The 81863-nt window shown below is 39.8% G+C and carries 77 protein-coding genes, 3 pseudogenes, 1 riboswitch and 1 other annotated feature; of the genes and pseudogenes, 19 read left to right on the plus strand and 61 right to left on the minus strand.

The features are described from left to right. The first annotated feature begins 236 nt into the window (after positions 1–236). Together trhO and C3945_RS05235 are read left to right on the plus strand one after the other, a co-directional pair. The gene (gene trhO, locus C3945_RS05230) at positions 237–1205 is read left to right on the plus strand and encodes an oxygen-dependent tRNA uridine(34) hydroxylase TrhO (RefSeq protein ID WP_161878711.1); all 969 of its coding nucleotides are present in this window, start codon (positions 237–239) and stop codon (positions 1203–1205) included. A 199-nt stretch (positions 1206–1404) separates the two neighbouring features. Next, a complete protein-coding gene (locus tag C3945_RS05235) occupies positions 1405–4101 on the plus strand; it encodes a transglycosylase domain-containing protein (RefSeq protein WP_161878642.1) in 2697 nt (898 codons plus the stop codon). 72 nt (positions 4102–4173) lie between these two features. Here the strand turns inward: C3945_RS05235 and ccpA are convergent, their stop codons facing one another. After that, complete coding sequence (gene ccpA / locus C3945_RS05240; protein WP_161878643.1) at positions 4174–5190, minus strand: catabolite control protein A; 1017 nt, start codon at positions 5188–5190, stop codon at positions 4174–4176. Between the two features lie 240 nt (positions 5191–5430). Here ccpA and C3945_RS05245 point away from each other — a divergent pair, with 240 nt between their 5' ends. Next, positions 5431–6531, plus strand: a complete 1101-nt coding sequence (locus C3945_RS05245; RefSeq protein ID WP_161878644.1) for a M24 family metallopeptidase — start codon at positions 5431–5433, stop codon at positions 6529–6531. Between the two features lie 84 nt (positions 6532–6615). Here the strand turns inward: C3945_RS05245 and C3945_RS05250 are convergent, their stop codons facing one another. From C3945_RS05250 to C3945_RS05260, 3 genes are all read right to left on the minus strand, one after another. Further along, positions 6616–7146, minus strand: a complete 531-nt coding sequence (locus tag C3945_RS05250) for an FMN-binding protein (RefSeq protein ID WP_161878645.1) — start codon at positions 7144–7146, stop codon at positions 6616–6618. 78 nt (positions 7147–7224) lie between these two features. After that, positions 7225–7842: a YtxH domain-containing protein gene (locus tag C3945_RS05255; protein WP_161878646.1), complete on the minus strand. Its 618-nt coding sequence runs from the start codon at positions 7840–7842 to the stop codon at positions 7225–7227. A gap of 45 nt (positions 7843–7887) precedes the next feature. Then, positions 7888–8286, minus strand: a complete 399-nt coding sequence (locus C3945_RS05260; RefSeq protein WP_161878647.1) for a DUF948 domain-containing protein — start codon at positions 8284–8286, stop codon at positions 7888–7890. A gap of 199 nt (positions 8287–8485) precedes the next feature. On the opposite strand from C3945_RS05260, the gene C3945_RS05265 reads away from it, so the two are divergent. After that, positions 8486–9367 carry a mechanosensitive ion channel family protein gene (locus C3945_RS05265; RefSeq protein ID WP_161878648.1) on the plus strand — a complete coding sequence of 294 codons (882 nt, stop codon included), beginning with the start codon at positions 8486–8488 and terminating at the stop codon, positions 9365–9367. A gap of 67 nt (positions 9368–9434) precedes the next feature. Here C3945_RS05265 and cbpB read toward each other — a convergent pair whose 3' ends face one another. The 4 genes and pseudogenes from cbpB to racE all read right to left on the minus strand — a co-directional run bounded on the left by cbpB (position 9435) and on the right by racE (position 12111). Further along, positions 9435–9914: a cyclic-di-AMP-binding protein CbpB gene (gene cbpB, locus C3945_RS05270; RefSeq protein WP_161878649.1), complete on the minus strand. Its 480-nt coding sequence runs from the start codon at positions 9912–9914 to the stop codon at positions 9435–9437. Between the two features lie 161 nt (positions 9915–10075). Beyond that, complete coding sequence (locus C3945_RS05275; RefSeq protein ID WP_161878650.1) at positions 10076–10597, minus strand: metallophosphoesterase family protein; 522 nt, start codon at positions 10595–10597, stop codon at positions 10076–10078. Between the two features lie 79 nt (positions 10598–10676). After that, positions 10677–11288 (minus strand): annotated as a pseudogene (locus C3945_RS05280) (XTP/dITP diphosphatase); the annotation flags it as partial. Next, positions 11254–12111 carry a glutamate racemase gene (gene racE / locus C3945_RS05285; protein WP_442862162.1) on the minus strand — a complete coding sequence of 286 codons (858 nt, stop codon included), beginning with the start codon at positions 12109–12111 and terminating at the stop codon, positions 11254–11256. The gene racE and the pseudogene C3945_RS05280, both read right to left, overlap by 35 nt. A 232-nt stretch (positions 12112–12343) precedes the next feature. On the opposite strand from racE, the gene C3945_RS05290 reads away from it, so the two are divergent. Continuing rightward, complete coding sequence (locus tag C3945_RS05290) at positions 12344–12763, plus strand: DUF2507 domain-containing protein (RefSeq protein WP_161878652.1); 420 nt, start codon at positions 12344–12346, stop codon at positions 12761–12763. A gap of 61 nt (positions 12764–12824) precedes the next feature. Here C3945_RS05290 and C3945_RS05295 read toward each other — a convergent pair whose 3' ends face one another. The 11 genes from C3945_RS05295 to mgtE (C3945_RS05345) all read right to left on the minus strand — a co-directional run bounded on the left by C3945_RS05295 (position 12825) and on the right by mgtE (C3945_RS05345) (position 26214). After that, positions 12825–14294: an FAD/NAD(P)-binding protein gene (locus tag C3945_RS05295; protein ID WP_161878653.1), complete on the minus strand. Its 1470-nt coding sequence runs from the start codon at positions 14292–14294 to the stop codon at positions 12825–12827. A gap of 153 nt (positions 14295–14447) precedes the next feature. Then, the gene (locus C3945_RS05300) at positions 14448–14729 is read right to left on the minus strand and encodes a hypothetical protein (protein WP_161878654.1); all 282 of its coding nucleotides are present in this window, start codon (positions 14727–14729) and stop codon (positions 14448–14450) included. Positions 14730–15035: 306 nt separating this feature from the next. Continuing rightward, positions 15036–15347, minus strand: a complete 312-nt coding sequence (trxA, locus tag C3945_RS05305; protein WP_161878655.1) for a thioredoxin — start codon at positions 15345–15347, stop codon at positions 15036–15038. Positions 15348–15451: 104 nt separating this feature from the next. After that, positions 15452–17824: an endonuclease MutS2 gene (locus C3945_RS05310; RefSeq protein WP_161878656.1), complete on the minus strand. Its 2373-nt coding sequence runs from the start codon at positions 17822–17824 to the stop codon at positions 15452–15454. Between the two features lie 162 nt (positions 17825–17986). After that, positions 17987–18547 (minus strand): CvpA family protein, encoded by a 561-nt coding sequence (locus tag C3945_RS05315; protein ID WP_161878657.1) that lies wholly within the window; start codon positions 18545–18547, stop codon positions 17987–17989. A 37-nt stretch (positions 18548–18584) separates the two neighbouring features. Then, a complete protein-coding gene (locus C3945_RS05320) occupies positions 18585–18848 on the minus strand; it encodes a cell division protein ZapA (RefSeq protein ID WP_161878658.1) in 264 nt (87 codons plus the stop codon). Positions 18849–19042: 194 nt separating this feature from the next. Then, positions 19043–21460: a phenylalanine--tRNA ligase subunit beta gene (gene pheT, locus C3945_RS05325; protein WP_161878659.1), complete on the minus strand. Its 2418-nt coding sequence runs from the start codon at positions 21458–21460 to the stop codon at positions 19043–19045. Positions 21461–21466: 6 nt separating this feature from the next. Further along, the gene (gene pheS / locus C3945_RS05330; RefSeq protein WP_161878660.1) at positions 21467–22513 is read right to left on the minus strand and encodes a phenylalanine--tRNA ligase subunit alpha; all 1047 of its coding nucleotides are present in this window, start codon (positions 22511–22513) and stop codon (positions 21467–21469) included. A 410-nt stretch (positions 22514–22923) separates the two neighbouring features. Continuing rightward, positions 22924–23265, minus strand: a complete 342-nt coding sequence (locus C3945_RS05335) for a winged helix-turn-helix transcriptional regulator (RefSeq protein ID WP_161878713.1) — start codon at positions 23263–23265, stop codon at positions 22924–22926. Between the two features lie 118 nt (positions 23266–23383). After that, positions 23384–24748: a magnesium transporter gene (gene mgtE / locus C3945_RS05340; protein WP_161878661.1), complete on the minus strand. Its 1365-nt coding sequence runs from the start codon at positions 24746–24748 to the stop codon at positions 23384–23386. A 104-nt stretch (positions 24749–24852) separates the two neighbouring features. After that, on the minus strand, positions 24853–26214 hold the full coding sequence (mgtE, locus tag C3945_RS05345) for a magnesium transporter (protein WP_161878662.1): 1362 nt from the start codon (positions 26212–26214) through the stop codon (positions 24853–24855). Between the two features lie 146 nt (positions 26215–26360). Next, a riboswitch (M-box (ykoK) riboswitch) is annotated at positions 26361–26525 on the minus strand. A 155-nt stretch (positions 26526–26680) separates the two neighbouring features. On the opposite strand from mgtE (C3945_RS05345), the gene C3945_RS05350 reads away from it, so the two are divergent. Beyond that, positions 26681–27100 (plus strand): hypothetical protein, encoded by a 420-nt coding sequence (locus C3945_RS05350; protein ID WP_161878663.1) that lies wholly within the window; start codon positions 26681–26683, stop codon positions 27098–27100. Positions 27101–27162: 62 nt separating this feature from the next. On the opposite strand, the gene C3945_RS05355 is transcribed toward C3945_RS05350, so the two are convergent. The 3 genes from C3945_RS05355 to C3945_RS05365 form a co-directional block, all read right to left on the minus strand. Further along, on the minus strand, positions 27163–27687 hold the full coding sequence (locus C3945_RS05355) for an HD domain-containing protein (protein ID WP_161878664.1): 525 nt from the start codon (positions 27685–27687) through the stop codon (positions 27163–27165). 156 nt (positions 27688–27843) lie between these two features. Beyond that, positions 27844–28599 (minus strand): TrmH family RNA methyltransferase, encoded by a 756-nt coding sequence (locus tag C3945_RS05360; protein WP_161878714.1) that lies wholly within the window; start codon positions 28597–28599, stop codon positions 27844–27846. 166 nt (positions 28600–28765) lie between these two features. Beyond that, positions 28766–30124: a murein hydrolase activator EnvC family protein gene (locus tag C3945_RS05365; protein ID WP_161878665.1), complete on the minus strand. Its 1359-nt coding sequence runs from the start codon at positions 30122–30124 to the stop codon at positions 28766–28768. Between the two features lie 583 nt (positions 30125–30707). On the opposite strand from C3945_RS05365, the gene C3945_RS05370 reads away from it, so the two are divergent. Beyond that, a complete protein-coding gene (locus C3945_RS05370; protein ID WP_161878666.1) occupies positions 30708–31496 on the plus strand; it encodes a GNAT family N-acetyltransferase in 789 nt (262 codons plus the stop codon). Then, positions 31472–32515 carry a GNAT family N-acetyltransferase gene (locus tag C3945_RS05375; protein ID WP_161878667.1) on the plus strand — a complete coding sequence of 348 codons (1044 nt, stop codon included), beginning with the start codon at positions 31472–31474 and terminating at the stop codon, positions 32513–32515. Before C3945_RS05370 ends, C3945_RS05375 begins: the two co-directional genes overlap by 25 nt. 79 nt (positions 32516–32594) lie before the next feature. Here C3945_RS05375 and C3945_RS05380 read toward each other — a convergent pair whose 3' ends face one another. The 8 genes from C3945_RS05380 to C3945_RS05415 all read right to left on the minus strand — a co-directional run bounded on the left by C3945_RS05380 (position 32595) and on the right by C3945_RS05415 (position 40694). Beyond that, positions 32595–34292: a M3 family oligoendopeptidase gene (locus C3945_RS05380; protein ID WP_161878668.1), complete on the minus strand. Its 1698-nt coding sequence runs from the start codon at positions 34290–34292 to the stop codon at positions 32595–32597. Positions 34293–34535: 243 nt separating this feature from the next. Next, on the minus strand, positions 34536–35090 hold the full coding sequence (locus C3945_RS05385; protein ID WP_161878669.1) for a polymer-forming cytoskeletal protein: 555 nt from the start codon (positions 35088–35090) through the stop codon (positions 34536–34538). A 197-nt stretch (positions 35091–35287) separates the two neighbouring features. Then, positions 35288–35845 (minus strand): hypothetical protein, encoded by a 558-nt coding sequence (locus C3945_RS05390; RefSeq protein ID WP_161878670.1) that lies wholly within the window; start codon positions 35843–35845, stop codon positions 35288–35290. 210 nt (positions 35846–36055) lie between these two features. After that, entirely contained in the window at positions 36056–36535 is a 480-nt protein-coding gene (locus C3945_RS05395) for a glutathione peroxidase (protein WP_161878671.1), read from the minus strand. A 122-nt stretch (positions 36536–36657) separates the two neighbouring features. Further along, positions 36658–37539, minus strand: coding sequence for a VOC family protein (locus tag C3945_RS05400; RefSeq protein ID WP_161878672.1), 882 nt, complete (start codon positions 37537–37539; stop codon positions 36658–36660). 66 nt (positions 37540–37605) lie between these two features. Further along, positions 37606–38085 carry a glycosyl-4,4'-diaponeurosporenoate acyltransferase gene (locus C3945_RS05405; RefSeq protein ID WP_237585489.1) on the minus strand — a complete coding sequence of 160 codons (480 nt, stop codon included), beginning with the start codon at positions 38083–38085 and terminating at the stop codon, positions 37606–37608. 167 nt (positions 38086–38252) lie between these two features. Further along, entirely contained in the window at positions 38253–39764 is a 1512-nt protein-coding gene (locus tag C3945_RS05410; protein WP_161878673.1) for a phytoene desaturase family protein, read from the minus strand. A gap of 54 nt (positions 39765–39818) precedes the next feature. Continuing rightward, the gene (locus C3945_RS05415) at positions 39819–40694 is read right to left on the minus strand and encodes a phytoene/squalene synthase family protein (protein WP_161878674.1); all 876 of its coding nucleotides are present in this window, start codon (positions 40692–40694) and stop codon (positions 39819–39821) included. Positions 40695–41038: 344 nt separating this feature from the next. Here C3945_RS05415 and C3945_RS05420 point away from each other — a divergent pair, with 344 nt between their 5' ends. After that, positions 41039–41860 (plus strand): aldo/keto reductase, encoded by an 822-nt coding sequence (locus tag C3945_RS05420; RefSeq protein ID WP_161878675.1) that lies wholly within the window; start codon positions 41039–41041, stop codon positions 41858–41860. A 47-nt stretch (positions 41861–41907) separates the two neighbouring features. Here the strand turns inward: C3945_RS05420 and C3945_RS05425 are convergent, their stop codons facing one another. Then, the gene (locus C3945_RS05425) at positions 41908–42081 is read right to left on the minus strand and encodes a PspC domain-containing protein (RefSeq protein ID WP_161878676.1); all 174 of its coding nucleotides are present in this window, start codon (positions 42079–42081) and stop codon (positions 41908–41910) included. A 184-nt stretch (positions 42082–42265) separates the two neighbouring features. On the opposite strand from C3945_RS05425, the gene C3945_RS05430 reads away from it, so the two are divergent. Beyond that, a complete protein-coding gene (locus C3945_RS05430; protein WP_161878677.1) occupies positions 42266–42988 on the plus strand; it encodes a hypothetical protein in 723 nt (240 codons plus the stop codon). A gap of 122 nt (positions 42989–43110) precedes the next feature. On the opposite strand, the gene C3945_RS05435 is transcribed toward C3945_RS05430, so the two are convergent. From C3945_RS05435 to C3945_RS05460, 6 genes and pseudogenes are all read right to left on the minus strand, one after another. Further along, on the minus strand, positions 43111–44322 hold the full coding sequence (locus tag C3945_RS05435; RefSeq protein ID WP_161878678.1) for an acetyl-CoA C-acetyltransferase: 1212 nt from the start codon (positions 44320–44322) through the stop codon (positions 43111–43113). 165 nt (positions 44323–44487) lie between these two features. After that, entirely contained in the window at positions 44488–45339 is an 852-nt protein-coding gene (locus C3945_RS05440; RefSeq protein WP_161878679.1) for a MetQ/NlpA family ABC transporter substrate-binding protein, read from the minus strand. Between the two features lie 30 nt (positions 45340–45369). Beyond that, positions 45370–46083: pseudogene (locus tag C3945_RS05445) on the minus strand (methionine ABC transporter permease). Then, positions 46070–47110 (minus strand): methionine ABC transporter ATP-binding protein, encoded by a 1041-nt coding sequence (locus tag C3945_RS05450; RefSeq protein WP_161878680.1) that lies wholly within the window; start codon positions 47108–47110, stop codon positions 46070–46072. The pseudogene C3945_RS05445 and the gene C3945_RS05450 overlap by 14 nt, the downstream one beginning before the upstream one ends. 73 nt (positions 47111–47183) lie before the next feature. Then, positions 47184–47467, minus strand: a binding site (T-box leader). A 112-nt stretch (positions 47468–47579) separates the two neighbouring features. Further along, on the minus strand, positions 47580–48221 hold the full coding sequence (locus C3945_RS05455) for a copper homeostasis protein CutC (RefSeq protein ID WP_161878681.1): 642 nt from the start codon (positions 48219–48221) through the stop codon (positions 47580–47582). A 5-nt stretch (positions 48222–48226) separates the two neighbouring features. Further along, a complete protein-coding gene (locus tag C3945_RS05460; RefSeq protein WP_161878682.1) occupies positions 48227–49585 on the minus strand; it encodes an APC family permease in 1359 nt (452 codons plus the stop codon). A 181-nt stretch (positions 49586–49766) separates the two neighbouring features. Here C3945_RS05460 and C3945_RS05465 point away from each other — a divergent pair, with 181 nt between their 5' ends. Next, positions 49767–50420, plus strand: a complete 654-nt coding sequence (locus C3945_RS05465; RefSeq protein WP_161878683.1) for a GNAT family N-acetyltransferase — start codon at positions 49767–49769, stop codon at positions 50418–50420. 55 nt (positions 50421–50475) lie between these two features. On the opposite strand, the gene C3945_RS05470 is transcribed toward C3945_RS05465, so the two are convergent. The 18 genes from C3945_RS05470 to C3945_RS05550 form a co-directional block, all read right to left on the minus strand. Continuing rightward, on the minus strand, positions 50476–51936 hold the full coding sequence (locus C3945_RS05470) for a sodium/glutamate symporter (RefSeq protein WP_161878684.1): 1461 nt from the start codon (positions 51934–51936) through the stop codon (positions 50476–50478). 164 nt (positions 51937–52100) lie between these two features. Further along, positions 52101–52865 carry a hypothetical protein gene (locus tag C3945_RS11825; RefSeq protein ID WP_202623300.1) on the minus strand — a complete coding sequence of 255 codons (765 nt, stop codon included), beginning with the start codon at positions 52863–52865 and terminating at the stop codon, positions 52101–52103. A 120-nt stretch (positions 52866–52985) separates the two neighbouring features. Then, positions 52986–53975, minus strand: a complete 990-nt coding sequence (locus C3945_RS05475; RefSeq protein ID WP_161878685.1) for a metallophosphoesterase — start codon at positions 53973–53975, stop codon at positions 52986–52988. Between the two features lie 144 nt (positions 53976–54119). Then, positions 54120–54713 (minus strand): nitroreductase family protein, encoded by a 594-nt coding sequence (locus C3945_RS05480; protein ID WP_161878686.1) that lies wholly within the window; start codon positions 54711–54713, stop codon positions 54120–54122. A 383-nt stretch (positions 54714–55096) separates the two neighbouring features. After that, a complete protein-coding gene (pgeF, locus tag C3945_RS05485) occupies positions 55097–55855 on the minus strand; it encodes a peptidoglycan editing factor PgeF (RefSeq protein WP_161878687.1) in 759 nt (252 codons plus the stop codon). 14 nt (positions 55856–55869) lie between these two features. After that, complete coding sequence (locus C3945_RS05490; protein ID WP_161878688.1) at positions 55870–56601, minus strand: ion transporter; 732 nt, start codon at positions 56599–56601, stop codon at positions 55870–55872. A gap of 79 nt (positions 56602–56680) precedes the next feature. Beyond that, entirely contained in the window at positions 56681–57553 is an 873-nt protein-coding gene (locus tag C3945_RS05495; RefSeq protein ID WP_161878689.1) for an alpha/beta hydrolase, read from the minus strand. Positions 57554–57610: 57 nt separating this feature from the next. After that, positions 57611–58327: a CBS domain-containing protein gene (locus tag C3945_RS05500; protein WP_161878690.1), complete on the minus strand. Its 717-nt coding sequence runs from the start codon at positions 58325–58327 to the stop codon at positions 57611–57613. A 299-nt stretch (positions 58328–58626) separates the two neighbouring features. Further along, positions 58627–59730, minus strand: a complete 1104-nt coding sequence (locus C3945_RS05505; RefSeq protein WP_161878691.1) for a Leu/Phe/Val dehydrogenase — start codon at positions 59728–59730, stop codon at positions 58627–58629. Positions 59731–59776: 46 nt separating this feature from the next. Continuing rightward, the gene (locus C3945_RS05510) at positions 59777–61150 is read right to left on the minus strand and encodes a dihydrolipoamide acetyltransferase family protein (RefSeq protein WP_161878692.1); all 1374 of its coding nucleotides are present in this window, start codon (positions 61148–61150) and stop codon (positions 59777–59779) included. Positions 61151–61165: 15 nt separating this feature from the next. Continuing rightward, positions 61166–62152 carry an alpha-ketoacid dehydrogenase subunit beta gene (locus C3945_RS05515; protein ID WP_161878693.1) on the minus strand — a complete coding sequence of 329 codons (987 nt, stop codon included), beginning with the start codon at positions 62150–62152 and terminating at the stop codon, positions 61166–61168. Positions 62153–62178: 26 nt separating this feature from the next. After that, on the minus strand, positions 62179–63165 hold the full coding sequence (locus C3945_RS05520) for a thiamine pyrophosphate-dependent dehydrogenase E1 component subunit alpha (RefSeq protein ID WP_161878694.1): 987 nt from the start codon (positions 63163–63165) through the stop codon (positions 62179–62181). A gap of 23 nt (positions 63166–63188) precedes the next feature. Then, positions 63189–64604 (minus strand): dihydrolipoyl dehydrogenase, encoded by a 1416-nt coding sequence (lpdA, locus tag C3945_RS05525; protein ID WP_161878695.1) that lies wholly within the window; start codon positions 64602–64604, stop codon positions 63189–63191. Between the two features lie 26 nt (positions 64605–64630). Further along, complete coding sequence (gene buk / locus C3945_RS05530) at positions 64631–65707, minus strand: butyrate kinase (RefSeq protein WP_161878696.1); 1077 nt, start codon at positions 65705–65707, stop codon at positions 64631–64633. A 34-nt stretch (positions 65708–65741) separates the two neighbouring features. Continuing rightward, a complete protein-coding gene (locus C3945_RS05535) occupies positions 65742–66572 on the minus strand; it encodes a phosphate acyltransferase (RefSeq protein ID WP_161878697.1) in 831 nt (276 codons plus the stop codon). A gap of 219 nt (positions 66573–66791) precedes the next feature. Next, positions 66792–67265: a hypothetical protein gene (locus tag C3945_RS05540; protein WP_161878698.1), complete on the minus strand. Its 474-nt coding sequence runs from the start codon at positions 67263–67265 to the stop codon at positions 66792–66794. Between the two features lie 114 nt (positions 67266–67379). After that, positions 67380–67583: a hypothetical protein gene (locus tag C3945_RS05545; protein WP_161878699.1), complete on the minus strand. Its 204-nt coding sequence runs from the start codon at positions 67581–67583 to the stop codon at positions 67380–67382. A 311-nt stretch (positions 67584–67894) separates the two neighbouring features. Next, on the minus strand, positions 67895–68464 hold the full coding sequence (locus C3945_RS05550) for an NADPH-dependent FMN reductase (RefSeq protein ID WP_161878700.1): 570 nt from the start codon (positions 68462–68464) through the stop codon (positions 67895–67897). A gap of 175 nt (positions 68465–68639) precedes the next feature. Between C3945_RS05550 and C3945_RS05555 the strand changes: the two genes are divergently transcribed. Then, positions 68640–69200 carry a TetR/AcrR family transcriptional regulator gene (locus tag C3945_RS05555; protein ID WP_161878701.1) on the plus strand — a complete coding sequence of 187 codons (561 nt, stop codon included), beginning with the start codon at positions 68640–68642 and terminating at the stop codon, positions 69198–69200. A gap of 123 nt (positions 69201–69323) precedes the next feature. On the opposite strand, the gene C3945_RS05560 is transcribed toward C3945_RS05555, so the two are convergent. Further along, a complete protein-coding gene (locus C3945_RS05560) occupies positions 69324–70310 on the minus strand; it encodes a VOC family protein (protein WP_202623305.1) in 987 nt (328 codons plus the stop codon). Positions 70311–70604: 294 nt separating this feature from the next. Between C3945_RS05560 and C3945_RS11830 the strand changes: the two genes are divergently transcribed. Beyond that, complete coding sequence (locus C3945_RS11830) at positions 70605–70961, plus strand: hypothetical protein (protein WP_202623302.1); 357 nt, start codon at positions 70605–70607, stop codon at positions 70959–70961. Positions 70962–71047: 86 nt separating this feature from the next. Here the strand turns inward: C3945_RS11830 and C3945_RS05565 are convergent. Beyond that, a pseudogene (locus tag C3945_RS05565) lies at positions 71048–71924 on the minus strand (hypothetical protein). A gap of 142 nt (positions 71925–72066) precedes the next feature. Between C3945_RS05565 and ybaK the strand changes: the two are divergent. The 5 genes from ybaK to C3945_RS12125 all read left to right on the plus strand — a co-directional run bounded on the left by ybaK (position 72067) and on the right by C3945_RS12125 (position 76428). Continuing rightward, a complete protein-coding gene (gene ybaK, locus C3945_RS05570) occupies positions 72067–72549 on the plus strand; it encodes a Cys-tRNA(Pro) deacylase (RefSeq protein WP_161878703.1) in 483 nt (160 codons plus the stop codon). A 212-nt stretch (positions 72550–72761) separates the two neighbouring features. Continuing rightward, positions 72762–74423, plus strand: coding sequence for an IS1182 family transposase (locus C3945_RS05575; protein ID WP_237585490.1), 1662 nt, complete (start codon positions 72762–72764; stop codon positions 74421–74423). Between the two features lie 654 nt (positions 74424–75077). Beyond that, positions 75078–75290, plus strand: coding sequence for a hypothetical protein (locus C3945_RS05580; RefSeq protein WP_161878704.1), 213 nt, complete (start codon positions 75078–75080; stop codon positions 75288–75290). 21 nt (positions 75291–75311) lie between these two features. Further along, positions 75312–76157: an ISL3 family transposase gene (locus C3945_RS05585; RefSeq protein WP_161878705.1), complete on the plus strand. Its 846-nt coding sequence runs from the start codon at positions 75312–75314 to the stop codon at positions 76155–76157. A gap of 19 nt (positions 76158–76176) precedes the next feature. Then, positions 76177–76428: a transposase gene (locus C3945_RS12125; protein ID WP_161878706.1), complete on the plus strand. Its 252-nt coding sequence runs from the start codon at positions 76177–76179 to the stop codon at positions 76426–76428. Between the two features lie 377 nt (positions 76429–76805). On the opposite strand, the gene C3945_RS05595 is transcribed toward C3945_RS12125, so the two are convergent. The 4 genes from C3945_RS05595 to pdxS all read right to left on the minus strand — a co-directional run bounded on the left by C3945_RS05595 (position 76806) and on the right by pdxS (position 81391). Then, complete coding sequence (locus C3945_RS05595) at positions 76806–78386, minus strand: amidohydrolase (protein WP_161878707.1); 1581 nt, start codon at positions 78384–78386, stop codon at positions 76806–76808. Further along, positions 78383–79468, minus strand: a complete 1086-nt coding sequence (locus C3945_RS05600; RefSeq protein WP_161878708.1) for an ABC transporter substrate-binding protein — start codon at positions 79466–79468, stop codon at positions 78383–78385. Before C3945_RS05600 ends, C3945_RS05595 begins: the two co-directional genes overlap by 4 nt. A 185-nt stretch (positions 79469–79653) precedes the next feature. Continuing rightward, positions 79654–80454, minus strand: coding sequence for an MBL fold metallo-hydrolase (locus tag C3945_RS05605; RefSeq protein WP_161878709.1), 801 nt, complete (start codon positions 80452–80454; stop codon positions 79654–79656). Between the two features lie 70 nt (positions 80455–80524). Further along, the gene (pdxS, locus tag C3945_RS05610) at positions 80525–81391 is read right to left on the minus strand and encodes a pyridoxal 5'-phosphate synthase lyase subunit PdxS (RefSeq protein ID WP_202623303.1); all 867 of its coding nucleotides are present in this window, start codon (positions 81389–81391) and stop codon (positions 80525–80527) included. Between the two features lie 216 nt (positions 81392–81607). On the opposite strand from pdxS, the gene C3945_RS05615 reads away from it, so the two are divergent. Further along, positions 81608–81778: a hypothetical protein gene (locus C3945_RS05615; protein WP_161878710.1), complete on the plus strand. Its 171-nt coding sequence runs from the start codon at positions 81608–81610 to the stop codon at positions 81776–81778. Positions 81779–81863: the final 85 nt, after the last annotated feature.

Here is an 81863-nt window from a genome sequence, read left to right on the forward strand (position 1 = left end):
CAACTATGCTTCTGCTTCCAGTTTCACAGGTGTACTTGCAAAAATGTTCAGTTGATTTGCCTTGAATAAAAATATTTTCCGTAAGACAGACTTTTAGATTAAAGGTTACCGAGAATAACTTGACACATACAAAAGCCCCCCTATACTTGCATTTTTACACGTTTCGCACTATACTCTTTAGTGATTCTAGATGATAGAATAGAGCATAGACTCACCTAATACAGGAGGAATAATTAATAATGAACAATTATCGCGTGCTGCTATATTACAAATACGTCAAGATTGAATACCCCGAAACATTTAGAGACAATCATTTAGCCCTTTGCAAAGAGATTGGTCTAAAAGGCCGTATACTCGTTTCTGAAGAAGGCTTAAACGGAACAGTGTCTGGAACGATTGAGCAAACGGATCAGTATATGGAAGCTCTCCGTTCTGATGAACGCTTTGAAGATATTATGTTTAAAATAGATGACGCCGACGGACATGCTTTCAAAAAAATGCATGTTCGTTACCGTCCAGAAATTGTGTCTCTTGAATTAGGAGAAGACGATTTAAATCCAAACGACATCACGGGTGATTATTTAGACCCCGTTGAGTTTCGTCAAGCTTTAGAAGATGAAAACACTATTGTTTTGGATGCTCGTAATGATTATGAGTACGATCTTGGTCACTTTAGGGGTGCTATTCGCCCTGAAATCCGTAATTTCAGAGAATTGCCTCAGTGGATTAAAGACAACAAAGAAGCCTTTATGGATAAGCGTGTCGTGACTTATTGTACTGGTGGCGTTCGTTGTGAAAAGTTAAGTGGTTGGCTATTAAAAGAAGGTTTCCAAGATGTTGGGCAACTTCACGGAGGCATCCACAACTATGGCACTCACCCAGAAGTTCAAGGCGAACTATGGGATGGTAAAATGTACGTTTTTGATGAGCGCATTAGCGTAGACATTAATAGAAAAGAAAAAACCGTTGTCGCAAAAGACTGGTTTGACGGATCGCCTTGCGAACGTTACGTTAACTGTGGTAATCCGTACTGTAACCGTCAAATTATTACATCTGAAGAAAATGAACACAAATATGTCCGTGGCTGCAGTCACGAGTGCCGTGTTCACCCAGCTAACCGTTATATTACGGCTCATAACTTAAGCCGAGATGAATGGGCAAAAAGAATGGAAGCTATTGGCGAAGCTTTACCGGAAACAGTGTAATACTATAAGCGAAGAAGCTCTGTCCCCTTTCATGGTGGTGCAGAGCTTTTTTTATGTTGCTCTTTACTTTTTGCTTAACATTTCTGTCACAGTCCTTACCTTTTTAAAGTAAATACCCATTGCTTATTTTACTTTCACTATCGTTTTGCTATAATATAGCCAGTTCTACTTTAAAATACACTTACACAAGGAGTCCAGCATGAAACGAACTGAAAGAAACAATCAATCGAATGCAGAGCCGAATCAATCGTCACGATTTCAGTCATTCCTATACTACTTTGATATTTTTTACCGAGTTGTTAAAGCGTTAGTTATTATCATTGTCATTGTCTTAGTCATTGGAGGAGCCTTGGGAGCTGGTACAGCTATCGGCTATTTTGCCTCGCTTGTACACGGGACAGAAGTTCCTGAATACGAGCAAATGGTATCTCAAGTCACTGACTACAATTCTAAATCAACGATGTATTATGGTAGTGGCGAAATTATTAGTGATTTACGTGCCGACTTATTAAGAACCCCTATTGACTATGAAGAGGTCTCTCCTTTATTAGTTAATGCTATTGTCGCAACGGAAGATGAGCATTTCTTTGAACATGAAGGGGTTGTACCGAAAGCAGTTGCCCGTGCCTTAGCTCAAGATATCGTTGACTCTGGTGCGTCAACAGGTGGATCGACTTTAACTCAGCAGCTTGTTAAACAGCAAATGGTTGGGGCTGAAGTATCCCATGCTAGAAAGGCTAACGAAATTCTGTTGGCTATGCGTTTGGAAAACCACATGGATAAGGATGAGATTTTACAAGCTTACCTTAACGTGTCACCTTTTGGCCGAAACAACAAAGGTCAAAACATTGCTGGTGTTGAAGAAGCTGCACAAGGGATCTTTGGTGTTCCCGCTTCTGAGGTGTCATTACCTCAAGCCGCTTTTATAGCAGGGTTGCCACAGCGTCCGATCGCCTTTAGTCCCTACACTCAAACTGGACAAATTAAAGAAGATCAAAGCTTAGGTTTGCGCCGTCAGCGCGAGGTTCTTTTCCGTATGTACCGTGAAGGTTATATTAGCCGTGAAGAGTATGATGAAGCTTTAGAGTACGACTTAACTCAAGACTTTATTAACCGTGAAGAAATTGAAGAAGATGGCTTGTCATATATTTATGACTTGGCTGAAACCGAAGCCGTTCAATTATTGATTCAACACTACTATGAAGAGGATGGCATCACTCAAGAGATGCTCGACAATGACCCTTCTCTTTCAACAGAATACTACGAACGAGCATACTTTAACATTAGAAACAAAGGCTACCAAATTCACACAACTATTGACCGAGACATTCACTATGCTTTAGAAAATACCGTTGCACAGTACCGTGACGAGCTGGGTATTGAACAAACGATCACGTATACCGATGACGAAGGGGTTACTCATACAGAGACTTTACCTGTCCAAATTGGTGGAGCTCTAATAGATAATGAAACCGGTCGTGTCATTGCCTTTATTGGGGGCCGTGATTATGAGGTATCTCAATTTAATAATGCGTTTCAAATGAGACGTAGCCCGGGATCCATTATCAAACCGCTTCTCGTATATGGACCAGCTTTGGCTGAGGGCCTGATCACTCCAGCGACCATCATTCCCGATACAGAATACGCTGTCCCTAACTGGAATGCTGAACTTGGAGAATTTGAAGACTTCTTCCCTTCCAACTATGGAGATACGACTAACGAATGGATGACTGCTAGAGAAGCTTTGTATCGTTCACAAAATATTCCCGCATACAGATTGTATATGGAAATGAAGGATGATTATAATCCTGGGGAATACATCCGTCGTATGGGAATGGGGCCTCAAGCTATCAAAGACAAAGAGTTTGAAAATGCCGCCTTATCTATCGGTGGTACAGATGCTGGACCGACTCCTGTTGAACTGGTTAGTGCCTTTGCTTCTATGGGGAATAACGGTGTTCATGTTGAGCCTTACGTTATTGACCGTATTGAAGACAGCCAAGGCGAGATTGTGTATCAAAATGAATCAGCTAAAACAGAAGTATGGAGTCCAGATGCCAATTACATGCTTTTAGATATGTTAAGAGATGTGCACACAGAAGGAACAGCTCGAGGTGTGATGGACCAAGTCAACTTCGATGCTGACTGGATTTCTAAAACAGGAACCACTCAAAGTTATTCTGATGTGTGGTACGTTGCGAGCACGCCTCGTGTCAGCTTTGGTACATGGATTGGTTACGGAACGAGCCGAGCTAACTTGCGACATGATTACGGTATTCACCCAAGTCTACGTGTTCGTACGATGTGGGCTAGATTAGTTAATGCTGTCTATGAACAAAACCCTGATATCTTTGGTGTCGGAGAAGTATTCCCAAGACCTGAAGGCATCACTGAAGAATCCGTTATTCAAGCCACTGGTATGAAAGCTGGTACCGTTGAAGCACCTGACGGATCAACCTTCTCTTACTCTGGACCAACTCACACAGAGATATTTGCTTCTGGCAATGTGCCTGGTCCAACCGTTTATGACTTTGCCATTCAAGCTTCTGAAGAAGATTACCAGAATTTCTGGAGTCGTTATTTAGACTCCCTTTCACCCGATACTGATGAGTCTGATGATAATTCTAATGACGAATCCGATGAAGAAGAGACTAACGAACCTTCCACTAGTCCTGACTCCTCGAATGATTCTAATGGATCGAATGAATCAAACGATAACGGAAACGACGAATCCGATGATCCTGAACCTTCTGATAATTCCAACGGCAACGGCTCCTCAAATGAGGGTGATGCTAATGGAAATAATGATGATCCTGACACCGATGCGGAAGATGATTCCGAAGTTGGAAATGGTAACGGTAATGGGAATGGAAACGGCGAAGATGAGGATGGATAAAGGTTAATTTTATTCCTAAAGAACCTATAAAAAAGGCAGCCTCCAGTTTAATGGGGGCTGCCTTTTTATTCTTTATAAAGCTTCTTTCGTTTTTGTCGTTCCTTTTGATAAAATGGTGTAAGGCAGTTTAATTGTCTTTTCATCAATGTCTTCTTTGTTCATTAACTTCGTCAACAAACGCATAGCTACTGCCCCAATGTCATACAAGGGTTGAACCACTGTACTTAATTGTGGACGAGTGATTTCTGTTAGCATAGAGTTATTGGCTGTAATGATTTCAAAGTCTTCTGGAATAGAAACACCACGATCAAGGGCTGCATTTAAGATACCTACAGCTAGTTCATCATCTGAAACAATCGCTGCTGTAGCGCCTGCTTTAGTCAATTGATCATAGACAGCTTCTCCTACTTTATAAGTGTAGGCTGACTGTAAAACTAGGTCCTCATTATAAGGTAAACCTGCTTCTTCCAACGCTTTTTTGTAACCATTCAAGCGGTAAATACCGTTAATCGGCTCAGCGTGACTTTCCGATATGAAAGCAATATCTTTGTGGCCATTTTGAATAAGAACTTCCGTGCTTTCTTTCGTTGCTGTTTCATAGTCAATATTGACACTTCCCACTTGCTCATCTGGGTCAACCGTTCCAGCTAATACGACTGGTGTGCGTGAACGTGAAAATTCTGCACGTAGTTCTTCAGTGATTTTGTTACCCATGAAAATAACGCCATCCACTTGTTTAGCCAAAAGTGTATTTAACACTTGAACTTCTTTCAGTTCGTTTTTGTCTGAGTTAGCTAAGATGATGTTGTATTTATACATTGTTGCAATATCATCAATTCCACGAGCCAAAGTTGAGAAATACAAGTTTGTGACGTCAGGAATAATCACACCTACTGTTGTCGTCTTTTTGCTCGCTAGCCCTCTAGCCACTGCGTTTGGACGATAATCTAATCGATCAATAACTTCTAATACTTTCTTTCGTGTTGTTGGTTTGACATTCGGATTTCCGTTGACCACTCGTGAAACAGTAGCCATGGAAACGCCTGCTTCTCTGGCTACGTCGTAAATAGTAATTGTTTGTTTATCCATGTTGATGCTCCTTTAATTAATATAATATTTATGTTAGCGTATTCTTTATACTCTTTAAATAGAATAACAGTAATGTAGCAACTTATCAATCATTATCCATAGATTTTCATGAAATTTTCTTATTTGTTTTCAGAAAGGGCTTTCTTCTGATAGAATATTAATTTTCAAGAGATTATTAAGACTATGTTGGCTATATTTGTTACACTGATGATAGTAAAAAATCCGAAAGAAGGCTTAATTATGTCAAATCTAACACCATTTCAAACACACATGAAGAACAAAAATCTGGATTTACTTTATATTGATGACCCTTCTACTGTTGCCTATTTAACAGGTTATCAAAGTAACCCACATGAGCGAGTATTAGCCGTACTTCTCTTTCAAGACACCTTATGGATGATTGTACCGGCTTTGGAATATGCAAGTGTAAAAGGTGCAGTTCCAGTCGACCGACTCATCTCTTATGAAGATGGACAATCGCCGTGGCTCTTTTTAAAAGAGGCTCTTTCAGAAGAAGAGATAAGCATCCAAACAGTTGGCATTCATGAACTCACATTGTCTGTTACGAGGTATCGTGCCTTGCTATCTACTTTAGAAAAGGTTACTTTTGTCGATATCACTGAGATGACTCAACACCTTCAAGCGATTAAGCAAGCACATGAAATTGATATCATGAAAGAAGCAGGAGCATTAGCTGATCTCGCATTAAAAATTGGTATGGATGCTCTTAAGACTAACATTACCGAAGAAGAGGTTGTCTCAATTATTGAATCCGCTATGAAAAAAAGAGGGGTTAAGGAAATGAGCTTCGATACCATGGTGCTCTTCGGGTCTAACGCAGCCAGTCCACACGGTTCGCCAGGAAATAACCCATTACAACCCGGTCAGTTGGTTCTGTTTGATTTAGGCGTTGTTCATAAAGGCTACACGAGTGATGTGACTCGAACCGTCGCTTACGGTCATGTGTCTCAGCAAAGTAAAGATGTTTACCAAGTCGTCTTAACTGCTCAAGAACAAGCTCAGGCATCAGTGAGACCCGGTATAACTGCTGGTGAATTGGATTCTATTGCTCGGTCGGTCATTGAAGAAGCTGGTTACGGCAAGTTTTTCACTCATCGTCTGGGTCACGGTTTAGGTATGTCTGTTCACGAGTACCCAAATATTGCTCCAAGTGATCAGACAGTTATTGAAAAAGGATTTTGTTTTTCATTGGAGCCAGGCATTTATATTGAAAACGAAGTCGGCGTTCGCATTGAAGATTGCATCGTTGTCACAGAGAATGGCTGTGAAGCGTTCACTCATACACCTAAAGACCTGATAACTATTGAAGTCAAAAGCTAAACCATTTGAGTAGGAGTTAAAAACACGACTATGTTAGCCCTCTCTTCTATTGAGAGTAGCTTACATAACCGTGTTTTTTTGAAGTTAATTATCTACTTCCAATCCTTCCGTTGCTCCATTTTCTGCAGCGTTCAATAGCATGGCCGCATATTCTTGGAATTTTTCTGATGACTGTGTTGCCCCTGAAACAGCATCGATTTGTGCAGTATCAGACGTTTCAACTAACTGATTATTTAATTCAGGAACATAATCCTGAGGACCAACTCCAGTCTCTTCAGCCATCATCTGCTGATACTCATCATCTTCGGTTTTGGCCGTTCCCTCTTCGTTATATTCATTGTAATCAGAGGAACTAACTTCTCCATTCTCCACTTCAATTGTAAATTGGACTCTCCAACCATTTTCGTCAGCATTCATTTCTTCTAATTCGTAAGTTCCGTCTTGTAACGTACCGTGAGTGCTATCTGGATCGGTTGTGCCCTCATCAACGCTCGTCTCCCCGTCTCCAACTTCTTCAGTCGGTTCAAAGTCGTCGGTTTGGTTTTGATTGTCCATGCATGCTGTTAATAAAAATGCGGACGCTCCAAAAAACAAAGCAGTTTTAACAGCCTTCAATGCTCTCTCCTCCTTTCATTTTGGTTAACAGAAAAAGGATGCGATAAAAACCGCACCCTTTTCAATTCCCTATGCTTCTTATATACCAACGTTTGTGTTGGAAGTGTTTTTATTGTCCTCGTCTGTATCATCAGCTGTTTGCTCTGAAGACACGTTAGTCGGTTTTTCTTCTTTGTTGTCTTCATCAGCCTTTTCTTGGTCATAATCAAAATCCATTGTACGAGAGGTAGCTCCTGGAACAGAGTTATCAAAATCATTGGAATCATTAGACGAGCCATTACTGCCTTCTTTAGCAGTGTCCTTCATGTCTTCTGCAGTTTCCGACATGATTTCTTTGTCTTTCTCCATACCCTCTTTGAGTGTTTCTTTCATATTTTCAGCGGTTTCTCTGGCTTCATTTTTAATGTCTTCCAGATTTTTTTCAGCTTCGTCGCTATCCATTCCGACATCACTTTTCAGCTGGTCATAAGTAGCAGACGCATTTTTCAGGTACTTAGAACTGGCTTCTCCAACGGTTTCTTTGAACTCTGAGCCTTTTTCTTTTGCTTTGTCCATGTAGTTTTTAGTTTGCTCTGACAATTTACCACGGGTTTCTTCACCGGATTTAGGAGCCAATAATAATGCCGTAATACCGGCTACTGCTGCTCCAACAAATGTACCAAGTGCAAAGCTTTCTGCGTTGTATTTTTTCTTCATTATGTCAATCTCTCCTTTAATTTTTCGTTTATTAGTCAGTCTCGATTAATTTTTTATACCAGAACTCACTTTTTTAGCTATTCCAACAGAGGCTCCTTTTTTTGATGCGCTCGCTAAAGATCCGGTTAGATTACGAGTGGACTGGTTCAAACTAGAGACAGATTCTCCAAGATCACCAACTGCTTTAAATAATGGGTCAGTTAATCCAAGTTTGCCATTGACGTCATCTAGTGTGGTATTTGTTTTATTTAACAACCCTTCCACTTCAATGAGTAAATGATCCGCATCTTTCGTGATAGTGCTTAAACTTTTGTTTGCTTCCTCTACTGTGGTATTTAACTCCCCTACAACACTCGCTACTTTAAATAATACGTAGCAAAGTCCTAAAACCAATACAGCAAAAGCGATTGCTGCTATTAAAGCTGCTATTTCTCCACCTGTCATAATTATCCCTCTTTCTTATATTCTTTTATGCTTAACCTTAGATTACCATTCTTTCCAAAATAAATGCAAATAAGACGTACTAGATGATTCACTAGATGTTAATTGAAACTTTATTAAAACCTGTTAAACTATAAAGAGGTTCCTTTTAAAGAGACTATTTAATCTAATAGACAAGGAAAACCTAAGAAAGGGGTAGTTTATGGAAGACCAAACTGATGTCCTCCAAACGATTCAAGAGGAAACAAATTTCATTACAGAATTATGGAACTCCATTCCTTGGCGATCAATTGGTGTAACTGTTATTGTAGAAGGACTTAAAATACTTGTTGCTGTAATTGTTTTCTTGATTGTAAAAAAAATTGTAGAAGTAGTTATTGAAGCTATTTTCAATAGGTATATGAAAAACAACAACCGTATTCCCAATCGATTGAATACATTGTTCAAGTTAAGTAAAAACATTTTAAATGCTGTCTTGTACTTCATTCTTATTTCTACTATTTTAACAATCATTGGCATTGAAATCGGCCCACTGATAGCCGGTGCTGGGGTAGTCGGTTTGTCATTGTCACTTGGAGCCCAGGGCTTTGTATCAGATGTCGTCAATGGATTTATGATACTCATGGAAAAGCAAGCTGATGTTGGTGATGTGGTTAAAATTGGAGATGTCACAGGTACGGTAGAAGACGTTAATTTAAAAACAACTAAACTAAGAGACTTTGATGGAACCATTCACTATATTCCTAATAGAGTCATTGAGATTATCAGCAATATGTCACGAGCTGATATGCGTGTGTTAATTCAAATTAGGCTATTTCCCACTACTGATTTTGAAGAAGTAAGGAAAGTGCTGGAGCAAGTCAATGACGAGCTGTTCCCTATGTTTGAAGAAGAAATAACGGTTAAACCAACGGGTATATCATTCGTCCCGGTGGGGTCAGGTCAGATGGCTGCTGAGATTATTATGTTTGCAAAAAATGGAACCCAATGGGCAGTAAGGAATACCTTTTATGAAGAGTATGTCGAAGCTTTAAGAGAAAAAGGTATTGAATTACCTAAAATCAATTTTGACTTAGCTGAATAATTTAATATACAAAAACACGCCGTCACCCATTACATTAAATGGAGCGGCGTGTTTTCCTTTGAGGTAGTTAATAAGTCACTGCTTCTTTTTCTTTTACATCATAGATTTTTTCTAGATCGTGAGCCACTCGATTGGTGCCCTTTAAAATTTCACTGCGTGTGATGATGCCTTTAAATTCATTCTCTTCGTTAACTACGGTAATGAACGCATCGTTCACTAACATATGCAAGACATCTTCCAATTCGAAATTCTCCTTCACTACCGGGTAATCTGTGTCCATTACCTCGCCTACTTCAATATCAGCAAGCTTTTCAAATTGGACATCCTCTATATTCATAATGGATTGCATGATTGTCGGTAGAGAAATGAGTCCTTTCATTTTTGAATCCCCATCAAGTACTGGCACGACAGAATATTTATCTGAGGTTAAAATTAGTAGCGCATGATTTAATCGATTATGAATCCCAACAACAGCGACTTCATCTGCGGGTTTCACTAACCTTTGCTCATCATCAATCAATAACCGTTTTACTTTATCACCTATCATTACATCACTCCGTGTAACCGTTCTATTCAATTCTATTCTACCTTTTTTTTGGCAAATACCCAACTAAGAAATCCCTCATTTGGCTATTATTAGAAAAGTTTTAGAACATTCTTATCAAAAACGACCTAAACCTCGTTACGTTTGAAAATATTAAGAAGTAGTTATTGGGTTAATGAGAAGGTGCTGTTTAATTCTGATACTTCATTATGGTCTCTGTCATAGTAAGTAAAGGTGACGGTTGATTTATCATCCGGAATAGTTATTGCCAGATAAGTACCTAATTCACGGTCACGGGGTTGAGTGATACTGCCAGGGTTCACAAAGAATATGCCTTCTTCTTTATCCACTTTTGGAATATGCGTATGGCCGTACAAGACCATTCGGCTATTCGCCTCTCTTGCTTCTGATACCAGTGGATCAAAGGATCTCTTCACGCTGTGTAGATGACCGTGTGCGATAAGAAACGGTTCTCCTTCTAATTCAACGACAAGAGTGTCCTTTAACTTCTTCTCAAAGTCCATATTGCCTTTTACTGATTTATACTTTTGGAATAAGGGGTGTTCTGCGGGTAATTCCGAATCCCCGCAGTGAAACCAAGCAGTCGTATCCTCGTTATGAATGGACAATATTTCTTCCATATAGTACGTATCTCCATGATTATCGCTTACTACTATTACTTTCATCCTTCTCGACCTTCCCTTCCAGTTTGTTTACGCCTTCTTACCCTAGCTAAAGTGATTTATCCCACAGCTTCTCCACCGTTTAATGAGGCAAAGACTCTAGCCAGTTATCCAATAGACTATCTAAACGACTTAGTGCATTTGCGCGATGACTGATTTTATTTTTTTCGCTCTCACTTAATTCAGCCAAGGTTTTATCTAACTCAGGAAGCAAAAAGAGCGAATCATATCCAAATCCGTTTTCACCCCGAGGGATACCTGTAATAGCCCCTTTTAATTCTCCTTGAACGACTAACGACTCTTTTTGAGGATGAGCCAGTGCTAATGCACAATGAAATGTCGCACGTCTCTCCTGGTCTTTCACATCTGCTAATTCTGTTAACAATTTGGCATTGTTTTTAGCGTCGTCTTTTTCTTCTCCGGCATATCGAGCAGAAAAAACACCTGGCTGCCCAAGTAAAGCCTCTACCGCTAAACCGGAATCATCCGCAATGACAGTTGTTTGAAGGTGTTCAGCGATGGTTTCAGCTTTGAGAAGGGCATTATCTTTGAAGGTATAACCCGTTTCTTCCACATCTTCAATATCAGGGTAATCAAGTAAGGTTTTTATTTGAAGCCCTCTTTCTTTAAATAGTGCCTCAAATTCTTTTGCTTTCCCTTTATTTCGAGTCGCAATGACTACTGTGTTCGTTTCTGCCATGTTTATCTGTCAACCTTTCTAATGCAATAGTCTCTATCGTAAACTGATCTGTTTCTAACCAGTCTTTTGCTATTTTTTTAAATGCGTCTTTGGAACCGGTCGTATACAATTGAACACTTGGGTTCCCGTCTGCTTCTGCTCGCGTTTGCTCTTCTTCTAATACTCTTTCAATCGCTTGTGACGTCAACGCTCCAGAGTCGATGAGTGTCACATCTTCTCCCATTACTTCTTGAATAAAAGGAGCTAATAAAGGAAAATGCGTACAGCCCAAAATTAAAGTATCCATAGTAGCTGTTTTAAAAGGCTCCAATGTTTCAGCCACTACTTTCTTAGCATTTTCGGATCGGTAATCGTTTTGCTCAACTAAGTCAACAAACTGAGGACAAGCTAAACTCTCTATGCTTATATCTGAATCGAATGATTTTATTGTCTCTTCATAGAACCCAGAATCTACTGTGCTTCTTGTTGCCAAAACGCCTACTTTTTTTGTTTGAGATAGCTTGGCTGCCGCCTCACTCCCAGGGACGATGACCCCTATAACAGGGACGGATACGCGTTGACTCACTTCCTTGAGTGCTTGAGCTGTCGCAGTATTGCAAGCAATCACAATCATTTTAACTCCCTGACTGACTAAAAAATCAGCAAGTTGAAGCGTGTAGGTTATAATATCTTTTTCTTCTTTATTCCCGTATGGGTTGCGTAATGTGTCCCCTATATACACAAATGACTCATGGGGTAGTCTTTCTTTCACAGCTTTTAAAACCGTTAAGCCGCCTACACCCGAATCTAACATCCCGATTGGTTTTCTTATCATCATGCATTCAACCTTTTCTTTTTTAAATATCACTTCATCATCACGTGACTGGTCACTCGATTAACTATAATGGACGATTCTATCTGAATCTTTTCTGGAAACCTCTTTGAAAAAACGGTAAAATATAAAAGAGTGGTTTTCCCTCACCCTTCATTATAAAGAAATCTCGAATGAATGGAAAGCTTAAAACCGTTGACATATTAATATTAGGATTTAGAAAGAGGTGACACACGATATGAATGATAACATGAATGACCCTTTAAAAGGTATATCACTGCTTAGAGATCACTTACTTCCTCTTCTGTTGAGAGATGATGAACAAGAGATTTTATATTGGGCAGGAAAGGATTTAGCACGAACCTACGATTTTACATCCTTTGATGATATAAAAGCCATTATGCAAGAGGTCTCCTTTGGTCGTCTTGAACTAACTACTCAGAAACGATCCACTTTTGAATGCCGTTTAGAAGGAGAGATCATTGCTGAGAGATTAAAAACGAATAATCAAGCGACTTTTTCAATGGAAACGGGTTTCTTGGCCGAAGCCATTCAAGAAGTAACCGGTCATTATACAGAAGGCACGTATCAGATTATGAAAAAATCCGATGCTGTGGCTATTGAATTGACGTTTGATAAGCATGAACACTATAGTTGACGTAAAAAAAGACTGTTATGGTTCTCCCTTTGTCAAAAATGGGAGAACCATAACAGTCTTTTTAACGTTTGGTTTTTCTTTTCACTAACACATCCATCATATCTCTTACACCAACTTCAGCGCTTTTTGATACCATGTCTACATTTGTGTTGCCATACTGCACACCAGAAGCGAGCTGACCATATACCTTAAACGTTGAGCGTATCCTTCCACGTCTGTCAATTGCACTCATCGAAGGGTAGTCAATCTTTACTCCACCATATGGATACGGGACAATGAACCCTTCTTCTATTAACTGCTTGATAAGTGGTTGATGCAAATCAAGAGAGTAATAAAGATTTGTACTTTGACCTGTTGCATTAATCAGGACATCAACTGTAAACTGGTCACCATTCTCACAGTTAACTTCAAATCTATCGTCTCGTCGTTTGATTGACTGAATATGACTATAGATGGCAATCTTTTTTTGATCGACCGACTGAATAAGGGATCGTACCGCTTCTTCTGTCACTGGAATTTTGAAATTTAAAAACTGCTCTTCGTACTTGTTTTTGAATAGCACTTTTTCTTTTTTGGGCAAGGTCCACCAAATATAAGGAAAGGTCTCTTTGAGCTGACTAATGAACTGCTGGAAACGGCCCAATTCGTCTAAGTGGTTTAACTCATGTCTCATGCTATCTAAACTTCCTTGTCCAAACTCAGTACACATGTGTTTAACGTTTATTCCTTTTTTAGTAGCCAGTTGACTAAATGCTTCTTTCACATCTTCAAAGGTTAAGGCATCTTTTTTATCGATGAGTGTCTGTTTAAACTGCTCTTTCTCTTCTTGAGAGAGATGCAGAGGAACGTGATGGCCTCTAACGGAAGAAAAGCGTTTATCCAAGGATAAAAAGGCTATGTTAGTCTCCGGGTAATGCCTTTGTAGAAATAACATAGCATCCATTGCTGTTAAACGGGTGCCTATAATCCCTACTGTGCCTGACTGATTTTCCAGTTTCAACTGACTCTCAAAAGGGTAGGGATGATAGATATAGCCAGGAAGACCTTTAAGCCGGTAGGGATCAGCATAAGGGCTGTGTCCAATAGCCAAATGAACCCCATCAACGATTTCTTGCCGGGTAGCACTTTTCAGCTTGATGCGGCCATCACTCAATGCGTGCATACTTTGCACGTCTTCGTAGATAACGTTCATCGTTAACTCTCTTGACCACTCTTTCAATCGGTCAGATAAGTACTCGCCAAACCATTTCCTAGGCAAATGGGGTTTCTCTTGGTGTTCTGGTCCTTTATACTTGGTTACCCATTTAAGAAAATCCTCTGAATCGCTTGGATCAATTGTCATCGTATCGGTATACTGGTTTATGAGTAAGGCCTCGTCATCCTTTTGATAAGGCATACCGGTGCCATATTGATCTCTGTTTGAAAAGACGACTATATCTACATCCATCCTCTTGCCTTGGTTAAGTACGTTCTTAATCTCTCTTAACACACTGATCCCAGCAACGCCCATCCCTACTATTGCAATTTTCATCCTCTACCTCCTTTTTTTGTCACTCATTTTAGTATAACAAAAAGGCTCATTTGTTTTTAGGTTAGTGTGATTATTTACAAAAACATTACAATAGAATCAACAAAAAAAGTTCCCTTATTTCCTTTAAAAAGAAGAATAAGAGAACGTTATTAATTACAAATTAACGTTTAATGAAAATGTTTTGATGACAGTAATGTGTTCTTCAGTCATTTGAACAAAAGAAATTTCTTTTGCATTCCAAGACATCAAATCATTTAAGGAGTGAGCATTCTTTCTCAGCACGACATCTAACGGGCAATCAAGTTCATCGTCCGCATTATAAATAACGTCCTGACTATCTACTTCCAGCTCTATTACCTTATCCTTACAAGTGATGATGTATTTGTATTGTATTGACTGTGTAGGTGTAACTAATCCCACTTTTTCATGTGACATACTAATCACTCTCCGAACCGTTCTATACGTTTACTCGTGACTATATGTCACTTACGTAGAGCACTATACTCACTTTTTATTAGCAGTAAACACTGTAATGCTCATTTTATAGCACGCTTTATGAAAAAGATAGAACAGGTTTTCCTTTGACAAAATTTGTTGATAGTTAGTTCATAATGTTGACACATTTAAGGTATTAACATACATACTTATTAAAAATGAAGAGAGATGTTTTGATTTTAAATACAATAAGGTTTTTTACAAAAAAAGGGAGACCTCATATGCGAAGTCTCCTCTTCATACCTTTTATTGATGGTTTGCTAGAGCTGATTCAATCTGCTCTTTACTGTGGTATCCAATCAATTTATCTACAACTTCCCCGTCTTTGGTAATTAATAGAGTAGGGATGCTCATGATACCAAATTTACTTGGTGTTTCTTGATTAGCGTCCACGTCCATTTTATAGTATTTCACGCTTCCGTCTGATTCTTCGCCTAATTCATCAATGACTGGTGACTGCATACGGCAAGGTCCACACCATGTGGCCCAAAAGTCAGTCAATGCTAGACCTGAGTTTGTTTCTTGTTCAAATGTCTGATCTGTTAGTTCTTTAATCATTATAAAACCTCCTGTATAATCCTCGCTTACTTATTAAAAGTAAGTTATCTTTTACATTGTTAGTATATCAAAATTAATCGATGATGTCTACCTTCGAGGCCCTCTTATTTAAAGGTGACGATGGTTGCACCACTTCCACCTTGGTTAGCCGGAGCATCACTGTAGGTTTTCACTTGAGAATGCTTTTTCAAAAATTCGTGAACCCCTTTGCGTACTGCCCCAGTTCCCATACCATGAATAATCGTCACTTTAGGGTAATTTTGAAGTAATGCTTGATCGATATAGCGGTCAACTTGCTGAACGGCTTCTTCTACCCGCTCGCCTCTCACATCAATCTCAGTCGACACTCCCATTCCAGAAGACCGATTAATAGAGACGCGTTGCTGTGGTACTTTTTCTTGTTCCACTTGAATTAAATCCGTTTCCGGTAGCTTCATCTTAAGCATACCCATTTGAACCACCCACTCACGATTCCCTGCTTTTTCAACCACGATTCCTTTTTGACCAAAGGATTGAACTTCTACAGAGTCACCGACTTTTAATGCTTTCTTCTGCTTTTGCTTTTGCAAGACTTTGTTTTTACTCAAGGAGTCTTCTTCTGTTTTAAGTCTGGACAAGCGGGTCTGAGCATCAATAAATTCATGTTCTTTCAACGGTTCATTGAATTGCCCTTCAAGTTGGCGTTGCCTTAATTCTTTAATAATGTCATCCGCTTCTTGTCTGGCTTTGTCCACAATGTCATTCGCTTCTTTTTCAGCTTTTTTCTTCAGATCGTCTCGTTCATCTTGATACTGTTTGAACGCTTCTTTCAACTCGCGGTGCAATCGTTCTGCTTCTTTTAATTCATTCGTTGCTTTACCAGCTTCTGTTTCTGCTTCTTTACGTCTACTTTCCAAATCTTCAATCATTTGGTCAACATTTTGACTTTCTCCACTTAATAATTGTTTAGCCGTATCGATAATCATATCATCAAGACCCAGTCTTCTGGCAATCTCAAAGGCGTTACTTCGTCCGGGAATCCCAATAAGCAAACGGTAGGTCGGACTTAATGTGTCCACGTTAAATTCCATACTCGCATTAATTGTTTCTGGTCGGTTGTATCCATAAGCTTTTAGCTCGGGATAGTGGGAGGTTATCATGACATAACTACCTGTTTGACCAATCGCGTCCAGTATTGAAATCGCTAAAGCGGCCCCTTCTTGAGGATCGGTTCCTGCTCCTAATTCATCAAATAAGATCAGACTGTCATCATCCATTCTCTCAAGAATCGACACGATTGTCGTTAAGTGAGAGGAGAAGGTAGATAGACTTTGTTCGATAGACTGCTCATCACCTATATCAGCAAAGACACTTGAAAAGATGCCCATCGTACTGCCATCCTCAACCGGTAAAAACAATCCTGCCTGCCCCATTAACTGCAATAGTCCCAATGTTTTCAAAACGACTGTTTTACCACCTGTGTTGGGTCCAGTTACAATCATCGTTTTATAGTCTTCGCCTATAATAATGTCGTTGGCGACGACTTCATCTTCTTTGAGTAAAGGGTGGCGCGCTTGGTAGAGAGCCACGTGCTTATTTGTATTAAGTTTAGGCATCACAGCTTTTATACTTCGAGCGTAACGGGCTTTTGCTTGGATAAAGTCCAGCTCGACCAAGAGTGATAGATGGTATTCCAAGTCCTCACGGTATGGTGCGATGTCTTGAGTTAATTCTGATAAAATGCGTTCTACTTCTGCTTTTTCTTCTACTTGATACACTCTCAAGCGGTTGTTCAAATCCAATACACTTTGTGGCTCTATAAATAAGGTTTGACCTGTGGAACTTTGATCATGAACGACTCCACCGAAAGTAGACCGGTTTTCTTGCTTGACCGGGATGACGTATCGATCATTTCTCATGGTAATAATGGCATCTGTCAAGAATCTGGACTGAGGTCCTCTGACAATACTTTCCAACTTTTGTCGGGCACGGCTTTCTGTTGATTTGATGCTGTCACGAATCCGTTTTAAAGCTGAACTGGCATCATCAAGAACATAGCCCCCTTCGTCTACTACTGAAAAGATTTTGCGTTCCAAAGGTGTAAAACTGACTAGCTGTTCCGCTTTTTCATACAAACGGTTTAAAGGAATATCTTCTTCCTTTGCATCCGAAAAAAAGCGTTTAATGTCTTTAAGCGTTCGAAGGATACGTCCAATTTGAGCTATTTCTTGTCCATTTAAGGTTCCTTGTATTCTCACTCGCTTTAAATGTGGTCTGATGTCATCGAATTCAGCAACAGGGATGCCACCTTTTAATCGTAATAATCGGCTAGCATCTTCAGTTTCTTCTAATTGTTCACGAATAAGAGACTCTTCTTGTGTAGGGACTAATTTAGAGGCTTTTTCTCTACCTAGCCTGGATACTGTATGCTCCCCCAGAGCTCGAATGACTTTTTCATATTCCAGTGTGTGATAGGATGCTGGTAAGGCTTCAGTCACTATACTCTCTCCTTTACTTTTCGTGTTGCTTCCAGTGTCTTGTGTCTTTTATTTATCAAAAAAAGGTTGATTGATAGGAAGCCTAGCTTATTCCCTTTCAACCAACACTCCTTTTAAATTATGTTTAGTGTAGTAATCATACGTTCTATTTTGAGTAGGTTGTCAATTATCTATACTGTCTTCAACCCACCAGTCATAAAATTGAGCAGATAATTCTGGTGTCGACGTTACGATTCCTCTTGCCAAAGTGCTTGAGGCGAACTGTTCTTGCAAGAAGGTGAGTGGGACTGTTGATAGGACAAACAGGACTAAAAAGAGCCCTATATAATGAACAACTAAACTAACGACCGCTCCACCTATGGCATTGAACACCCGGATACCTGGTATATCGGCTAGAAAACTAAGTAATCCTCCAATAAGACGTGTCAATAGCCATCCGACGAATAATATAAGCAAGAAAGACATGCCCCGGTAAAATGCACCATCTAATTCAAAGAGAAACTCAATACCATATAAGACAAATGGATTGGTTGAGATAGTCAAAGGCGTAGGGTACGGGATGAACATTTCGACGTAATAACTGAACACCTCATGATAATTTAAAGCAAACCAAAAAGAGACCGCATATCCTATAGTCAGTGTCAATTGAAGGATCAACCCTCTTTTAACTCCACTGTAAAAAGCTAAAAATAAAATCAATATAATAATCAGATTGAACAGCATACGTTTCTCCTCACAATGAAACAATCGGGTGATTGCATTAAGCTTTTTCTTCCATTTGTTTCAATTTCTCTTTAATTTCTTCCATTTCTTTTCGCATAGTCAACTGGTCAGAAACAGCATTAATTGCCAGCAATATGGCTCGCTTTTCTTTGTCCAGTCCTTTGGTCATCACTTTCAACTGTGTCAATTGCTCATCAACCGTTTCAGCTACAACCTGCATATGTTTTTGAGATTTAGGTCCAACAATGGTATAGGTTTCTCCATCAATTACCGCTTTATACCTGCTCTTCTCTTCCGGCATTAAAAAGCCCCCTTGCTTCTCAAATTCTTTATTATAATAACACGAATTGAGTTTATATGCATTATATCCCTTGATTTATTTGTCTTTTAATATACTTTTAAGTTTTGACCCTCTCTGGTTATACGTTACGTGTTCGAGTTCAATGAGAAGTCATTAAAAAAAGCAGAGACAACAGCCTCTGCTTTTCTTGTGACTTAACGAATTTCTGCTTTGAATGAGTCAATGAGTGCTTGTTTCAGTTTTTCGAAGTCACCATTAACGTCTTCTTCTTTTAGTGTGGCATCTGGATTTAAATAAGATAAGCTGTAGGCTACTGATTTTTTGCCTGGTTCAATCTTTTCACCTTGATAGAGGTCAAACAATCGAATCGAGCTCAACCATTTGCCACCCTGTTCTTTCATTACATGCAAGATCTCTTCATGCAGGACTGTTTCATCCACGACGAATGCGATATCACGAGATGTTCCTGGGTATTTCGGAATGCTTGTATAAAGAAGCGGTTCTTGTTCGATTCCAAATACACAGTCCATATTGAGTTCAAATAATACAGTGTCTTGAAGGTCTCGTTCAAGAGCTACACTTGGATGCAGTTGACCAACAAAGCCGACAACCTTATTGTTTATGAGAATATAAGCTGTACGGCCAGGGTGCATGCCTTTAATATCTTGAGCAGGTTTAAACTGAGTGTCATCACCTAGACCTATTTGTTCAAGCCATCCCTCGACGATTCCTTTAGCTGCGTAATAGTCTACCGTTTGTTCTGTTTCCTGCCACGTGTTATCCACAATCGTACCTGTTAACACACCCGCGATATGATTGACTTCTTTAGGCATTGTTTCTCCTGGTTGGTTGTGGAAAACGTGACCTATTTCATACAGACTTACGTTTTTAGTTTGACGGGCAACGTTATACTGAACATTATCCAGTAAACCACTGATTAAGCTTTTACGAAGAGCGCGGTGTTCTTCACTCATTGGCCAGTCCAATTCAATCGGCTCGCCTGATTCAAGTGAGAACGCTTTGGCTTCAGGGACCGTCGTTAACGCATAGCTGATGGCTTGCGACAATCCGGCACCTTCCATATAGTGACGGCTGAATCTAGTCAGGGATTGTTCTCTAGTTAATTCACCAGGTACGGTTTCATTAACTGGTAAGGTCGACGGAATATTATTGTACCCATAAATACGGGCAATTTCTTCAATTATATCTGCTTCGATTGCTATGTCCCAACGTCTTGGCGGAACAGTTACTTTAACTTGTTCAGAACTAACTTCTGCTTCAAAACCCAATCTCTTAAAGACTTGGATGATATCTTCTTCAATTAACTCTGTTCCAAGCGCTCGGTTGATACGGTCAATGGTCGATTCAACGGTTACAGATTTTGGTTCTACATGCGTCACACTCGCTACACCAGTCACAACCGTTCCTTGACCTAAGTCAGCAATTAAAGCCGCAGCATGATTCAGCGCTTCCTCTACGGTCGCTTTGTTAATGCCTTTTTCAAAGCGGGAACTTGACTCACTTCTTAAGTTTAATCGCTGAGCTGTTTTACGAATGGAAGTGGAGTCAAACACAGCCGATTCCAAAGCAACTGTTCTTGTTTCTGTGGTCACATGAGTATTTTCTCCACCCATGACACCTGCCAATGCTACGGGAATCTCGCCATTCGTGATGACCAATTGATCTGGGTTTAACTGGCGTTCTTGACCGTCTAACGTCACCATTGTCTCTTTGTCGTGAGCACGTCTAACGAGAATATCTTTGGAATCCAACGCATCATAATCAAAGGCATGCAGTGGCTGACCGTATTCCAACATAATATAATTGGTGACATCAACTACTGCATCAATTGGTCGGATGCCAGCATTCATTAGTTTGTTTTGTAACCACAGTGGACTTTCTTTGATGGTTAAGTCTTTAATGACTCTCATCTTGTATATAGGTGTATCGTCGCCATCTGTAACGGTTACCTTCACCCAGTTTTCGATCGTTTCGTTAGTGTCTTCTGTTAGTTCGATGGATTTAAATTGAGGTTTTTGAGACAGAATTGCACCTGTTTCGTGGGCTACCCCTCTCATGCTCAATGCATCTGCACGGTTTGGTGTAATATCCAACTCGATGAAGGCATCGTCCAGTCCAACATAAGAAAGCACACTCTCTCCTACTACCGCATCCTCTGGCAAAATATAAATCCCATCTTCTGCGTGTTTAGGAACAACCGAATCAGAAAAACCTAATTCGTCTAGGGAACAAATCATACCGTTTGAAACATGACCTCTTAATTTGCTTTTTTTAATTTTAAACCCACCCGGTAAACGTGCACCTGGAAGGGCAACAATCACTTTTTGTCCTGCTTTTACATTAGGCGCTCCACAAACGATTTGTGTCGCCTCGTCTTCACCGACATTGACTGTTGTAACATTTAAATGGTCTGAGCCTTCCATTTTTTCCGCAGTCAAAACTTCTCCTACGACTAATTTCTGTAGTGTCTCAGAAGGAATGGTGACATCATCCACTTCAATGCCTGTTAATGTAATCTCATCGGCCAAGTCTCTTGGAGACACTGATGATAAATCTAAATATTCACTTAACCATTTTACTGATACTCTCATGCTTTTCTACCCTTTCCTCTTGAATTGTGCTAAGAAGCGCTGGTCGTTTAGATAAAATTGACGAATATCATCCACGCCATATTTCAACATGGCAATACGGTCAGGTCCCATACCAAATGCAAACCCACCATACACATTCGGATCGACGCCAGACATTTCTAGAACGCTTGGATGAGTCATGCCAGCTCCAAGTATTTCAATCCAGCCTGATTGTTTACATACGTTACAGCCGTCGCCTCCACATTTAAAACAGCTGACGTCCACTTCAACAGACGGTTCTGTAAAGGGGAAGTAACTTGGGCGCAAACGAATCTCACGGTCATCACCGAACATTTTTTTAGCGAGCAATTCAAGTGTCCCTTTCAAGTCAGCCATCGTAATGTGCTTATCGATAACTAACCCCTCAATTTGATGGAACTGGTGCGAGTGAGTCGCATCATCTGTATCGCGTCGGTACACTTTACCTGGACTAAACATTTTAAGCGGTCCTTTTGAAAAGTCATGTGCTTCCAAAGTTCTTGCTTGAATCGGTGAGGTATGTGTTCTCAGTAGTAATTCAGAAGTAATATAAAACGTGTCTTGCATATCTCTTGCCGGGTGATTTTGAGGCAAGTTCACTCGTTCAAAGTTATAATAGTCCGTCTCGACTTCTGTTCCTTCAACGATATCATAACCCATGCCTAAAAATAGGTCTTCGATTTCTTCCATAATTTGCGTCAGTACATGAGACTGACCTTTTTTCATTTGACGACCTGGAAGAGTCACGTCAATGGTTTCTTCTGCTAATTGCTTTTCTAAAGCCTCTTTTTCTAAGGTCTCTTTTTTTGAACTTAACGCTTGAGTCATCTCGTCTCTGACTTCGTTGGCAACTTTACCAATGACTGGACGCTCTTCTCCCGGAACATCTTTCATTCCTTTTAGAACAGCTGTCAATTCACCTTTTTTACCTAAATAGCTCACTCGAATAGATTCAATCTCTTTCACTAAAGATGATTGATCGATATCTTCTAACGCTTTTGTTAATAATGCTGACAATTTTTCTTTCATATCCATAGGCGAAACTCCCTCTTTCTCATAATAATCTTTCTTCATTTGTGACGAATGGTACACAGGCTGTTTTTAGGGGTTTGTGACTAGTTACTGCTAGTTTTTCGTAAGAAATTGTCACCAAACCTGATTTATTCCCTTTATAATTTTGAGCAAATAAAAAAACCCCGTCCCAATAGAGGGACGAGGTCAACACGCGGTACCACCCTTGTTCAAAAGCTAGGCTTTTGCACTTACTGCTTAACGGCGCATACCGGGATTGATTTATCCACGTTTTCCATCTCATATTTTTATATGGTATGGAAGGATGAAAGTGAAGTTCGGTCTGAAGTTCAATAGATGCTTCCAGCCAAGGCATCTGTCTCTAGTATTGACCAGTCAAACGTACTCTTTTTCATCATCGTTTTCACATTCTATTATTCTTCGTCACAGGCCCAAACATCTGCCCAGTTCTGTACTTCTTTCATCACATTCTCTAACGCTTTTCCTTTTTCGGTCAAGCAATAACCGGAACGTATATCACATGTCTCATCTAAGTCTCTCGTCACAATGTTTTCGTTTTCCAGTTCTTTCAAACGTTCAACCAATACACGGTCACTTACACCAGGGATAGCCTGGGATAGATCTTTAAAGCGACGAGGGCCTTCCAATAATACATCAATAATTAAACCAGTCCATTTTTTCCCCAAAATAGTGAACGTCTGCTCGAACTTAGGACAAATTACTTTATCATACTCTGAATTTTTCGTTTTAATCATTTCAATCATATGGGGTCACCTCTTTCACACCATCAGTATAACATTCTTTATCTCGAAATGGTATAAAACAACTTGATTTTCTTATCTTTAAAATTTCGTTCACATCTTAACTAATGACTTACAAACTTTCCAATAGAAGTGTGGCTATTGAGAAATAAATGGCCAGACTAATTGTATCATTGATTGTAGTGATAAATGGGCCGGATGCGACTGCCGGGTCAATTTTAGTTTTCGTGATAATAGCAGGAATCGTTGTCCCGATAACAGTTGATATAGCGACGGTGATGAACATGGATACCGCTAGGATAAATGCTAACACTGGGTTTTGATAAAAAACAAGGACGATGGCAATCATCACCATGGCTGCAACGAGTCCCATAATGACACCGGCTCCTAGCTCGTTTTTTACTGTTTTAAAGAAGCTTACTTTATTGGATTCATCTTCAAGTGATAAATTACGAACCGCAACCGCAAGCGATTGTGTTCCCACGTTACCAGCAGTGGCCATCAGAATCGGTATAAAGGTGGCTAAGACGACGACTTCATTAAGCGTTTCTTCGAACACGCCAACGAGTTCACCTGTCAGCATCCCTAGGAACAACAGAACAATAATCCACGGAATTCTGGCTTTGGCAGCCGATAGAGCCGTGGGTTTTCTGTCATCTTCTGTTCGAGAGATCGCTGCGAATTCGTTAAAGTCCTCGGTTACCTCTTCTTCTAAAATATCCAAGATGTCATCGACTGTGATGATTCCAAGGATTTTTCCTTCTGCATCCGTAACAGGAACAGCCAGCAAGTCATAGTCTTGCGCTAAGCGAGCAACCACTTCTTGGTCTTCTGTATCTTTTACTGAAACGACTTGATTAAACATAATGTTTTCAACAACTTCTGTCTCGGGAGCTAACAATAAATCCCTTAACGACAGCACCCCAACTAATGCGCCCTGGTCGTCAATCACATACAAATAATAAATGGTCTCTGCATCGTTACCGATTTTTCTGAGCATATTGATGACCTGACTAGTCGTTTGCTTATACCGAACAGAGATAAATTCTTTCGTCATAATGGAACCAGCAGTCTCAGGTTCATAAGCCATTAGTTCCTGCACGTGTCTGCTTTCTTCTTCGTCCATTAAGGCTAGTATGGCTGCGCTATCCGTGTCTTCACTATCTGTAAAGAAGCGAGCGACATCGTCTGCAGCCATTTCGTTAAACACTTCGGTCATGAATGCCTCTGGTAAATTAGCAACAGCCGCTTCTTGGTCCTCAATTGCCATCCACTCAAATATTTCAGCGAATTCTTCCGGAGTTAAAAAATCAGATATTTTTCTCTTATTTTCAGGGTATAGCAAATAAAACACTTCATGCTGATCTCGGTCATGTAATCGTAAAAACAAATCACGGAATTCTTCTCGCTTATTCATTTTCACTGCTTGATAAATCGCTTCATAATACTGTTCTTTTTCTAATGTGTCGTTTTCCATCCTTGAAGCACCTACTTAACCTTCAAATTTTCTTACTCACGTTCGTGTACACTTTATTTTAAAGACACATGGCCTTTTTTTCAATTTTTTGAATCGATTACCTGTTACAAATACTCCAAAAGTGACGTAGCGATCGTAAAGTAAATCAATAAACCAATTGCGTCGTTAATGGTGGTGATGAAGGGGCCACTCGCTATTGCCGGATCGATAGATAACTTGTCCGCTAATACAGGAATGACTGCTCCAATCACTGTCGAAAACGATATGGTAATCAGAATCGACACGCTAATGGTTAAAGCTAGCACTAAATTTTGATAAAGAAACAAGACCATGGCTGACAAAAACAAAGCTGATACAAGGCCCATAATCAGTCCAGCAAGAAACTCTGTTTTTATTGTTTCCCCAATACTGGTTTTCTTTTCGTCTTCTACATTGATGTTTCTAACAGCAACAGCTAATGACTGCGTGCCTACGTTACCAGCTGTGTCCATAATCATGGGTATAAATGCAACAAGGATGACGATGGATTCCAAGGTTTCTTCAAAGACACTAATCAGACTTCCTACAAGTAGGCTTAAGAATATTAAACTAATAATCCAAGGAATGCGTTGTCTGGCCGTCTCCATTATGGTCATTGCTCCGTCGGTTTTCCCTCGTTTAATGGCCGCAAATTCATTAAAGTCCTCCGTTGCTTCCGCTTCAAGAACATCCATGACATCGTCGAAGGTGACAATACCTTGCATGGTTCCGTCAAAGCCAATAATGGGCAGCGCCAGTAAATCATAATCTTGAATAATATCGGCTACTTTTTCCTGATCCAAATCAATAGGGGCTGACACCACTTGTTTAAACATAATGGTTTCAACTTTTTCTGTTTCTGGCGATAAGAGCAAATCTCTTAAAGACAAGACGCCCACCAAACGGAGCGCTTCATCAATCACATACAAGTAATAAATGGTATCTGCGTCATTTCCAATGTCTCTTAAGAGTTGCATCACGTCTTGCACCGTTTGATTGTACCGGATCGAGATAAACTCTTTCGTCATAATAGCCCCAGCAGTTTCTGGAGCATAAGATAATAATTCTTTGACGTCGTTAGCCGCATCTTCTTCCATCATTTGAAGGATGTGTCGTTTATTAATCATTTGACTGTCCGTTAAAAACTTTGCCACATCGTCAGCTGACATGCGACTAAATACTTCCCCAATGAATGCGTTAGGTAAATACTCTACGGCTTCTTCTTGCTTGTCCGTATCCATCCATTCAAACACTTCAGCAAATTCTTTTGCGGAAAGGAAGTCTGGTATTTTTCTTTTTTTCTCAGGATAAAGTAAATGAAACACTTCCTGTTGATCTCTTTCATGTAGCCTAAGGAACAGCTTTCTAAATAATTCACGATTCTCTTCTTCTGCTGCTTTAAAAATACTATCATATACTTTTTGCTTTGATAGTCTGAATTTACTCATTCTTGCACACTCCTTCATAAATATAAGATTAAAGGTGCAGTCTATCAATTTCTCAAATGAGTCAAATAAAAGAAATTGATCGTCAACTATAAGCCCATAAAAAAACACGCTGAAATGAGCGTGTAAAGAATAAAAAGCCTAGTATTCTTACACCTCTGTCGTTGAGCTTCAGCTTCATATGGCATAGAGTTTCACTCAGCTACGTTAAAAATCCCCTTCATCCGAAGATTCCTGTTGACCCATTGGCGTCTTTAGACGTTTCTGGGCAGTAGCTTTTCTCCATATGGGAGCCTCACCTAACAAGGTTTGTTTTAATCATCTATTATCATAACGAATCTAGTGAGAGCTTTCAAGTCATTTCTTTATCTCGGGTCGTAAATAAATATAATACAAGCTTTATTTTTGTGCAACTTTCACGAATTAGCTATACTTATAGTAGCAACAGCTTTTGGAAGGAGGAAATGATTTGAAAAAGAAATGGTTAATGACCGTTTTAATGGGTGGGCTCCTGTTAGCAGCATGTGACAATCCGACAGAAGATACTGATCCGGAAGATCCCATTGTGGAAGAGAAAGATGCCATTCAAGATGAAGAACCCGGTGAGGCTATCGTGACAGATGAAGAGATGGAACCTGTCAGCGATGACGAGCTGGAACAGGCAGAGGTTGTCGATGATCTAAGTCAGTATGAAGAATTTGAAGCCCAAGACGTTTTTGTTCCAGATGATTTAGAAGCTCGACTGATTACAGACGACAGCACTAGCCGTGTCATTGTCTTCTTAGAAGATGATCAACAAGTATTTAAGTCAACTTTTATGAAAGAAGAAAATCTTTTAACCATCGTTGACTTTATCGATAATGAATTAATCATGAACGGACCTATTTAGTGACTAGCTAAAAGACCCATTCAGTTATCTATCAAAGATACTGAATGGGTCTTTTATTGAATTTAGGCATGTACGGATGCTAGTCTAAGCATCCAGTTTGTTAATTTGGCTTTAGCCCGTTGTCTGGCTGGATGAGATACTTCTTGTATTGCACAATATTTGTCCACGCACGTAACGACAAAACTTTCTTTATATCGTGGCAAACCTGTCGTTGTACATAAAAACATATGTTTTAAAATGATATCTTTTTCCAACTCACTTAGCTCTGTAATGAGCTCGGCGTTTTTAACAGCTAATTGTGGGTGTACGAAATTGTGAGACCCTTTTTCCATTGCCGCAATTTGAACTCTGTCTTCGTGAAAGAAATCGTGGAGCAAACCTGCTCTAGCAATTGCTCGAACGTTCAAATTCAATCGTTTAGCAATACGATAACTCATGTAAGAAACAAAAATAGAGTGGATTAAACGAGTCGTGTAGTGATGATGAGTAATGTCATCCAGTTTCAAGACATCTTCATTTTCCAGTAGATCTCCTACCAAGGCCATATACTCTTTATCATTTTCCCAAATCGAGCGAACAAATTCCATGGAACGTCTCCTTTATCTATCATTCAATGATGTGTGGTCTAGGCATTCTTGACCTTCTAATAGGCATTGTACAATGAATGGTCGTAAATTTAAAGGAATGTTAGTCAAGGAAAACCGTTTTCATGGGATTTGTGTCTATATTGTCATATTTAGCTCCTATCGATACAATGCAAACATTAAAATACTGCCTGCAACGGCGACGTTGAGGGATTCGGCCTCTCCTTTGATCGGAATATACAAATTCTTGGTAGTCATCTTTAGTAAATCAGGATGAACACCATTTCCTTCATTTCCTACAATTAGCGCAAAGTTTTTTGGCGTTTTAATCATTTGGTAAGAAACGGCTCGGTCATCCAGAGCTGTTCCGTATACTGGAATCTGTTTTTGCTTTAATTTTTCTGTCCAGTCATATAAGTCAGCGTGAATAACAGGAAGATGGAAATGGCTTCCCTGAGCTGAGCGAATGGTTTTCGGATTATATAGATCCACCGAGCCTTTTCCAATAATGACTCCTTCAAAGCCTGCCGCATCAGCTGAACGAATCAATGTCCCGACGTTTCCTGGGTCTTGTACTTCATCCAACATCAACAATGGTTTTTTTAAAGTTAGGGACTCTTCTGACTCGTTAATGTTTAAAATGGCCAGTATCCCTTGATTTGTGACCGCATCACTTAATTCGTCAGCAACTTCTGTGGAAATAAGCACCGTCTCTTTTGAAATATAGTGGTCGTACTCAGCCACTTTATCTTCTCTAATGAGAATATGAGATAGGGACGCATTCGCTTTAAGCGCTTCTTCCACTAAATGTGCCCCTTCGATAATATACTGCTGTTGTTTTTTTCTACCTTTACGGGTTAAGAGTTTTTTCCATTCTTTCACCTGTTTATTTTGAATCGATTCTATTTTTTCCATACCTAACTCACTTTCCTCTAGAAGGATGACTTTCTTTACTATAAGCATAAGCCAATCTGTTCATTCGAACAAGCATCAGTTTAATCCCCATCTGTTTTATTTACTCATTTAACCAAAAAAAGAGAGGGGAAATGGTTTCCCCTCTCTTACTTCATTCTATATTCTATTATCTGAGGTAGCTCATTGGGTTAACTGGTGTACCATTGCGGTGAATTTCAAAGTGCAAGTGAACGCCAGTAGACGTTCCTGTTGTTCCCATTGTTCCTAATTGTTGCCCTTGAGATACTTGCTGACCAGGTGCTACAGTTAAACCTGGTGTCATGTGAGCATAAACAGATGAGTAGCCATCTCCGTGATCAATCACAACGTGGTAGCCTAAACCGCCATCGTAAGACGCCGTGCGAACCGTTCCAGCACGAGACGCTCTGATCGGACCGCCTCCACCGAAGTCAACTCCAGCATGGAGACGAGTGCCTCCGTATACTGGGTGGGTTCTGTTACCAAAGCCAGATGTTAGGCGCCCTCCGGACGGACGAATCCATCCTGTGCTAGAAGGTGCGCTACTACTTGACGAACTTCCTGAAGACGTCGCTGGTGTTGACGGTTTTGAAGCTGCTTGTGCTTTTTTACGAGCAGCGGCAGCTTCTGCCTGTGCTTTTGCTGCAGCAGCTGCTTCAGCTTCTCTTGCTCGTTTCTCTTCAGCTATCCGTTCTTCTTCGGCTCTGCGACGAGCTTCTTCAATAATGCGTTGTTGTTCTTTTTGCATTTCTTTGCTTAAGTTACTTGTACGTTGCGCAATAACTGTCTGTTCGTTAATAAATGATTCTCTTTCTTTTGCAGTCATCTCAAAACGCTCAGCCACTTGGATAATTTTATCATCCAATTCCATACGTTGAGCAACTAAATTGTTTCGATCCACTTCAAGTTGTGCTTTAATGCTTTTAGCTTCTTCTTCTTCTGCTTTCACTTGTTCTTCAGCAGCTTCTAAAGCTAATTGGTCTTCCATTTGCGCTTGAACGATGTTTTGGTTAGCTGATACTAATTGGTTGATGACACCAATTCGTCCAATCAAGTCAGATAAATCTTCTGCCGACAGTATAATATCGATGAAGTCTCCTGGCTGACCATTTTTTTGAACGGAACGAGCTTGACGTTCTAACTGTTCATTACGTTGTTCAATTTGGTGAATCAGTTGAGCAATCTCTTCTTGCAAACGAGCGATCTCTTGTTCGATACGAACTATTTCTGCTTCTTTTTCAGAAATATTATTAATTAATTGATCGATGTTACCTTGTAGTGTAGCTACTTCTTTTTCTAATTGTGCTTTTTCTTCATTTAAAGCGTTCATGCGTTCTTCACGAGTCTTAATGTTGTGATTGACATCTTTTGAACGGTTATTTAATTCTTGTTGTTGTTGCTCTAGCTCTCTCATTCTAGATGATGAAGCATCTGCTTCATTGTTTCCTACTATAGGTGCTGCTAGCATTGCAGTCGCTAAAATGGCAAATAATCTTTTCTTATTCAATCTTATTACCCCAGTTTCTATCATTCTATTTTTGTTTTAGTTAATGTTATGTTTTTATATTTAGCTATCACGAGTGACTTAGTAAATTATTAAATTGTCTTATGTGCTTTTTGCACTAATAGAATCATATCATGAGATGGGAGTTCATAAGATTTAAATCTGATGACAAAAATCAGGGTTATTTGTTACATGTCTGTATTATATGGACAACTTTTGACAAAACGTAAAGCTTACAACCATTGATATAACAGCGTTTCGGACTAATTTAACACGGCTATTTAGTCAATTTCATTTTTAGTCTAGTGAACAAAAAATGACAAATCAGAATGTGCCCTTAACTATTATACTTAGTAACATCTACACTGTTGCAGCCGCTCTACTCTTTGAAAGCGAAGCCACTCGCATGTCCATATAGTTATAATTAGTTGTTTAAACCGACGTTACTCCTTATTTTAGGCACTCAAACACTACACATATCTCTTGATAACCTAGTCTCCATGATTTGTTTTTACATAATAACTATTTCTACTTTCTATCTTTTTAGAAGTTTGCTATTCTAATTAAGCAGAGAAAGGAAGATTTCATGCTCTCTTTTAAACAGTTAGCAACCCATAGTTCTATTTATGACCAAAATGATTTCTTTATTCATTACTTTAATCCCGATGCACGTTTTAGATATGACTCGAATGTGTTTCAACTGTTAATCTCTCCTGTACGTGTAGAATTTGAATTGATTGAAGAAATGAACAGTCAGTTTTCATTTGACTTCGGTTTGTCTCATGTCAAATTTTATTGGCCAGAAAACCAAGGCATTTATCCGGACACTCTTGCCTATTTGAATGAGAGCGACTATGGTTTGGAAAAGTTGGAGCTATACGCTATCCTTCCTAAATCCTTTAAAGCTGGACCAGTCGATCCGTTAATTAGGATAAGTAACGTGAGTAAAGAGTTACTTGACTCATTTAAAGCCATTAACTATATAGAAGATTTGACAATTTCCACAGCTTTCGCTGAACATAAGCAGTCTTTTTATGACCAACTATTCAGTCAGTCTAACGTTTCATTTTTAATGGCGACTATCAATAATGACCCAGTCGGTTCAACCATTATTATTGAAGGTGAGGATACGATTGAAATTGATGATCTCTTTACCTTGCCTAACTTTAGAAAACGTGGTGTTGCGACTGCTTTGCAACAAGCTGTAATGCAACGAGCACATCACGAACACAAAACCGTTATATTAGCCGCTGATGCTGAAGATTCGCCTAAACTAATGTATCAAAAACAAGGTTATGATTATATCAGCTTCAGAATCGGTGTCCAAAAAAAGATAGAGGAGGGCTTTGAATGGCCGTTACAACAAGACAATTAACACCTAAGGATTTCGATTTATACCAGTCCATGGAGACTGGTCTGGAAGAGGATTACATGCTCCGTGTTTTTAACCGTATTTCTCAAGGAGATAACGCCCTATTTGGCTTATTCGAAGATGAAACCCTTGTGGCTGTGGCAGGTTACACTGTTTTCGCTCAGGAATACGTTATGCTCGGTCGACTAAGAAGTGACCGTCGCTACCGCAATATGGGTTATGGTACTAGAATTATTCAGTACGTCATCGATCAAGCTTTGGCTAACCCCTCGGTTGAATGGATTTGTGCCAACACTGAACAACACAACACACCTGCGCTTACTGTTTTAAAAAAGTTGAACATACCACCGATTGTGAGCTTATACGCTGCCCAGGCAACGGATGTGTCCCGTTTAGGATCGGATAAACAAGTGTGGAATGAAGTGAAGGACTTAGTAATTAAAAAGGAATGGATAAATCAGACTTACTTAAACCCGTCTTTTGAAGCTTCAATTTTCCCATTTGAAGCGTATTATCCTTTTCCAATTGGTGACTCGTTGTTTGAAGATCGCTTGAGTGACTGGAGGCTTTTTGAGAATGCTGAAAGGACTCGTTACTTATTAATGTGGGAAGAGAAAAAAGGTGATGATTTACTTCACGTTGTCTACCCATGGAATGATTTAGTTGAGCAAGCTGGTTTGTTTGAAACGATTCAATCAGAATTTGACAAAGCTAAAGACAAAGGCACCGCTTCTGTTATATGGATGGATTTAACTGAAGAAGACGCAGCGTCTCTACCTGACAGTCATCCTTTCGATCTTCCTTCTCCTTGGATTTTGCATGGTTTATCAAGAGAAGAGTTGGAAATCCAAATGGTGGAGCGCTCGATTAGTGAAGCTCGTTCGTTAATTTCTACTATTGAAGAAGAGTTGAAATCCTTAGATTCAAATTTAGAAAAAGAAGCACAGGATGTCCATTCTCTTCTATCAGCAAATGAACAAGTGATCAGCAACATCATAAAGGCTGAGCAAGAGGAAGACTAAGGCTTAAAATCTAATTCTTATAATGACGACGAAAAAACCAGTCCATCACTTAAGATGAACTGGTTTTTTTGCTCGTTTTTTAAAGGGCTGTATCGTCCACTGCTTCCAGTGCTTCGTCAATTGTTTTCACAACGTTTTCAAGTGAGCCTTCTTCGAAAGGTAAGCGAAGGCCAGCTGTTTCCACTGTTTCGAGGAAACTCTTCGTGCCGCCCGCTTTACAAATAGCCATGTAATCTATCCATGCCTGCTCGTCTTTATCAACGATGGCACGTTTCCAGAACTGCAGTGCGCAGATTTGTGCTAAGGTGTAATCGATGTAATAAAATGGCGAGGCAAAGATGTGGCCTTGTCTAAACCAATAGGTTCCTTTTGCTAAAAAGTCACTTTCAGAATAATCGCGTTCAGGTAAATACTGTGATTCTAATTTTTTCCAACTTGCTTTTCGTTCTTCAGGTGTCCAACTTGGGTTTTCGTATACTTCGTGTTGGAAATGATCGACGAGTACGCCATAAGGCAAGAATCGAATCGCTCCACTTAAGTGATCAAACTTGTATTTTTCTGTTTGTTCTTTGAAAAACAGTTCCATCCACGGGTATGTGAAGAATTCCATACTCATGGAGTGAATCTCGCACGTTTCATAAGTTGGGAAGACGATTTCTGGCTGCTTAATCCAACGTGATTGATACACTTGGAAGGCATGTCCTGCTTCGTGAGTCAACACGTCAATATCTCCAGAGGTCCCGTTGAAATTCGCAAAGATAAAGGGTGATTGATACTCAGGGATATACGTACAGTAGCCACCACTGGCTTTTCCTTCTTTAGACAATAAATCAACAAGATCACGGTCAAATAGGAAGTCAATGAACTCAGCTGTATCATCACTTAATTCGTGATACATTTTTCTTCCGTTCTCAATAATGTAATCTGGATCCCCTTGTGGCGTTGGGTTACCGTCTAAGAATTGCAAGGATGCATCATAATGTTTCATGTCCTCGATGCCAATACGTTTAGCTTGGCGTTTGGCCAATTTTTGTGTGACCGGCACAACGTAATCAAGAACTTGTTTACGATAGACTTCTACTTTTTCACGGTCATAATCAAATCGTTTCATACGAATATAACCTAGTTCAACAAAATCTTTAAAGCCTAGTTTTTTCGCAATCGTGTCTCTAACGTTTACTAATTCATCGTATAAGTGATCAATTTTTTCTTCGTTTTCTTGGAAAAAGCTGAGTTGAGCTTCTGATGCCTCTTTTCTCACTTGGCGGTCTGTGTCTTGTAAGTAGGGTCCAAACTGAGACAGAGTTAATGTTTTCCCATCAAATTCAATCGCTGCAGAAGCAATTAGCTTTTGATAGTCACTACTTAACTGATTTTCCTTTTGCAATAAGTCGATGACGCTTGGATCAAACGCTTGCAATTCAAATGCCATATTTTGGAAAAAGGTACGTGGGTAATCCTCCTTCAATTCTTCTATAAAAGGAGAATCCAATACTGCTTTATAATAGATTGTGGTTAATTCTTGGTAATATGGTGAGTATTCATTCCAGTAATTATCTTCTTCAGTATAAAACTCGTCAGTCGTATCGATTGAATAGCGAATAGACGCTAGTGTCGCCATACTATCCAAAGATGAGGTTAAATCAGATACGGCATCAATGGCCTCTTTCACTTCGTCCAGAGATTCAGCCGTTTTCAATGTCTCAACTAAGTGAAGGAAGTCCTTCTTGAACAACTCATACTCTGGTCTCTCATAGGTGTAATCATTAAATTTCATGTGGTGCCTCCTTAAGCTATTTATTTTATTTTAGTATAGCATAGACATAAGGAATTAAGGAGAAAGAGATTAATTTTTATTCATTTTTTTATGCCCTTACATCAAAAAAACAGCTCTTAAGGTTTCACAACCTAAAAGAGCTGTTTATTGTTAAATGATACCTTCTCTCCCTTGTCCGGTAAGCGATGACTCACTTAAAAAGTGAGTCGATATCATGTATTAAGACCATAAAAGCTGAACATTTTATTCTTCTACAGTAGTTTCGCCTTGAACGTCTCCGTTAATTGAAGCTGAAGATTCAATATCTTCAGAAGCAAATGTTAAGTTACCAGTAATCACTGCTTCTTCTAATACGAATCCTTCTGCATCAACATAAACGTCTCCGTCAACTGTACCGTTTTGAATACGGAAGTTTGGTGATTCAACAGTTAATGTTGGTACTGTAAGAGTGAATTCTCCAGTTACGTTACGATCATCGTCTTGCTCATAAAGAGCTAATTTACGGTATTCATCGTTAGCTTCGTCTCCACCGTCGTGGAATGTGCCTGCTACAGTAATTTCTTCTTCAACTGTTACGTCAGCTGTTAAAGCAGTGATCCAATTTCCGTCAGCGCTTAATGAAGCAGCCACTTCTGCTGGGTCTGAAGTAATAGATGCTGCAGTTACTGCGTCTCCAGTTTCTTCTGTTGTATCTGCGCCGTTATCGGTAGTATCTCCACCGTTATCACATGCTGCTAAGAAGCCGCCTAGTGCTAAAACTGCTGCACCTGTTGCTAATCTCTTTTTAAATAATCCCATTGTTATCCCTTACCTTTCATTATGCAAAAATTGTATGACTAGTAGTGAAAGAAGAAGCGGAGAGATGACTTCATCCGGACATGACTTCCTCGTTTCATACATAGTCCACTATATCGCAATGTTGTGAATGAGTCAACAATTTCACATACCACAATCCGTTGAGAAATCGTTTATATCATCCTTATTAAAATCAACGATTATTCTTCTTCTACTCTAATTTCGCCTGTAACGTCGCCTTCTTCTAATTCAGCTGATTCTTGTAATTCTTCGCTTCTAAAGATTAAGTCGCCTTCAATTGTTCCACCGATTAGACGGAATCTTTCAGCTTCTACATAAACGTCACCAGCGAATGTACCGTTTTGCAAGCGAGTGCCTTCGTTTTGAATGGTAATGCTTGGAGCTGTAAGAGTAAAGGTATCTGTCACATTACGATCAGCATCTTGAGTATATAAGGCTAACTTGCGTTCTGCTTCGCCATCGTTATTTGTTTTTCCACCAGCCATAACTAACTCTTCGTCAGACTCTACATCTCCTTCAAAGATTACAATCCATCCACCCTCTTCTGAAAGGCCTTCAAGTAATGTTTCTTCATCACTAACGACAGATTGAGTTGCACCCGTTGTTGCATCTGATTCTGCTGTTTCTGTTGTTTCTTCTGCGTCCGCACCTGTATCTTCTTCTGTCGCTCCGTTATCGCAAGCAGCAAGTAACCCCATACTTGCAGTGATTAATAAAAGTTTGTTCAACTTTACCATGTTGTGTTCCTCCTATTTGTGTTTAACTTCACATTAATAATACCACGATGTGCAAATATGTCAATATAAAGCTAGTGATAAGTTATCATGGAAAACAAAAAACGATGAGAACAACCAATTAAATGATTGTACTCATCGGTTTTTTATCTTGTGAATGTTGGAACTATCGCTTTTTTTAAAATCTAACTTAATTGTGAACGGAATGTGTAATTAATCACGACTCGAGTTAACTAATCGGTTTAACTCCTCTTTTACCTTTTCGGGGCTTGTGGTAGGAGCAAACCTAATAATGTCTTTAGCGTGTGGCGTTACAATAAACTTCGTGAAATTCCATTTAATGAGTTTATTGCCTGTTTCAGCTATTAACTTTTTGTATAGTGGATGAGCTTTTTGACCATTTACATTTATCTTTTCAAACAAGGGAAACGTTAATTGATAATTCAGTTGACAAAATTCTTGTATCTCTTCATTGTCCAATGGCTCTTGATTCAAAAATTGATTGGATGGGAAACCGAGCACGACAACATCTTGATCTTTAAATTCCTGATACAGTTCTTCTAACCCTTCTAATTGACCCACTAAGCCACATTTGCTGGCGGTGTTGACTATCACCATAAATTTATCTTCAAATTCCGATAAATGGCACTTTTTTCCCTCTATTGTGTTAACTGTTATATCATATAGACTCATCATTTTTCCACCTTTTCTGTTGGTTGCTTTAATTTATTATAAATGGTAAACAAAAAACGAACAGTGTTATTGAGTATGGGGAAACCCTTCTAACCAATAATCCTGTTCGTTTTATCTATTCCTTATACATTAAACGCTTTTTTTTTTACTTCTAAGACGACTTTAACGCCATTGGGGTCAACTAAGCTAATAGCTTCTTGAGTGTCATCCACTAAAGGTATACCAAGTTTAATGATGTTATCTCTCAGTTCTTCAAGTGCCGCAGCAGTTGGAAGGACGAATGAGTAAGCTCGCAAACCTAAATCTGTTTCATCTCGTTTTGGCAAGGCACCTCTCCACGTATTCGAACCAATATGATGATGGTAGTCGCCCGCAGCTAAGAAACGTGCTTGATCACCAAACATATCTTTTAGTCCTAAGCCTAAAACATCCATATAAAACTCTTGGTTCTGTTCTAAATCAGATACGGATAAATGAACATGGCCAATGAGTGTTCCAGAAGGCATTTTATCCACTTGACCTTCATCACGGCTTGCTAAAACGCCATCTGCATCCATTTCAACAGTAATCCCTTTTATTCGACCGTTTTCTTGAACATCCCATTCGCTTTTATCTTTATCTCGGTATATCTCAATCCCATTATTTTCTGGGTCTTGTAAATAAATGGCTTCACTGTATCCATGATCGGATGCTCCACCGATTGGTATCTCGCGTTTTATGAAGGAATACACAAGATTTCCCAAATCTTTACGGGATGGCAATAAAAATGCGGTATGGAATAAACCAGCCTTCATCGTCTGCTGAGACGTTGCATCTACTTTAACTAATTTTAACAGAGGTTGACCATCTGCTTTTATTCCTAATTCTGAAACAGTATCTGTTTGGTTTAACACGTCCAACCCAATTAATTCTTCATAATAACGAGTCATCACGTCTAAATCTTTAACGTTTAAAGTTACCGTACCTAACATCACTTGTTCATTCATTTTATATAATTCTGACATTATATAATCCCCTTTCACCTTTACTTACTTTTTAACAGTAACATAATGTGAATTGAAAGAAAACCTCTATTTCGACTTATATTCCATTCTCTTTTCAATTGAAATCAATCGACTGCGGTTAAATCGTTGAATAATAATGAAAGGGACATTAACGATTAAAGCATACGCGATCATAACCCAACCTGCCCAAGGTGGATTCCATAAGAAAAAGAAGGGTGCAGGCACCATCAGTAGCCAATGGGTCAATTCTGCTCTCTTCGTTTCTTTAATAAACAACCTCACCGAGTCTAATCCTTTATTAGGTAGTGTTTTCTTTTTATAGCCCACATTAAATAAGCTGGCACCGTCTGGTAGACGATCTTTCCACCGATTAACCCGGGTATATTTTTTCCAAAACTTCCCTTTTTCTTCAATTTTTCTCTCTTTAAATAGAGCGTTTGACCAATGACCGGATAAGAAAAATGAATCCGGCAGTAATAGTAGACCAAAAGAAATAGAAAAATGGAAAAATAACCACGCCATAACATTATAAAAAAGTAGTGCCACACCATTCACCTTCTTTACACTATCATACTATACTATCTCTCATATCCTCTGCAAAAATAAACACCCGCCTAAGCAATCGAGAATGAGAATCACACGGTCGGTAACTTGTACGACTCTCTTTTCACAGATTCATTAGTGGGTGTTTATTTGAGACAGTCACTTAACACTTAGTCTTTCTTATCTTCTTCCGTGATCAGTTGATCAACTTGTTGGCCGCTCAATGTCACCATTGGCATGCCTCCTCCAGGATTGACCGATCCGCCGACAAAATAAAGGCCATTAAATAAGTCACTCTTTTTGGGATGCTTAAACCCTTTATTTTTTTTACGATCCGATACGACGCCATAAATAGCGCCACGATTTGAGTAATACATGCGCTCAATATCAACGGGTGTCCACTGGTCCTCTACAACAATATGCTCTCTTAAGTTAGTTAATCCCATATCTTCCAACTTGATTAATACCCGTTCTTTAAAGGCAGCATACTGTTCGTCTGTAAAAGGTTCATCTTGAATATAGGGAATATGAGGCAGTATTTTAATGTTTTCATGTCCAGCAGGAGCCTGACTGGGATCCGTTTTATTGCTGTTTACTAAATAAATAGTTGGATCGTCAGGTAGCTCATGCTTTTGGAAAACCGTTTTGTAGTTTTCTTCTGAATCATTTGAAAAGAAAAAATTATGATGAGCGAGTTGAGGGTACTCCCTGTTCACTCCAAGGTGAAGCACGAGTCCCGAAGCGGCAGGTTCGAAAGCTTTTTCCAATTTGTTAATAGTTGATGTGTCAACTGTCATTAATTTACGATAAGTCGGAATCACTTCCATATTAGAAACCACTCTGTCGGCAAAGACCTGTTCACCGTTTGCCAATTCAACTCCACTAACCGTGTCTTTTCCGTCTGTTATAATAGCCGTAACTTCAGTATTGGTATGTAACTGTACTCCTACTTCTTCAGCCAAGATAATAAGGCCTACACCCAATTTATGCATGCCACCTTCAACATACCAAAGTCCTTGAGAGTGTTGCACATAAGGCAAGACATTCAAAATAGCCGGGGCGTCATCGGCTGATGAGCCCACATATTTAATAAAGTATTTCAACATATCTCTTAAATGTGGATTTGACACACGTTTATCAATACCGTCAGACATCGTGTGAGCATAATCAAAATCTTTCATCGCAGAAATAAAGCCGTGTTCACTCAAAATCTCTTTCATTGTGTCGAGACCTTTATTGAAATAGCCTTCTTCTGTCTTATCATATAATTTTTTTGCGTACTCTAAAAACGTTTGGTATTCTTTTATATCTTTTGAAGTTAATGATTCGTTTTTTTCATCCATGTCCTTTAAATCATTGTACAAATCAAGGACTGTTCCATCTGTGAAAAAGGATCTCCATTCATGATCAAGTCGTTTAATGGGAACATAATCAGTTAACTTCTTTCCGCTTCTTTCGAATAAACGGTCAAAAATATGCGGCATGGTTAAAATAGACGGTCCCAAGTCAAATCCAAAGCCATCTTTTTCCAATCGATTTAACTTTCCACCTAAATGGTCATTCTTTTCAAATACACTGACACCGTAGCCGCTTTGAGCCAAAGAAATAGCGGCAGACAGGCCACCAAGTCCTCCTCCAATGACGACGATTGTCCCTTTTTCCAGTTTATCAATTGCTGTCATTCACGCTTCGCTCCACTCTTTGTCTGTCTTTACTAACTATTTAAAAAGGCATCGTTATTTAGATAAAACCATTTTGGTTTCATTATATAACGCCATCTTTTTTCTAGCAGATGTTTGGTTTCTCTTAGAGTAACAATCATATGAACTCGTTCTCACCGCATCCAATATACCTCCATACACCTTTGCGGAAAGGAGGACGGGAAATTGGCTATCTTCATCGTAGAGACTGATTGACTGATTAAACACGTCATACAACGCTTCGGCTCGAGTAGCAAGTGTTTCCCAAATCATTATAAAAGATTCATTGATATGCTGCCCGGCGATATCTTCTTCAGTATATCGTTCTTTTTTCATCAACTCTGAAGGTAGATAAATACGATTATTTTTTTGATAATCCTCACCCACATCACGCAAAATATTGGTTAGCTGCATAGCCACACCTAAAGCAACGGCTTCGTCTTTTAATGTGTGATGATTCTTTGAAGCGATAATAGGTAGAAGCATCAAACCAACTGAACCGGCTACATAATAGCTGTAGGTTTCTAAGTCCTCTAGTGTAGCAGACTGTTTAAAATAGTAATCCATCTCCTGACCTTTTAATTGGTCATAAAAAGGTTGGATACTCATGTCATAACGATTGAATACATCACGCAAGGCTCGCAATATAGGATGATCTGATTCATTTCCTGCTTCGAATTTATTTAATTCTTCAGTCATGTAAGTTAACGCTTTTTCTTGATCTTCTCGGCTTACAGCTTCGTCAATACTGTCATCAGCCAATCGGCAGAAGGCATATATCGCATAGACAGCTTGAGCTTTTTCTTTGGGTAACTTTGAAAAGGCAAAATAAAAACTCTTTGAATGTTTTTGTATGATTCTTTCACAATACTGGTAATCGTGTTCCAGACTGGTAGAATGCCGCTGTTTCATTTCGATGTTAGTTCCTCCTACTTCAGTATAGTTACGAGTGAACATACTCGTTATCAGGTGTGATTTAGAGTATCTTGATAATACCATATAGATATACAGGATAGTAGCAGAATAGTTTGCTTTTTTTTGTTAAGAAAGCTAACGTATATTCCGAATGATGGCTGTTAGGCTTGCTTTTCCAAGCATTTTAATTGTGAATTTCCTTACTGGTTCACCGTGAAAATGATACGTTTCAATCCCTTCTTTATGTAAAGTGGAGTGACTATAACGACCACGTTTTCATTGATTGTCATCGCTTTCTTTTTAGGGTAAACTTATCTTATTACTAAGAAAGAAGGGTTATTATGTCAACGACTATTCCTACTTACACATTAAATGATGGTTTGCAGGTTCCCGCTATTGGGTTTGGCACCGATCGGTTAAAAGGAGCAAAAGGCGTTTTATCCATACGTCAAGCCCTAACGAATGGTTACCGTTTTTTAGACACAGCTTATAACTACGAAAACGAAGCGACGGTTGGTGTGGCTTTGAGAGAAAGCGGACTGAACAGGCAAGAGGTTATGATTTCCTCTAAACTTCCTGAACGATACCATGCTTATGACCTTGCCATACCTGCTATTCAAGAATCTCTTTACCGTGCAGGGCTTGATTATTACGATGTATACTTGATTCATTGGCCAGACCCCAAGCAGGATAAATACGTGGAGGCTTGGCAAGCACTTATTGATGCCAAGCGGTTCGGACTCATTCGTTCCATTGGGGTATCAAACTTCCACCCTGATCAATTGAAACGATTAGTAGATGAAACCGGTGTGGTTCCGAGTCTCAATCAAATTCAAACGCATCCTTATTATATTCAAGACAAGTTAATTAAAGCAAATAATGAGCATAGTATATTGACTCAATCATGGAGTCCATTGGGCGCTCGCATGGCAGATGATTTATTGGAAAAAGAATCGATTAAAGTTATTGGGGACAAATACGGCAAATCGATTGGCCAAGTTATCTTGAGGTGGCATGTTCAAAATGGCTTTATGCCCATCCCAAGATCCAGTTCACCTGTTAGACAAAAAGACAATATTTCCATATTTGATTTTGAACTGACAGATGAAGACATGTCGTTATTGTCTTCTATGGCTAAACCAGATGGCGACATTTTTGGTTAACTAACTAACCCTCTTGCCCATTCTAAAGTGGACAAGAGGGTTAGTTTTTATTCTTCTGGGATGATCATCGCTAAAATAATGTACAGAAATATGCCAGGGGGTAATAAAATATACAATAATCGGATAGCCGTAGATGACAACCCAAAGTATTCAGCCATTCCTCCACATACGCCTGCAAAAATCCGGTCATGTCTCGATCGTCTCAACTTCTTTTGATTCATATTCTTTCCTCCTTTTCATTACCTTTTTGATACCCTGATTATACAACTGACGCTAGATGAAGTACAAGGATTGTATTCATGATTCAGCTAGTCTTCTTTCATTCCTATAAGTATATTTTATAGCTTTTTTTACAAAATGCGATACACTCTTACTATCACGTAGTTAAAGGAGCTGCATTAGCTGATGGGGGTATCATTCTTTCTCGTTAGTGGTTTCGTTATTATTCACTTTTTTTCCAAATATATTTCGTTTCCCAAGCATATTGTCAGACGGTTTGTTTCATTTTCTGCCGGTGTGGGTGTCGCTTATATTTTCATTCATCTCTGGCCACAGGTGGCTGTGACTCAATCTGAGGCGATGGAGACCTTTGACTGGTTAAACGAACATGTTCTCCAATATGCTCTTTATTTAATCGCGCTAGCGGGCTTAATCATCTCTTATACCTTAGACAGACTAATCGCTCGGGCTCATGCACAGGATGAAAAAGAAAATCCAGATAAACTCGATTCTGCTCTTTTTAAATCTCAAATGGGATTCTTTGCTGTCTATAATGCGATGATCGGTTACCTTATCGTTCAGTATGCCAATACAGATACGAATATTTATATCTTCTTTATCGCTTTTGCTCTTCATTTTTTTACAAACGATTGGGGGCTGAGGCATCATCATGAAAGTATTTATGATAAATATGGCAGATGGCTTTTATCAGGAAGTATTATTGTAGGCTATGTTATTGCTTTATTCACTGACTTTCCGGATTATTTTATAGGGAGTGTCGAATCCTTCATAACAGGTGCGATGACTCTCAATATCATTAAACACGAACTGCCATCAGAGCGAAATGGGAATCTAGAAGGCTTTCTAGTTGGAGTTGTTAGTGCCGCAGTGCTTTTTACTTTGTTGTAGAAGATTTGTTAGCATTCTGTATGATTTCCATTCTTTCCCCTTCGAATCTATGACCAACACTACTTGACACAGAGAAAAAAATCCCGAAAATCAGGACTGAAACCTGACTCTCGGGATTTTTCTTATGCTTCTGGGTTTTTAACTAATACAGCTACGCCCATGCCTCCACCGATACATAAGGAAGCGAGGCCGTACTTGAAACCACGTTTTTTCATGATATGAATAAGTGACACCAACACTCGGTTGCCACTTGCTCCAATCGGATGGCCCAATGCAATGGCTCCTCCGTTTAAGTTGCTGCGTTCGAGTAAATACTCTTTACTTACTCCAAACTCATCTGAAATTTCTTTAAAAACGCCTAAACTTTGAGAAGCGAATGCTTCATTTAATTCAAAAACATCAATGTCTTTAAAGTCAATATCAGCGCGTTTAATGGCTTGTTTGATAGCCGGTGTCGGACCTAATCCCATTACAGAGGGATCGACTCCACCTTGACCAATGGCCACGATTTCGACTAATGGCGTCAAGCCGGCTTCTTTCATATAGTCTTCGCTGACAACTAAGGTTGCACTTGCTCCGTCATTAATGCCTGATGCGTTACCTGCTGTCACTGAACCGTCTTTTTTAAAGGCAGGTCTTAACGAGTTTAATTTTTCTTCCGTTGTTTTACGGTTAGGGTATTCGTCCTTATCCACGATAACCGTTTCTCTACGGACCTTCGTTTCAACCGGAACGATTTCATCATCAAAGTCACCACTGTCAATGGCTTTTATAGCACGTTGCTGAGAATTAAAGGCATAGGCGTCTTGATCTTCTCTAGAAATGCCGTACAATTCCACGATATTCTCGGCCGTCACGCCCATATGGTACCCTTCAAAGGCATCCGTCAATCCATCATCCAGCATATGGTCGCCAACTTGGTAACCGCCCATCTTATGGCCGGTTCGAGTCTTTCCAGGTATCAAATAAGGGGCTTGACTCATGGATTCTACTCCACCAGCAATAACCGCTTGGTATTCTCCACCTCTAATACCCAAGTAAGCATTCATGACTGTTTTCAATCCACTTCCGCATACCATGTTTAAGGAATAAGCAGGCACGCGTGCACTTACTCCTGCTTTAATGGCAGCTTGTCTAGCCACTCCTTGGCCTTGTCCGGCTGGCAATACATTCCCTAATACGACCTCGTCAAGGTTTTCTGGATTAATACCACATTCTTCAATGATTCCTTTAATAGCGTAACTTCCTAAATCTGAAGCTGATACATCTTTTAATGCGCCTAAAAATGATCCGATTGGTGTCCGTTTAGCTGCGGCAATAAATACTTTATTCATCAACGTCTCCCTTACCCCATTTCACTATTCATGCGTTTAAACTAACATGTCATACGTACTTATACTTCTATTTTAAAGAAGTAATGGGGGATGTAAAGACATCCGTCAAAACTTTGACAATTCTTAATCTTTCGACGTCGACTAGTCATTTATTATTGATTCTTTTTATTCAGTTACCGGTAAGACAGCACCGCTCCATGTTTCTAAAATAAATTCTTGTGTCTCTTCCGATCTTAATACCTCTACTAAACGATCAATTAACTCATTGCCTTCGTCTTCTGAACGGACGGCAATGATGTTGGCATAAGGGGAGGCTTCGTTTTCTAGAGCGATAGCATCGTCGATTGGGCTGATATCATTGTCAACGGCGAAGTTTGAGTTAATAAAGAAGACATCTCCTTCGTCTTGTGCATATAAAGTAGGCAATAAGGCGGGATCATATTCGTATTCAAATTGTAAATTCAGTTCGTTTTCGACAATGTCATCATACGTGGCATCAGTTAATTCGACAGCGTCATCCACTGTAATCAAACCAGCTTCTTGAAGAATACTTAAGACACGACCGTGGTCTGCCACACTATTACTGGTTAATATGGTTGCATTTTCTGGCAAATCACTTAAGTCCTCATGGCGGTTAGAATACGCACCCAGTGGTTCCAAATGAATCGAACCTGCATTAGCAAAATCATAATCATTTTCTTCAACTTGACGATTGAAATAAGGTATATGCTGGAAGTAGTTTGCATCCAAATCCCCATCTGATAAGGCTAAGTTAGGAATAACATAGTCCGTGTACGTTTCAATGACTAAGTCAATCCCTTCTTCTGCCAAAGTGGGTTTTACAAATTCCAAAATTTCCGCATGTGGAACGTTTGAAGCGCCGACTGTCAGTGTCTCTGTCGTTTCTTCAGTGCCTGTTGAAGCTGTTTCTTCCTGATTTGAATTCGTTTCTTCTGCCCCGCAGGCTCCTAATACCAATGCTGTTCCCAATACTAAAAATCCTCTTAATTTTTTCATCTTTTTTCTCCTCCTATTTGTTCTTGCTCTTTATCTTTTATCAATGCGCGACACCCATAAGTCCCCGACAAATTGGATGGCAAACACAATAACTAATATGATGGCCGTTGCGACCAGCGTAACGGTCGGACGGCTCCGTTGAAACCCTTCAAGGTAGGCTAGATTCCCTAGACCTCCTGCTCCAATAACACCTGCCATGGCGGTGTAGCCAACCAGAGCTATGGCTGTTACCGTAATTCCAGCTGCAATGGATGGCATACTTTCTGGTAAATATACTTACCAAATGATTTCCCATTTGCTGGCTCCCATTGCTTCGGCTGCCTCAATGACCCCTTTATCCACTTCTCTCAAACCCGTTTCTACAAGCCGTCCGTAAAAAGGAGCAGCCGCCAAAATGAGTGCGGGCAGCCCAGCTGACGGACCGGTCATTGTATTCAGCAACGCTTTTGTAAAGGGAATGAGAAGGACAATCAAAATGATAAACGGGATGGATCGAAACACATTGACTAGTAAAGCAACGGTTCGATTCAATGCTATAGCCCAAATGGACTGGCTGTTTCGCGTTTCAAATAACAGTAATCCTAAGGCTATCCCTAAAAAGAAAACGACAGTAACTGATATAGCTGTCATGTATAAGGTCTGATTGGTAGCGGTCCACACTCTTTCCCAATTCACGCTACTAAAATTTGTATAGTCTGCAAGGAGTGAGCCCAAAGCAGGGGTAACATGATTAATTGCGATCATACTGCTTTAGCACCTCCACTTCTACAGGATACGTGCTGAATAGTCTCAAAGCTTCTTCTCTTTTTTCTTTATCCCCTAGCAGTTGAACCACAAGCGTACCCATCGCTACATCTTTCGTGGACTGAATCGAGCCATGAATGATATTAATATCTATACCGCATTGTCGACTGACCGTTGTAATCATCGGTGTGCCCACACTGCCGCCTTGAAACAGGAGGTGAACAATATCGCCATCAGAATAGCTTTGCTGAATATCTTTTAGCGCAGCCGCCATTTCTTTACTGTCCACTTCCTGGTCTTGTTTGACAAAGCGTTTGGTGACGGGATGTTGCGGGTGTTTGAATACAGATAAGACAGAGCCTTCTTCAACTATTTCCCCTTGATTCATTACAGCAACCCGGTCACAGATTTTTCTGACTACTTCCATTTCGTGAGTGATTAGAACAATTGTCACATTAAATTCTTTCTTCACTTTAACAAGTAAGTCAAGCACTTCATCAGTCGTTTCCGGATCCAGTGCACTTGTTGCTTCGTCACATAGCAACACTTTTGGGTTGTTTGCCAAAGCTCGGGCAATACCGACTCGTTGCTTTTCACCGCCTGATAATTGTGCAGGATAAGCGTCTTCTTTACCTTGAAGGCCAACTAAATCTATGAGTTCTTGTGCTCTATTCCGCCGCGCTTGTAGACCGACGCCAGCAATTTCAAGCGGGAAGCAGATGTTTTCCACAACGGTTCGACTCCACAGTAAGTTGAAATGCTGAAAAATCATCCCCATCGACTGACGCTCTTTTCGAATCGTGCGGCGTTTCATTGTAGAGAGTTCTTTATCATCAACCCTGACTAGGCCTGAACTGGGTTGTTCCAACCCGTTAATCATTCTCAGCAAGGCACTCTTTCCTGCACCGGAATACCCGACGATTCCGAATATTTCTCCTCTTTCTATCGTTAAATTGACATCTTTGACTGCTTGAAAGGATTCATTTTTGCTTTCAAATCGTTTGGCTACTTTCTCTAAACTAATCATGTCAGTTACCCCTCCTTTATATGATTCTTAGTCTTTTGAGCATAAAAAAAGCCCTCTTCGAGTAACTATACTCAAAAAGGGCGAACAGGTAGTTTCGCGGTACCACCTTTAGTCACTCATTCATCACTGAATGAGTCTCAGACAGTACTTGTATTGCCTCACCTGTCTTATTAAAGACAATAGAGACTAACGCATACTGCGGCACTATATCGGGTGCACCCGTAAACGGCTCATGTTTCCACTCACCACTTCCAGCTCAAAGACCATTTTCGAAATCTCTTGCCATACTCCCTTTCACCATATAGGAGCTCTCTAAGATGACCGCCTGACTTGTACTTATCTTTTCAACGCTTTACTATTTATTTGTTTATCTAGTTACCCGAAGCTTTGTTCCAATTGACTGTAAGTCAATCAGAACGTGTAATAGCTTGTCAACATTTTTTTCATTTCTTTGAGATTAGAAAGGTAATTAACTTAAGGGAACGACTTGGGTGCCGTGAAATTGATTTGTTTTTAAGCGTTTCTGAAGTTCCGGAATGATTTCGTGCGTGACACCGCCGCCAGGTAAAATCTCGATGCGGTCGTTTGCCCACTGAATGCGCTCCAACAGCTGCTTTTCATTTTCCAAGGCTGACCCTGTCTTCGCACCTCTTGTTAATAGACGAGTGACTCCTTTTTCAATTAACCACTCTATTGATTCACGCTGCTTACTTGGTTCAATGTGGTCAAAAGCCATATGACAAACAGTCTGACGATGACTCATTTGAGCAATCGCAATGAGCTCTTCCATAATGGGTTTATCTAATTCCTCATCCTTTGTTAAACAGCCAAAAACGAGCCCATCAACACCCGCTTCGACAGCATCTTTTGCATCCAGACGTAACTGCTCTTTTTCTTCATCCGTATAGACAAAATCCCCGCCCCGAGGACGAATCATACACATGACTTCCACACCTCTTTGACTAGCGTAAGCCACTGTTTCTTTTTGGACGGCCACAGAAGGTGTTGTCCCACCTAAATCAAGCCGATCACATAACTCAATCCGGCTAATGCCACATTCAATTGCTTCTGGAATACGATCGAAGTTTTCTGCACAAAATTCTTTTATCATGTGATTTACCTCTTTTCTGTTAACGTGTGTTTACTACTCACAACATACCAGTATCCCATGCCACACACAACTGCTGAGAATAACAAGAAGATAGGGCTATACAAAGGATTAGCGAACAAACCGCCCAGTAAAATAATCAAAGAACCCACTATGCCTAATACAGGAGCTACTCGTCCAAGGAAGACATTTTTGATAACTCCTTGTTTAGCCAATTGAATCACTTTTAAATATAAAATAATATAAGCGACGTAACTGAATACAATCGCAATTTCACTGACATCGCCACCTCGCAGCACATCAAATCGCTGTGTCAAATAATGCATCCCCATCCAAAAGACAGTGATGAGATAAGACGCCACTGCTGAAGTTGGAGACAGTTCCCTTTTATGGTCAATCTTTGTTAACACGCCACTAAAAGGGATCATACCCTTGGAAGCTAATGTGAAAGGCAATCGGATGTAACCTAAGCTAATCCCATTCACCACACCTAAAATAGCGATGAGTACAAAGGTTAATAAAATCCGTTCTCCGCTAGCACCAAAGAGAGAGTACCCTACTTGGTTAATCGCTTGGTCGCCAGCTGATAACACATATTCTGGTCCGACAATGGCGATCATGCCGACGAAAAAGGCTAGGTAAACAGCGAGAACAATGAGTGGTCCCACTGTTAATGCAATCGGCATGTTCTTTTTATGATTCCGAACTTCTTGTGTAATGGTCGTGGACACAATCCATCCATCAAAAGAGAAAGCGATGGGTGCCAAAGCAGCTAGCCAACCCCATCCTACCTGACTCGTTTCAACCAATTCCACTCCTTGCGGCAAATCAGGTGCTCCTCGAGTCCAAAACAACCCTAATAAAGGAATCCCAATCAAAGGAATTAATTTCACAATGGTCGATACGTTTTGAAAGCGTCCACCGCTTTTATAAGAAAAATAGTTCATTGCGAAAAATAAAGTCATGTAAAAAAAGCCAAGTAGTGTTTGTAATTCGAGTGAGGCTGGTAGTCCGAAAAGGGATAGGGTATAAATACCTGACACCCAACTGACGACAGCCGTTATTGTTGGAAAGTAAACAAATAACTGGAACCAACCAAAGGCACTCGCTGCTCTTGAAGAAACAAATTCTTCATAATAAGACACGACTCCTCCCCGATTAGTTGTGCGACTTGCTAACTGCGACAAGGTAATCGCTCCAAAAATAACACATAAGGCACCAATGACAAAAACCATGATGCCGAGCCATACATTGCCGCCTGTTTCTGCTAATATATCATCTGCTTTGAAAAATATTCCCGAACCGATACAAATACCAACAATCATCGAGATGGCTGTCCCTAGTCCGTAATGCTCTCTTTCTTTCATCTTCACTACCTCTTCAATCCATCATTTTTGTAAAAAGTCTTTCACAACTATAACAAATTCCTTCTTATAAGAGAAGGACCTTGCTTACTTTTGTTCTTAATCGATTCCCTTTTAACTTTTAACATCACGTTTCATTCCTGTGCTATAATAATAAGGATCCCTTTGAGAAAGTAGGTTTAACATGAACACACAGCATACGGAAACGAACTTATCGAGCGACTCTATTTATTACAGACCTCTAGAAAAAAGTGATTACAAATCCGTAGCTGATTTACTGACGACAGTTTGGGGCTTTGATCAAGTCGCATCAAAATGGAATGCCCGACAGATGGCCTACGTTTTCTTACATGATTTGCTACACGTTGCTACCTTCTCTTCAGTAGCCGTTCAAAACGACACGATAGTGGGTATTGTTCTGGGCCGATCTAAGGCGGACAGTCAGCCACCAAAACTCTTCAATCTCAAGAAGCAATTTCACCATTTTTTACTGCTCTTTAATCAAGAAGGAAAAGAAGCGGCGCTGTCCTTTAAACGACAAAAACAAGTCAATGAAGGCTTATATAGTCAAACGAAGCGAGCATTTGAAGGAAAACTTCAGCTGTTGGCTGTCAATCCATCCGCAAGAAAATCAGGAATCGGCACTCACTTATATCATTCGTTCATTGATTACATGAATGAAAAACAAGCAGCTAACTTTTATTTATTTGCAGATAACCGCTTATCTTATGAGTTTTTTGAAAAAAAACAGTTGAAAAGAGAAGCCATCATTACCCGCAAGATGCCCTTTTTCAATCAAACCCTCACCTTTTATTTGTATTCTAAAGATTTACTTTAACCTTAAAAGATGAAAACACGACCAGTCACTTTATCATGACTGATCGTGTTTTTTGTTAATTGTCTCTTTTTCTAGCTTGGAACAATTTGGTGCTCTCACGTTGACCAGACCTTTTTGGACTGAAATAATAAAGTCCAAATGCAACGAAGATTAGAGTAAGCGTTCCTGTTATGGCGAGGAATACCCAAGGGCCGAATTGGTAAATAAGTGGTAAAGAAGCTGACGTGACCAGTCCTCCACCTAGTACAGGTTCAAACAAAATTTGCTTGTACCCAAAACCTTCTAAAGCCGGTGACTGTTGATCCGGGTCTGCCACTTTCATTAATAAAAGACCAGTAGCGGCCATCCCCATGTATTGACCATAGTCCCCGACTCCCCTTTCTAACCAATGGTCCGGCAACATTCTTGGACCTAGATACAGGAATGCAAAGGTTGTCCACGCTGTCCCAGCAATGGCTAATAAAACAAATGGTATCAGATTATCTCCAATGACATCCAATGATAATGTAGCCAGTGCAGAAACGAGAAGAACGTCCAAAGCAAAACCGGAAATTTTATTGACTAAGTTAGGATCGATATAATTATCAATATCTAATAACTCAAACACTTTCTGAATGACCATTCCACCAATCATAGCTAAGGGGAATAAAGGAACAAATGAGAGAACATAAACATCAGTTGGAGGACCCCAAGTGGCTGCTTCCAGCCAAACAAGAGCCTGTTGAATGATGTAACCAATCAATATGGCGCCACCAACCAGTGACAGATGAAAAGCAAGAGGTTCAATCGCTTTTGGCTCTTTTATTTCCTGCTCCATTTCGTAACCGTAAGTGTCAGCGATTGTATCCCGCTCCTCGTCAGTAAGAGCCTTTTCACCTTCTACGTACTTGGCTTCACCCTTACGATGGAAAATATTAATGATGGCAATCCCTGTTATCACTCCCACCAATATACCTACCGTTGCTAACCCAAGCGCCAAATCCGCCCCTTCTGCAAATCCTAATTCATTAAAGGTCGAGGCTAATCCAGCCGCCGTTCCGTGGCCCCCAACGAAAGCAACTTCAATCAATGCTCCCGCCATCGGGTTTGTTCCGAAAAGTGGCGATAATACTAAGAGAGTTAACAGCAAACCTATCGCATATTGGCCAAAGGAGACCGCATAGCCCATAATGATTTGTGGGCCCGAGTTATTCCAGATACGCTTCATTGTTGGCACTTTTTGCCCTAGAAATAAAGCCGCGAATACAATGTTAATAAACATCCCTGGTAATGGCGACCAAGTATCCAATATAAATTCTGGAATTAAGCCATTATAAAAAAAGGATGACTCATTAAGAAACATGGACGTTAACCGACCAAGAACTTGAGGTCCTACTAATAAAGCTAAAAAGCCTGCAATAATAGAACTAGGTAAAAAGAGTCTCTTTAACCATTTTGTTTTAAAACGGGTTATTTTCCCTAAAATTAAAAAGACACCTAAAATAATAAAACTAAAACCTACCATATTTGGTGACATTATAATAGCTCCCTTCAGTATAAATTATGTTTTCAAAAAAAAACATCATTACATAATTATAAAGTAAGGCGAATCATTAGACAAATTAATTACTTTAAATGAAAAACCCGCACAGAATGCATGCGGATTTTTTCATTTAAAAGGTATCATTTACTAACACTTTTTCATTCTCCAGAAGACAAGTTATTACTCTCTATACCATCCGGATTCGTCCGAATATGTGGTCTGACGTATGATGCGGATCCATCACTATTTTCTCTATAATGGCCCCTCACAGAATGGATTCCGGGTTGATATTGATCTGATTGCTGGTATTGAGCCTGTTGGTAATGATAGTACTGCACCGAATTATAGTCATTTATCATACCTTCAATCTGTCTGATGACAAAAGGTAAAACCAGCATGATTAAGAACAGCGGTACGGCAGCCATAATGCTCACTGCTTCTTGCGTTGAATACTCGTGTCGGTATAAGTAATAGAGAATAATATGGAATAATCCTGCAGAAAAGAGGACACGACCAAGTAGCAGGAACAGATCATAGCCGCCGTAATAGTAATAAAATAAATCGTACGTTTGAAAGGATGAATAGATTAGATAAACTATAGAGCTTAACCCTAAAAGCATCGGTCTAAAATGTTTAATTATGTAAGAAATTTTCATGAAAAAGAAAACAATTGCGAGCAAGCCCGCTAACGGAGGGAAAATAAGTGTTACCAAGGAAACAAAAGCCGCCATGACTAACATTCCTGGCATCCGTTTGATAGCAATATAAATGGTCATAACTGCCAAGGTAATGACTACGACTGATAAAGGTAAGACTGAAAGAATACCAAAAATCACAAGTGCAGTGACATGAGCTTTTGACCGGACTTGATTTGCTTCCCAAGTCCTTTCCAAATCAAATACATCATTAGAATAATAATCCACAGTTTTTCCTCCCAATATATATAACTTCTATACCCTCATAATATCATATATTTTGTCCTTCTATAACAAAAAAATCACTTCTTTTAACGAAGTGATTTTTCCCATATTATCTCTAAACTTTTACATGTCTTCTTCCCTGAACGCGGCTCGTTCCTCACGCCCTTTTTTAGTACGCTGGATTTTGAGTTTTGCCAAGTACTCGACGACTTCTTTTGGCTTGCGGATGTCGAATGACTCAATCGGCTCAGGTCCTCTCATCGTTTCCCTCTTGATTTGAAGAAACCCGTCATCGTTAACCACTTCTTTCCAACGAACCAGTCGAATCATACCTTCAGTCAGTTCCAAAGCTGTGATACTAGCTGGGTAAATCCCACAACCTGTATTGAAGTATGGCATGTCATTATCTTTGGGAAACTTAAAGCGGTGAGTGTGCCCGCAAATCAAAGTTCGTCTATGTTGTTCAATCCATTTACTGTAGTTACGTTCAATTTTATGTCTTTTTGATTCGTTTTTAACTGGACTTGAGGGGTTTCTAATACCGAATCGGTGTAGGAAACGCCAGAAAAACTTAACGGATAACATCGTAAAAAACCAAAATTGATCGTTTGGTGCATCTCCTTGGTGCCCATGAAGAACAAATAATTCCTGGCTAGTCGACCGATGCTTTAACACAACGGCTTCTTCAGGCTTTAAACCTCTCATAAAATCATTGTACTCTTCTTCATAAGTATCGTAGGTAACATCAAAGTGCTTTCGTACATAACTAGGGTTATCAAGGTAGATATCATGATTCCCGAATATTTTAATGTAGCGCTTGTCGTCAAAAAACTTTTTTATTACCTCATAGATAGCGATATGGGCGTGTTTGATCGTTCGAATATCAGAATACTCCAACAACTCCTCGCCGTCACCCACTTCAACAAAGGTATAATTATTTTCGTAATATTCATTTAGAGCATGGAGAAACATGTTACGACTTTTCAAAAATTCATCTGAGATACTTCCATCACCACGGTGGGCATCACTCATAAATACAAAACGGGAGTAATCATCAAAATAAACCTTCCTGGCCTTGTCATAAGTTTCGGTCAGCCGTTTATTGGTAAACATTCTTTTAACCTCCTGATTAAAACGGTTTCTAGTATAAGTATACGTTATCCATGCTTTTAAATAAAATATTAGGTCAGCTCTGTAAAAATAAAACGCCCGAACAGCCAGAATAAATCTGGATGGTCGGGCGTTTTAATAGGTTACTTAGTTGAACACCATGAAACGTTTCTCATCTTCCATGTATTCTTTTGGTGCTGGTTCAGCTTCTTTGGAACCGAAGACAAGTTGAGCACGCAATTTCCAGTTACTTGGAATTGACCATTCTTCAGATACACGCTCGTCAATGACTGGGTTGTAATGCTGCAAGTTAGCTCCAATGCCTTTTTCTGCGAACGCATTCCATACGTTAGCTTGTGTTAAGCCAGAAGCTTGATCTGACCAAATAGGGAAGTTATCTGCATACAAAGCAAACTGTTGTTGTAATGAAGAAACGACGTCCGCATCTTCAAAGAACAAGACGGTTCCTTTTGCTGCCGCGAAGCCTTGCAGTTTCTCTTGAGTTGCTGGGAATTGTTCTGCTGGAGTTAGTGGCTCCAAAACGTCTTCAGTCATCTCCCATAATTTTTTATGTGAGTCGTTAAATAGAATGACCACTCTTTGAGTTTGTGAGTTAAAAGACGTGGGACTTTCTTTAACCACTTCTTTAACTAACGATTCAATCTCTTCCTCCGAAAGATCGACGTCTGTTCCTAATGCGTAAATAGAACGACGCTTTTTCAATAAATCAACAAATGACATGTTACATTCTCCTTTTCCATACAAAAAATCGTCACGATTGCTATTATATCACTTATATTAAATAAGTAAATAGACTAAATAGACCTTGCAATTTCTCGTAGGATGTCAAAAGTGTGACGGTTTCGTCATGTCATATGGTGGGAGTGACAAAATACACTGGTTGCAACACGTTTTTTAGTATTGACGAGCAGATTTTCGTTTTAGCCTCAAGCGACATACATTTGGATACAACTTGCTGGCTGATTACAATTTTAACTTGCATCGAAAACGGTTTGGATACCACTTACTGATTGATTCTAAATTTAACTTGTATCAAAAACGATTTGGATACCACTTACTGATTGATTCTAATTTTAACTTGTATCGAAAGCGCCTTTCTAAGGTCATTCATCGATTAAAGCTTTAAAGGGTTTGACTGCATCTGTCATCATCGTTAGGATGCCGTTCAATCCATAAGTTGGTCCTTCTTGGCGAGCAGAATGCAGACGGTCATCAGTATAGGTTGAAACTCGTTCGATTTCGATATGATCCTCTAAAAGCCCGGCTTCAAGCAGAACTGACAAGTTCGCGTCCGTCATGCTCAATAAGAACTTTTCGCCTTTAGGTTCAAAGAAATAATTTCGATTATCGAATGAAGCAAATGCATCGTAAACGTCTTTTCCAACTTCGTAGTTAGCTTGGTCTATCGATGGCCCGACGTAAGCAAGAATGTCTTCTTTTTTACAGTGGAACTCTTCTACCATCCTATCGACGGCTCGCTTTCCTATCTTTTCTACTGTTCCACGCCATCCCGAATGGACACTGGCTAGAACTTTTTGAACCGGATCAAACAAGACAATGGGCGTGCAATCCGCATACTTTATTAAAAGGGCCACGTTTTTTTTGTCTGTTATCAGTCCATCTGTATCCTTGAACGTTTTTCCGTATGCAAAGTCTTCCCCATTCTTTCCGTCCACATAAGCAATATGAGCTGTATGACCTTGTTGACCTGAGTAGATGGCATCTGGAGACACATTCATTTCATTTAGCAATCGGTTAACATCTTCCGTGACGTTATTTCCAACTGTTTGATAGCGAAAATTATAATCTGTACCTGCGACCCGATTGATTAGTCCATGTTTCAACAATAATTCTGAATGCATAATGATTTCCTTTCCTATTCCTCTTCTTCATTCTTCGATTTCTCCAACTCTTCAACGTAGCCGGCCGTTATGACACTAGTCGGTAATGCAATAATCATGACTCCGACTAAATTCGACAACATCGAAAAGATTTGCCCTAGTGTCGAAACTGGGTACAGATTTCCATAAGTCACCGTTGTCACTGAACTGGTTGACCAATACAATGCTTCCATGAAAGTGGAAAAGGTTTCTGGTTCCAAATTAAACACAAGCAGTGCCGCAACGACTATATAGGTTACTGTTAAGCCTAGTACCAAAACCAGGGAATCTTTTTGCTTTCTAACCGTTTGTTTTAATAATATTAAACTTTTGGAATACCGAAAGAGTCTGAAGGTCCGGAAGACTCGAAAAGACCTTACTAAACGAAGCAGTCGGAATAATCTTAACGACTGATTTAATATCGTCAAAGAAGGCAAGATTGCTAAGAGGTCAATGATCGCATAAGGCGTAAACGGATACGTTAGAAAAGCTAAAGCAGGTTCCTTCTTTGGAAATTTTAGGTCAGCCGTGAGAAACCGTAACAGGTAATCCAAAGTAAAGAAAACGACCGCTACCAGTTCAATCGTCAATAAGGTATCCGTCTGTTCGATAACCACTAGTGGGATAATACTAATTAAGGTGAGCACAATATTTAAAACATTATAAACCTTGCTCTTCCAACTTTGGGAGTCCTGTACATCCAAAATGGAATATAGTGTCTTTCTCATATTTTGGTCCTTTCTGAGAATCATTCATTGAACCTATTATATCATAGTCCATTCTGGCTTCATGATAAAAAAAGACCCCTTAATCGGAGTCCCCCTCTTGCGCGATAAATCCCTTAAACCACTCGCTCTGCTCTCTATTGCAAACACGGGCTTCTTCTAAATTCATGTTGCAATGAAAAATATGGGTCATGTGAGTGTCCCCTTTTTCGCCGTATACTTTATATGTTGCTTCTACCTTATGATCCAATAGTGCCTCATACATGGGAAGGGCGTCTTCTCTTAAAAAATCATACTCTGCTGTCATGACAAAGGTTGGAGGGAATGCTGACGTTATATTATCCTTAATAGCTAGATGATCTTCCCACTTTTCCCAGTCTTTACCTAAATAATCTTTCAATAGGACCAAAAGATTTGCATCTGTCTCTTTAAATTCTTCCCTAATGGGTGCCTTCATTTTTTTTGATAAATCATACATCCCGCAATTCAGTGCTAGCGCTCGAATGGCTATGTCTTCAGGCACATCAAAATCAAACAATTTGGCGTAGTCGTCGTTAGAGTATATAGCCGCATACTGGCTAGCCATCTGTGCTCCAGCAGAATCACCGACCAAAAAGACATGATTCAAGTCGATGTGGTAAGTCTGTGCATTTAATGTTAACCACTCCATCACTTGATTCAGTTCATTTAACTGTGTAGGAAATTGTTTATTAGGAGCCAGATGGTAGCTCTCTTTCATTCCATAAACAAAGCCCCCGCCATGGAAATTGACAATGACAGGTAACGGTTCAATCGTCCCTTTTGGGTAATAAACATCTAATCGGTTGAATTTAGATTTCCCAACATATTGAATACCATAGTGAGCATGAATGGTTTCATCTACCTTCAAATCTTTGTCTCGCTGTTTATCGTTTAATGTGGCTAGCGCTTTGAACGCTTTACTTTGTAGTGACATCTGATCCCTCCAATTGTATTAAGTATGCAACTGATACGTCGAATGACTACTTATCACTCACTTATTCTCTACGATAACCGGTATATCCCAAGGAGTGACAATGCCGACTAAGTCTTCTTTGCTTTTGACAGTAGCATTCTTTCCGATGAGTAAGACATAGGCTGTACGTCCTTCTTTAATGCGTTTCGTAAAAATTTCTTCAATCTCAAAGATAGAAGTCTCTTGATTAATGACTTCATAAAAGTCAAGGTCATCTTCAACAGCTAATACGTCTTTTAAAGTTGTTTGTTGAATCGATGTGATGTCTTTATCCATTGATTCAGCTAAATAGTTCGTAATTCCTATAGATGATATGATACCTACTAATTTATTTCCATTAAAAACCGGGAATTGTGTATAATGCTTTTTTCGTATAACAGATAAGACGTCCTTCAATGTATCGGTTTCTTGGAAGGTTCTGACTTTTTTCAAAAAGAGGTCTTTTACTTTTTTATTGTGTTTTATTTTTTGAGTGATGGCTTTCATTTCTTCAATTAAAGCATCACTTGGTAAGGCGACCGCTTCATCGTTCATTGTATGATGAGTCAGTAAATTTCTCAGCTCACGGTAAAAATCAATTTTGTCATAATATGTTTCTATCACTTTGTCTTTTTGTTTAGCAGCCGTACCCATGAGTTCACCAAAATGAGTATCTGGCTCTTTGTTTACTTTTTTAGCAATGACGTCATGCAGCTCATTAAAGGCATGTAAAAATTCTTGAAAGTTGTTATCCATTAGTAATCGGTCTCCTTAGTGATTGTCATTTGAGTTTACATTTTTCATCAATCCTTATTACTTTTCATTATAACAATAATTTTTTCTAGTAAAACAAATCAGCTTTTATTTTAATTTTCACAATTGTGGACTTCGTTCAATGAGGTCTCTATTTGACGATCTTAAGGTTGTTTTCCTGAGGACTTCGTCGAATGCGTTCCTGATTATAAGAAGTCGTCATCTATTTCCACCTGACTTCGTCCAATTAAGTCTAGTGAAAAGCCATTCCCGGATGAATTAGGAATGGCTTTTTCGGCTTTTTATCGATTAATGATTGATTTCGCATGATTAACGAAAACTTTCTTCGTCTTTCTAACTGCTTCAATGCGTTCTTCTGCTAATTTATCAGCTGCTTGGTAGGTTGGAATATTATCTCGCTCAGCGATGTCGAACACTTTTTCAATCTGGTTATAAATATTTTCTACCGATTTCTTAGCACGCTCTGCATTGTATCCACCATTAAATTCGTCTGCAACTTGAATCACTCCACCCGAGTTAATAATGTAATCTGGTGCATAAACAAGTCCCATTTCTTCTAATTGGTCACCGTGACGAGCTTCTTCTAACTGGTTATTTGCTGCTCCCGCAATCACTTTTATACCCGCTGCTTCCATTTGACGAAGGCTCTCATCATGAATGGTAGCGCCTAGTGCACATGGTGCATAGATATCAGCTTTTACTGAAAACAAATCGTTTGAATCAACGATGTCACAGCCCAGTTCCCTTGCACGTTCTCTTGGTCCATTAAATAAGTCGGCCGCAATAACAACGGCTCCTTCGGCGAGAGCTTTTTCAGCTAGAATGTAACCCACTTTACCGACACCTTCTATCAGAATCGTCCGACCTTCTAAAGAGGCTGTTCCAAAGGCTTTTTTCGCTGCAGCCTTCATTCCCATATAAACACCGTGAGCAGTTGATGGGGACGGATTACCAGAGGTTCCTGGTTTTAAGCTAGTCCCAGCAACATAATTGGTTTCTTGATACACATAATCCATTTGAACTTCACCTGTTCCAACGTCGGCAGCTGTAATGTATCGCCCGTTTAACCCTTCTACAAAACGCCCAAATGCTCTGAACAAGGCTTCTTCATTTACACGGTTATTCGGATCTTTTAAAATAACTGTTTTTGCTCCACCTATAGGCAGACCACTGGCCGCATTTTTATAAGTCATTCCTCGTGCCAGCCTCATCGCATCTTTTACTGCATCTTCTTCTTTTTCATATGTCCAGTAACGCGTGCCACCAAGGCCTGGGCCTAGTGTTGTATCATGGATACACGTGATCGCTCTCAAACCTGTTTCTTTGTCATTCATAAAAACGATTTGCTCATAATCGTATTCGCCTAGGGCTTTGAATAGCTCCATTCAGTAACTTCCTTTCTTGTTTGAAGTAATTTAAGTGAACGCTGAATTAATATAATGCCGATTCGTCCACAAAACGTGCTAAATTCTCTTTAACCTCTTTCAAAAAGCGTCCAGCCTGCAAGCCGTCAATGATGCGGTGGTCAATAGACAAACATAAGTTAACCATATCAGCCACTTTAAACCCGCCGTCTTCAGTCGGAACAAAGCGTTTGTTAATACTTTCTACTTGTAAAATAGCCGCCTGCGGGTGATTAATAATACCCATTGATTGGATGGAGCCAAAGCTTCCCGTATTATTTACCGTAATGGTCCCGCCTTTGATGTGCTTGCTTTCTAATTTGCCGCTTCTAGCTAGCTGAGCCAGGTGGTTAATTTCTTTACTCAATCCACTAATGGAATAATTATCTGCTCCGTGAATAACCGGAACAAATAAATGGTCATCGGTTGCGACCGCAATAGAAACATTAATGTCTTTGTGGTACACAATGTTGCCGTTATCCCAAGACGTATTCATGATTGGGTGTTTTTTAATCGCTTGAACCACTGCTTTGACAAAGAATGGGAAGTAAGACAAGCTGACGCCTTCTTTTGCTTTAAAGCCGTCTTTCAATTCATTTCTTAACTTCACTATAGTCGAGACATCTGCTTCAACAGTTAGCCAAGCATGTGGGATTTCTGTCGTGCTTTGGACCATCTTTTTAGCAATGGCCCGTCTAATGCCGTCTGCTGCTACCACTTCTGTTTCACCCATAGTGGAGGCTGGTGACGGTTTGGAAGCGTCTTTACTGATTGGTTCTGGAGTTGGTTCAGTTTGCACTGGAGAAGGCGTGGCTTCGGCTTTTTGTGCACTGATGTCAACGTTTTGCACATCTTTTCTCGTGATGCGTCCGTGTTTGCCAGTGCCTTTGACCTGATTCAAGTCGATGCCTCTTTCTTGAGCAATGCGAACGACTGCTGGTGAATACCGTGCTTTTTGACTGTCGTCCGTTAATGAACGTTCAGTTGTTGGGGTGTTACCTGGACTAGTATCCAGCTCTACCGTGCCTTTTTCAGCTTCTTTGTCGATTTCTTCATTGATGTGCTGCATAAATTCTTCTGTTCGTTCGCCTTCATTTGTATTCACTTGATTGGAGGCCTCTTCAGTCACTTCTTGATTACCGACTGTTGCTTCTTCGGTCCCATCGGTTTCAATGGTCATCATAGGGGTTCCTATGTCGACATCCGTATCAACATCGATTAAAATGTCTTTAACCGTTCCTGAAAAATTAGAAGGGATTTCGGTCGTCACTTTGTCCGACACAGCTTCCGCTATAGGGTCGTATTTATTGACATAATCGCCTTCTTTAACTAGCCATACCGCAATGGATGCTTCGGTTACACTTTCGCCTAAATGGGGCATGGATATCGTTTCAATGGCCATTCAATCGCCCTCCTTTTAAAATTCCGCCAATTCACGCATAGCGTTCAACACTTTTTCTTCATCGACTAAAAATTCTCTTTCCAAAGATATGGCATAAGGCATACTTGGCGAATCGGGACCTGCCAAGCGTTTGATTGGTGAGTCTAAATAGAACAATGCTTCTTCTGCAATAATTGCTGCAATTTCACTCATAATGCTGCCTTCTTTGTTGTCTTCTGTAACTAGTAAGACTTTACCCGTTTTCTTAGCCGCTTCAACCAAGGTTTCTTTATCTAATGGGTACAAAGACCTCACGTCCACTACCTCGGCTTCAATGCCTTCTTTGCTTAATTGTTCAGCGGCTTTCAATGCGTGGTTTAAAACCATTCCGTAGCCAATGACTGTGATATCGTCTCCTTGGCGAACGACATTGGCCTTATCTAAAGGCACCACGTAATCCTCTTCTGGGACATCGGCTTTGAGTAAACGGTAGAGGCGTTTGTGTTCGTAAAATAAGACAGGATCGTCCGAACGAATTGCCGCTTTAATTAACCCTTTGGCATCATAAGGCGAAGAAGGCGTCACAATACGCAGACCAGGTTGTCCAAACAATATTTTTTCTGTGGATTGAGAGTGGTATAAGCCTCCTCTTACACCGCCACCGTAAGGCGTTCGGTAAACGATAGGTGCTGTCCAATCACCTTTTGTCCGGTAACGCATGCGCGAGGCTTCTGAAATGAGTTGGTTCACAGCAGGTAAAATGTAGTCGGCAAACTGAAATTCGCCTATGGCTCTGTACCCAACCACACCTAAACCAACAGCTAAGCCACCGATTTGACCTTCAGTTAGCGGAGTATTAAAGCAGCGGTCGTCCCCAAATTTTTCAGCTAATCCTTTTGTTACTCCGAATACGCCGCCTTTCACTCCTCCCACGTCTTCTCCAAATATCACGACTTTTTCGTCGCGGGTCATTTCTTCTTCGATGCCTTTATTAATGGCTTCTAAATATGTCATCATCGTCATTTAAGTCATTCATCCTTCCCTGTGCCTTAGTCTGCATACACTTGATCTGAAATGGTATCAGCTGTTGGATCAGGCATCGCTTCTGCTTCATCGGTTGCTTTGTTGATTTCTGCTTTCAGTTCCTTGTCGATGGCAGTCATCTCATCTCTAGTTAAATACCCTTCTTCAATGAGTTGTTTTTCAAATAGCAACAAACCATCTTTTTGCTTCATGTCTTCTAATTCTTCTTTAGACCGGTAAATGGTATGGTCGTCATCGGCTGAGTGAGAGGTCAGACGTGACACCATCAGTTCGACTAATGCTGGACCTTTTCCATTCCTTGCATCGTCTACCACTTTTTTAAAGGTTAAATAAGTTTCAGTAAAGTCATTTCCGTCTACTCGGTGACCTGGGAAACCATAGGCTGGACCACGTTCTGCCATTGTTTCATTAGCGTATTGCTCTTTAATACCAACTGATATGGCATACCCGTTATTTTCAACGACAAAAATGAGAGGAAGTTTTTTCACTCCAGCAAAGTTCATGGCTTCTTGCACTTCACCTTGGTTGGCTGATCCTTCGCCTGTCGTCGTCAAGGTCACATAATCTTTTTTGCCCAGTTGAGCACCATAAGCCACTCCTGTTGCCAAAGGAAACTGCGTGCTGACCGTTGAGGAGTGCGAGACGATATTGTGTTCTTTCGATCCATAATGGTTCGGCATTTGGCGGCCATGAGAAGAGGGGTCATCTTCTTTTGCCAAAGAACCCATTAAGATGTCCTTAGACGTCATTCCCCACACCAAACACGCGGTCATGTCCCGGTAATAAGGGAGAAAATAATCTTTTTCAGGTTCAAATGCCAGTGCCTTAGCCACTTGACCTACCTCATGTCCTTGTCCAGAAATATTAAAGGACGTTTTTCCAATACGCGTCAATTGCCATAGTCGTTCATCTAGTCGACGTCCTCTTAAGACATGTTTATACGCTTCAATAATCTGTTCCTTATTTAAACCCGATTCCTTAAGTTGTTTCACTCTGCTCACTCACTTTCTCGTCTTTATTTGTGAATCGCCATGTTTTCTGTATCCAGTGCTGCTTCTTGAATCGCTTCTGATAGTGTAGGATGCGGGTGAATCGCTTCTCCTAATTCAAGTGGGGTGGCATCGAGGTATATGGCTGTGCTGACTTCTGAAATTAAATCCGTTGCGTGCGGTCCAATAATCGATACACCAAGTAAGTCCTCTGTGTCTTTGTCTTTAATCACTTCAACGAAGCCATCTCCGCCTCCATGGATCAGTGCTTTTCCATTTGAAGCGAAAGAGAACGTTCCTGTGGTAACGTTTTTGCCTTTTGGAAGGGTTTCTTTTGTATAACCCACACTAGCGACTTCTGGCGAGGTGTAAATACATCTGGGTACATTAACATAATTCAGTGTGTCGCTTGAGTCATGAATTATGTGATCCACTGCCAATTCGCCTTCTTTCATCGCGACGTGAGCCAACTGCAAGGTGTCTATACAGTCTCCAATCGCATAAATATGACCTTCCGTTGTTTGATAATGCTCGTTGACATGAATTCCTTTTGCACTGTATTTAACCGATGTGTTTTGCAGACCTAAGCCTTCTACATTCGGTTTGCGCCCAATGGCGACCATGACTTTATCAACGGTTACAGGATTATTTTGGCCTTTAATGTTAAGGTCGACTCCATTATCTTGAACCGTTGCGCCTTCAACGATTTGCTTTAATTCTATTTTAATACCGCGTTTGTTGAGTTGCTTTTTCAGTTCTTTTGATATGCGTTGGCTTTCGTTCGCAACCAAACGGTCTAAGGCTTCGTAAATCGTGACCTCTACCCCGAGGCTATTTAATAAAGAGGCCCACTCCACACCAATAACGCCGCCTCCAATAATGGCGATCGTTTTTGGCAAGTCTTCCAGGGTTAACATTCCGTCAGATGACAAGATATGCGTCTCGTCCAGTGGTAAATGAGCCAGACTATGCGGACTTGATCCTGTCGCAATGATGAGCTTTTTAGGAACAAAAATGTCTTCTTCCTTACCTTCTTCATTATACGTAACGGCAACAGCGCCTGATACAGGAGAGAATATAGAGGGTCCTAAAACAGCCCCTTTTCCTTCGATGAGTCTGATTTTGTTCTTTTTAACTAAGCCTTGAACACCTTGGTGAAGCTGGTCGACAATCGCTTGTTGTCTCTCTTTTATTTTTTTGTAATTAATTGTGACGTCACCCGATAGTTCCAGTCCGAATGTGTCAGCTTCTTTTAATGTATCCATAACTTCGGCACTTCTCAGTAACGCTTTTGTCGGGATACACCCGCGGTGAAGGCACGTGCCACCGAGTTTGTCTTTTTCAACTAAGGTGACGTCCATGCCTTGTTGGGCGGCGCGGATCGCTGCCACGTATCCTCCGGTTCCTCCGCCTAATATGAGTACATCTGTTTCAATAGCCATCGTATCCCTCACTTATTCGTTTTCTATTAAACCTCGTTGTATCGCTTAGCTTGTTCTTCTCCATTTAATACACGCATCACGCCTTCATATAAGGCTTCCATTTCTCTTTCACCAGGGTAAACAGCTACCGGAGCAATCCAGTCACTATAAGACTGAATCTCTTTTACCAAGTAAGTAGAATGTGCCGCCCCACCAGTTAAAATAATGGAATCTACCTGACCTTTCAAAACAGCAGCCATTTCTCCTACGGCTTTACCGATTTGATAGCTCATGGCTTTTAAATAAAGTTCAGCTTCTCTGTCTCCATCTTCGATTCGTTTAACAATTTGTCTGATATCAATTTCGTTTAAGTAAGAAGCTAAGCCACCTTTTCCAGCAAGTAACGTTTTGACTTGTTTTAAAGAGAGATTTTCTTCTACTAGTTTTTTGGCAAAATCATATAAGGGTAACTGACCGGTTCTCTCTGGAGTAAACGGTCCTTCTCCGTCTAGTCCATTAACGACATCGACCATTTTCCCTTTACGGTGAGCACCGATACTCGTCCCGCCACCTAAATGCACAACGATAACGTTGCTTTCTTCATACTGCTTATTGGCCTCGTTCAGGAGTCTTCTTGCGACTGCTTTTTGATTCAATGCATGACTGACACTGCGCCTGTGAATCCCTTTTAAACCAGAAATTTTTGCGATGGCTTCCATTTCATCCACCACCACCGGGTCAACAATGTAGGCTTGAACACCAGCCGAGTCCGCGATTTCTTTTGCAATGATGGCACCTAAATTCGACGCATGGGTATTGTATTTTTCCTCTCTTAAATCAGTCAGCATTTCTTCTTCGACTAAATAAGTGCCGCCGGGAATGGGTTTTAACAAGCCGCCCCTCCCGACGACTGCCAACAAATCTGTCGGAGCATAGTCATGTTCAGCCATAAAGTTTAACGTCAATTCTGTTCGAAAATCTTTTTGATCAATGATGCGATCGAATGGTGCTAATTCTTTTATTGAATGCCGAATGGTATCAACGGCCACTAAGTTTGTTTCATCAAAAAGAGCCACTTTTGTTGAGGTGGAACCTGGATTAACAACTAATATAATATCTTTCATTAGAACCTCCAACTAAATAAGTATGCATTTTCGATTATTTTTTTAATTGCATCAAGGCAAACTCCAGCCCATAAAGCTTACTTTTCACTTGATCACTTCTTGAGGTCAAGACAATTGGAACCTTTGCTCCAACAATACTCCCGCCCATTCTCGCTCCGCCGAACAAGACAAAGGATTTATATAAGACGTTTCCCGCATCGATACCAGGGACAACGAGTATATCCGCATCGCCTTGAATCGGTCCTTCAAATCGTTTGCTTTTAACAGCTTCTTTTGATAAAGATAAATCTAGTGATAACGGGCCATAAACCGTTGCGTTAGAATTAGTTGAAAAGCGCTCCGTTAACTCATTTGCCATGACTGATGACGACATTTTTGGATTAAGATTTTCAGCTGCGCTTAACAATGCGACTTTGGGCTTCGTTAATCCGATTCTCTTGCTCGTTTCAATGGCATTTTCAATAATGACTTCCAGCTGGTCAATGGTTGGTGCAATGTTCATTCCGGAGTCTGTCAGTAATATAGGCCGCTTGAGTTGCGGCAAGTCGACAAGCACGACATGTGAAAGCAAGTCTTGGTTTCTCAAACCGTGTTCTTTTTTTAAAACTTCTTTAAGTAGAGCGTGGGTTTGCACACCGCCTTTGAGTAGGATATCTGCTTTACCGTCAGCTACACATTTAACCGTTTGGTAAACCATATCTCCTTCATTTTCACATGGGGTGTACTCCCAAAGTCCTTCTGTATCTATATTAGGGTCCACATCAAACACTTTAAACGTCAGGTCTTCATTGCCTTCTACCCGACTGTGACGGACTAGCTCTAAAATGTCTGATCTAGATCCACCTGCAACAGCAACTGTTGGCATGGCTCGTCCTCCTCTATTCATTTGTAAGCGTTTAACTTAAGTTTAACTTATATGATACTAATATCCAACTGTTTGATTATGAGAATTTTATCACTTATAAAGCGTGAATGCTTTGGATATGTTTATTCATTCTCTTTTAGTTAGCTTAACAAAAGAAAAACTCCCGACAAAGTATCCTACCTTAATCGGGAGCTGGCATTCATTTAAATTAGTTGGTTTCTAACGCATTCTACTTTGAGCAGTGGCTTTGATTTCTTCCAATTTTTGTATAGGACAGCCATTTTCATCGTAAATGAATTCTCGTACTTTTTTACTGTCGGCCATCGTTAATACGAGCCGATCACGGTAAGGTTCAGCTAATTCGTCAAACAGAAAGGCTTCGTCATGGAGCTGGTATTTTGAACGCAGAGCTTCTATTTCTCCTGGCTTTTTCAGTGTATAACTGCGACTGGGAAGGGGGCTATCTGTTTTTTGTTTTTCAATACGGTAAACATAGTCATCGCCGTTGTAAATGATTTCCAATGCACCTGAATTGGTTCTGCGGTATTCGACGTCAGAATAATCTCCCTTATGGAGTTCCCACCAGGCTTCAATACCTTTAATCGCTTCTTCCTCGGTTTTATAGCTACCATGTTCCTTCTTCTGCTTTGTCAAACGATTTTGCCAATAGTTGGTGTACACTGTTTGCTTCATTTACATCACTCCTTCTTCTTTAGCTTAGTCCTAGTGTACCTAATATGAGTGAAGAATGAAATGGAATCGAACACAATTTTAACTTTGTAAGGTAACTGTAAACTAGCGTCATGGTTATTTTTTAAATCGATTGACTAGTTGCATAACCATTAAAAATATTAATGAGCCTGTAAATAGCCAGAAGCCTGCATCCTGGAGCGTTTTTCCGATAGTCGAAGCTGATTCTCCATCATTTGACCATAGAATAAACCCGGATACTATGAGTACTAGACTGACTCCCAAAACTATAAGCATCGCTTTTGTTAATTTATCTTTCATCTCTCGCACCTTCAATTCCTCAATCTGTTTCTTTATCTTATCATATGTTGGTCGCCGGTGTTAGGCCCTCTTTAAAAGATGCTTTGACTCGGAGAAGCCGTTCATGTGACAAGTTCGTTTGGAATTTTCGTTTTAACTTGTATCAATACGGGTTTGGTCACAAGTTCGTTTGCTTTTTTCGTTTTAAGTTGTCTCAATACGGGTGGGGCGACCCAAATAAGTTAGAGTTTTTCATTTTAACTTGTTACAAAAAAAAGACCAGTCTTTTTAGAGCATACACTCTACAAAAAGACTGGTCTATTTACAATTAATTATCCACGAACAGATTTTAGGCCTTTAGACCAGTTAACTGTTGTTTCGATTACTGCTTGAATTGTTGCATTGTGTACTTCTGCTGGACGGAAGCTGCTCATTTCTTCAAAGTCAGTGAAGAGGCTGAATGCGCCGAATGGTCCGACTGTTGCAACGTTTGTGTTAGATAAAATTGTACGCAAGTTTAGTGTTGCAGCAACGCCTAAAGTAGAACCATATCCAACAATTCCTGCTGCTTTGTTTGACCACTCTGCTCCAAGGTAGTCAATCGCGTTTTTAAGTGCTGGTGAAATAGCTTTGTTGTATTCTGGTGTGACAAAGATGAAGCCGTCTAAGCCATCAATTGTTTCAGACCAACGATTGTTTTCATCTAGACTATATTCTTTGTTAGCCATTGCTGGGGGCATCATTTCGTTAAACATTGGCAGATCGAAATCTTTAATATCAACGATTTCAAATTCTGCGTCTGCCACGTTCATGCTTTGAGCTTTTTGTAAAACATACTCTGCTACCTGAGAGTTGATTCGTGCGTCACGTGTGCTTCCTGTTATAATACCGATTTTTACCATTGTTTCGTTCCCCCTGATTTGTAATTATGTCTATTCGCTAACTTTTAGTAAGCTGACTACATTTATTATTGTATATCAGGTTGACTATAAATGAAACCAACAGTATAGTAAAAGTGTTACTTAAACAACAGATTTATGAAACTGTCTATTATCTATTAATGAAAAGGAGTTTGTCATGGAACAAGTAAAAACTGATCCCCGCGTCTTAAGAACTCGAAAAATGATTATTGATTCCTTCATTGCTTTATCAAATAAACAACCTTTTCATGACATCAGTGTTAAGGATATAACTGAAGAAGCCATGATCAATCGAGCGACTTTTTATAATCATTTTTTAGATAAGTACGATTTGCTTGAACAAGTCGTTGCTGAAACACTATCTTTAAATTTAAATTGCTCCAGTAAAAGTCATAGCTTGAGTATCGAAGCGACGATTAAACAAGTCTTTTTATCACTGGTTGCTTTTTTCCAATCTTCCGAAAAACAATGCTCTAGCCAGGAAGAAATCGAAACAGTCGATTCGATTATTGAGATTGAATTAAGCCGCATCTTCCAAAAAGCCCTTGTCGAAGAAGGGATTTCAGCAAAAGATAATCTTCTTCCGCGTCTAGCTTCCTTGTTGACTCATTCTGTATTGGGTATGAGTATGGATTACAAGAGCATGCCTACTGAGGAAGCACCTGAAGATTACATCGACGAGTTAATGCCTTTTATTCTTAACGGATTATCTATCTAACGGAGACGCGATAGCTTGAATCACTTCTCCTCTCTACTATACCTATTTGAGTAGTGTCCTTTCCCTAGATATTAATTTAACGATTCATAAAAAAGAGTCAGCCGAGGCTGACTCTTTCTCTAATTAATTGTATTCTTTTTCAAACATTTTGGTGCTTCTAACGGTATCGACGTGGCGAACTTGGCTCTCGATGCTGCCTCTTTCGCTTTCCAAAAATGGCGGCAGAGATAGTTTCTCACCTAATGTTTCATAAGGTTCATCTTCCATAAATCCTGGTCCATCTGTTGCCAACTCAATGAGTATCCCTGGCGTGATTCTTCCATATAATGACTGGAAGTAAAAACGCTCAACGAATCCAGAGTTAGCTAGATTGAATGTTTGATAGCGTTGAGTCCAGTTATCTAAATCTTGCTTATCGTCCACTCGGAAGGCAACGTGGTGAACTGTACCGAATCCTTGTTTATGAGGAGGCAATACTGTGTTGTACTCCACAATCACTTGGGCACCATTTCCACCTTCTCCCATTTCAAAGAGATGAACGTCCCCTTCACTATCAATTTCATTAAACTCATACACTTGCTCTAGAACCGCTTTAATATACTCAAAGTTACTGTAAGTGAACACGATCGGTCCTAAACCGGTAATGGCGTACTCTAGCGGAATCGGTCCGTCTTTCCAAGGTGTGCCCGATTCTACTCCTGTATTATGTTCATCAGAAACCAGTTGATATTGCTGATTATCGAAGTCAACAAAAGGTAAGACTTTTTTCCCGAACTGTTCTTTGATTCCTGAGTGCTTTACGTTTAAACGATCAAATCGTTTGACCCAATAGTCTAAAGCTTCGTCAGATGGGATACGGAATGAGGTTCTGGAGATTTCGTCATTACCGTGTTGCCCTTTTTGAATACCTGGAAAATCGAAGAACGTCATGTCGGTCCCCGCACTTCCTTTATCATCTGCAAAGAATAAATGATAGGTTTGAATATCATCTTGGTTGACTGTCTTCTTGACCAATCTCATTCCTAATGTATAAGTGAAAAACTCATAATTCTTTTCAGCACTGCTTGTAATAGCTGTGACGTGGTGTATGCCTTTTAATTGTTTCATTATATAGTCCCCCTAAAAATGTGATTAAGTCGCCATTGTTTCGAATTCGAGATAATTGTATCGTTTTACTTACTTTATGTCAAGTGTTAAGTTTTTGTTTTAGTTTTTCCATTGTTAGGTAGAACTGGTGCAAAATTCCTTAGATTACATCATCCTCACTGATTAAGGTGTTTATCCAGTCATTTTTGCTAAAAGCGGGTTAATTATTTATATTTATTAACTAGTGAGCATATTAATGTACATCGCTTTTTTACTATTGGTAGGTTATATTTATACTAAACACTTGGAGGAGATAGTATGGCACAACATCCGAATGAACGCAATGATAGAGATCCAGTTGACAACAGAGGCGATAGACGAGACGATAGAGGTGGCCTAGGGGTATTAGGCGGCGTCATTATTGGCTTATTGATAGTTGGATTGGTTATTTTTGCCGTGTGGTTCTTTTTCTTTAATGATACAACGGATACGTTAGACAATGAACCAAATGAAGAAACCATTATTGATGAAGGTGACGATGTTGACGTAAATATAGAGGAAGGTGATGAGGATGCTGGAGATACTGATACCAATGGCGATTCTGGCGACACTGATACCGATACTGACGAAGAAACCGATACCGATACCGATACGGATTCGGACGACGGAGCGTAATCATGACAACCGTTAATATTTAAATGAAATGTATAAATAAGGAAGCTACTGGATTGACTCCATTAGCTTCCTTTTTTTGCTTGCTATTAATGTCTAAAGTGGCGGATTCCCGTTTTAACCATTGCCAGGTTATAAGCATTGCATACGGCTACCGAGTCTTTATCTCGAATGGAGCCACCCGGTTGTATAATCGCTGTTATACCAAAGGTTTGAGCCAGTTTAACGGTGTCGTCCATCGGTAAAAAGGCATCACTTGCCATAACGAATACGTCGGAATGTTTCTCTTTATTCTGTTTCGCTTGCTTCAAGGCAATCTCCGCAGCCCCTACCCTATTCATTTGACCTGCCCCAATGCAAAAGGTCATATAGTCATTACCTACGACAATGGCGTTACTTTTGACATGTTTGGCAATAGTCATTAAAAAGGCCATCGCCTTCAATTCTTTGGTCATGGGTTTACGATCAGTCATGGCTTCCCGTTCTCTTCCATTTGCTCAATAAATGCGGGGTAGTCTTTTGGATCGGTGACAACAGACACTCGGTTAAAATTCTTGGCCGCACTTCTTAACATAGCTGGTCCACCAATATCAATTTGCTCAATTGCTTCGTTTAATGAGACATTTTTCTAGCTAGTGTTTCTTTAAAAGGGTAAAGGTTGACGATAAGAACATCTATAGCGTTGATCCCTATTTCAGCCATCTGTTTTAAATGGGTGTCATTTTCTACTTTTGAAAGGAGGCCCCCGTGGACTTTTGGATGCAAGGTTTTCACTCGCCCATCCATCATTTCTGGAAAGCCTGTGTACGATTCAATGGTGGTCACAGGAAACTTGAACTGTTTTAAATAATCATAGGTTCCGCCAGTCGACAGCAAGGTGAATCCTCTATCTACTATGGTTTTCGCAACTTTTTCTAGATTTGTTTTATCAGATACACTAAGTAAGGCATACCGTTTTTTAGTCATGTGTTTCTCCTTCACTGTTTTCTATAGTAGTAGTTTTTCAGAAAATAGCGTCGTCGTTTCACTTTCTTTCCTTTTGACTCACCGTTTTACATTTGCCATAATAGGAAGTAGGAATCGCGAGTAGAGAAAGAGGTCCGTTGACATGAGTAAAGTGAAGAAAACGAATGTGATGCGCTTGTTGGAACAGCAAGGCATTGCCTACGAGGAACACCATTATTTTGGAGAAAATGTGGATACGGGCGTGGATATTGCAGAGAAGATGGGAAACGATCCTGATCAGCAATTTAAGACGCTCGTCACTGTGGGTAGATCTGGCGCTCATTATGTCTACGTGATTCCAGTAAATACGGCACTTGATTTGAAAAAGGCCGCTCGTGCGGTTAGTGAAAAGAGTATCGCCATGATTAAAGAAAAAGAATTGTTGCCTTTGACAGGGTACGTTCACGGTGGCTGTTCCCCTATCGGTATGAAATCTGATTTTAAGACAGTTGTTAACGAAACAGCAGAACTGTATGACACCATTATTTTTAGTGCTGGCAAAGTAGGCGTGTCAGTTGAGATGAATGCATACGAGTTGGAAAAATTCATAGACATCGATTTTGCAGATGTTGTTAAAGAAAAATAAAAGTAGTCGGGGCTGGGAATAAACTCAGTCTCAATATTAAAAACCACCCATTTATTTTTGGAAAATAAATGGGTGGTTTTAGTCTTTATATAGAGAAATAACTAGCCCGATACCTTGTAATTGAAGTACGACCAACAACTAAGGAGGGGCTCGTTATGTACCAAATTTATACCACAATGGAGACCGCTTTAACACTATAATTAGATTTTACTATCCCAAATGATCATGAGGTACGATTAATTGGTCGCTTCGTTGATTCCATTCCTACAGAAATCCTTCTGGAAGATACTTCTCATACAGGACGTCCTGCTTTTCATCCCGCAATGTTATTAAAAATGTGTCTTTTCGCTTATACTCGCTCGACTTTTTCAGGTCGAAAATTGGAACAGATGAATGAAGAGTTCATTCCTATGAAATGGTTAACGGGTGATACATCCGTTATTTACAGAACAATTATCACTTTCCGTTCGAGTGAGCATGCGTCAAATCTGATTAGATATTCTTTTATTCTTTTTACGACATTATTAAGTGGTAATGGATTAATCCAAAAGGATGCATTGTATATTGATGGCACGAAGCTACAAGCCGATGCGAATATCTACAGTTTCACTTGGAAGAAAGCCATTGATCGATACGAAGCGAATCTCGTGAAAAAAATGGCTGAAATGTATGAAGAACTGCTTCAATCCAATGTGATTATTGCTTTATCTGAAGAGGAACTAGAAGGTTTACAAGACATTGAAAAGATGATTGAAAGCTTAGATGAAGCCCTTCAAGAAGTTGAAGTAGCGATTGAAGAAGAAAAAGTCGTCCCTAAGGGTGGTTCGAAACACAAGCGACGTCGTCGCACACTCAAGAAACACCGAAGTAAATGTTCAAACGATTTATTACCGCGTAAACAAAAATATGAAGAAGCCCAAGAGCTATTTGACGGAAGAAATAGCTTTTCTAAAACGGATACTGATGCCACATTTATGTGTATGAAAGAAGATCCGACGAAAAATCGAGAATTAAAACCTGGCTATAACGTTCAAGTTGCTTCTAATAATCAGTACGTCATTGACTTTGATATCTTTCCAAACCCAAAAGATACTCGAACGTTAATCCCATTTTTAGAGTCTATCCAAACCCTAGATTTATTTAAGTATATTGTCGCTGATGCAGGTTACGGGAGCGAAGAGAATTATGAGGCAGTGATAGATGATTTTGAAAAAGTCCCATTGATTCCATACGGAATGTACTATAAAGAACAAAGTAAAAAATACAGAAATAATCCGAAGCACCGTGATAACTGGACATATAACGAAACGGAAGATTCATACACTGATTTAGACGGTGTGCGTTTTAGTTTTTCACATTACAGTACTCGAAATGATAAGAAGGATTATCAAAGACAATTTAAAGTTTATAAAGCAGATACGGAACAAATGGACGATCAATTAAACCAGCTAGCTAAAACGCCCAAGGGTAATCAACGCCAGACGGCGGTTAACAATAATTGGGAGTACTTTAAACATAAAGCTAAAGAAAACCTCGAAAGCGAAACTAGAAAAGACATCTATGCCCAACGTAAGATTGATGTGGAGACTGTTTTTGGTCGGATGAAGGGTGTATTTGGCATGCGCAGAGTGCATGTGAGAGGAAAACAAGCCGTACATAATGACATAGGAATCATGCTCATGAGCATGATTTTAACTAAATTAGCCATCAAGGCAAGAAGAAAAGCGAGAGCTTTTCAGAATAAATTTACACAGAACAAAAATCACTATGAAACAATCAGAAAACTGATCGTTATCATAGCGATTTATTTATTTAGGGCTAGTTATTTCCCAGCTCCTTTTTTTTATCGACATTTATTACATAAGCTATTTTGAAAAACAATAAAGGACATAAGGAAAGCTTGCTACGCAAGCTTTTAAGTACATTTTATAAAAATCAAACCCGTTGATAAGCAACATTTGCGACAGAAAAAGATGACAATAAGCGTTTTAACCGTCATTATCACTAAAGGTGAAAGGCAATTTAAGGCTCACTTCGCTCGTGTAGGGATTGCCCTACATACCTCAGAGCAAAAAAACATGTAAAAATTATTTTTTTATTTATGTTTCTTTATGTCGACAAATAGTATACAATCGGCATGAAGGCGCTTTAAAAAGTTGGGAGGAAACAGGTGAAAAAAAAACAATTGAAATAGATGTGTGCTATAACGATTACTTTATTGAGGTGTACACTGTTGACCCTGGAGAAATGAAACAAATAATGCCAGATTTGTTAGATGATCAAAAGAAAAGCTTTGAACTTGGGGATAAAATCTTTTTCAAAAAAGATTTAAACTCAGTATCTATAGCGGATCATGGTCTCGGATTTATGTTTATGGACGTTAAGGACTAAAAATTAAGGGTTCTATAATAAATGGTGTTGGTGAGTTCCTTCGGAACTTACTAACACCATTTTTGCGTATCAATAGAAAAAGGCCCGTAGATTCCCTTATACTTAAGTCGACCAAAACCAAATAAAGGAGAATCTACATGACCTACTCTCATATTATACGAAAAACATTAAATATTAAAGACAAAAACATCCATTTTGACCCAGAGACTTATATTTTAGAAGACGAAACGATAAAAGAGATTACTTACAAAGTGTTTGAGGCGACACTGACCTACATGCCTAAGGCCTGTGAAAAGTGCGGTGTAGTTAATCATGCTCACACAGTCATCAAGAATGGTAAAAAAATGTAGCTACTTAAGTTGGGCACCGTTATGTTTCAGCCCGCACGACTAAAGCTGTGGAAGCAACGCTTTCTGTGTAAAGCTTGTCATCAAACATTCGTAGCTAAGACTTCTCTCGTTCAGAAACACTGCTTTATCTCCAATCCGATAAAAACTCATATCGCTCTTGAGCTTCAGACAATCCAGTCCATGAAAGCTATTGGAGACAGAGTCGCTGTGTCTTCTCATACCGTTATGAGAGTATTGAAAACGGTAGGAGAAACACTTGAACTCAATCATCAGTCTTTGCCTGAACATCTCTCTTTTGACGAGTTCAAATCGGTTAAAGAAGCCGCAGGTGCCATGAGTTTTATCTTTTCTAACGCGCGAACCCATGAAGTCATGGACATCATAGAGAATCGCCAACAGGGTGAACTCATTGCCTATTTCCAGCGGTTCTCCTATGCTTTACGATCACAAGTCAAAACAGTGACGATTGATATGTACAGTCCTTATATGACGGTCATAGAAACCTGTTTTCCTAATGCCAAACTCATTATTGATCGGTTCCATATTGTCCAACACTTGAATCGATCCCTTAATCGTTTAAGAATAGAAGTCATGAATACCCATCGGTATTCTCGTCCGAAGGATTATCGTAAGCTGAAGAAACAATGGAAACTTGTATTAAAAAACAGTTGGAAAGTAAATTTTGATACCTTCATGACTCATCGTTTATACGAAGGAATGGTGAGCCAGAGAATGATGGTCAACTACCTTCTAAGTTTCGACGAGCAATTTGATTGGGTATATACGCTCGTTAATGATTTAAAATATAGCTTGTCTGTCGGTAATAGCACTCAGTTTCTTTACACGAAGCAAAGAACGGCCGCTTAGACGCTATATACGCACCACGATGCAAACTCTTGAAAAATACAGTGAAGCGATTACTCATTCTTGCACGTATACATTGTCCAACGGACATTTAGAAGGGATTAACAATAAGATTAAGACTATGAAGCGCAGTGGCTATGGTTATAGGAACTTTAAAAACTTAAGAGCTCGTATCCTAATCAGCTTCAAATTGACTGACAAGAACGCAACCACTGTTCGACATCTAACATTTGAGGAAGAAAAAAAAGAAGAAAAGAGGAAAAAAGCTAGTTAGCTTCCTTCCTCTTCGAATCTATGACCAACACTATTTGACAAAGAACCAGTTCTGTCCATAAGCACTAATGAATCTTAACTCGTCGATTGCTTTTATTACCCATCACAACCTCCTTCAATTGCTAAGCTATGTTTGGCATTTTTTAATACCATCTGGTTGACGTGGACACCTGTCTTTCATACTCAATGCCACGGATCGTTCATTAAAATCCTTGTTGATTTTTATTATAAGTACTCGTTTTTTTGCTGTATTTATGAAATCGGAACCGATTCCAACTTCAGTATAAAATGTTTAAACGCTATTGTCAACTAATTAGCAAAACACTTGCTTTTTTTAAAAAAAGCCACCAACGCAGTGGTTGGTGACTTCCTTTTCTATTAATTGCTATACGTTAATTTACCGTTGAAATAAGTAGCACGGACCTTAGTCTTCAGTAAATTCTCAGCATCATGTTCTAATATATTGTTATCTAATACGCATAAGTCAGCCAATTGGCCAGGAGCAATGGTTCCGATGTCTGTCCGGCTGAGGGTCATCGCTGATCCTTTTGTATGCGCAACTAAAGCATCCGCTATAGAAAGTTTTTGCTCAGGCATCAAGCCTTCAGCTGGATTCCCGTCCGTTCCTTTTCGTGCCGCGGCATAGTAAAGCGTCTGTAAAGGGGTGACCCCAACGACAACGGGCGAATCCGTTCCAAAACCAAGAGTCGCTCCTTCGTTTAAAAAGTCTTTAAAAGGAAACATCTCTTTCGCACGCTCTGGTCCGACTTCTGCGTCCAAGGCTTCCCAACCAACTAACAAATGACTTGGTTGCACTGAAATCACCAGCTGGTCTTGGTTAACCAAAGGCACATCGGTCGAGTCCATGACTTCCAAATGCTCAAGGGCATTAAATTTGCCTTTTTCCAAAGGATGGCTCTGTTCGCTCTCCTTAAAATAGTCCAATCCTAACCGAATCGCTTGATCACCAATGGTATGGATGCGCATAGGCCAGCCTTTTTTGTTGGCCTCAAAAATAAAACGCCTCATTTTTTCTTCTGGAATTAAAGGCCCACCTTTGTCCCCTTCAAAATAAGGGAAGGCATAATCCTCTTTCATGAACGCAGTATGGGTACTGGTCACACCATCGAAGAATTGCTTGACGCCTCCAAAAGTCAACGTTTCGCTCGTATACCTTGATGCTTTGTCCTCAATCGTTGTCGTATCCTCACGCATGGCTGGGTAAAAAACGATTCGAACAGTGGTGTCGTTTTGAACGGTCTCGTAAAGTTCTGGATACACCAAATCATCTTCTGCCTCACCCGTTAAAGCTAGATCCCCAACGGTGGTGACACCCATTTTGTTTAATTCTTTTGCATAGCTTGTAAACTCGTTGTGAAAATCACTTTTCAAAGGATCTAAGATTTTCGCTAAATAATGAATGGCAATAGCTTCCGTAAAGACACCGGTCAAGCCACTATCGCTTGTCATGGCTTCCCCACTTACTCCTTTTGGCAAAGTCGCTTCAGTTATGCTTAACTCTTCCATCGCTTTTGAATTGAGCCAAATCGTATGGGCATCACCAGAGATTAACACAACCGGTGTGTTCGGACAAATGGCATCAATAGATGCTTTTGTCGGATAAACGTGTTGACCGAACTCGCTGGCATACCAGCCAATCCCTATTTTCCACCCATTCACTATAGGCAAATCGGGTACGTGACTGACGACCTCATCTTCTGATAAGCCAGTAACGGGAGTGAGTTTATTGTTATGAAGTAAAACAGATATGAAAAAGTGAATATGGGCATCGATAAAACTTGGGATAATCAGCCCATCTCCATAATCAGTCACGTCTTCCCCTTCAGGCAGGTCACTTATCGGTCCAACTTCCGTGATTCGGTTTTCTTCTATTTTTATAAAGCCAGCAAAGGTCGAACGGCTTTCTGTGTCAAAGATATGTTTACTGGTAATAATCATTGCTGCAGCCCCATTTTTGCTTGTAAAAACAACTCATTGTAGGTATTCATTAATTCTTGTCCCAAATACTCATAATCTTCCATTTTTTCCAGTAGTTCTGGATCGGGATAGAGGGATTCGTTGCCCGTTACTTCTGTTGGAAGCAAGGCTTTTGCTCCTTCATGTGGTGTCGCATATTCAACATACTCCACATTTTGCTTCGCATTTTCTGACTCTAGCATAAAGTTGATAAAGGCATAAGCGCCATCAATATTCCCAACCGTACTTGGAATGGCAAAGTTATCTGTCCATACGACGCCGTTATCTTCTGGCAAGATGTATTCCACATTTGGATTTTGAGAAGCAACCCACGCAGCATCTCCAGAATAAGCCACACCGATTAAGGCATGCTCACGAATTAAAAGTGAACGAATTTCATTATTTAAAACCGCTTGAATATTGGGTGTTAAATCATATAAGTGATCAGCTGCCCTATTTAAGTTGTCAGCATTTGTTTCATTTAGAGACAAGCCCAGTGATTGAAGGGCCACACCCATTCCTTCACGTGCGCCATCAAGAAGGAAGATTTGATTTTCAAATTTAGGATCCCATAAATCAATCCAATTTTTGATACCGTGATCAGGTAATTCGGTGGTGTTTACTAAAATCCCCACCGTACCCCAGAAATATGGCAGGGTATATTGGTTTCCAGGATCAAAAGCTCTGTCCATTAGAAAGTCCGACATGTGCTCCATTCCTACAATTCGGTCATGGTCTAAAGGAACGAGCAAATCTTTTTCTACCATTTTTGGAATAATGGATCCACTTGGAAAAACAACATCATAGCGTGAGCCGCCTTGAGAAATTTTAGTTTCCATTGCTTCGTTTGAGTCAAACGTATCATAAACCACATGGTAACCTGTTTCTTCCTCAAACTTCGTCAGCAAATCCCGGTCGATATAATCTCCCCAGTTATAAACAATAACCGTATTATCGTCAGCTCCACCCGATACATCATTTTCAGGAGCGATAGTGTTTTTTACTCCGGATAATAAAGCAATAATTGAAACGATACCACCAAAAAACAACATTAAATTTTTCAATAAATAGACCTCTTTTCATATGTTTATGTTAATAATTTACAGATTAGAGCTAATTATAATCGGTGAGAATCCAATAGTAAATAGATTATTATTCATATCCGTGAACAATTATTGTATTTTTTATCATCGGCATTTAGCCTAAAAAAAAGAAAACACCTAAACAGTCATCTAACCTGTCCAGGTGTTTAATCGAACTCGTTTGTTGCTCGTTTAATATTGGTGACATGACTATTTTTCATCGCTTTAAAGAAAGGGTACCTCTTTCGGCACTCGTTTTCTAATTGGTCCGGGTTCACTCTCAACTGCTTTAAATAGTGCATGGACCATTTTAATCTATCAGATATGTCTGAACGGTCATCTGCCACGTGACCATGTCCAGGAACGAGATAGTGAATGGAGTGCTGCTTTAATAAAGTAGCGACTGTTTCCATCGTATTGACATAAGCCGAGTAACTGTCTTCTATAAATGGAAACTCCACGTCTGACAAGTAATCCCCTGCTAGGAAAATCCCATGCGGTTCGATTAGTGTAAATAATCCGTCTTTCGTGTGTCCCGGAGCTAAATGAAAGGTTAAGTTTGTGTCCCCTAGTCGAAGCTGCTGCCCATCTTTTTTTATGACCTCATCGACTTTTGGAAACTGATGAGTGTAGTCTCTAGTTAAATAGTAGGTTTGATCGAAGTCATTCATCTCTTTTACAATCTGGTCTTTGTTTTCGTGATGAGCTAATAAGTCAGAAGCAATAATCTTAGCCTTTGGAAAAGCCCCCAGCCCAATTAAGTGATCAAAATCACTGTGCGTCACTATAATATAAAGCTGTTTATGACCTAGTCGATCGTTTATGTATGCCTTTATTTGAGTGACTTCTTCAGGTAGCCAATTGGGGTCAGTCAATATAATCGCTTCATCTGTTTCAATGATTGCTGTCGTTGTTTTGTAAAGGGCACTTTGAAAAACGGTTAACTGATTCTGCTTAAAGTGAAGCATTTTTGTCCTCCTATTCGATAGCGAAAAGGTAAAAACCAGACATACACAATTCGTATGTCTGGCTCACTTATTAATGCCCGCGTTCAGCCATTAAGGTTTCAATTTCACTTGGGTTAATTCCAACCATCGCTTCGCCAAGGTTTTCACTGACTTCTGCCAGTACGCTTGGGTTATTGTAATTCTCAACCGCTCGAACAATGGCTTTTGCTCGTTTTTCTGGGTTGCCTGAAGCGAAAATCCCGCTACCGACGAAGACCCCTTCTGCGCCAAGTTGTCTCATTAGCGCCGCATCGGCCGGTGTAGCGACGCCTCCAGCACTAAAGTTAACAACTGGCAACTTGCCATTCTCATGAACGCTCTTCAATAACTCATAAGGCACGCCCATTTCTTTTGCTGTGTTATAGAGTTCGTCTTTAGATAAGCTAACCACTCGACGGATTTCAGATTGAATCATACGCATATGGCCAACGGCTTGAACCACATCACCCGTTCCTGCTTCACCTTTTGTCCGAATCATTGAGGCTCCTTCTTGGATGCGTCTCAAGGCTTCCCCTAAATCTTTAGCACCGCAGACGAAGGGTGTCTTAAATTGTGTTTTGTCAATATGGTACACCATATCAGCTGGCGACAAGACTTCACTTTCGTCAATGTAGTCAATCCCAACCGCTTCTAAAATTTGTGCCTCAACAAAATGACCGATACGGACTTTTGCCATGACTGGAATAGAGACGGCCTCCACAATTGACTTGATCATATCCGGATCACTCATACGGCTAACTCCTCCAGCTGCACGAATGTCTGCTGGTATGCGTTCCAACGCCATTACCGCAACGGCTCCCGCTTCTTCAGCAATTTTTGCTTGTTCAGGTGTGGTGACATCCATAATAACGCCACCTAAAAATTGTTTTGAAATGGCTTCTTTATCAATCGTTTTCAATAAACTCTCCCCTTAACTCCTCAATTTCAACTTGTATTTAAGTCTTGTTTAAAGTATAACTGTTTGCCTTTATCTATACAAGTAACTATACCAAATTATTTACTTAAAGTAAGCATATAGTTTGAATAAATATAAAACGCTTTCTTAATAATATGGTATAATTAACTTTACCTACATACATTAACCCTTTGCCTATTCTCGTAAGGAGGAGTACCAATGAAGCATACCGTCAAAAGCATCGTTGTCCTAGCAGCATCAGTCGTCTTAACAGGCTGCCAAACGAATACCAATGCAGAATCAGAACCAGCTGGCCCTATCGAACCGATTGACGGTGAACCTCCCATCACTAAAGTGACGGGCTTCTTGGGTCGTAGTCACTTTTACTAGCTGACTAAATATACCAAGCTCAAAGGGGTGAACCCTCCCCGTTGTTTTTTACCTTACTAAATTGAGTAAGTTCTTACTGGCATTA

It is taken from the genome of Alkalibacterium sp. MB6, from assembly GCF_009935905.1.
Classification (GTDB): domain Bacteria; phylum Bacillota; class Bacilli; order Lactobacillales; family Carnobacteriaceae_A; genus Alkalibacterium.

Coding starts and splice junctions, on each gene's coding strand:
- C3945_RS05235 (WP_161878642.1), top strand. CDS start 1,405: ATGAAACGAACTGAAAGAAACAATCAATCGAATGCAGAGCCGAATCAA.
- ccpA (WP_161878643.1), bottom strand. CDS start 5,190: ATGGATAAACAAACAATTACTATTTACGACGTAGCCAGAGAAGCAGGC.
- C3945_RS05245 (WP_161878644.1), top strand. CDS start 5,431: ATGTCAAATCTAACACCATTTCAAACACACATGAAGAACAAAAATCTG.
- C3945_RS05255 (WP_161878646.1), bottom strand. CDS start 7,842: ATGAAGAAAAAATACAACGCAGAAAGCTTTGCACTTGGTACATTTGTT.
- C3945_RS05260 (WP_161878647.1), bottom strand. CDS start 8,286: ATGACAGGTGGAGAAATAGCAGCTTTAATAGCAGCAATCGCTTTTGCT.
- C3945_RS05265 (WP_161878648.1), top strand. CDS start 8,486: ATGGAAGACCAAACTGATGTCCTCCAAACGATTCAAGAGGAAACAAAT.
- cbpB (WP_161878649.1), bottom strand. CDS start 9,914: ATGATAGGTGATAAAGTAAAACGGTTATTGATTGATGATGAGCAAAGG.
- C3945_RS05275 (WP_161878650.1), bottom strand. CDS start 10,597: ATGAAAGTAATAGTAGTAAGCGATAATCATGGAGATACGTACTATATG.
- racE (WP_442862162.1), bottom strand. CDS start 12,111: ATGATGATAAGAAAACCAATCGGGATGTTAGATTCGGGTGTAGGCGGC.
- C3945_RS05290 (WP_161878652.1), top strand. CDS start 12,344: ATGAATGATAACATGAATGACCCTTTAAAAGGTATATCACTGCTTAGA.
- C3945_RS05295 (WP_161878653.1), bottom strand. CDS start 14,294: ATGAAAATTGCAATAGTAGGGATGGGCGTTGCTGGGATCAGTGTGTTA.
- C3945_RS05300 (WP_161878654.1), bottom strand. CDS start 14,729: ATGTCACATGAAAAAGTGGGATTAGTTACACCTACACAGTCAATACAA.
- trxA (WP_161878655.1), bottom strand. CDS start 15,347: ATGATTAAAGAACTAACAGATCAGACATTTGAACAAGAAACAAACTCA.
- C3945_RS05315 (WP_161878657.1), bottom strand. CDS start 18,547: ATGCTGTTCAATCTGATTATTATATTGATTTTATTTTTAGCTTTTTAC.
- C3945_RS05320 (WP_161878658.1), bottom strand. CDS start 18,848: ATGCCGGAAGAGAAGAGCAGGTATAAAGCGGTAATTGATGGAGAAACC.
- pheT (WP_161878659.1), bottom strand. CDS start 21,460: ATGAGAGTATCAGTAAAATGGTTAAGTGAATATTTAGATTTATCATCA.
- pheS (WP_161878660.1), bottom strand. CDS start 22,513: ATGGATATGAAAGAAAAATTGTCAGCATTATTAACAAAAGCGTTAGAA.
- C3945_RS05335 (WP_161878713.1), bottom strand. CDS start 23,265: ATGATTAAAACGAAAAATTCAGAGTATGATAAAGTAATTTGTCCTAAG.
- mgtE (WP_161878661.1), bottom strand. CDS start 24,748: ATGGAAAACGACACATTAGAAAAAGAACAGTATTATGAAGCGATTTAT.
- mgtE (WP_161878662.1), bottom strand. CDS start 26,214: ATGAGTAAATTCAGACTATCAAAGCAAAAAGTATATGATAGTATTTTT.
- C3945_RS05355 (WP_161878664.1), bottom strand. CDS start 27,687: ATGGAATTTGTTCGCTCGATTTGGGAAAATGATAAAGAGTATATGGCC.
- C3945_RS05360 (WP_161878714.1), bottom strand. CDS start 28,599: ATGGAAAAAATAGAATCGATTCAAAATAAACAGGTGAAAGAATGGAAA.
- C3945_RS05370 (WP_161878666.1), top strand. CDS start 30,708: ATGCTCTCTTTTAAACAGTTAGCAACCCATAGTTCTATTTATGACCAA.
- C3945_RS05375 (WP_161878667.1), top strand. CDS start 31,472: ATGGCCGTTACAACAAGACAATTAACACCTAAGGATTTCGATTTATAC.
- C3945_RS05380 (WP_161878668.1), bottom strand. CDS start 34,292: ATGAAATTTAATGATTACACCTATGAGAGACCAGAGTATGAGTTGTTC.
- C3945_RS05385 (WP_161878669.1), bottom strand. CDS start 35,090: ATGGGATTATTTAAAAAGAGATTAGCAACAGGTGCAGCAGTTTTAGCA.
- C3945_RS05390 (WP_161878670.1), bottom strand. CDS start 35,845: ATGGTAAAGTTGAACAAACTTTTATTAATCACTGCAAGTATGGGGTTA.
- C3945_RS05395 (WP_161878671.1), bottom strand. CDS start 36,535: ATGAGTCTATATGATATAACAGTTAACACAATAGAGGGAAAAAAGTGC.
- C3945_RS05400 (WP_161878672.1), bottom strand. CDS start 37,539: ATGTCAGAATTATATAAAATGAATGAACAAGTGATGTTAGGTACGGTA.
- C3945_RS05410 (WP_161878673.1), bottom strand. CDS start 39,764: ATGACAGCAATTGATAAACTGGAAAAAGGGACAATCGTCGTCATTGGA.
- C3945_RS05415 (WP_161878674.1), bottom strand. CDS start 40,694: ATGAAACAGCGGCATTCTACCAGTCTGGAACACGATTACCAGTATTGT.
- C3945_RS05420 (WP_161878675.1), top strand. CDS start 41,039: ATGTCAACGACTATTCCTACTTACACATTAAATGATGGTTTGCAGGTT.
- C3945_RS05425 (WP_161878676.1), bottom strand. CDS start 42,081: ATGAATCAAAAGAAGTTGAGACGATCGAGACATGACCGGATTTTTGCA.
- C3945_RS05430 (WP_161878677.1), top strand. CDS start 42,266: ATGGGGGTATCATTCTTTCTCGTTAGTGGTTTCGTTATTATTCACTTT.
- C3945_RS05435 (WP_161878678.1), bottom strand. CDS start 44,322: ATGAATAAAGTATTTATTGCCGCAGCTAAACGGACACCAATCGGATCA.
- C3945_RS05440 (WP_161878679.1), bottom strand. CDS start 45,339: ATGAAAAAATTAAGAGGATTTTTAGTATTGGGAACAGCATTGGTATTA.
- C3945_RS05450 (WP_161878680.1), bottom strand. CDS start 47,110: ATGATTAGTTTAGAGAAAGTAGCCAAACGATTTGAAAGCAAAAATGAA.
- C3945_RS05455 (WP_161878681.1), bottom strand. CDS start 48,221: ATGATAAAAGAATTTTGTGCAGAAAACTTCGATCGTATTCCAGAAGCA.
- C3945_RS05460 (WP_161878682.1), bottom strand. CDS start 49,585: ATGAAAGAAAGAGAGCATTACGGACTAGGGACAGCCATCTCGATGATT.
- C3945_RS05465 (WP_161878683.1), top strand. CDS start 49,767: ATGAACACACAGCATACGGAAACGAACTTATCGAGCGACTCTATTTAT.
- C3945_RS05470 (WP_161878684.1), bottom strand. CDS start 51,936: ATGTCACCAAATATGGTAGGTTTTAGTTTTATTATTTTAGGTGTCTTT.
- C3945_RS05475 (WP_161878685.1), bottom strand. CDS start 53,975: ATGTTTACCAATAAACGGCTGACCGAAACTTATGACAAGGCCAGGAAG.
- C3945_RS05480 (WP_161878686.1), bottom strand. CDS start 54,713: ATGTCATTTGTTGATTTATTGAAAAAGCGTCGTTCTATTTACGCATTA.
- pgeF (WP_161878687.1), bottom strand. CDS start 55,855: ATGCATTCAGAATTATTGTTGAAACATGGACTAATCAATCGGGTCGCA.
- C3945_RS05490 (WP_161878688.1), bottom strand. CDS start 56,601: ATGAGAAAGACACTATATTCCATTTTGGATGTACAGGACTCCCAAAGT.
- C3945_RS05495 (WP_161878689.1), bottom strand. CDS start 57,553: ATGTCACTACAAAGTAAAGCGTTCAAAGCGCTAGCCACATTAAACGAT.
- C3945_RS05500 (WP_161878690.1), bottom strand. CDS start 58,327: ATGGATAACAACTTTCAAGAATTTTTACATGCCTTTAATGAGCTGCAT.
- C3945_RS05505 (WP_161878691.1), bottom strand. CDS start 59,730: ATGGAGCTATTCAAAGCCCTAGGCGAATACGATTATGAGCAAATCGTT.
- C3945_RS05510 (WP_161878692.1), bottom strand. CDS start 61,150: ATGGCCATTGAAACGATATCCATGCCCCATTTAGGCGAAAGTGTAACC.
- C3945_RS05515 (WP_161878693.1), bottom strand. CDS start 62,152: ATGACGATGATGACATATTTAGAAGCCATTAATAAAGGCATCGAAGAA.
- lpdA (WP_161878695.1), bottom strand. CDS start 64,604: ATGGCTATTGAAACAGATGTACTCATATTAGGCGGAGGAACCGGAGGA.
- buk (WP_161878696.1), bottom strand. CDS start 65,707: ATGAAAGATATTATATTAGTTGTTAATCCAGGTTCCACCTCAACAAAA.
- C3945_RS05535 (WP_161878697.1), bottom strand. CDS start 66,572: ATGCCAACAGTTGCTGTTGCAGGTGGATCTAGATCAGACATTTTAGAG.
- C3945_RS05540 (WP_161878698.1), bottom strand. CDS start 67,265: ATGAAGCAAACAGTGTACACCAACTATTGGCAAAATCGTTTGACAAAG.
- C3945_RS05545 (WP_161878699.1), bottom strand. CDS start 67,583: ATGAAAGATAAATTAACAAAAGCGATGCTTATAGTTTTGGGAGTCAGT.
- C3945_RS05550 (WP_161878700.1), bottom strand. CDS start 68,464: ATGGTAAAAATCGGTATTATAACAGGAAGCACACGTGACGCACGAATC.
- C3945_RS05555 (WP_161878701.1), top strand. CDS start 68,640: ATGGAACAAGTAAAAACTGATCCCCGCGTCTTAAGAACTCGAAAAATG.
- C3945_RS11830 (WP_202623302.1), top strand. CDS start 70,605: ATGGCACAACATCCGAATGAACGCAATGATAGAGATCCAGTTGACAAC.
- ybaK (WP_161878703.1), top strand. CDS start 72,067: ATGAGTAAAGTGAAGAAAACGAATGTGATGCGCTTGTTGGAACAGCAA.
- C3945_RS05580 (WP_161878704.1), top strand. CDS start 75,078: ATGACCTACTCTCATATTATACGAAAAACATTAAATATTAAAGACAAA.
- C3945_RS05585 (WP_161878705.1), top strand. CDS start 75,312: ATGTTTCAGCCCGCACGACTAAAGCTGTGGAAGCAACGCTTTCTGTGT.
- C3945_RS12125 (WP_161878706.1), top strand. CDS start 76,177: ATGCAAACTCTTGAAAAATACAGTGAAGCGATTACTCATTCTTGCACG.
- C3945_RS05595 (WP_161878707.1), bottom strand. CDS start 78,386: ATGATTATTACCAGTAAACATATCTTTGACACAGAAAGCCGTTCGACC.
- C3945_RS05605 (WP_161878709.1), bottom strand. CDS start 80,454: ATGCTTCACTTTAAGCAGAATCAGTTAACCGTTTTTCAAAGTGCCCTT.
- C3945_RS05615 (WP_161878710.1), top strand. CDS start 81,608: ATGAAGCATACCGTCAAAAGCATCGTTGTCCTAGCAGCATCAGTCGTC.